This window comes from Stenotrophomonas sp. STEN087 (assembly GCF_056759115.1).
Genome location: NZ_JBRRCR010000009.1, coordinates 1 through 83,110 on the forward strand (window position 1 = coordinate 1; position 83,110 = coordinate 83,110).

General features: G+C 67.5%; 70 protein-coding genes. 30 read left to right on the plus strand and 40 right to left on the minus strand.

What is annotated here, in order from left to right:
* Positions 1 to 836: 836 nt before the first annotated feature.
* From ACVOK1_RS03970 to ACVOK1_RS03995, 6 genes are all read left to right on the plus strand, one after another.
* Positions 837 to 2,246, plus strand: coding sequence for a ribosomal protein uL16 3-hydroxylase (locus tag ACVOK1_RS03970; RefSeq protein ID WP_481561194.1), 1,410 nt, complete (start codon positions 837 to 839; stop codon positions 2,244 to 2,246).
* Between the two features lie 3 nt (positions 2,247 to 2,249).
* Positions 2,250 to 3,152: a GNAT family N-acetyltransferase gene (locus ACVOK1_RS03975; RefSeq protein WP_406235605.1), complete on the plus strand. Its 903-nt coding sequence runs from the start codon at positions 2,250 to 2,252 to the stop codon at positions 3,150 to 3,152.
* A 186-nt stretch (positions 3,153 to 3,338) separates the two neighbouring features.
* Positions 3,339 to 6,170 carry a 2-oxoglutarate dehydrogenase E1 component gene (locus tag ACVOK1_RS03980; RefSeq protein ID WP_108769295.1) on the plus strand — a complete coding sequence of 944 codons (2,832 nt, stop codon included), beginning with the start codon at positions 3,339 to 3,341 and terminating at the stop codon, positions 6,168 to 6,170.
* 41 nt (positions 6,171 to 6,211) lie between these two features.
* Positions 6,212 to 7,414: a dihydrolipoyllysine-residue succinyltransferase gene (gene sucB, locus ACVOK1_RS03985; RefSeq protein WP_481561195.1), complete on the plus strand. Its 1,203-nt coding sequence runs from the start codon at positions 6,212 to 6,214 to the stop codon at positions 7,412 to 7,414.
* A gap of 63 nt (positions 7,415 to 7,477) precedes the next feature.
* The gene (gene lpdA / locus ACVOK1_RS03990) at positions 7,478 to 8,914 is read left to right on the plus strand and encodes a dihydrolipoyl dehydrogenase (RefSeq protein ID WP_079222428.1); all 1,437 of its coding nucleotides are present in this window, start codon (positions 7,478 to 7,480) and stop codon (positions 8,912 to 8,914) included.
* A gap of 159 nt (positions 8,915 to 9,073) precedes the next feature.
* Complete coding sequence (locus tag ACVOK1_RS03995) at positions 9,074 to 9,502, plus strand: hypothetical protein (RefSeq protein WP_481561196.1); 429 nt, start codon at positions 9,074 to 9,076, stop codon at positions 9,500 to 9,502.
* A 173-nt stretch (positions 9,503 to 9,675) separates the two neighbouring features.
* Here the strand turns inward: ACVOK1_RS03995 and ACVOK1_RS04000 are convergent, their stop codons facing one another.
* From ACVOK1_RS04000 to ACVOK1_RS04055, 12 genes are all read right to left on the minus strand, one after another.
* A complete protein-coding gene (locus ACVOK1_RS04000; RefSeq protein WP_481561197.1) occupies positions 9,676 to 9,951 on the minus strand; it encodes a hypothetical protein in 276 nt (91 codons plus the stop codon).
* Complete coding sequence (locus ACVOK1_RS04005) at positions 9,948 to 10,160, minus strand: hypothetical protein (protein WP_108769301.1); 213 nt, start codon at positions 10,158 to 10,160, stop codon at positions 9,948 to 9,950. Before ACVOK1_RS04005 ends, ACVOK1_RS04000 begins: the two co-directional genes overlap by 4 nt.
* A gap of 167 nt (positions 10,161 to 10,327) precedes the next feature.
* On the minus strand, positions 10,328 to 15,883 hold the full coding sequence (locus tag ACVOK1_RS04010) for a fibronectin type III domain-containing protein (protein WP_481561199.1): 5,556 nt from the start codon (positions 15,881 to 15,883) through the stop codon (positions 10,328 to 10,330).
* Positions 15,884 to 16,082: 199 nt separating this feature from the next.
* A complete protein-coding gene (locus ACVOK1_RS04015) occupies positions 16,083 to 17,672 on the minus strand; it encodes an alkaline phosphatase D family protein (protein ID WP_481561200.1) in 1,590 nt (529 codons plus the stop codon).
* Positions 17,672 to 19,915 carry a TonB-dependent receptor family protein gene (locus ACVOK1_RS04020; protein WP_481561201.1) on the minus strand — a complete coding sequence of 748 codons (2,244 nt, stop codon included), beginning with the start codon at positions 19,913 to 19,915 and terminating at the stop codon, positions 17,672 to 17,674. Before ACVOK1_RS04020 ends, ACVOK1_RS04015 begins: the two co-directional genes overlap by 1 nt.
* Positions 19,916 to 20,116: 201 nt before the next feature.
* Complete coding sequence (locus ACVOK1_RS04025) at positions 20,117 to 21,547, minus strand: replicative DNA helicase (RefSeq protein ID WP_481561202.1); 1,431 nt, start codon at positions 21,545 to 21,547, stop codon at positions 20,117 to 20,119.
* 250 nt (positions 21,548 to 21,797) lie between these two features.
* Positions 21,798 to 22,358: an NADPH-dependent FMN reductase gene (locus tag ACVOK1_RS04030; RefSeq protein ID WP_481561203.1), complete on the minus strand. Its 561-nt coding sequence runs from the start codon at positions 22,356 to 22,358 to the stop codon at positions 21,798 to 21,800.
* Positions 22,359 to 22,423: 65 nt separating this feature from the next.
* Positions 22,424 to 24,367, minus strand: a complete 1,944-nt coding sequence (asnB, locus tag ACVOK1_RS04035; RefSeq protein ID WP_481561204.1) for an asparagine synthase (glutamine-hydrolyzing) — start codon at positions 24,365 to 24,367, stop codon at positions 22,424 to 22,426.
* Between the two features lie 3 nt (positions 24,368 to 24,370).
* Positions 24,371 to 26,650 carry a transketolase C-terminal domain-containing protein gene (locus tag ACVOK1_RS04040; protein WP_108769307.1) on the minus strand — a complete coding sequence of 760 codons (2,280 nt, stop codon included), beginning with the start codon at positions 26,648 to 26,650 and terminating at the stop codon, positions 24,371 to 24,373.
* Between the two features lie 68 nt (positions 26,651 to 26,718).
* Positions 26,719 to 27,378: a glutathione S-transferase family protein gene (locus ACVOK1_RS04045; RefSeq protein WP_164073962.1), complete on the minus strand. Its 660-nt coding sequence runs from the start codon at positions 27,376 to 27,378 to the stop codon at positions 26,719 to 26,721.
* Positions 27,379 to 27,462: 84 nt separating this feature from the next.
* Entirely contained in the window at positions 27,463 to 28,005 is a 543-nt protein-coding gene (locus tag ACVOK1_RS04050; protein WP_481561205.1) for a GNAT family N-acetyltransferase, read from the minus strand.
* 119 nt (positions 28,006 to 28,124) lie between these two features.
* Positions 28,125 to 28,964, minus strand: a complete 840-nt coding sequence (locus ACVOK1_RS04055) for a glycine zipper 2TM domain-containing protein (RefSeq protein ID WP_108769310.1) — start codon at positions 28,962 to 28,964, stop codon at positions 28,125 to 28,127.
* 163 nt (positions 28,965 to 29,127) lie between these two features.
* Here ACVOK1_RS04055 and ACVOK1_RS04060 point away from each other — a divergent pair, with 163 nt between their 5' ends.
* Together ACVOK1_RS04060 and ACVOK1_RS04065 are read left to right on the plus strand one after the other, a co-directional pair.
* The gene (locus ACVOK1_RS04060) at positions 29,128 to 29,343 is read left to right on the plus strand and encodes a DUF6116 family protein (RefSeq protein WP_108770711.1); all 216 of its coding nucleotides are present in this window, start codon (positions 29,128 to 29,130) and stop codon (positions 29,341 to 29,343) included.
* Positions 29,340 to 30,113, plus strand: a complete 774-nt coding sequence (locus tag ACVOK1_RS04065; protein ID WP_481561228.1) for a TatD family hydrolase — start codon at positions 29,340 to 29,342, stop codon at positions 30,111 to 30,113. The genes ACVOK1_RS04060 and ACVOK1_RS04065 overlap by 4 nt, the downstream gene beginning before the upstream one ends.
* Positions 30,114 to 30,148: 35 nt before the next feature.
* Here ACVOK1_RS04065 and ACVOK1_RS04070 read toward each other — a convergent pair whose 3' ends face one another.
* A complete protein-coding gene (locus ACVOK1_RS04070; RefSeq protein ID WP_108769311.1) occupies positions 30,149 to 30,964 on the minus strand; it encodes a tRNA threonylcarbamoyladenosine dehydratase in 816 nt (271 codons plus the stop codon).
* A 93-nt stretch (positions 30,965 to 31,057) separates the two neighbouring features.
* Between ACVOK1_RS04070 and ACVOK1_RS04075 the strand changes: the two genes are divergently transcribed.
* Positions 31,058 to 31,492: a cytochrome c gene (locus tag ACVOK1_RS04075; RefSeq protein WP_481561206.1), complete on the plus strand. Its 435-nt coding sequence runs from the start codon at positions 31,058 to 31,060 to the stop codon at positions 31,490 to 31,492.
* Positions 31,493 to 31,621: 129 nt separating this feature from the next.
* Positions 31,622 to 32,119 carry a glycine zipper 2TM domain-containing protein gene (locus ACVOK1_RS04080; protein WP_164073956.1) on the plus strand — a complete coding sequence of 166 codons (498 nt, stop codon included), beginning with the start codon at positions 31,622 to 31,624 and terminating at the stop codon, positions 32,117 to 32,119.
* A 79-nt stretch (positions 32,120 to 32,198) separates the two neighbouring features.
* Here ACVOK1_RS04080 and ACVOK1_RS04085 read toward each other — a convergent pair whose 3' ends face one another.
* Positions 32,199 to 32,408, minus strand: a complete 210-nt coding sequence (locus ACVOK1_RS04085) for a cold-shock protein (RefSeq protein WP_108769314.1) — start codon at positions 32,406 to 32,408, stop codon at positions 32,199 to 32,201.
* Positions 32,409 to 32,642: 234 nt separating this feature from the next.
* On the opposite strand from ACVOK1_RS04085, the gene ACVOK1_RS04090 reads away from it, so the two are divergent.
* The 3 genes from ACVOK1_RS04090 to arsC all read left to right on the plus strand — a co-directional run bounded on the left by ACVOK1_RS04090 (position 32,643) and on the right by arsC (position 34,746).
* Positions 32,643 to 33,128: a DUF456 domain-containing protein gene (locus ACVOK1_RS04090; RefSeq protein ID WP_406235578.1), complete on the plus strand. Its 486-nt coding sequence runs from the start codon at positions 32,643 to 32,645 to the stop codon at positions 33,126 to 33,128.
* 122 nt (positions 33,129 to 33,250) lie between these two features.
* Positions 33,251 to 34,405 carry a phospholipase A gene (locus ACVOK1_RS04095; protein ID WP_481561207.1) on the plus strand — a complete coding sequence of 385 codons (1,155 nt, stop codon included), beginning with the start codon at positions 33,251 to 33,253 and terminating at the stop codon, positions 34,403 to 34,405.
* Complete coding sequence (gene arsC / locus ACVOK1_RS04100; protein ID WP_481561208.1) at positions 34,405 to 34,746, plus strand: arsenate reductase (glutaredoxin); 342 nt, start codon at positions 34,405 to 34,407, stop codon at positions 34,744 to 34,746. Before ACVOK1_RS04095 ends, arsC begins: the two co-directional genes overlap by 1 nt.
* A 94-nt stretch (positions 34,747 to 34,840) precedes the next feature.
* On the opposite strand, the gene ACVOK1_RS04105 is transcribed toward arsC, so the two are convergent.
* The 3 genes from ACVOK1_RS04105 to ACVOK1_RS04115 form a co-directional block, all read right to left on the minus strand.
* Complete coding sequence (locus ACVOK1_RS04105) at positions 34,841 to 35,476, minus strand: glutathione S-transferase family protein (protein WP_481561209.1); 636 nt, start codon at positions 35,474 to 35,476, stop codon at positions 34,841 to 34,843.
* Between the two features lie 45 nt (positions 35,477 to 35,521).
* Positions 35,522 to 35,854: a hypothetical protein gene (locus ACVOK1_RS04110; protein WP_133249421.1), complete on the minus strand. Its 333-nt coding sequence runs from the start codon at positions 35,852 to 35,854 to the stop codon at positions 35,522 to 35,524.
* Between the two features lie 117 nt (positions 35,855 to 35,971).
* Positions 35,972 to 37,489: a fumarate hydratase gene (locus ACVOK1_RS04115; protein WP_165835717.1), complete on the minus strand. Its 1,518-nt coding sequence runs from the start codon at positions 37,487 to 37,489 to the stop codon at positions 35,972 to 35,974.
* Between the two features lie 154 nt (positions 37,490 to 37,643).
* On the opposite strand from ACVOK1_RS04115, the gene ACVOK1_RS04120 reads away from it, so the two are divergent.
* From ACVOK1_RS04120 to ACVOK1_RS04135, 4 genes are all read left to right on the plus strand, one after another.
* Positions 37,644 to 38,540 carry an RNA polymerase sigma-70 factor gene (locus ACVOK1_RS04120; RefSeq protein ID WP_481561210.1) on the plus strand — a complete coding sequence of 299 codons (897 nt, stop codon included), beginning with the start codon at positions 37,644 to 37,646 and terminating at the stop codon, positions 38,538 to 38,540.
* Positions 38,541 to 38,576: 36 nt separating this feature from the next.
* A complete protein-coding gene (locus ACVOK1_RS04125) occupies positions 38,577 to 39,026 on the plus strand; it encodes a carboxymuconolactone decarboxylase family protein (protein WP_164073949.1) in 450 nt (149 codons plus the stop codon).
* Positions 39,027 to 39,317: 291 nt separating this feature from the next.
* A complete protein-coding gene (locus ACVOK1_RS04130; protein ID WP_481561211.1) occupies positions 39,318 to 41,171 on the plus strand; it encodes an ABC transporter ATP-binding protein in 1,854 nt (617 codons plus the stop codon).
* A 94-nt stretch (positions 41,172 to 41,265) separates the two neighbouring features.
* Positions 41,266 to 42,045, plus strand: coding sequence for a ferredoxin--NADP reductase (locus tag ACVOK1_RS04135; RefSeq protein WP_049434844.1), 780 nt, complete (start codon positions 41,266 to 41,268; stop codon positions 42,043 to 42,045).
* A 160-nt stretch (positions 42,046 to 42,205) separates the two neighbouring features.
* Here ACVOK1_RS04135 and ACVOK1_RS04140 read toward each other — a convergent pair whose 3' ends face one another.
* Positions 42,206 to 42,685 (minus strand): glutathione peroxidase, encoded by a 480-nt coding sequence (locus ACVOK1_RS04140; protein WP_406235562.1) that lies wholly within the window; start codon positions 42,683 to 42,685, stop codon positions 42,206 to 42,208.
* A gap of 140 nt (positions 42,686 to 42,825) precedes the next feature.
* Between ACVOK1_RS04140 and ACVOK1_RS04145 the strand changes: the two genes are divergently transcribed.
* Complete coding sequence (locus tag ACVOK1_RS04145; protein ID WP_313053963.1) at positions 42,826 to 44,994, plus strand: M3 family metallopeptidase; 2,169 nt, start codon at positions 42,826 to 42,828, stop codon at positions 44,992 to 44,994.
* A 124-nt stretch (positions 44,995 to 45,118) separates the two neighbouring features.
* On the opposite strand, the gene cfa is transcribed toward ACVOK1_RS04145, so the two are convergent.
* From cfa to ACVOK1_RS04160, 3 genes are read right to left on the minus strand one after another with little or no spacing between them, the layout of a single operon-like run.
* Positions 45,119 to 46,234: a cyclopropane fatty acyl phospholipid synthase gene (gene cfa / locus ACVOK1_RS04150; protein ID WP_481561212.1), complete on the minus strand. Its 1,116-nt coding sequence runs from the start codon at positions 46,232 to 46,234 to the stop codon at positions 45,119 to 45,121.
* A gap of 17 nt (positions 46,235 to 46,251) precedes the next feature.
* Positions 46,252 to 47,133, minus strand: coding sequence for a DUF3298 and DUF4163 domain-containing protein (locus tag ACVOK1_RS04155; RefSeq protein WP_481561213.1), 882 nt, complete (start codon positions 47,131 to 47,133; stop codon positions 46,252 to 46,254).
* A gap of 36 nt (positions 47,134 to 47,169) precedes the next feature.
* Positions 47,170 to 47,472, minus strand: coding sequence for a GNAT family N-acetyltransferase (locus ACVOK1_RS04160; RefSeq protein ID WP_079222461.1), 303 nt, complete (start codon positions 47,470 to 47,472; stop codon positions 47,170 to 47,172).
* A gap of 211 nt (positions 47,473 to 47,683) precedes the next feature.
* On the opposite strand from ACVOK1_RS04160, the gene ACVOK1_RS04165 reads away from it, so the two are divergent.
* A complete protein-coding gene (locus tag ACVOK1_RS04165; protein WP_204324079.1) occupies positions 47,684 to 47,848 on the plus strand; it encodes a hypothetical protein in 165 nt (54 codons plus the stop codon).
* Between the two features lie 44 nt (positions 47,849 to 47,892).
* On the opposite strand, the gene ACVOK1_RS04170 is transcribed toward ACVOK1_RS04165, so the two are convergent.
* Both ACVOK1_RS04170 and ACVOK1_RS04175 read right to left on the minus strand, forming a co-directional pair.
* Entirely contained in the window at positions 47,893 to 48,516 is a 624-nt protein-coding gene (locus ACVOK1_RS04170) for a rhomboid family intramembrane serine protease (protein ID WP_108769327.1), read from the minus strand.
* 12 nt (positions 48,517 to 48,528) lie between these two features.
* Positions 48,529 to 50,094: a POT-type proton-dependent oligopeptide transporter gene (locus ACVOK1_RS04175; RefSeq protein ID WP_481561214.1), complete on the minus strand. Its 1,566-nt coding sequence runs from the start codon at positions 50,092 to 50,094 to the stop codon at positions 48,529 to 48,531.
* Between the two features lie 160 nt (positions 50,095 to 50,254).
* Between ACVOK1_RS04175 and ACVOK1_RS04180 the strand changes: the two genes are divergently transcribed.
* Positions 50,255 to 51,106, plus strand: a complete 852-nt coding sequence (locus tag ACVOK1_RS04180) for an endonuclease/exonuclease/phosphatase family protein (RefSeq protein WP_481561215.1) — start codon at positions 50,255 to 50,257, stop codon at positions 51,104 to 51,106.
* A gap of 98 nt (positions 51,107 to 51,204) precedes the next feature.
* Here ACVOK1_RS04180 and ACVOK1_RS04185 read toward each other — a convergent pair whose 3' ends face one another.
* Positions 51,205 to 51,816, minus strand: a complete 612-nt coding sequence (locus ACVOK1_RS04185) for a superoxide dismutase (protein ID WP_481561216.1) — start codon at positions 51,814 to 51,816, stop codon at positions 51,205 to 51,207.
* A gap of 224 nt (positions 51,817 to 52,040) precedes the next feature.
* Here ACVOK1_RS04185 and ACVOK1_RS04190 point away from each other — a divergent pair, with 224 nt between their 5' ends.
* Together ACVOK1_RS04190 and ACVOK1_RS04195 are read left to right on the plus strand one after the other, a co-directional pair.
* A complete protein-coding gene (locus ACVOK1_RS04190) occupies positions 52,041 to 52,502 on the plus strand; it encodes a guanyl-specific ribonuclease (RefSeq protein WP_406235546.1) in 462 nt (153 codons plus the stop codon).
* A complete protein-coding gene (locus tag ACVOK1_RS04195; RefSeq protein ID WP_108769331.1) occupies positions 52,499 to 52,912 on the plus strand; it encodes a barstar family protein in 414 nt (137 codons plus the stop codon). The genes ACVOK1_RS04190 and ACVOK1_RS04195 overlap by 4 nt, the downstream gene beginning before the upstream one ends.
* Positions 52,913 to 53,002: 90 nt before the next feature.
* On the opposite strand, the gene ACVOK1_RS04200 is transcribed toward ACVOK1_RS04195, so the two are convergent.
* Together ACVOK1_RS04200 and ACVOK1_RS04205 are read right to left on the minus strand one after the other, a co-directional pair.
* Positions 53,003 to 54,766 (minus strand): DNA polymerase III subunit gamma/tau domain-containing protein, encoded by a 1,764-nt coding sequence (locus ACVOK1_RS04200; RefSeq protein ID WP_481561217.1) that lies wholly within the window; start codon positions 54,764 to 54,766, stop codon positions 53,003 to 53,005.
* 10 nt (positions 54,767 to 54,776) lie between these two features.
* Complete coding sequence (locus tag ACVOK1_RS04205; protein WP_116864319.1) at positions 54,777 to 55,376, minus strand: NfuA family Fe-S biogenesis protein; 600 nt, start codon at positions 55,374 to 55,376, stop codon at positions 54,777 to 54,779.
* A 90-nt stretch (positions 55,377 to 55,466) separates the two neighbouring features.
* Between ACVOK1_RS04205 and ACVOK1_RS04210 the strand changes: the two genes are divergently transcribed.
* The 3 genes from ACVOK1_RS04210 to zupT all read left to right on the plus strand — a co-directional run bounded on the left by ACVOK1_RS04210 (position 55,467) and on the right by zupT (position 57,138).
* Positions 55,467 to 55,817 carry a 4a-hydroxytetrahydrobiopterin dehydratase gene (locus tag ACVOK1_RS04210; RefSeq protein WP_079222470.1) on the plus strand — a complete coding sequence of 117 codons (351 nt, stop codon included), beginning with the start codon at positions 55,467 to 55,469 and terminating at the stop codon, positions 55,815 to 55,817.
* Positions 55,814 to 56,230, plus strand: a complete 417-nt coding sequence (locus tag ACVOK1_RS04215; RefSeq protein ID WP_164075433.1) for an energy transducer TonB — start codon at positions 55,814 to 55,816, stop codon at positions 56,228 to 56,230. Before ACVOK1_RS04210 ends, ACVOK1_RS04215 begins: the two co-directional genes overlap by 4 nt.
* A 98-nt stretch (positions 56,231 to 56,328) precedes the next feature.
* A complete protein-coding gene (gene zupT, locus ACVOK1_RS04220) occupies positions 56,329 to 57,138 on the plus strand; it encodes a zinc transporter ZupT (protein ID WP_481561218.1) in 810 nt (269 codons plus the stop codon).
* 267 nt (positions 57,139 to 57,405) lie between these two features.
* Here zupT and ACVOK1_RS04225 read toward each other — a convergent pair whose 3' ends face one another.
* On the minus strand, positions 57,406 to 58,380 hold the full coding sequence (locus ACVOK1_RS04225; RefSeq protein ID WP_108758233.1) for an RluA family pseudouridine synthase: 975 nt from the start codon (positions 58,378 to 58,380) through the stop codon (positions 57,406 to 57,408).
* 407 nt (positions 58,381 to 58,787) lie between these two features.
* Between ACVOK1_RS04225 and ACVOK1_RS04230 the strand changes: the two genes are divergently transcribed.
* On the plus strand, positions 58,788 to 62,033 hold the full coding sequence (locus ACVOK1_RS04230) for an Rne/Rng family ribonuclease (RefSeq protein ID WP_481561219.1): 3,246 nt from the start codon (positions 58,788 to 58,790) through the stop codon (positions 62,031 to 62,033).
* 166 nt (positions 62,034 to 62,199) lie between these two features.
* Here the strand turns inward: ACVOK1_RS04230 and ACVOK1_RS04235 are convergent, their stop codons facing one another.
* The 10 genes from ACVOK1_RS04235 to ACVOK1_RS04280 all read right to left on the minus strand — a co-directional run bounded on the left by ACVOK1_RS04235 (position 62,200) and on the right by ACVOK1_RS04280 (position 76,051).
* Positions 62,200 to 63,084, minus strand: a complete 885-nt coding sequence (locus ACVOK1_RS04235) for an endonuclease/exonuclease/phosphatase family protein (protein WP_481561220.1) — start codon at positions 63,082 to 63,084, stop codon at positions 62,200 to 62,202.
* Positions 63,085 to 63,086: 2 nt separating this feature from the next.
* The gene (locus ACVOK1_RS04240; RefSeq protein WP_481561221.1) at positions 63,087 to 66,254 is read right to left on the minus strand and encodes a discoidin domain-containing protein; all 3,168 of its coding nucleotides are present in this window, start codon (positions 66,252 to 66,254) and stop codon (positions 63,087 to 63,089) included.
* Positions 66,251 to 67,087 carry a carbohydrate ABC transporter permease gene (locus ACVOK1_RS04245; RefSeq protein ID WP_079222477.1) on the minus strand — a complete coding sequence of 279 codons (837 nt, stop codon included), beginning with the start codon at positions 67,085 to 67,087 and terminating at the stop codon, positions 66,251 to 66,253. Before ACVOK1_RS04245 ends, ACVOK1_RS04240 begins: the two co-directional genes overlap by 4 nt.
* Entirely contained in the window at positions 67,084 to 67,965 is an 882-nt protein-coding gene (locus ACVOK1_RS04250) for a carbohydrate ABC transporter permease (protein ID WP_108769339.1), read from the minus strand. Before ACVOK1_RS04250 ends, ACVOK1_RS04245 begins: the two co-directional genes overlap by 4 nt.
* Positions 67,962 to 69,257, minus strand: coding sequence for a sugar ABC transporter substrate-binding protein (locus ACVOK1_RS04255; protein WP_481561229.1), 1,296 nt, complete (start codon positions 69,255 to 69,257; stop codon positions 67,962 to 67,964). Before ACVOK1_RS04255 ends, ACVOK1_RS04250 begins: the two co-directional genes overlap by 4 nt.
* A gap of 49 nt (positions 69,258 to 69,306) precedes the next feature.
* Positions 69,307 to 70,911 (minus strand): glucoamylase family protein, encoded by a 1,605-nt coding sequence (locus ACVOK1_RS04260; protein ID WP_481561222.1) that lies wholly within the window; start codon positions 70,909 to 70,911, stop codon positions 69,307 to 69,309.
* A gap of 248 nt (positions 70,912 to 71,159) precedes the next feature.
* A complete protein-coding gene (locus tag ACVOK1_RS04265; RefSeq protein ID WP_481561223.1) occupies positions 71,160 to 74,219 on the minus strand; it encodes a TonB-dependent receptor in 3,060 nt (1,019 codons plus the stop codon).
* Between the two features lie 74 nt (positions 74,220 to 74,293).
* Positions 74,294 to 75,331, minus strand: a complete 1,038-nt coding sequence (locus ACVOK1_RS04270; RefSeq protein ID WP_079222482.1) for a LacI family DNA-binding transcriptional regulator — start codon at positions 75,329 to 75,331, stop codon at positions 74,294 to 74,296.
* 148 nt (positions 75,332 to 75,479) lie between these two features.
* Entirely contained in the window at positions 75,480 to 75,755 is a 276-nt protein-coding gene (locus tag ACVOK1_RS04275) for a BolA family protein (RefSeq protein ID WP_164075146.1), read from the minus strand.
* Positions 75,752 to 76,051 (minus strand): YciI family protein, encoded by a 300-nt coding sequence (locus ACVOK1_RS04280; protein WP_108770714.1) that lies wholly within the window; start codon positions 76,049 to 76,051, stop codon positions 75,752 to 75,754. The genes ACVOK1_RS04275 and ACVOK1_RS04280 overlap by 4 nt, the downstream gene beginning before the upstream one ends.
* A 372-nt stretch (positions 76,052 to 76,423) precedes the next feature.
* Here ACVOK1_RS04280 and ACVOK1_RS04285 point away from each other — a divergent pair, with 372 nt between their 5' ends.
* From ACVOK1_RS04285 to ACVOK1_RS04300, 4 genes are all read left to right on the plus strand, one after another.
* The gene (locus tag ACVOK1_RS04285; protein ID WP_108769344.1) at positions 76,424 to 77,329 is read left to right on the plus strand and encodes a segregation and condensation protein A; all 906 of its coding nucleotides are present in this window, start codon (positions 76,424 to 76,426) and stop codon (positions 77,327 to 77,329) included.
* Between the two features lie 13 nt (positions 77,330 to 77,342).
* A complete protein-coding gene (gene scpB, locus ACVOK1_RS04290) occupies positions 77,343 to 78,224 on the plus strand; it encodes an SMC-Scp complex subunit ScpB (protein ID WP_481561224.1) in 882 nt (293 codons plus the stop codon).
* Positions 78,217 to 79,893 carry a pseudouridine synthase gene (locus ACVOK1_RS04295; protein ID WP_481561225.1) on the plus strand — a complete coding sequence of 559 codons (1,677 nt, stop codon included), beginning with the start codon at positions 78,217 to 78,219 and terminating at the stop codon, positions 79,891 to 79,893. Before scpB ends, ACVOK1_RS04295 begins: the two co-directional genes overlap by 8 nt.
* Positions 79,894 to 80,129: 236 nt before the next feature.
* Positions 80,130 to 80,372, plus strand: a complete 243-nt coding sequence (locus ACVOK1_RS04300; protein ID WP_481561226.1) for a protein L — start codon at positions 80,130 to 80,132, stop codon at positions 80,370 to 80,372.
* Positions 80,373 to 80,446: 74 nt separating this feature from the next.
* Here ACVOK1_RS04300 and ACVOK1_RS04305 read toward each other — a convergent pair whose 3' ends face one another.
* The 3 genes from ACVOK1_RS04305 to ACVOK1_RS04315 form a co-directional block, all read right to left on the minus strand.
* Positions 80,447 to 80,881: a hypothetical protein gene (locus ACVOK1_RS04305; protein ID WP_108770715.1), complete on the minus strand. Its 435-nt coding sequence runs from the start codon at positions 80,879 to 80,881 to the stop codon at positions 80,447 to 80,449.
* Between the two features lie 118 nt (positions 80,882 to 80,999).
* On the minus strand, positions 81,000 to 81,806 hold the full coding sequence (locus tag ACVOK1_RS04310) for an amidohydrolase (RefSeq protein WP_108769347.1): 807 nt from the start codon (positions 81,804 to 81,806) through the stop codon (positions 81,000 to 81,002).
* 13 nt (positions 81,807 to 81,819) lie between these two features.
* Entirely contained in the window at positions 81,820 to 82,968 is a 1,149-nt protein-coding gene (locus ACVOK1_RS04315) for a pyridoxal phosphate-dependent aminotransferase (protein ID WP_481561227.1), read from the minus strand.
* Positions 82,969 to 83,110 lie beyond the last annotated feature (142 nt).

Consider the following 83,110-nt stretch of genomic DNA (forward strand, 5'->3'; position numbering starts at 1 on the left):
GGGCAACGGCAACGGCAACGTCAAAAGCGGCTCTGGGTTATGCCGTGCTTGGCGGGGCGGGTTGGGTTCGCGGGACACGCCGTGAACCCCGCTCCGCGGTCCGGCCCAGCCGCTGGCGGCTGTGCGTTCGGGCGCTTGCGAAGCAGTGCTTCGCAAGCAAAGCGCCCTCACCCATGGGGGCTCGTAGGCGCCATCCATGGCGCCTGCGGTCCCGCGAACCCAACCCGTCCCACCCCTGACAGTTTCCCGGTGACGGATGAGTAGATCCACGCCATGCGTGGATTACGTTGTCGGGACGGAATTTGAAAGAGGGACGCGGCTTCGCCGCGTCCCTCTTTGTTTTGGGGCGCCTGACAATTCCGGTTTCCGGTGGAGGATGCTCATTTAGATCCACGCCATGCGTGGATGAATTTGCTCGGGAAAGCTCCATCCACGCATGGCGTGGATCTACAGTCGCATGAACGACAGCACGAGCAAGCGCAGCGCGCGACCCGCGTTGCTTTTGATTTTCTTCTTTCATTCCGTGGCGGGCCGCGCAGGAAACTGCGAGGGGCCGGGCGGGCTGCGCGGGGGCGTGAGCCGCATGGATGCGGCGACCGAGCTTACATGGACGTACTTGCAGCGTCCCCCGCGCAGCCCACCCGCCCGGCCAAGCCCATGAAGCCGGTCGACTAACAGTCGACCCTACCAAGAGGTCGCCACGAGGGGCTCCGCCGTTGGCCGGATCCCCCCGCGACAATCCCGCGCACGTGCGCAATCCCCACGAACGGCGGACAATGTCCCCCTCGGCGGTCCGCCACGCCGCCCCTCCCGCTTTCCGCTGCAAGGAATCCCCCATGGCCGCCCGCAAGTCCACCGCCCCCCTCATCGAAGTCACCGCCCGCCCCGGCAAGCCGCTGGGCATGGCCCCGGCCACCTTCCTGCGCGACTTCTGGCAGAAGCGCCCGCTGCTGATCCGCAACGCCTTCCCCGATTTCCAGACCCCGGTGCAGCCGGAAGACCTGGCCGGGCTGGCCTGCGAGGAAGGCGTGCTGGCGCGCCTGATCCAGCACGACAAGGCCCAGGACGGCTGGCGCGTGCGCAGCGGCCCGTTCCAGGAAGACGTGTTCCCCGCCCTGCCCGACCACGACTGGACCCTGCTGGTGCAGGACGTCGACAAGTGGGACCCGGACGTGCGCGCGCTGATCGAATACTTCAACTTCCTGCCGCGCTGGCGCATGGATGACGTGATGATCAGCTTCGCCGCCACCGGTGGCTCGGTCGGCGCCCATGTCGACCAGTACGACGTGTTCCTGCTGCAGGCCCACGGCCACCGCCGCTGGCAGATCGACGCCAGCGAATCGATCAAGGGCAAGCGCCCGCCGCTGGGCTTCCGCCCGGACGTGGAACTGAAGCTGCTGCAGGTGTTCAAGCCCACCCACGACTGGGTGCTGGCGCCGGGCGACATGCTGTACCTGCCGCCGAACGTGCCGCACCACGGCGTGGCCGAGGACCCCTGCCTGACCTTCTCCTTCGGCATGCGCGCGCCGGCCTCGGCCGAGCTGATCAGCGACTACCTGGATACCCTCATCGCCGATGCCGATGAGAACATCCGCTACCAGGACCCCGACCTGAAGGTGCCGGCCGACCCGAACGAAATCGACACGGTGGCGATGGCGCGGGTGATCACCGCGCTCAACGCCATCCGCATGAACGACCCGGACAAGCTGGGTGACTGGTTCGGCCGCTTCATCACCACCTACCGCGCGGCGGGCGAAGTGATGGCCCACCAGGCCGCCCCGGCCCCGGAGGAAGTGGTCCAGGCCCTGACCTCGGGCCTGCTGCTGCAGCGCCACCCGTGGGCGCGCCTGGCCTGGCGCCGGGCCAAGCGTGGCGCCAGCCTGTATGTCAGCGGCCAGGATTTCGCCCTGCCGGTGAAGGACGCGCAGCGCCTGGCCGGTGCCGAGCAGCTCGACGCGGCGGCCTACCGTGGCCTGTCCGACAAGGGCCGCGCGGTGCTGCAGCAGCTGCTGGTCGGCGGCGTGTTCCAGCTGATCGACCCGAACGAGGTGTTTGAGGACGAGGACGAAGGCGAGGACGCCGCGGTGCTGGGCGAAGTGGTCGAAGGCCACGACCAGGTGGCCGAGCTCGACGACGAAGTGGTGTCCGACGACGTGCACACCGTGACCGTCCACGACGACGGCATCGAGGTCATCGTCAACTTCGAAGACCACGACGAAGACGACAGCGACGCCGGTCGCGCCTGAGCCATGGCCACGATCCGGGTCCAGCAGGTCAGCCACGCCGACGCCCACGTCGCCATCCACGACGTGCGGCAGCGGGTGTTCGTGCAGGAACAGGGCATCGCCGCCGAACTGGAGCGTGATGCGCTGGACCCGGTCTGTGCCCACGTGCTGGCCCTGGACGCCGACGGCCAGCCCGTCGGCACCGGCCGCCTGGCCCCCGATGGCCGCATCGGCCGCATGGCGGTGCTGGCCAGCCTGCGCAACCAGGGCGTCGGCGAGGCCCTGCTGGAGGCGCTGGTGCAGGCCGGTCGCCAGCTCGGCCTGGCCGAGGTGCACCTGCACGCGCAGCTGCCAGCGCGTGATTTCTACGCCCGCCAGGGCTTCCTGCCCGAAGGCGAGGTGTTCGAGGAGGCCGGCATCGGCCACCAGCAGATGCGCCGCCGGCTGGGCGTGGCCAGCGCCATCGACAGCCGCGCCGAGGCGGTGGCCATCACCACGGCCATCATCCACCGCGCCCGTCGCCAGCTGTGGCTGCACAGCCGCCAGCTCGACCCCGGCCTGCTGGATGCGCCGCCGGTGCAGGCGGCCCTGCGCCGCTTCGTGACCGCCCGCCACGACAAGCAGCTGCGGGTGATCGTGCACGATGCGGCCGCAATTGCGGCTGCCGGCGCACCGCTGCTGGCCCTGGCCCAGCGCCTGCCCAGCGTGATCCAGTTCCGCGAGGTCAGCGATCCGATCGACCGTGCGCTGGCCTCGGCCTGTCTGGTCAATGACGCGGGCGACTTCTACTTTCGTCTTATCGGCCATCGCCTGGACGGCGAAGCCGGGATCGCGCTGCCGGCACGTTCGCAGCCGTTCGAGCAGCAATTGCAGCGTGTCTGGGACCGTTCGCGCGATTGCAACGAACTGCGCGCGCTCGGCATCTGAGCGCGCTGTCCCGGACAAACCTGTCTGGGAGCGACACCGGGGGACGCGCAATGCCGCTGGCGGTGCCCCTTCGTGTCCGGATGGGGGTACAATTTGGCCGTTTGAACGCGCCCGTGCAGGGCTATTCATTTTCCTGCAGGGTCCTTCTGAAGCCATACCCCACAAAGCGAATCAGCACCCTCCATCGTGGACAATCAACTGAAGCAGTTTGCGCAATCTTCGCAACTCGCCGGCGGCAACGCCTCCTATGTCGAGGACCTGTACGAGCAGTACCTGGTCTCCCCGGATAGTGTCGATCCCAAATGGAAAACCTACTTCGACGGCTTCAAGGGCCGCGAAGCAGGCGACATTCCGCACTCGGCCGTCATCTCCCACATCGCGGACGCGGCCAAGGATGCGCTGAAAGCCGGCACCGGCACGGGTGCAGGCGACGAGCGTGAGCGCAATGTCGGTCGTCTGATCACCGCCTACCGCTCGCGCGGCCATCTCGATGCGCGCCTGGACCCGCTGGGCCTGACCACGCCGGTCAACACCCCGGACCTGGGCCTGCCGTTCCACAGCCTGTCCGACGGCGATCTCAACAGCGAGTTCAGCACCGGCGGCGTCGGCGGCCAGCCGCGCATGAAGCTGCGCGACCTGCTCGCGCGCCTGAAGGCGACCTACACCGGCTCGATCGGTGCAGAGTTCATGCACATCGCCGAAGTCGAGCAGCGCCAGTGGATCTACAAGAAGCTGGAACTGGCCGGTGGCAACTACCAGCTGGACGCTGACACCCAGCGCCGCACGCTGGAGCGCCTGACCGCCGCCGAAGGCCTCGAGCGTTACCTGCACACCAAGTACGTCGGCCAGAAGCGCTTCTCGCTGGAAGGCGGCGACTCGCTGATCCCGATGATGGACACCATCATCCGCAGCGCCGGCAAGGATGGCGTCAAGGACGTGGTCGTCGGCATGGCCCACCGTGGCCGCCTGAACGTGCTGGTCAACACCCTCGGCAAGAACCCGCGCAAGCTGTTCGACGAGTTTGAAGGCAAGTTCGAGCACGACGAGCACGCCTCGGCCGGTGACGTGAAGTACCACATGGGCTTCTCGGCCGACGTGGCCACCGACGGTGGCCCGGTGCACCTGGCGCTGGCGTTCAACCCGTCGCACCTGGAAATCGCCGATCCGGTCGTTGCCGGTTCCGTGCGTTCGCGCCAGGAGCGCCGCAAGGACACCGCCCGCAAGCAGGTCATGCCGATCCTCATCCACGGCGACGCGGCCTTCTCCGGCCAGGGCGTGGTCATGGAGCTGTTCCAGATGTCGCAGGCCCGCGGCTTCGCCGTCGGCGGCACCGTGCACATCGTGGTCAACAACCAGGTCGGCTTCACCACCTCCAACCCGCTGGATACGCGTTCCACGCGCTATGCCACCGACGTGGCGAAGATGATCGCCGCTCCGGTGCTGCACGTGAACGGCGATGATCCGGAAGCGGTCGTGTTCGCCGCGCAGCTGGCCTTCGAGTTCCGCCAGAAGTTCGCCAAGGACGTGGTCATCGACCTGATGTGCTACCGCCGTTGGGGCCACAACGAGGCCGACGAACCGGCGATCACCCAGCCGCTGATGTACCAGGTGATCCGCAAGCACCCGACCACCCGCGAGCTGTACGCCGAGCAGCTGGAAAAGGCAGGCGTGATCGCCGCCGGCGCCGGCAAGGCGATGGTCGATGCGTACCGCGACAAGCTGGACGGTGGCGAAGTGACCACCGAACTGGCCAAGGTCGAGAAGACCCCTCCGACCAGCCCCCTGTTCGTCGATTGGCCGAAGCTGCTGGAAGGCAAGCTGTCCGATGAGATCTCCACCAAGGTGGACAAGGACAAGCTGGTCGAACTGGCCAAGCTGATCAACACCGTGCCGGAAGAAGTGCAGCTGCACTCGCGCGTGTCGAAGGTCTACGACGACCGCCGCAAGATGGCCGCCGGCGAGATCCCGGGTGACTGGGGCTTTGCCGAGAACCTGGCCTACGCCACCCTGCTGGACGAGGGCAATGCCCTGCGCCTGGTCGGCCAGGACGTCGGCCGCGGCACCTTCACCCACCGCCATGCGATCCTGCACGACCAGAAGACCGACAACTACTACCTGCCGCTGCGGCAGCTGGTGGATTCGCCGGAGAAGGCCACCATCATCGATTCGCTGCTGAGCGAAGAAGCCGTGATGGCCTACGAGTACGGTTTCTCGACCACCGATCCCAACACCCTGTGCATCTGGGAAGGCCAGTTCGGCGACTTCGCCAACGGCGCCCAGGTGGTGATCGACCAGTTCATCGCCGCCGGCGAAGCCAAGTGGGGCCGTATCACCGGCCTGACCCTGCTGCTGCCGCATGGTTATGAAGGCCAGGGTCCGGAACACAGCTCGGCGCGCCTGGAGCGCTTCCTGCAGCTGTGCGCGCTGGAAAACATGCTGGTCGTGGTTCCGTCCACCCCGGCACAGGCCTTCCACATGCTGCGCCGCCAGCTGCACCTGACCACCCGCAAGCCGCTGGTGGTGATGTCGCCCAAGTCGCTGCTGCGCCACAAGCTGGCCGTGTCGACCCTGGACGAGCTGGCCAACGGCGAGTTCCAGCACCTGATCGGCGACACCAATGCCGATGCCAAGAAGGTCAAGCGCGTGGTGCTGTGCTCGGGCAAGGTCTACTACGACCTGCTGGAAGACCAGACCAAGCGTGGCCAGGACGACGTGGCGATCATCCGCGTGGAACAGCTGTACCCGTTCCCGCGTGCGCTGCTGGCCGCCGAACTGAAGAAGTACGGCAAGGCCACCGACGTGGTGTGGACGCAGGAAGAACCGCAGAACCAGGGTGCGTGGTACCAGATCCGCCACCACCTGCAGTTCTGCCTGGCCGATGGCCAGAGCCTGCACTACGCCGGTCGCGCACGTTCGGCTTCGCCGGCTGCCGGTCACATGGCTGACCACGTCCGCGAACAGCAGCAGCTGGTCGCCGATGCGCTGGTCAACCCGTTCAACGACACGTTCGCTGAATAATTCCTCCCCCTATTTAGAAGACAAACCAGGAAGCTCCCGCAATGGCCACCGAAGTCAAAGCCCCGGTACTGCCCGAATCCGTCGCCGACGGCACCATCGCCACCTGGCACAAGAAGGTGGGCGACGCCGTCAAGCGCGACGAAAACCTGCTTGACCTGGAAACCGACAAGGTCGTCCTGGAAGTGCCGTCGCCGGTCGACGGCGTGATCAAGGAGATCAAGTTCAAGGAAGGCGACACCGTGACCTCCAGCCAGGTCGTGGCGATCATCGACGAAGGCGCCGTGGCTGCTGCCCCGGCCCCGGCCGCTGAAGCTGCTCCGGCTGCTGCCGCTGCCCCGGCCGCTGCTGCTCCGGCCGCTGCCGCCGCTCCGGCCCCGGCCGCCAAGTCGGCCGCCGACGCGCTGCCGCCGGGCGCCCGCTTCACCGCCATCACCGAAGGCGTGAACCCGTCCGACGTCGACGGCACCGGCCGCCGCGGTGCGGTCACCAAGGAAGACATCGTCAACTTCGCCCGCAACGGCGGCGCCGGCAAGGCCGGTGGCGCACGTCCGGAAGAACGCGTGCCGATGACCCGCATCCGCAAGCGCATCGCCGAGCGCCTGATGGAGTCGAAGAACTCCACCGCCATGCTGACCACCTTCAACGAAGTCGACCTGTCCAAGGTGTCGGCGGCGCGCAAGGACCTGCAGGACGAGTTCGTCAAGGCACACGGCATCAAGCTGGGCTTCATGAGCTTCTTCGTGAAGGCCGCTGCCAATGCCCTGCAGCGCTTCCCGCTGGTCAACGCCTCGATCGACGGCGACGACATCATCTACCACGGCTACTCGGACATCTCGATCGCCGTGTCCACCGAGAAGGGCCTGGTCACCCCGGTCCTGCGCAACGTCGAGCGCATGTCGTTCGCCGACATCGAAAAGACCATCGCCGACTACGCCAAGAAGGCGCGTGACGGCAAGCTGGGCCTGGACGAACTGCAGGGCGGCACCTTCACCGTGACCAACGGCGGCACCTTCGGTTCGCTGCTGTCGACCCCGATCATCAACCCGCCGCAGAGCGCCATCCTGGGCATGCACGCCATCAAGGAGCGTCCGATCGCCCAGAACGGCCAGGTCGTGATCGCGCCGATGATGTACCTGGCCCTGTCCTACGACCATCGCATCATCGATGGCAAGGACTCGGTGCAGTTCCTGGTGGACATCAAGAACCAGCTGGAAAACCCGGGCCGCATGCTGTTCGGCCTGTAAGAGACCTCCCGCCCCTCCGCGTCCGCGCGGAGGGGTTCTGGTATAGCAACAAGGACTATTTCAATGGCTGAACAATTCGACGTCGTCGTCATCGGTGCCGGCCCGGCCGGTTACCACGCTGCCATCCGCGCGGCACAGCTGGGCCTGAAGACCGCCTGCATCGACGCAGCGCTGGGCAAGGACGGCAAGCCGGCCCTGGGCGGCACCTGCCTGCGCGTGGGCTGCATCCCGTCCAAGGCGCTGCTGGATTCCTCGCGCCAGTTCTGGAACATGGGCCACATCTTTGGCGACCACGGCATCAGCTTCAAGGATGCCAAGATCGACGTCGAAGCGATGGTTGGCCGCAAGGACAAGATCGTCAAGCAGTTCACCGGCGGCATCGCCATGCTGTTCAAGGCCAACAAGGTCGCCACCTACTACGGTTTCGGTGAACTGCAGCCGGGCAACGTGGTCAAGGTGAAGCAGCACGACGGCTCGGAAGTCGAGCTGAAGGGCACCAACGTCATCATCGCCGCCGGTTCGGATTCGATCGAACTGCCGTTCGCCAAGTTCGACGGCGACGTCATCGTCGACAACGTCGGCGGCCTGGACTTCACCGAAGTGCCGAACCGCCTGGCCGTGATCGGCGCCGGCGTCATCGGCCTGGAACTGGGCAGCGTGTGGAAGCGCCTGGGCGCTGAAGTCACCATCCTGGAAGCACTGCCGGAGTTCCTGGCCGTGGCCGACGCCGAAGTGGCCAAGACCGCTGCCAAGGAATTCAAGAAGCAGGGCCTGGACATCCGCCTCGGCGCCAAGGTCTCCAAGACCGAGATCACCGGCAAGGGCAAGAAGAAGGAAGTCGTTGTCACCTACACCGACAGCGAAGGCGAGAAGACCCTGACCGTGGACAAGCTGCTGGTGGCCGTCGGCCGTCGCGCCGCCACCAAGGGCCTGCTGGCCGAAGGCACCGGCGTCAAGGTCAACGAGCGTGGCCAGATCGAAGTCGACGCGCACTGCCACACCGGCGTCAACGGCGTCTGGGCGGTCGGTGACTGCGTGCGCGGCCCGATGCTGGCGCACAAGGGCTTCGAGGAAGGCATCGCGGTTGCCGAACTGATCGCCGGCCTGCCGGGCCACGTCAACTTCGACACCATCCCGTGGGTCATCTACACCGAGCCGGAACTGGCATGGGTCGGCAAGACCGAAGCCCAGCTGAAGGCCGAAGGCATCCCGTACAAGGCCGGCAGCTTCCCGTTCGCCGCCAACGGTCGTGCCGTGGCGATGATCGAGCCGGCAGGCTTCGTGAAGATCCTGGCCCACGCCGAGACCGATCGCATCCTCGGCATGCACCTGGTCGGCGCCAACGTCTCCGAGCTGGTGCACGAAGGTGTGCTGACCATGGAGTTCAGCGGTTCGGCCGATGACCTGGCCCGCATCTGCCACGCCCACCCGTCGCTGTCGGAAGTGATCCACGACGCGGCGATGGCGGTCAGCAAGCGCGCCATCCACAAGGCGAACTGATCTGCATCATGGTAGGTGCCGACCGTTGGTCGGCACTCACCTGCAAACAGAAAACCCCGCTCAGGCGGGGTTTTTTGTTGCCTGCAACAGCGCCGCGTGTCTTGACCCTGCAATGCTGCGGTTCAATGATCGGGGCATCTGACCAAGGAAGGAACGTCCATGCGCTCGACTCCCCTCGCCCGCACGTCGCGCGCCGCTGCGGTGATGTTGATGGCAACCCTGGTTCCGCTGCTGGCCTTCGCAGCCGAACCGCTGGAAGGCGATTACCGCAGGGCCTCGGTGCAGCCGGTCGAAGTGAGCCCGCTCGGCGCCAACCAGATCCGGATCCGCTACAGCACGCCGGGCGAAACCCTGTTCCACTCCCCCGGCGTCGACTACCGCTCCGCCGATGGCACCCTGCAGGTCGCCATCCGCCGCTGCGGCATCAAGGACAGCGGCTGTACTGTCACGGCCAAGGCCACCTCGCCCAGGGACGATCCGTGGCGGCCGGTGGTCGTGCTGCCCTACCACGGCGAGAAGATCATGATGATGTACAGCGATGGCCAGCAGCAGGTCGTGCCTGCGCCGCCGGCAACGGGTTCACGCTGATCAGGGCGCCGTTCCAAGACACAAGAGCCGAGCCCGTGCTCGGCTGGCCGTTGCACAATGCAGCCGAGCGTCGGCCCGGCTCTACAGAAAATGGCCGCGCCGTTGTGCTCGGCTGACCGATGCAAATGCAGCTCGGCTGACCGATGCAAATGCAGCCGAGCATGGGCTCGGCTCTACCGGGGATGGCCGCCTGATGCAGCGTCGAGCGCCGGCTTTGGCGCGTCGTCACACACGCGGTGCTTGACCACGGTGTCACCCACCTTCCATTGCTTCACGACCCGGCAACTCTCCTTCACCGCGGGCGCTTTCGAAGCTCGGGCACCGGCCGCATCCGCTTCATCGGCAGCGGCCGACTGCTGGCGCTCCAGCCACGCCGAGGTGGGCGCCGGCGACTGCGCCAGTGCCGGTCCCGCCAGCACGGCCAGCGCAACCGTCAGCAGCGCCTTCATGCCGTCACCGCCCGGCCACCCAGCAGTCGTGCGGGCAGCATGAACAGCGCGCGCAGGAAGGCGAACACGGCGGAGAACGTGATGCCGACAAGGCGGAACGGCAGGCTCAGCAGCCAGACGAACGGCCAGGCAACCAGCGCCAGCAACGCCAACGGCCAGCACAGCACGAACAGCAGGCACCACACGCCCAACGCGAACAGGGTCTTCATGACGGTCTCCTTGGGCGGCACCCTGCCGCCTGTGACCACCGTGCCGCCCGCCCGCAGCCGCCGCAAACGGATTGCGACGAAACCGGGCTGGGGGCGATGAAACGCGGTGCAGCGGTGGTCGCCGGGCCGGACCCGGCGCCACCGAAGGCTTTACCGCGCTGGCGGCCTCAGCGGCTGCCGCTGCTCAGGCGCAGGCCGACGCTGCTGGAACGATCACTGCCCCGGGCCTGTTCATGGCCCAGCAGCAGCGACAGGATCCAGCCGCGCGCGATGGACACGTCCACGCCGGCCGACAGCGACAGCAGATCGTCGTTGTAGCTGCGCATCGTCAGGCGGTAGTCCTGCGGACGCGCCCACTCGGCGTAGTTCAACGTCGCCTCACCGCGATCCTGCAGCGCCTGCCGGTACTCGATGCTCCAGAACGGGCGCAGGCGCGCCTCGGCCGTTTCGACCGCGCTGCCTTCCAGGCCGAACGCCAGCGCGCGGCTGTCGACGACATGGCGGCCGTAGGCCAGATCCAGTTCACCCAGCCCATGCTCGCGGTAGGCATCCAGCGTGCTGCGGCTGCCATCCACCCGTGCGTAGCCACTCATGCGCATACCCGACAGCACCTGCTCATAGCCCAGCGCGAGCGAACCGAACCACTGCGAGCCCTCGCGACGGGCCACCGCGATCGCACCGGCATCGCGGCTCCAGCGCTGCAGGTCGAAGCGCAGGTCGCCGGTGGCCAGCACCGCATCGACGAACACGTGTTCGTTGCCGCGCCACAGGCCATACAACGCCAGCGAACGCTGGTCGGCCTGCAGGCGCGTGCGCGCATCATCCTGCTCGCTGTCGTTGCGGCCGATACTGCCGGCCACGCCCCACAGCGCGCTGTCGCCGAGGCGACGATCCACGCCCACGGTCAGGCCGTCGCTGCGCAGGTCGTACCGCCCTGCCCCGGTCGGCCCACCCCGGCCATAGGTGGCCGAACCCGAGGCCCAGGTGCCCCAGCCGGCGGGCAGCAGCGGACGCTCGTTATCCATCACCTGGCCCAGCGGCAGCGACGCCGCATCCGGTCCACGCGCGCCGGTCGACACCGACAGCGTATTGCTGTCCGCGTTACCGCCGGCACGCACCTGGCGTAGGCGCTCGCGGATGTTGGCCTGCTGCGCGTTGGCGAAGCGTACGCTGGCGTCCACCTGCGCCTGCAGCAGCCCGGTCACGCCCGGGTCACGGGTCGGGTCCGGGCGCACGTTCACCACCAGCACCAGCTCGACACTGGCAGCGGCATAGCTGCCCGCAGCGGCCTGTTCGGCAGTGATCACCGCACGACCTTCGCCGTGCACGTGCACGGTGCGGCCGTCGATGCTGGCCACCGCGGTGTCGCTGCTGTGGAAGCTGAAGGCACCCGGGCTCGCGCTGGTCGGCAGCGGCAGTTCGAAGCTGCCCTGTTCCAACAGGCGCTGCAGGTCGGCACTCCACGCCAGCACCGGCACGGCCAGCGCGATCTCGACGATGCGTTGCTGCTGCGGCGCTGCTTCATGGTTGGCATCGCCGTCCTGGTCCACGGTCAGCACGCAACGCCCCGCCGCCAGCATCGCGACGCGGGTGCCGCTGACACTGCAGACCGCGGGGCTGCTGCTGCCGAAACGCAGCGGCTGGCCCGACGCGCCGCCCTGTGCCGAGACCTCGAAGCTGCCGCCCTCGCTGTAGACCGGCGTTGCCGGGTCCACGCTGAAGCCGGTGATCGCCTGCGCGGCCTGCGCGATCTTCAGCTGGTACCGCGCCACACCGGTGAAGCCGTAGGTATCGCTGACTTCCACGTCGAAATCGAACACGCCGGCCAGGGTGGCCACGCCCTGCAGCTGGCCGTCGCTGGACAGCAGCACGCCGGGCGGCAGCGCGCCCGACATCAGGCGGAACGCATACGGCGCGGTACCGCCACGGGCCTGCAGGCGCAGGCTGACCGGACCGGCCTGGGTTGCGGGCGGCAGCGGCGCGTCCACTTCCTCGATCTGCGGCGCCGCCACGTCCAGCACGAAGGCGCGGCGCGCGCGGAAGGGACCGGTGCCGGAACTGCTGTCGGTCACCTCGACCTCGATCTCGAAACGACCCGCCGCGACCGGCGTACCCGCCAGGTGCCCGCTGCGATCCAGACCGAGGCCCGTCGGCAGACTGCCGCCAACAATCGCGTAGGTGTAAGGCGCTGCGCCACCGCTGCTGGACAGCTGCGCGTCCAGCGCCGTACCGGCCACGGCCTGCGGCAACACGGCGGACTGCAGGACCACGGTCGGCGTGCCAACGATGATCGTGAGCGTGGCGGGCGCCGACGTGCGGAAGCCATCGCTGACGGTATAGGTGATGCTGTCAGTACCGGCATAGCCCGCGGCCGGCGTATAACGCAGCGTCATGCCCTGCACGTCAACCCGGCCATGCTGCGGGCCCACGGCCACCTGCACCTGCTCGGCCACACCGGCGACCGACAGCGGCAGCACGACGGCGGCAGCCCCGTAAGGCACGGCGATGCTGGAATCGGCCACGGCCAGATCCGGCAACGGCACCACCGCTGCCGAGGCAGCCGACGCCGCGCCGCTGCCGTACTCGCTGCGTGCAACCACCACGAAACGGTAGGCGCTGCCGTTGGCCAGGCCACGCACGGTGATCGGCGAGCTAGTACCGGTTGCGCTGATGCTGCCCGGCTGCGCGGTCACGGTGTAATCGACGATGGCGCCACTGCCGGCCGACGGCGCATCGAAATACACCTCCACCTGTCCATCACCGGCCACGCCGCGCACGTTGGCGACGGCCGACGGCAGGTCGGCGCCCACGCGTACGCCCGTGGTCGCCCCCACATTGGCCAGCGCCGCACGCGCTTCGGTGCCCTGTGCATTGCGCAGGCTGCCGGCGGCGGCCTGCAGCGATTCCACCTCGATGCCATCTTCGTCGCGGTCGTCGGCCTGCAGCGTGTACTGGAAACGCAGCACGCTGCCCTGCCCGTCCGTCTCCACCGTCGAAAGCGTGGCCACGCGGCGCTGGCTGCCGATGCGCAGCAGCAGCTGCGACGCAGCGCCCACCTGCAGGGCCTGGTCGAACTGCACCGCAAAGGACAGCACCTGGCCGGCAAGGTAGCGGCCGACCGACGGCACCTGCACGGCGGTCACCGCCGGTGCGCCCTGCACGGTGAGCGGGTCGGACGGCAACGATGCCGCGCCGGCACCCGCCGCATTGAAGGCGGTGATCACGAAGCGATGCGCGATGCCGGCCGGCAGCCCGTCGATGCGCAGCGGACTGCCACTGCCGCGCACGCTCTGCCCGCCCGGCAACGCCTGCAGCAGATAGCTGTCGACCGCGCTGCCGCCATCGAACGTCGGCGCTTGGAAGCTCACGTCCACGCTGCCCGCGGCAAGCACGACCGCGGTGATGCGCGGCGCGCCCGGCACAACGGCGAGCACCGCGAACGAGCGGCTGACGCGTGCTGCGGCATGGGTCGCGGTGTCACCCGCCTGGTCGGCATCAATGCTGCAGGTGCCTGCCGCAAGCAGGGTCACCCGGCCATCGGCAGCGACGCTGCAGACCCGGGGCGTGCTGCTGGACAGCGCGACCGGCAGGCCACTGCTGGCGATGGCCAGCACCTGCGGCGTGCTGCCGAACGGCTGTGCATCGAGCGCGTCGAACTGGATCTGCTGCTGCGCCATCGGCACCACGTCGTCTGATGCCGTGGACACCACGCCCAGCCCAGCCGCAGTACGTGCGGTGACCGTGAAGCGGTAGGCGACGCCGTTGCGCAGGCCGGTGAACACCACCGGTGAACCGGCTGCCTGCTGCTGCAGGCCACCGGGCTGCGCGGTCAGCAGATAATCCAGCACCGGGCTGCCGCCATCCTGCGCAGGCGCTGCGAACTGCAGCGTCGCTGTGCCGTCACCTGCGACGACATCGGTGATGGACGGTGCACCCGCCGGCTGCGCGCCGACCAGGATGCCCGCCGTGGTGCCGACGCCCGACAGCGTCAGCACGGCATCGATGTCATCGCTGTTGCGGATGCTGCCACCAGCCAGCTGCACGCCGTCGATGCCGATGCCATCCTCGTCGGACTGGCCCGGCACCACGGTGTAGCTGAAAGCCAGCTGGTTGCTGCCCGAGCCGGAGCGATAGCGCGCGGCCACCTGCTGGCCGCCGATCGACAGCTGCAGCGCGGGCACGCCCTGCACCGTGACCGGCTGGTCCAGGACCAGCAGGAAGTCGAGGCTCGCACCGGCCAGGTAGCGGCCGTCGGCCGGTAGCAGCAGGCTGGTCACGCGCGGCACGGCCGGCATCGTCACCGGGTCGGAGCCGGCGGAGAACGCCCCCGGTCCCGTCGCGGTGCGTGCACGCACGGCGAAGGTGTAGGTCTCGCCGGCACGCAGGCGGTTCACCCGCACCGGACTGGATCCACCCGTGACCACCGCGTGCGTCGGCAGTGTCAGCACTTCGTAGCTGGTGATGCTGCTGCCGCCATCACTGGCGGGCGCATCGAAGTAGACATCGACGCTGGTCGCGCCGATGCGTTGGACGCGAAGCAGGGTCGGCGCCGACGGCTGGGCGGCCACGACGCTGAAACTGCGCTCCACCGGCTGCGCCGCGCGTGTGCCGGCGTTGCCGGGCTGCAGTGCGCGCACCGTGCACATGCCGAGCGCGGACAGGCGCAGGTTGCCTGCACTTTCCAGCGCGCAGACCAGCGGAGTCAGGCTCTCGTACTCGACGGCCAGGCCGCTGCTCGCGGTGGCCTGCAATGCCAGCAGTGAACCCAACGGCCGGTCACCAGGCGCATCGAACTGGATCGTCTGCCCCGTCATCGGCGTGACCGCGGCGCTTGCCAGCGACGGCTGGCTGGCCTGGCTGCCGTTGTTGGCGATCACCTGGAACTGCACGGGCATGCCATTGGCAAGACCGGTCACCGTGATCGGCGACTGCGTGCCGAGCGCCCACTCGCCCGTGGACGCCATAACGGCGTACTCGACAATGGGGGCGCCGCCGGTCTGCGCCGGTGCGGTGAAGCTGACCACGGCCTCGCCATCGCCGGCGACGGCCACGACCTGGCCGGGGGCATCGGGCGCGATGGCCGCGATGCTGCCCGTCAGCGGTTGGTGCGCGCTGGCGCCCGCGGCATCGGTGACCTCCACGCTGACACTGAACGTACCCGCGACCTGCGGCGTGCCATGCAGGCGACCCGAGGGTTCAAGCACCAGCCCGGCGGGCAAGGTGCCAATGTTGATGCCGAAGCTGTAAGGCAGGGTGCCGCCACTGGCGGTCAGGTTGACATCAACCGTCGTGCCAACGGTGAACTGCTGCATTGCCGGCGGAGCAAACTGCAGGGGCTGCGCGGCAGCGGTGATGCAACGGAGCTGCACCGGGCCGATGTAGCTCCCCGCTTTGACCCTGATGTAGAGGCCATCGGCCAGCAGGAAGCTGCTGGGCACCGTTGCGCTGTACGATCCCGCAGCACCGGTATTGCTGCGATAGTCCAGCACCGTCAGCGCAAGGCTTCGGCTTTTCACGCTGACGATGTCAGCACTCGATGGATTCTGCCCGCCTGCGTTGAGGCCGTTGTCTGCGAAATCGACGGTGACAGACTCATCGGGCAGGAAGTCCGTGCCGTAGAACCGGTCGGTGTAGTTGATGGTCGCACCAAGCCGGTTGATGGCCTCGCACGCGGTTGATGCCGCCTGCGCCACCCCCGTACCTGCCAGCAACTGCAACAGCACCACGCACATCCAGACGACACCGCGCCCCAACCCACTCTTCCCTGCTACCGCCGACATCGATCCGTTCCCCATGAATGAAGGGGGCGCACGCGCCGGTCCATCGCCGCGCGCGCAGCGATGGGTCATGGACGGTGATGTTTCCCCCTGGTACCGGTGAGGTAACGGCAGGTCACGGGCGAACTTGAGCGCCGGCCGGCTCCTATACCGGCACGGCCCCCGGCCGGCCGTGGATGACCTGGAAGCGCGCTGCGGTGCGCACCTCGGCATCGGCACGCAGCACGCTGTCGGCAAAGCGCAGTTCGGCGTCCACGGTCTGCCGGTTCAGCTGCAGCTTCCACCAGCCGCGGCGGTCGCCGTCGAAATAGCGGATGTGCGGGTTCTGCGGAATCGACGGTCCGTAGTACGGTCCATACGGCGTATCGTCGCCACCACTGCTGATCGCCGGGGCGATGAATTCAGTGGCGACCACCGGCGAGCTGGCCGCGTTGAAATCCAGCTTCAGGTCGTTGACAAAGGTGGAGTGCCAGTCGCCGCCGAGCACGATCGCGTTGCCCGTGCCGCCTGTCTGCAGGGCCTGCAGCAGCCGGTTGCGCGCAAGCGGATAGCCGTCCCAGGCGTCGTTCCAGAAGCGCTCGCGCGGGGTGCCCGCATCCAGTTGCAGCTGGGCCATCAGCAACTGCTGCACCACCACGTTCCAGCGCAGCCCCTGTGCCGCCACCATCGACTGGGCGAACCAGGCTTCCTGGCCGGCACCGAGCATGCTCATGCGCGGGTCCAGCGCGGCTTCGCAGCGCGCCGATTCGCCCACCCCGCAGGGATTGGCGGGACGGAACTGGCGGCAATCGAGCAGGCTGAGCTGTGCGAGATCACCGTAGCGCAGGCGCCGGTGCACGCGCAGGCCACCATTGCCTGCCGGCGTGCTGCGCATGGGCAGGTGTTCGTAGAACGCGCGGTAGGCCGCCGCACGCCGCACGATAAACGCCTCGGTCGATACGCCGGGCTTCTCCGGATGGATGCCGGAATAGTCGTTCTGCACCTCGTGGTCATCCCAGATCACCGCGAAGGCATGCGCAGCATGGGCCGCCTGCAGGTCCGGGTCGAGCTTGTACAGCGCGTACTGGTCGCGGTACCGCTCCAGGCTGACGGTCTCGCCGCTGAAGCGCTCCGCATCCAACGTGCGCCCGCGTGCATTCTGCAGCGGGCTGTATTCGTACAGGTAGTCGCCGGCGTGCAGCACCAGATCGACATCACTGCGCGCGATATCGCGCAGCACCGGGTAGTAACCGCTGTTCCAGGCCTGGCAGGTGCACAGTGCCAGCCGCAGCTGCTGCAGCTGCGTGTCCGGCAGCGGCGCGGTGCGGAAATGACCGACCGCGCTTTCCTCGTCACCATCGCAGGCGAACCGGTAGTAGTAGTCACGGCCCGGGCGCAGGCCGTTGACTTCCACGTGCACCGAATGCGCCAACTCCGGTACGGCAGCCGCAACGCCACGCTGCACCAGCCGGCGCATGCCCGGGTCTTCGGCCACGTACCAGCGCACCGGCACCGCTCGTGCGGGCATGCCACCGCCATTGAGCGGGTCCGGTGCCAACCGCGTCCACAGCACCGCGCCCTGCGGATCCGGATCGCCGGCAGCGACGCCCAGCGTGAACGGATCGCTTCCCAGCCGCGGCCGCGGACCGGCCGCAGCCAGCCCCGGCATCGCGGCCAGTGCGACCGCCGCCCCCGTGCCCTGCCACGCCAGGCGCAGCAGGCGGCGACGGGTTTCCGGATCGACAGGTGCGCGCATCAGAAACGGACGGTCGCAGTCGCCATCACCTGACGCGGCGCGCCAACCTGCATGGTGGCCAGGCTGCGGGTCGGGTCACTGGCGTAGGTGCCATTGGTGTTGATGGACGACAGGTAACGCTTGTCGGTCAGGTTGGTCAGGTTCAGTGCGACCGTCAGGTTCTGCGCCGGGCCCATCGCACCGAAGTCGTAGGCCACCGAAGCATTGACCAGCCAGTAGCTGGGGACCGAGAGATCATTGGTGTAGGTCACGTAACGCTTGCCGACGTGGTTGGCCGACAGGCGCATGTCCCACGGGCCCGGGGTCCAGGCGAGCGTGCTGGAGAACATCCATTCCGGCGTGTCGACGGTCTTCCTGCCGCGGGTCGGCACCACCTCGTTGTTCACGTAATCGTTGTCGTAGGTGCTGTCATTCCACGACAACGCATTGGACCAGGCCAGGTCCTGCATCGGCTTCAACTGCAGCATGGCTTCGGCACCGCGGCTGGTGACCGAGCCGACGTTGGAGAACAGTGCCGGGCAGCCAAGGATGCCCACGCACTGGGCGATCGCCAGCAGGCGGTTGTCGAACTTCACGTCATATACCGCGACCGACGCTTCATAGCCGCGGCCGTAGCCGCGCCAGCCCAGCTCGATCGTGCGCGACTGTTCCGGCTTCAGGTTGCCTGCGCTGGCATCGAAGTCGGCCTGCGGCACGTTGAACGGGCTGCCGACGCCCAGGGCATAGGCAGCGACATTCTTTGCGAACGAGCCGAAGACCTCGTTGCCTTCGTTGAGCTTGAAGTTGAAGCCGGCCTGCGGCAGGAGGCCCTTCTTCGCGGTCAGGCTGCTGTTGTTCGCGTAGTTGCCCAGCGGCGTACGCACGCTGGTGCGGGTGTGCGGCGACTTGGCGCCGATGTCGATGGTCAGGCGACCATCGAACAGGCGGAAGCGGTCCTGCACGTAGAACTGGCGGGTGATGGTGGTGTACTGCTGGTTCCACACGCGCTGGTCGGGATTGCGCAGGAAGAAGTCATCGGTGATGGGGCCATCGATGTAGTAGAAGTTGCGCTGCACGCTATGGCCGTTGTCCTCGTACCAGAGGCCGGCTTCCAGTTCATGGCCACCGACGTTCCAGGTGAACGCAGAGGTCACGCCGGTACGGTCGATCGCGTACTCGGTGGTGCGGATCGAGATCGGAATCTCCCGGCTGGTACCCGGGTTGGAGGGATTGGACGGGCTGAACCAATGGCCCTGGCCGCGATTGCTGTGGTTGTAGACGTTGACCTTCAGCCGCATCGATTCGTTGAGGCCGAAGTCGCCAGCGATGCTGGACAGGTCGTCATTGCGCAGGCCATGGCCGGAGTAGTACGCGTCCCATGGGCTGTTGACGCCGCCACTGTACTGGCCGTTCGCCGCCGCGACCGCGCGATCCCAGTCCGGCGCGTAGTTGTCCCAGTTCCAGCCGAGGCGATCGATCATCTCCAGCGACAGATCCTGGTAATCGGCCTCGACCCGGCGCGATCCGTTGAACAGCGCGGTGATCCGGCTGTCCTCGCCGAAGTGGTAGGTGGCCTTGCCATTGAACTGCTTCGACTCCTGCGATCCCTTGCCCTTCCACTTGTCGCCCTCGGAGTACGCGCCGGACAGATAGGCGGCAAAGCCCTGGTGCTCGCCCGTCTCCAGTCGCGCATAGCTGCGGCGCGCACCGTCGCTGCCGAAGCCCTGCGCCAGCACCACGCCGTACTCGGTGGACGGATCGATCGAATAGAACTGGAACACGCCACCCAGGTTGCTGGTGGACGGCGTACCCAGTGCGCCGATGCCGGTGGACACTTCCGCGCCGCCCAGGTTCTCGCTGATCACGGCGCGGCTGATGTGCAGGCCATTGCTGTTGCCGTAGGACATGTTGCCCAGCGGGATGCCATCGAGGGTGTAGCCGAGACGGTTCTGGTTGAAGCCGCGCAGGCTGATGCTGGTGGACCACTCATAGGCACCGGTGGCGTCGGCCGACTCGAAATGCACGCCCGGCTTGCTGGCCAGCAGCTTCAGCGGGTTGGCGCCCGGCGGCAGCACCTTCATGTCCTCCGCGGTGACACGCTGCACCTGGCGGGCCTCGCCCCGGCCGATCACCGAGACCGAATCGAGGGTCGTGGCCGACGGCGTTCCGGTGTCAGGCGCGGTTTCAGCCGAAGCAAGCGACGGCAGCGATGCACAGACCAGCAGGGCAAGCAGGTTGCGGCGGAGCGGAGCATGGGACGACATGGAGGCGGATTCCTTGGGCACGCTGGACACCGAAAGGCGGCGTCGAAGAGCAGCAGCGGCGGAATCGTAGAAGCGGCGCGTTACATGTCATTTACACGCAGCATGCGCGGGGTGTTGCGAGCGACGAAGGCAGCGGCGTCTGCCATCTGTTGACTACCGTGCCGCCCGGCATGGCCCGGCGCTACCCTAACGCCGCGGGCCTTACTCGAACCCACCGCCCGAATCGTGCGACAGGTTGTCGAAGCGGGTGTATTCGCCGAAGAACTTCAGCTTGCACGAACCGGTGGGGCCACCACGGTGCTTGCCGATGATGATCTCGGCCAGGCCCTTGTCCGGCGAATTTTCCTTGTTGTAGTAATCGTCGCGGTAGATGAAGACGATCATGTCCGCATCCTGCTCGATTGCGCCCGATTCGCGAAGGTCGGCCATCACCGGGCGCTTGTCGGTACGCGTTTCCAGCGATCGGTTCAGCTGCGAGAGCGCGATCACCGGCACGTTCAGTTCCTTGGCCAGGCCCTTCAGCGATCGCGAGATCTCCGAGATTTCGGTCGCGCGGTTTTCGCTGTTGCCCGGCACGCTCATCAGCTGCAGGTAGTCGATCACGATCAGGCCCAGGTCGTGCTCGCGCTTCAGGCGGCGGCACTTGGAACGCAGGATCTCCGGCGACACGCCCGGCGTATCGTCGATGAAGATCTTGGTTTCCTTCAGCATCTTGATCGCGCTGGTGACGCGGCTCCAGTCCTCGTCTTCCAGCTGGCCGGTACGCAGGCGCGAGGCGTTGATGCGGCCGTTGGAGGAAATCAGGCGCATCGCCAGCTGCGATGCGGACATTTCCATCGAGAACACGGCCACGCCCTTCTTCGACTTGATCGCCGCATACTCGGCGATGTTCAGCGCGAAGGTGGTCTTGCCCATCGCCGGACGCGCGGCGAGGATGATCAGGTCGGTCGGCTGCAGGCCGGCGGTCATCGCATCGAAATCGGTATAGCCGGTCGGCAGGCCGGTGATGTTGCCGCCGTTCTCGAAGCGGTTGCGCAGCTCTTCGAACGCATCCTTCAGCGCGCCGGGCATGGCCACGAAGTCAGTGCGGCCACGCGCGCCCTGCTCGGCGATGGCGAACACGCTCTTTTCGGCCGAGGCCAGCAGTTCGCTGCTGTCACGGCCTTCGGGCTGGAAGCCGTCGTTGACGATGTCGGTGCCGACCTGGATCAGTTGCCGCAGCACCGCCTTGTCACGCACGATCTCGGCGTAGGCCACGATGTTGGCCGCCGACGGCGTGGTGCTGGCCAGCTCGATCAGGTAGGCGCCATCGCCGACCAGCTCCATCTTGCCCTGCGATTCGAACCACTCGCCCAGAGTCACCGCATCGAACGGACGCTCGCGCTCGGACAGCTCGCGGATCGCCCGGTAGATCATCTGGTGATCGCGGCGATAGAAATCGGTCTCGGTCAGCTGGTCGTTGACCCGGTCGTAGGCTTCCGGGGCCAGCATCAGGCCACCCAGCACCGCCTGTTCGGCTTCCACCGAGTGCGGCGGCACGCGCAGCTGGTCGATGCGCGATTCGTCGCGATCGCGGTCGAAGCCATCGCCGCGCTCTTTGCGGTTGGAACGGAAGCCGGAACGGGCGGACATGCTGCGGTGTTTCCTGCGAAAGTGGGCCAGGCGAGTGTAGGCGTGCGCCGACCCCGGCGGCCATGGACAAGCCTGTGGATAAGCCGTGGACGAACGGGGGATATCCGCCGCTGTGCGACGTGCCTGCCCGGCCTATGGAGACCCATTATCGCATGGGGTCAGAGCCCGCCGCTGCGCGATGGGATCCGACCCCGGCAGAGAGGGGTCGGATCCCTCTGCGCAGCAGAGGGCTCTGACCCCGAATGCAGCGTCAGTCCCCTTTGGCATGCACCGCGATCAGCTTCAGGAAGCGGTCCACATAGCCCTGCAGGAACTTATGCGTGCCTTCGTTGTGGATCGTGCCGTCGGCGCCGATCAGCTCATCCTTGAAGTGGATGAACGCCTCCGGCTGGCCGAGCACGTGCATGTCCAGGAACGCCAGGCTGTTGCGCAGGTGCTGCTGGGCCACCGCCGTGCCGATCTGGCCGATGGACGCGCCGATCACCGCCGCCGGCTTGCCAGCGAAGGCGCTGTCACCATACGGCCGCGAGCCGATGTCGATGGCGTTCTTCAGCACGCCGGGCACCGAGCGGTTGTATTCCGGGGTGACGAACAGCACCGCGTCGGCACCGCGTACCTCGTCCTTCAGCCGCGTGCCCTGCGCCGGGTAGCTGCAGTCGAAATCCTGGTTGTACAGCGGCAGATCGTCGATGCGCACGTACGTGAAACGCGCGCGATCGCCGGCCAGCTTTTCCAGGGCCAGCGCGAGCCTGCGGTTGCAGGATTCCTTGCGCAGGCTGCCAACGAAGACCGCGATGGTGGGAACAGGCATGGCGACACACTCCTGACGGGGGAAAGGGCCAGCCTAGCGGCCGGCCCGATGCGCCCCGGTGAAGATCAGCCGCGTGCCACGCCCGCCCGCACCTGCCGCCAGTGGTCCTGCCAGGCCTGGAACATCAGCACGTTCCACAGGTGGGTATGCCACTTGCGCTGGCCGCCCAGGAACTGCTGCCACAGCGGCTGCACGGCGGCCGCCGACAGCACGCCTTCGCGTTCCAGCCGCGCCGGCTGCAGCAGGTCATCGGCCCACGGCCGCAGGTCGCCCTTCAGCCATTCACTCACCGGCGCACCGAAACCGCGCTTGGGGCGGTGCACCATCGACTGCGGCACGTAGCGGCCGAGCACGCGCTTGAGCAGCACCTTGCTGGTGTCCTCACTGCGCTTGAAGTCCAGCGGCAGCGACCAGGCAAATTCAGCCACGCGCCAGTCCAGCAGCGGCGCCCGTGCCTCCAGGCTGACCGCCATCGAGGTGCGGTCGACCTTGCACAGCAGGTCGTCGGGCAGGTAGCTGACGAAGTCGGCCAGCATCATCGCGTCGGCCGGGGTGCCGGCACCGTGCAGCGGGTCGGCCAGGTCGTAGAAGCTGCCGGCCTCGCGCGCACCGATCACCGCCGCCGCCGGGTCGCGCCAGCGCGAGATGCGGTTGCGGTAGACATCACCGATGCCGCGCGCACCGGTCTCGGCCAGCAGTGCGGCCAGGCCGCCGGTGCGCGACGCCTCGCCCTGCTGGTGCGCACGCGCGCCCATCCAGCGCCGCAGCGGCGCCGGCACGCGGCCCAGCATCTGCCAGTTGCGCAGCGCGCGCACATAGCGGGTGTAGCCGAAGAACAGTTCGTCGCCACCATCACCGGACAGGGCCACGGTCACGCCCTGCCGCGCCAGCCGCGCGACCAGGGCGGTCGGCACCTGCGAGGCATCGGAGAAGGGCTCATCGAACATCGCCGGCAGCTGCGGCACCACCGCCAGTGCATCGGCGCCACTCACGTACAGCTCGGTGTGGTCACAACCCAGGTGGCCGGCCAGCTCTTTCGCCAGCGGCGCCTCGTCATGGTGCGAGGCGCTGAAGCCGATGCTGAAACTGTGCACCGGCTGCGTGCTCTGCGCCTGCATCAGCGCGGCCACCAGCGACGAATCGGTGCCACCGGACAGGAACACGCCCACCGGCACGTCGGCCACCATGCGCAGCGCCACGGCATCGCGCAGCAGGCCGTCCAGCTGTTCCTCGGCCTCCTCGATGCGGCCGTGGAACGGTGCGGCCAGTGCCGCCTGCATGCGTGCGCGCGCATCCCAGTACGGGCGCTGGGCCTGCTCGGGGCGGTGCGCGGCGGCACCGGCGGCCACCATCGCCGCATCCAGCCGCAGCACGCGGCCCGGCATCAGCTTGTAGCAGCGCTGGTGGATGCTGTGCGGGGCCGGGATGTAATCCAGGCGCAGCAGCAGGGTCAGCGCATCGCGGTCGATGTCGTTGTCGAAGTCCGGGTGCTGCCACAGCGCCTTCAGCTCCGAACCGAACACCAGGGTGTCGCCGGCCCAGCCGTAGTACAGCGGCTTCTTGCCCACCCGGTCGCGGGCCAGGTACAGGCACTGCTCGTGGCGGTCCCAGAGGGCGATGGCGAACATGCCGTTGGCGCGCTGCAGGGTGTCCTCGACGCCCCACTGCAGGATCGCGGCCAGCAGCACCTCGGTATCCGAATGGCCGCGGAAGGCATGGCCCAGCGGCTCCAGCTCGGCGCGCAGCGCGGCGAAGTTGTAGACCTCGCCGTTGTAGGCCATCACGTAACGGCCGTCGGCCGAGGCCATCGGCTGGTGGCCCAGCGGTGACAGGTCGAGGATGCTCAGGCGGCGGTGCGCCAAGGCGATGCCGGCGCTGGCGTCGACCCAGGTGCCGCCGTCATCCGGCCCGCGGTGGTGCAGCGCCTGCCCCATGGCCAGCGCCTGCGCCTGCAGCACCTCGTCCAGCGACTGCGGCGCCGGCAACAACATTCCCGCCAATCCACACATGCATCAGGGTTCCTGCGCCAGGTCGAGGGCGGCGCCAATCACCGCATTGTCGCTTGGAAGCCCGAACATTGCTGCCCCCGCCAGCGGCGTGTAGGTATCGGCGCCGCAGACCCGCCGCAGCGGCAGGTGGCCATGGCCGGCCTCGACCAGGGCGGTGACCACGCCCTCGCCCACCCCACCGCTGTGCCGGCCCTCGTCCAGCACCAGCACCCGCCGCGCCGTGGCGGCCTGGGCGGCGATGAAACCGGCATCCAGCGGCACCAGCCAGCGCAGGTCCACCACCCGCACCTGCCAGCCGGTCTGCGCCTGGATGGCCGGCACCGCGCGCAGCGCCATCGGCACGCCGTTGCCGTAGGTGAACACCACCAGATCATCGGCGTCGGGCGCATAGACCCGGCCCTCGCCCAGCACCAGCGCCTGCCCCGCCGCCGGGTAGTCGAACAGCCACTGTCCATCGCCGGGCGCGTGCAGGTCCTTGCTCATGTACAGCGCGATCGGTTCCAGGAACACCGCCACCCGGCCGTCCACCCGGGCCAGCGCCGCCAGCGTGCGCAACATCATCACCGCATCGTCGCCGCGCGACGGGCAGCCCACCACCAGGCCGGGAATGTCGCGCAGCGCGGTGATCGAGTTGTCGTTGTGGAAGTGGCCGCCGAAGCCCTTCTGGTAACCCAGGCCGGCCACCCGCACCAGCATCGGGTTGCGGAACTGGTCGTTGGAGAAGAACTGCAGCGAACAGGCCTCGCCACGCAGCTGGTCGATCGCGTTGTGCAGGTAAGCCAGGTACTGGATCTCCGGGATCGGCAGCAGGCCCATGTTGGCCAGGCCCTGGGCCATGCCCAGGATCATCGTCTCGTCCAGCAGGGTGTTGAACACCCGGCGCGGCCCGAAGCGGCGCAGCAGGTCCTTGGTGACGGTGTAGACGCCGCCCTTCTGCGCCACGTCCTCGCCGAACAGCAGCGCCTGCGGATACTTGCACAGCAGTTCCTGCAGGCCGTGGTTGATCTGCACGGCCAGGTGCCGCGGCGGCTGCCGCTCGGGCAGCGCGTCGGCTCCGCCGTACAGGGCCTCGCGCGCTTCGGCCGGTACCGGGCGCTGCGCCTCGGCCATCACCGCCGCCGGCGTGTACGGCGCCAGCGGCGCGACCACTTCATCCAGCGACTGCAGCTTGGGCCGCGCTTCGGCGTCGGCCGCCGCCGACAGGCAGCGCACGCGCAGGGTCTCGTACGCAGCCTCGATGCCGGCAGCATCCATCCAGCCCGATTCCAGCGCGATCTGCGCCGACCGCAGCAAGGGATCCTGGGCTTCGGCCGCGCACAGGTCGGCCAGCGCGCGCCACTCCACTTCGAAATCGGTGCCGGCGTGGCCCATCAGCCGCGTGGTACGCAGGTGCAGGAAGGTCGGTCGACGGGTGCGCCGGCAATGCTCCACCGCCGCCTGCACCTGCGCATGTCCCGCCGCCAGGTCCAGGCCATCGGCGTAGTAGTAGTCCAGCCCCGGCTGGCGGCTGAAGCGCTCGGCGATCCAGCCTTCCGGCGTCTTCACCGAAATACCCAGGCCGTTGTCCTCGCAGACGAACAGGATCGGCGCGGGCAGCTTCTGGTAGGCCGACCACATCGCGGTATTGAAGGCGGTCTGCGCGGTAGCGTGGTTGGCCGAGGCATCGCCGAAGGAGCACAGCACGATGCTGTCGGCAGGGATCGGCAGCGGCTGGCCCAGGCGCTTGCCGCTCTCGATGGCCAGCGCGGTGCCCAGCGCCTTGGGCAGGTGCGAGGCGATGGTCGAGGTCTGCGGCAGCACCCACAGCGGGCGGCTGCCCCACACCTTGTGGCGGCCACCGCTGGCCGGGTCGTCGGCGCTGGCGGCGAAGGACAGTGCCGCGTCACGCAACGGATCCAGGCCCGGCACCTGCCGCGCGCGCTCGGCCATGAAGGCGCCGGAGCGGTAATGCAGGAACGCCGGATCAGTATGCCGGCAGGCCCGCGCCAGCAGCGCGTTGCCTTCGTGGCCGGACGACCCGATGGTGTAGAAGACCTTGTTCTGCACGCGCAGCACGCGCGCCATCAGGTCCAGCTGGCGGCTGGCCAGCTGCGAATCGAACAGCTCGGCGAACGCCGCTGCGGTCAGCGTGCTGCCCGGCAGGATCGGCGCATCCGGCGCCGGCTTCGGGCGCGGCAGCCCACGCCAGGCGCGCACCGCCTCGAGGAAATTGACGTCGCACACTTCGGCGCGGTTGAGCACGCGCATGCGTGCGGGGATCGGATCGGGAACCACAGCAAACATCGAACACCCTCCGTGTCGTTGTTGCGTTCCGCCGGGCGTGGCCCGGCGCTACCGTGCCGGGTTGGACGCTACCCGCGTGCGTCCAACCGCGCGCGTACCTCGGGCGTAACCGCCGGCATCGCCACGAACCGTGGCTGCTCGCGCACCCGCTGCAGCCATGCACGCACTTCCACGAACGGCTGCAGGTCGATGCCACCATCGGCGGCAACATCGGTGTAGGCAAACAGCGCGATGTCGGCGATGCCGTACCCGCTGCCGGTGAACCACTGCGCCTGACGCAGGTGCTGCTCCATCACCGCCAGCGCGGTGGCGGCGCGCTCATGCAGGCGCGGCAGTTCGGCCCGGCGCGGCGAATCGGCATCGGTCCAGCCACGGATGAAGCGCGCCACGGCCACGCAGGGTTCGTGGCTGTACTGTTCGAAGAACATCCAGCTCAGTGCCTGCGCGCGTTCCCAGCCATCGGTCGGCAGGTAGGGCGTGCCTTCGGCCAGCCAGAACAGGATCGCGTTGGATTCGGTCAGTACGCGGCCATCGTCGCGCACGATCAGCGGCACCTTAGCATTCGGGTTCAGAGCCAGGAACTCAGGCGAATGAGTCTGCCCATGCGCACTGTCCACTTCCACCCAGCGGTAGCGGCTGCCGAGCTGCTCCAGCAGCATCCGCACCTTGTGGCAGTTGCCCGACACCGACATGCCATGCACCGTCAACGGAACGCGCTCTTCCACCATTGCCTGCTCCAGGACATCCCGGCCGACGGCCGGCTGCACGCAGTCTGGCAAGCACATCGGCCGATGCCAAGCGCGGGTGCAGCATCACCGCCGGCGTTGCTGCCATTGCGCGCGCGACTGCCCCCAGATCTGCAGCGGCGGCCCCTCGTAGGGGGGCGGCAACTGGCCCATGCGCAGCAGGCTGCTGCCCAGCTTGCGCGCCACCGCCCTGGACTTCTCGTTGTCATCGGCAATGGTGTGGATCACCTCGTCCCAGCCCAGCGTGTCGAACGCCCAGTCGATGGCGGCCACCGCCGCTTCGGGGGCGTAGCCACGGCCCCAGCGCGCGCGGCAGATGCTCCAGCCGACCTCGGGGCCGGGCCAGCCGAGCGGCTGCCACGGGCCCATGCGGCCGACCCATTCGCCGGTGGCTTTCTCGATGACGCTGAACATCGAATAGCCGAACAGCTGCCAGGCTCCGGCCAGGCTGCAGAAGCCGCGCCAGGCCACCGAAGGCAGCTGCACGCCGCCCAGGCTGCGCATCACTTCTTCATCGGCGCAGAACGCCAGGTAGGGCTCCAGGTCCTGCGCCTGCGGTGGGCGCAGAATCAGGCGCTCGGTTTCGATGCGCAGGTCGAAGATGCTCATGCAGGCTCCCGCCGGGTACCGTGGCCGCTCATCATCGCCGATCCCGCCATCGGATCCAGCACGCAAACGAAACGGGCCGGCAAAGGCCGGCCCGTCCGATACAGCATTCCGTTGCCGCGTTACTGGCGGTTGGCCGCTGCGTCGCCGGCCGCGGCGGTCTGGGTCACCAGCTGGCCATCCACCACCGGCAGGCGGTCGCTGGCCGGCTTGTTGTCCATGCGCACGGTCTTCTCGGCGCCGTCATAGCGGTAGGTCACGTTGTAGCCCTTGACCACATCGTTGGTGCCCATGGCGATGCGCGTGCCCGGCTTGCTGGCCATGCGCATGGTGCCGGTGGTGCCGTCCTCGTTGCGGTAGGTCACGTTGTAACCGGTCACGCGGCTCGACTCGGAGGTCGCCGTTTCAGTGTGGCACTGGCGCTCGGTGCGGTTGACCACGCGGCCACCGACGTGGCGCTTGTCCACCTGGTTGCCGATGAAGCCACCGGCCACGGCGCCGGCTGCAGTGGCAGCCTTCTTGCCGTTGCCGCCGCCCACCTGGTTGCCGAGCAGGCCACCGACCACGGCGCCGACCACGGTGCCGCCGACGTTGCCATCACGCTCGGGCAGGCGCTCCTGCACCACGACGTCCTCGCAGACTTCATGCGGGGTCTGGGTGGTGGAGGTCTCGCGCACCGGCTCGGTGCCGATGACCGTCGCATAGGCCTTCTGCTTCTCGGTCAGCGGGTCGACCTTCAGCACATCGGCGTATTCCAGGCCGCGCGGTGCCGAGGCATCGACCGCGTCGCCGCGCGCGCCATCATCGGCAGCGCTGCCATCGACCAGTCGCGACTCGGAAGGATTCGCGGCGCCCAGTGCATCCGGGGCCTTGTCACCACTCTTCATGAAGGCGGCGGTTGCGATGCCACCCACCAGCAGCGCGCCTGCTGCGACCAGGACAGTTGTAGTTGTGCTTTTCATGACCTGCTCCCTGCGGACCGTCCGCAACGTTCTCGATGCAGATTGCAACATGCGCTGCCTGAACGGAATCTCCACATTTCGTACTCATGGCCGTAACCCATTCAGCATCGGGAAATGCAGGGCCCGTGGTAGCGTTTGCAGCACGCCCCCGAGGAGCCCCGCCATGGCCAACCCGATGCTGCTGCCGGTCCTGCAATGGGCACGCCGGCTGCGCTACCCCACCCTGTTCAAGCTGACCGCCGGCCTGTTCGCGCTGACGCTGTTCATCCCCGACCCGATCCCGTTCGTGGACGAACTGATGCTGGGCCTGGGCACCCTGCTGCTGGCCAACTGGAAGAACCGCAGCGCGGCGACACCGCCCCCCCTGGAACAGCGCTGAACATGCTGATCGACAGCCATTGCCACCTGGATGCCAGCGAGTTCGACCCCGACCGCACGGCGGTGATCGAGCGCGCCCGTGCGGCCGGCGTACAGGCCCAGGTGGTGCCGGCGGTGACCGCCGCCAGCTGGCCGAAGCTGCGCGAGGTCTGCCAGCAGGCACCGGGGCTGTACCCGGCCTATGGCCTGCACCCGATATTCCTGGCCGACCACCGTCCCGAGCACCTGGGCCAGCTGCGCGAGTGGGTCGAGCGCGAGCGTCCCTGCGCGATCGGCGAGTGCGGCCTGGATTTCTTCGTCGAAGGACTGGATGCCGAGGCGCAGCAGGACTATTTCATTGGCCAGCTGAAGCTGGCACGCGACTTCGACCTGCCGGTGATCGTGCATGCGCGCCGCGCGGTGGACGCGGTGATCGCCGCGATCCGCCGCATCGGCGGCCTGCGCGGCGTGGTCCACAGCTTTCCCGGCAGCCCGGAGCAGGCCGCGCAGCTGGACAAGCTGGGCTTCCTGCTCGGCCTGGGTGGACCGCTGACCTACGAACGAGCGCAGCGCCTGCAGCGCCTGGTGCGCGAGATGCCGCTGGAGCAGCTGCTGCTGGAAACCGACGCGCCGGACCAGCCCGACGCGGGCATCCGCGGCCAGCGCAATGAACCGGCACGACTGTCGGTGATCGCCCGCCACGTGGCCGCGCTGCGCGGTACCGACGTGGAGACCGTGGCAGCGGCCACCAGCGAAAACGCCCGGCGGCTGTTCGCGCTGCCGGCCGCCTGATCGCCGTTTCGCCGGGCATGGCCCGGCGCTACCGGTCAAACCTCGGCGGCTTCGGCCTTGACCTTCTTCGGCTCCAGCAGCATTTCCAGCGCCTTGCCGACCGCGGCGAATGCAAACGCACCGGTGATGTGCGTGGCCGCGCCCAGCCCGGCGCCGCAGTCCAGCTTCAACGCGGCATCGGCGCCCAGGTTCGGGCGCAGGCCGCAGACGCTGCCATCGGCCTGCGGGTACTTCACGTTTTCCAGCGAATACACCGCCGGTACGCCGAAATAGCGCTTGGCGTTCTTCGGGAAGTTGAACTCGCTGCGCAGCTTCTTGCGGATCAGCGCCAGCATCGCGTCGTGCTCGGTACGCGAGACGTCGCGGATGCGCACCAAGGTCGGGTCGGTACGGCCGCCGGCAGCGCCCACGGTCAGCAGCGGCAGCTTGCGGCGGCGGCACCAGGCGATGGTCTCCACCTTCACCCGGAAGCTGTCGCAGGCATCGATGACCAGGTCGAAGCCACGGTCCAGCAGTTCGGCCATGTTGGCGGTGGTCAGGAACGCCTGCACGGCATCGACGTCGATCTGCGGGTTGATCGCGCGGCAGCGCTCGGCCATCGCCTCGGACTTGTTGCGGCCGTAGTTGCCCTCCATCGCCGGCAGCTGCCGGTTGGTGTTGGACACGCAGATGTCATCGGCATCGATCAGGGTCAGGTGGCCGACGGCCGAACGGGCCAGCGCCTCCACCACCCACGAGCCGACGCCGCCCATGCCCACCACCGCCACGCGGCTGCCCTGCAGGCGCTCGAGCGCACCTACGCCATACAGCCGTTCGATGCCGGCGAAGCGTTGTTTGACCTGTTCGTTCATGCGGCTATTTTAACGTGCAGGCAGCGGCGGCCATAGCGGGCCGCCATCGAACCCACCGTTGCACGCCCGCGCATCACCCATGGAGGAGCCCGCATGAACGCCAGCCCGTCCCGTCGTCCTTCCAGCGCCCAGCGCTATTTGTTCGTGCTCGTGCTCGGCCTGCTGATCGGCCTGGTCGCCACGGTCATGGTCGGCCGCGCCCTGCAGGCCGGTCGCGATCCCTTCCCGCACAGCCTGATGCACGTGATGCAGCGGCAGGCGGAGCTGCTACAGCAGGCCCAGCAGCAGAACCGCTGCAGCCTGGCCGACAGCCAGCCGCGCCTGCAGTCGCTGCGGCTGCTGTCCAACGACCTGGACCTGGCGTTTCCCAAGCTGAAGGACGATGCGCGCTTCCAGCAGCATGCCAGCCAGTACCGGGCGGACCTCAACGCGGCGCTGGCCGCCCCGCCCAGTGACTGCGCAGCGCTGACCAAGGTGGTGCAGACCGTGCAGGACGACTGCCGGGCCTGCCACCAGGACTTCCGCTGATTCATCTTCCAGCTGGGGAAGGCTGGCGTGATTGGCACCTTGTTCACGTTGAAAAGTGGACGATTCGATCACCCTGCTGCATCACGCAGTACCACCCTTCCACCCGCCTTCACGGCCAGGAGACGCCCCATGAAGATCAAGCTCATCGCCGCCAGTGTCATTGCTACGCTCGCCCTGGCCGGCTGCGCCACCTCGCCCGGTTACGGCGGCGGTGGTTACAACAACGGTGGCTACAACAATGGTGGCTACGGCAACAACAACGGCTACAACCAGAACCGTTGCGCCGACTGCGGCATCGTGACCCGCATCAACACCGTGGCTTCTGGCCGTACCGCGCCCAGCGCGACCGGCGCCATCCTTGGCGGCATCGTCGGTGCCGTGGCCGGCCATGAGATCTCCGACCACACCGGCGGCAGCCGCGGCAACAAGAACGTCGCCGCCGCCGCAGGCGCGGTGGGTGGTGCCCTCGCCGGCAACCAGATCCAGAAGAACGTGACCAGCGATACCTACGACATCACCGTGCGCATGGACGATGGCCGCACCATCGTAGTCAACCAGCGCGACCTGGCCGGTATCCGCGAAAACACCTACGTCCGCGTCGTCAACGGCCGCGTCGTCCTGCGCTGATCCAGCAGCAGCCGACGGTGGCAACGAAAAAGGCCCGCTTGCGCGGGCCTTTTTCGTGCGATGCATTGCAGGCGGGTCGTCAGACCGGCTCTACGGCATCAGCCTGCAGGCCCTTCTGGCCCTGCACGACGGTGAAGGTAACCTTCTGGCCTTCCTTCAGGCTCTTGAAGCCCTGGGTCTGGATGGCACGGAAATGCACGAACACGTCCTCGCCGTTTTCACGGCTGATGAAGCCGAAGCCCTTTGCATCGTTGAACCACTTTACGGTACCGGTCTCGCGATCAGCCATCTCACTCACTCCCTGGTGACTCTCTTGTTGTTGGAAACGCCTGTTGGGCGGCTGACAAGCAAGGGGGAAGCGAGGTGCAACGATGCAGCGGATCGGTTAGATCTTGCTTCATCAGGCCACGATCCACGGTGACCTTGCCAAGCTCAGCGACTGCAACTTAACCCGAGCAAAACGAAAAAGCAACTGCCAAAATATCAAAGTGTCAACCCCAAAAAGACAACCATACGGGACAGCATGGACCTCTCATTCATCTTGTATCTGCTAGCGGTCATTTTCGTCCTGATCGGCATCGCCGGAGTGATCCTGCCGGCCCTGCCCGGGGTGCCACTGGTGTTCGTCGGCCTGCTGCTAGCGGCATGGGCTGACGGCTTTGCCCATGTCGGCTGGCCCACGCTGGTGGCCCTCGGTGTCCTCACCGCGCTGTCCCTGGTGGCCGACGTGCTGTCCACGGTGGTGGGCGCGCAGCGGGTCGGGGCCAGTCGCAAGGCACTCTGGGGCACCTTCATCGGCAGCATCGTCGGCCTGTTCTTCATGCCGATCGGGCTGTTCGCCGGCCCACTGCTGGGTGCCCTGCTGGGCGAGTACTGGCATACCCGCGAGCTGGGGCGCTCGACCAAGGTCGGCCTGGCCACGTGGCTGGGCATCCTGCTCGGCCTTGCGCTGAAGCTGGCCGTGGTGATCGCCATGCTGGGCCTGTTCGCCTTCGCCTGGTTCCTGTGAGGCCGCCGCCTTCACGCCATGCGCACGCCCGCGCCGGGCATAACTCGAGGGGCTGGCCGTTGCCGCGGGCAGCCGCCACACTGTGTGTCTTCCCGTATTCATCCTCTGAAGGGCCTGCTGCAATGACCCTCCCCACGCTGCTCCCCCGCTTCGCGCCGCTGGCGCTGGCCCTGGCCAGTGCGCCGCTGGCCGCGCAGGAAATCGCGCCCACTCCCACCGCTACGCCGGCTGGCTGCGCCGCCGTCGACAGTGACGCCGCGCGCCTGGCCTGCTATGACCGTCTGTTCGGCCACAACGCCCAGGCCACCGCCGAGGCCGACGCCGCCGCCCAGCAGGCCGCACAGAGCCTGCGCGACCAGCGTCGCGCCACTCGCCTCAGCCAGGGCGAAGAGAACCTGCGCGCACGCGTAGGCGACATCTTCCGTCCGGCACCGGACGACAGCGCCCTGGCCAATGCCGGCCGCGGCTCGCTGCTGGACAGCCGCTGGGAGCTGGCCGAGGACTCCAAGCTGGGCCCGTTCCAGCTGCGCGCCTACAAGCCGGTCTACCTGTTGCCCGCCTTCTGGACCAGCGACAAGAACCAGATGCCGCAGTCGCCGAACCCGGCCAACAGCGTGACCACGCCGCAGGTGCTGGACAGCACCGAGCTGAAGTTCCAGATCAGCTTCAAGACCAAGATCGCCGAGAACCTGTTCGGCGACAACGGTGACATCTGGGCCGGCTACACCCAGAGCTCGCGCTGGCAGGCCTACAACGCCGAGAACTCGCGCCCGTTCCGCGAAACCAATTACGAGCCGGAAGTGATGATGGTGTTCCGCAACGGCTACTCGATCGGTGGCTGGCGCGGGCGCATGACCGGGATCAGCCTCAACCACCAGTCCAACGGCCGCCCTGACCCGCTGTCGCGCAGCTGGAACCGGGTGATGCTCAACATCGGCCTGGACCGCGAGAACTGGGCGCTGGTGCTGCGTCCCTGGTACCGCATCCCGGAGACCCGCAGCGATGACAACAATCCGGACATCGAGGATTACATGGGCCGCGGCGACGCGACCCTGATCTGGAACCGCAACGGCCATGAAATCGCGTTGATGGCGCGCCATTCGCTGCGCACCGGCGACCGCTCGCACGGCGCGCTGCAGCTCGATTACGGCTTCCCGATCAGCAACCTGCTGCGCGGCCATATCCAGGTGTTCGATGGCTACGGCGAAAGCATGATCGACTACAACCACAAGGCCACCTACGTGGGCGTGGGCGTGTCGCTGCTGGAGTGGTTCTGATGACGGTGACGATCTGGCACAACCCGGCCTGCAGCAATTCGCGCGGCGCGCTGGCGCTGATCCGCGAAGCCGGGATCGAGCCGGTGGTGGTCGACTATCTGGGCACCCCCCCTGACGTGGCCACCCTGCGCCAGGTGCTGGCCGAATCCGGCCTTGCCGCCACCGACCTGGTGCGCAGCAAGGAGCCGCAGTTCGCCGAACTCGGCCTGGCCGGTGCCGATGAAGCCACCCTGCTGGCTGCGATGGCCGAGCATCCGCGGCTGATCAATCGCCCGATCGTGCGCACCCCCAAGGGCACGCGCCTGTGCCGCCCGCCGGAGTTGGTGCAGGAACTCCTGTAACCCGCCCCGCTTGGGTAGAGCCGAGCCATGCTCGGCTGCTGTTGGCGGGCTACCCATGAGTGAAGCCGAGCATGGCTCGGCTCTACAGAACGGCTTACCGCCAGTCGGTGATGCCTTCGCGGCGGTAGGTCTCGGCGAACGACGGGCGTGCCTTCATCCGCTGCGCGTAGATCTTCAGCACCGGCAGGGTGTCGGTGGGCGTGGGCATGTTGCGCGACCAGCGCATCAGCATCAGCAGCATGAAATCGACCACGCTGGGCGCCTCGCCCAGCACATACGGCCCCTGCGTCTGCAGGTGTGCGGCCATCTGCTGCCAGGCGGCCTCCAGGCGTTGCCGGGCCATCGCCTGGGTGGCGGCGACATTCGCTTCGCCGGCCGCTTCATGCGGGTAGAACCACGCGCGGTAGGCGGGCTGCAGGGTGTTGGCGCACCAGAACATCCAGCGATACGCCTCGCCGCGTGCGGGCGTACCCACTGCCGGCAGCAGACCGGCCTCGGGGTGGCGATCGGCCAGGTACAGCGCGATGGCGGCCGCTTCGGTCAGCACCTGGCCATCGATCATCAGCGTCGGCACCACGCCCGCCGGGTTCAGCGCCAGGTATTGCGCCGACTTGTGCTCGCGCCGGTCGAAATCCAGCAGCACCAGTTCGTGCTCGATGCCCAGTTCGATCAGCAGCCAGTGCACCACCAGCGAGGCGGTGCTGACAGACCCATACAGCGTAGTGCGCATGCGACGACTCCGGTTGCGGGAAGCGCCGATTATGCGCCCAACGGCTCAGCCACCGCCGCACGACGCCATGCAGCTGTCGGCGTCCTGGCTGCAGCTGATCAACGGCGACTGGTCCATGCAGGCCTGTGCCTGCGACATGCAGGAGCGGCGCATCTCGTCATCCTTGATCCGGTCGCACTTGCTCGCCGCCTGCGCATCGCAGGTCGAGCGACGGTCCGAGTCCGAACGGGCCAGGCAGGCATTGCGGTACTGCTGGCACGCCATCACGCACTGCGCGCTGGCGTTGTTGCCGGGTGCACCGTCGTACAGATCGCCGCTGCTGCTGCAGGCGGCAAGGGAAACAACACACAACAGCGCAAGGCATCGAAACAATGACATTGGACACTCCCTGTTCAATACATCAGAAAACCCAGCGAAGCCTAGCAGCGCCGACCTTCGTGCGGCGTCAAACGAAAAACGGCGCCCTGCGGCGCCGTTTCCCTGCAACCGGTGGGCTTACTCCACCACCACCGGAATCTTGCCGATGCGGGCCTGCCATTCGCGCGGGCCGGTCTTGTGCACCGATTCGCCGGTGGAATCGACTGCCACGGTCACCGGCATGTCCTGCACGGTGAACTCGTAGATCGCCTCCATGCCCAGGTCGGCGAAGCCGACGACCTTGGCCGCCTTGATCGCCTTGGACACCAGGTAGGCCGAACCACCGACGGCCATCAGGTAGGCCGACTTGTGCTTCTTGATCGCCTCGATGGCGGCCGGGCCGCGCTCGGCCTTGCCGACCATGCCCAGCAGGCCGGTCTGTGCCAGCACCTGCTCGGTGAACTTGTCCATGCGGGTGGCGGTGGTCGGGCCGGCCGGGCCCACCACTTCGTCGCGCACCGGATCGACCGGGCCGACGTAGTAGATGAAGCGACCCTTCAGGTCGACCGGCAGTTCCTCGCCCTTGTTGAGCATGTCGACCATGCGCTTGTGCGCGGCGTCGCGGCCGGTCAGCAGCTTGCCGTTGAGCAGCAGGGTCTGGCCCGGCTTCCAGTTGGCCACGTCTTCCGGCGTGATCGTGTCCAGGTCCACGCGGGTGCCCTTGGACGAGTCGTAGGTCAGCTTCGGCCAGTCTTCCAGCGACGGCGGGTCCAGCATCACCGGGCCGCTGCCATCCAGGGTGAAGTGCGCATGGCGGGTCGCCGCGCAGTTCGGGATCATCGCCACCGGCAGGTTGGCCGCGTGGGTCGGGTAATCGTTGATCTTGATGTCGAGCACGGTGGTCAGGCCACCCAGGCCCTGCGCGCCGATGCCCAGCGCGTTGACCTTCTCGTACAGCTCCAGGCGCAGCTCTTCGATGCGGTTGGATGCACCACGGGCCTGCAGATCGGTGATGTCGATCGGCTCCATCAGCGCTTCCTTGGCCAGCAGCATCGCCTTTTCAGCGGTACCACCGATGCCGATGCCGAGCATGCCCGGCGGGCACCAACCGGCGCCCATGGTCGGCACGGTCTTCAGCACCCAGTCGACGATCGAGTCGGACGGGTTGAGCATGGCGAACTTGGTCTTGGCTTCCGAACCACCGCCCTTGGCGGCGACGATGACGTCGACGGTGTTGCCCGGCACCACCTTGACGTTGACCACGCCCGGGGTGTTGTCCTTGGTGTTGACGCGCTTGCCGGCCGGATCAGCCAGCACCGAGGCGCGCAGCTTGTTGTCCGGGTGCAGGTAGGCGCGGCGCACGCCTTCGTTGGCCATGTCTTCCACGCCCATGGTCGCGTCGTCCCAGCGCACGTCCATGCCGATTTCCAGGAACACGGTGACGATGCCGGTGTCCTGGCAGATCGGACGGTGGCCTTCGGCGCACATCCGCGAATTGATCAGGATCTGGGCCATCGCTTCCTTCGCGGCCGGCGACTCCTCGCGCTCGTAGGCGGCGGCGAGGTTCTTGATGTAGTCGACCGGGTGGTAGTACGAGATGTACTGCAGCGCGTCGGCGATGGACTGGATGAGGTCTTCCTGCTTGATCGATGTCACGGCTTGCTCGCTTGCTCGAGGCTGGCGGGGGGTAATCCCCCATTTTACCCCCTCCCCCGCCCGCAGGATCACAATCATGGGGTCGGATCCCCTGCAGGGGGCTCTGACCCCACCCACCTGTCACGCTTGCCCCCTCCCCGGCGTCCTGGTCGACATGAACACTGAATCCGCCTTCCAGACCCACCGCCCGCGCCTGATGGCGCTGGCCTACCGCCTGCTGGGCAGCCGCAGCGATGCCGAGGACGTGGTCCAGGATGCCTGGCTGCGCTGGTCCGGCGCCGATCCGGCCGCCGTGCGCGACCCCGAGGCCTGGCTGGTCACCACCACCACCCGGCTGGGGCTGGACCGGCTGCGCGCGGCCCGGCGCGAGCGGGTCCACTACGTCGGCCCGTGGCTGGCTGAACCGCTGGAGATCAGCCTGGCGGCAGAACCGGCCAGCGACCCGGCCGTGGCCCATGCCCGCGCCGACGAGGTCTCGGTGGCCTTCCTGACCCTGCTGGAGCAGCTGGGCCCGGAGGAACGCGCCGCCTTCCTGCTGAAGGAGGCCTTCGACCACGACTACCGGCAGATCGCCGCGCTGCTCGGCCTGAGCGAGGCCAACTGCCGCCAGCTGGTGCACCGGGCGAAGCAGCGCCTGCAGGCGGGCCGGCCGCGCTTCAACGCCGATACCGGCCAGCACCGGCAGCTGCTGGCGCGCTTCATGGACGCCACCCAGCGTGGCGACAGCGAGGCCATCCAGGCGCTGCTGCATGCCAACGCACGGCTGGTGTCCGATGGCGGCGGCGTGGTCACCGCGGCGGTGCGCCCGCTGCTGGGCGCCGAACGCATCGGCCGCCTGTTCTGGGCCATCGCGCGCCGCGGCCTGGGCCACACCGCCCAGCTGGGCTGGGTCAATGGCGAGCCGGCGATCCTGCGCTTCCTCGGCGACCAGCTGCACTCGGTGACCACCATCGAGGTGGCCGAGGGCCGCATCGCCAACGTGTACAGCGTGCTCAATCCGGAAAAACTGCGCGGGCGTGTCACGAACGCGGACGGCCCGGCGTCCTTGTAGTGAAAGACGGCCACCGTGGCCGTCGTGGAGCTGAAAATGTCCGACCATGCCTCTCCCCGCGTCCCCTATACCCGCCTGGCCGCTGATGCGTTCAAGGGCCTGCTGGCCACCAGCAAGGCGGTGCATGACAGTTCGATCGACCCGACGCTGATGGAACTGCTGTTCCTGCGCGTGTCCCAGCTCAATGGCTGCGGCTACTGCATGGACATGCACGGCACCGCGCTGCGCAAGGGCGGCATCGAGCCGCGCAAGCTGGACACGCTGCCGGCGTGGCACGAAAGCCGTTTCTTCGATGCACGCGAACGTGCCGCGCTGGGCTGGGCCGAGGCCCTGACCCGGCTGACCGAGGGCGCGCCGTCGCAGGCGGCATTCGATGCACTGGCGCCGCACTTCGATGAGAAGGGCATCAGTGACCTGAGCATGGGCGTCGCGGTGATCAATGCCTGGAACCGGCTGGGTGCAGGGCTGCTGCCGCCGCTGCCGTAAGGGGGTTTTCTGGCCGGGCTGCGCCCGGCACCCGCAGAGGCGACTGCCGGAGCAAGGGCAACGTCAACGGCTGGGGTTCTGGGGGATGGCGGGGTGGATCAGGTCGCCGTCGACAGATGTCCTGCTCCTGTTGGTGGGTGCCGACCGTTGGTCGGCACGATGGATCAAGGGGTCGGATCCCTTCGCATGGCGAAGGGCTCTGACCCCGAAGCGCGGTAGTGGGGTCAGAGCCCTTTGCGATGCAAAGGGATCTGACCCCCTCTCCACGCATTACGCGCGCACAATGGCGGCATGCCTCCTGCCCCCGAGAAGAAACCCAGCCTGCGCCAGCGCTTCAAGGCGATGCGCAACCTGCCGCCCTTCCTGCGCCAAGTGTGGCAGACCAGCCCTGCGCTGACCCTCACCAGCCTCGGCCTGCGCCTGATCCGTGCGTTGCTGCCGGTGGCGATGCTGTACGTGGGCAAGCTCATCATCGATACCGCGCTGCACCTCAGCCAGCACGGGGCCGGCTTCCCACCGCTGGGCGAGGCGCTGTCCAGTGGCCTGTTGAATCCGCTGCTGGGCCTGCTGGCGCTGGAATTCGGCCTGGCCATCGCCTCGGACCTGCTCGGCCGGCTGGTCAGCTATGCCGATGCGCTGCTGTCGGAACTGTTCGCCAACGCCACCAGCGTGCGCCTGATGGAACACGCCGCGACGCTGGACCTGGAAGACTTCGAAGACCCCGACCTGCAGGACAAGCTGGACCGTGCGCGGCGCCAGACCATGGGCCGGATGAACCTGATGAGCCAGCTGTTCGGCCAGGTGCAGGACGCGATCACGGTGGCCAGCCTGGCGGTCGGCCTGCTGGTCTATGCGCCGTGGCTGATCCTGCTGCTGGCGCTGGCGCTGGTGCCGGCCTTCATCGGCGAATCGCATTTCAACGCCGCCGGCTACAGCCTCAACTTCCTGTGGACGCCCGAGCGGCGCCAGCTGGACTACCTGCGCCAGCTTGGCGCCAGCGTGGAAACGGCCAAGGAAGTAAAGATCTTCAACCTGCACCGCTTCCTGGTGGAGCGCTACCGGCGGCTGTCGGCGGCGCTGTTCCTGGCCAACCGTGCGCTGGCGCGGCGGCGCGCGTTCTGGGGCACGGTGCTGGCCGCGCTGGGCACGCTCGGTTACTACACCGCCTATGCCTATATCGCCTGGCGCACGGTGCGCGGCGATTTCTCGATCGGTGACCTGACCTTCCTCGCCGGCAGTTTCCTGCGCCTGCGCCAGTTGCTGGAAGGCCTGCTGATCGGCTTCTCGCAGGTGGCCAGCCAGGCGCTGTACCTGGACGACCTGTATTCGTTCTTCCAGATCGAACCGGAAATCCATTCGCGCGAGGGCGCGGTGGCCGTGCCGCGGCCGATCCAGCAGGGCTTTGTGTTCGAGAACGTCGGCTTCCGCTACCCCGATGCCGAGCAGTGGGCGGTGCGCCACCTCGATTTCCAGCTGCAGGCCGGTGAGGTGCTGGCGCTGGTGGGCGAGAACGGCGCCGGCAAGACCACCCTGGTGAAGCTGCTGGCGCGCCTGTACGAACCGGACGAAGGCCGCATCCTGCTCGATGGCCGCGACCTGCGCGACTACGATCTGGACGACCTGCGCGCCAACCTGGGCGTGATCTTCCAGGACTTCGTGCGCTACAACCTCACCGCCGGCGAGAACATCGGCGTCGGCCAGGTGGAGGCGATGGCCGACCAGGTGCGTATCGCCGATGCCGCGCGCCGGGGCATGGCCGAAGAGGTGATCGATGCCCTGCCCGGCGGCTACGAGCAGCTGATCGGCCGCCGCTTCAAGCAGGGCGTGGACCTGTCCGGCGGGCAGTGGCAGAAGATCGCCATCGCCCGCGCCTGGATGCGCGACGCGCAGGTGATGATCCTCGACGAACCGACCGCCGCGCTCGACGCCCGCGCCGAATTCGAGGTGTTCCAGCGCTTCCGCGAACTGGCCGACCGGCGCACCGCCGTGCTGATCTCGCACCGTTTTTCCTCGGTGCGCATGGCCGACCGCATCCTGGTGCTGGCCGAGGGCCGGCTGGAGGCCAGCGGCACCCATGAGGAGCTGATGGCCCAGGGCGGGCGCTATGCCGAGCTGTTCGAACTGCAGGCCGCCGGGTATCGCTGACCGGCCCTGAGAACGCCTCTCGTTCCGGATAATGAGAACCCCTCTCATTTGAGGTAGAATGGCGGGGACGAACCCATTGCCTGAATGTGCCCCCATGTCTTCCGCTTTCGGCGCCGAAACGGTGCTTGAGGTCCGCCACTGGACCGATGCCTACTTCAGTTTCACCCTCACCCGCGACAGCGGCTTCCGTTTCGAGAACGGCCAGTTCGTGATGATCGGCCTGGAGACCGAGGCGCGGCCGCTGCTGCGCGCGTACTCCATCGCCAGCGCCAACTGGGAAGAACACCTGGAGTTCTTCAGCATCAAGGTGCAGGACGGCCCGCTGACCTCGCGCCTGCAGCACATCAAGCCGGGCGACAAGGTGCTGGTCGGCAAGAAGCCCACCGGCACCCTGCTGATCAGCGACCTGCACCCGGGCAAGAACCTGTACCTGCTGGGTACCGGCACCGGCATGGCGCCGTGGCTGTCGGTCATCAAGGACCCGGAAACCTACGAGCGCTTCGAGAAGGTGATCCTCTGCCACGGCGTGCGCTACGAGAAGGACCTGGCCTACCGCGATTACTTCGAGAAGGAACTGCGTGAGCACGAGTTCCTCGGCGAGATGATCGGCGACAAGCTGCTGTACTACCCGGCCGTCACCCGCGAGCCGTTCGCCAACCAGGGCCGCCTGACCCAGCTGATGGAAAGCGGCGAGATGCAGCGCACCCTGGGCCTGCCGGAACTGAGCCCGGAGAACGACCGCGCGATGATCTGCGGCAGCCCGCAGATGCTGGCCGACCTGCGCACCGTGCTCGACGCGCGTGGCTTCCAGGTATCGCCGCGTATCGGCCAGCCCGGCCACTACGTGTTCGAACGCGCCTTCGTCGAGAAGTAAGGCACCTCGGTAGCGCCGGGCCATGCCCGGCGGATGAGTCAGTAGAGCCGAGCCTATGCTCGGCTTGCGCGCGAAGCGCGCCTGCATCGTTCGCCGGACAGCAGCCGAGCATGGGCTCGGCTCTACGGGAATGCCGGCCAGCGGCCGGCACTACCCTCGTTCACAGCAGCGCTTCGATCGCGCTGCGCAGCTGTTCCGGTGCGGTGGTCGGCGCATAGCGCGCCACCACCTGGCCCTGGCGGTCGAGCAGGAACTTGCTGAAGTTCCATTTGATGCGGGCGATGCCCAGCAGGCCGCGCTTCTCGTGCGACAGCCAGTGCCACAGCGGATCGGCGCCCTCGCCATTGACCTCGATCTTCTGCGAGAGCGGGAAGCTGACCGGGTAATCGAGCGAACAGAACTGGCGGATCTGCGCCGCGTCGCCAGGCTCCTGCGCACCGAACTGGTTGCAGGGGAAGCCGACCACCACCAGGCCACGGTCGCGGTAGTCCTGCCACAGCTGTTCCAGGCCGGTGTACTGCGGGGTGAAGCCACAGCGGCTGGCGACGTTGACCAGCAGCAGCGGCCGGCCCTGGTACTGCGCCAATGCCTGCGGCTGGCCATCCAGGTCCACGAAACCGAAGTCGAAGGCGTTGGGCATGGCGTACCGTCCGGAGGGGGAGCCCCATGGTAATCGCAGGCCGCGCCGGTTTGCGCCGCCGGGCATGCCTTTTGACACAAGTGGCGCGCGGGCCGGGCGGGTTAACCTCGGGCACTTGTCTGTCTTACCGGAGTACCGCCTTGACCACCCGCCTTGCCCTTGCCGTGGCCATGACCCTCGGCCTTGCCCTGCCCGCCTATTCGGCCAGCGCCGCCACCCCGGCCGCTGCCGCCAACGCCCAGCAGGCCAACCCGTTCTTCGCCGACAGCCCGCTGCCGCTGCACTTCCCGCAGTTCGACAAGATCAAGGACAGCGACTTCGCCCCGGCCTTCGACGCCGGCATGGCGCAGCAGCTGAAGGAAGTGGAGGCGATCGCCAACACCAAGGCCAAGCCGACCTTCGACAACACCATCATCGCCCTGGAAAAGAGCGGTGACGTGCTGGACCGCGCGACCACCGTGTTCTTCAGCCTGGTCGGCGCCGACACCAACGATGCGCGCAAGAAGCTGCAGGCCGACTACTCGGCGAAGTTCGCCGCGCACAGCGATGCGATCGCGCTGAACGGCAAGCTGTTCGCCCGCATCCAGGCGCTGTATGACACCCGCAGCCAGCTGGGCCTGGACGCCGAAGGCGTGCGCCTGGTCGAGAAGTACTACGACAACTACGTGCGCTCCGGCGCCAAGCTGTCCGAGGCCGACAAGGCCACGCTGAAGACCATGAACGCCGAGCTGGCCAACCTGGGCACCAAGTTCAGCCAGAACGTGCAGTCGGAAGTGAACGCCTCGGCGATCACCGTCGACGACGTCAAGCAGCTCGACGGCCTGTCCCAGGAACAGATCGCCGCTGCCGCCGAAGCCGCCAAGGCCCGCGGCCTGGACGGCAAGTACGTGATCACCCTGCTCAACACCACCGGCCAGCCGCCGCTGACCAACCTGGCCAACCGCGCGCTGCGCCAGAAGATCTACGAAGCCTCGATCACCCGTGGCAGCCGCGGTGGTGAGTTCGACAACACCGCGCTGGTCTCGCGCATCATGCAGCTGCGCGCCGACAAGGCGAAGCTGATGGGCTTCCCGAACTTCGCCGCGTACAACCTGACCAACCAGACCGCGAAGAACCCCGAAGCCGTCAACGCGATGCTGGGCAAGCTGGCCCCGGCCGCCGTGGCCAACGCCAAGCGCGAAGCCGCCGACCTGCAGGCGATGATCGACAAGGAACAGAAGGCCGCCGGCAAGAAGACCTTCGCTCTGGAGCCGTGGGACTGGGCGTTCTACAGCGAGAAGGTGCGCCAGGCCAAGTACAACTTCGACGAATCCCAGCTCAAGCCGTACTTCGAAATGAAGAACGTGCTGGAGAACGGCGTGTTCTTCGCCGCCAACCAGGAATTCGGCCTGACCTTCAAGCAGCGCACCGACCTGCCGGTGTACCACGACGACGTCACCGTCTATGACGTGTTCGATGCCGACGGCAGCCAGCTGGCGATCTTCATCTTCGACCCGTACGCGCGTGCGTCCAAGCGCGGTGGCGCCTGGATGAACTCCTACGTCTCGCAGTCCAAGCTGACCGGCTTCAAGCCGGTGGTCGCCAACCACCTCAACATCCCCAAGCCGCCGGCCGGCCAGCCGACCCTGCTGACCTGGGATGAGGTGAGCACCACCTTCCACGAATTCGGCCACGCCCTGCACGGCATGTTCTCCAACGTGAAGTACCCGTACTTCTCGGGCACCGCCGTGCCGCGCGACTTCGTCGAGTTCCCCTCGCAGGTCAACGAGATGTGGGCCGACAACCCGGCCATCCTGAAGAACTACGCCAAGCACTACCAGAACGGTTCGGCGATGCCGCAGGCGCTGCTGGACAAGGTGCTGGCCGCGGCCAAGTTCAACCAGGGCTTCGCCACCACCGAATACCTGGGTGCGGCGATGCTGGACCAGAACTGGCACCAGCTGGCGGCCGACAAGGTGCCGGCAGCCAAGGACGTGATGGCCTTCGAGCGCGCCGCGCTGGAGAAGGACGGCATCTACTACGCGCCGGTTCCGCCGCGCTACCGTACCCCGTACTTCAGCCACATCATGGGCGGCTACTCGGCCGGCTACTACGCCTACATCTGGTCGGAAGTGCTGGACGCCAACACCCAGAAGTGGTTCAAGGACAACGGTGGCCTGAGCCGCAAGAACGGCGACCACTTCCGCGCGACCCTGCTGTCCAAGGGCGGCAGCGTGGATGCCATGCAGCTGTTCCGCGATTTCGCCGGCCACGAGCCGCAGATCGAACCGCTGCTGGAAAAGCGTGGCCTGACCGGCGCCGGCAACTGATCGCCCGCGCGGTAGCGTGAAATGAAAACCGCCCGGGAAACCGGGCGGTTTTTTGTTGGGATGGGGTCAGAGCCCGGGGTCGGATCCCTTTCCAACGGAAAGGGCTCTGACCCCAGCCACACCCTCAACGCGGCGCCACATACCCGCCGCGCACACCCTCCGGCGACAGCACCAGCTGCCACAGCTGCGCATGCCGGCAGCGGAACGTGGCCATCGATCCGGCCAGGTAGAACCGCCACATGCGGCGGAAATGCTCGTCGTAGCGCGCATCCAGCTGCGGCCACGCCGCCTCCACGTTGCGCCGCCACGCCTGCAGCGTCAGGTCGTAGTCGGTGCCGAAGTTGTGCCAGTCCTCCAGCACGAAGCGCCCTTCGAAGGCGCGGGTGATCTGCGCGGCCGAGGGCAGCATCGAATTGGGGAAGATGTAACGCGCGATCCACGGATCGGTGCGGTGGCGGGACACGTTGCTGCCGATGCTGTGCAACAACAGCAGCCCGCGCGGTGACAGGCAGCGCCGCGCCACCTCGAAGAAGCGGTCGTAGTTCTTGTCGCCCACATGCTCGAACATGCCGATGGAAAACACCGCGTCGAACGGCTCGTCCAGTTCGCGGTAATCCTGCAGGCGGATCTCGATGGGCAGGCCGGCGCACAGCTCGCGCGCGTAGGCCGCCTGCTCCTGCGAGATGGTCACGCCGACGCCGCTGACGCCATGACGCTCGGCGGCATACTTCAGTGCCTCGCCCCAGCCACAGCCGATGTCCAGCACGCGCTGGCCCGGGCGCAGGCCCAGCTTGCGGCAGACCAGATCGAGCTTGGCCTCCTGCGCGGCATCCAGATCGACGGCATTGCGCCAGTAGCCGCAGCTGTAGACCAGGCGCTGGCCGAGCATGGCCTGGTACAGGTCGTTGCCCAGGTCGTAGTGGCGGCGGCCGACTTCATAGCTGCCCTGCCCGGCCTGCAGGTTGAACAGCCGCGCCTTCAGCGCATCGGCCACCTCGCGCCAGCCATGCACGCGTTCGTCCAGGTGCGCCATCATCAGCTGGACCAGGAATTCATCCAGAACGTTGGCATCCCACCAGCCGTCCATGTAGCTCTCGCCCAGGCCGAGCGAGCCGTGGCCCATGACCCGCGCGAAGAAGCGCGGGTCATGCACCTGGATGTCCTGCGGCTGGGTGCCGCCGATGCGGACCCCGGCTTCCTGGAGCAGGCCGGCAACCCGCTCCTGCAACCCTGTGTCCACGCATCCTCCGTCTGCGGTTACCCGCGTGCGAACAGCGCCACGTAATCCTTGGCCACGTGCGGCAGCAGCACCGCGGCCGGCACATCGGCCGTCTGCGTGCCGTCCGAATACGGGCCCACCTGGTAGGGCGGGAACACGAAACGCAGCGCCGTGATCTGGCCCTTGTCGTCGGTCAGCGGCTGGAACTGGCTGAAGTTCTCGGCCTGCGGGCCGGTGCCCTCGGCAATCATCCGCGAGGCATTGCGCAGCGATTCCTGCAGGTCGGCCGGCTGCATGTCCTCGCTGCTGAGGCGGGTGGCCACGCGCTCGCGCAGCTGGTCGGCAACGAAATCACTGATCGCCTTCCAGCCCTTGTCATCGGCCACCAGCGTGCCGGCGCTGAGCATCTGCTGCTGTTGTGGCAGCCACACGAAACGCGCCACCAGTGGCTCGCCATGGGCGCCACCGGTGTAGCGGCTGCCATCGGCACTGACCACCACCAGCTGCGGGGTCTCCAGCACCTTCTCGAAGCTCAGCGACAGCTCGTACGGCATGGTCGGCTTGTCGTTGCCCAGCCCGTCCAGCGCCTGCTGCAGGTCGCCGCGGGCGGAGGTGGCGTAGTCCTGCAGCGCGCGCGCCAGGCCCGGGTAGCGGTCGATGCCGGCCGGATAGCTGATGCCGACCACTTCGCGCTCGTTGTTCTCCACCACGTCGCGCAGGTCCAGCGGCGCTTCGGTGGCAGGCGTCGGCTCGGTCACGGCAGCTTCTGCCGCCGGTGCCGCATCGGGGGCCGCAGCCGCCTCTTCACCACGCTGGCAACCGGCCAGCAGCAGCACGCCCATTGCGCCGGCCAGCGCGCTCACGCGCAGCAGCCGGTTGTTTCCAGTCTTCATCGGGATCCCCTGTTCATGTTCGTACATCATCGCCTGCGATGGCTGAAGCGTGGCCCGCTGCATTCAGCCTACCAGCAGGTCGTGAAACTCCTCGTGGCGCTGCAGGAACGCCTCGGCATAGGCGCAGGCCGGCACCACCTTGTACTTGTGCTCGCGGGCGAAGCGCAGAGCGACGCGGGTCAGCTCACCGGCGATGCCGCGGCCGGCGATCGGCTCGGGCACCTCGGTATGGGTGATGACCATGCGCCGCCGCTTGATCTGGTAGTCCAGCAGTGCCCGCTGTCCACGCACATGGGCGATGAAACGGTGGTTGGCCTGGTCGTGCTCGACCTCATAGGCCAGACCGGGGGGCGTGACCGAAGCCATGGGACTGTCTCCTGCGACGACTGCGCGCATGGTGCGCAGCCGGGCGCCATGACCGTGTGAAGCCTGAACAGGGGCAGGTCTGGACGATCTGCGTCAGATCCCGACCCTCAAGCTGCAGCGATGGCGGCCGCTATCCCCTCTGGAGGGATACGGCCCGATTGGCACGCCCCTTGCGATTGTTGCCCCTGTGTCATGCCTTTGGAGGCCCGCCATGCACCCCAGCGATTCCCGTACCGATACCGACCACGCCCTGCTGGAGGGCCTGCTGCAGCTGGCAGTGGAAGGTCAGACCGACGACCAGGACTTCCAGCGGATCGGCGAGGAGGTGTACTCGCGCCTGCTCGACACCTACGGCCAGACCATCCGGGCGGCCTGAGCCCCCCCTGCGGGGCGGATCCGGGGGGAGCCGACCCTCGCCCCTCAGCGGCCGAACCCGAACGTCGGGTTCGACAGCTGCGCCAGGAAGTGGCCGAAGATGGCCGGCTGCATGGCCAGCATGAAGATCACGCCGAACGCGGCACCGGCCAGGTGCGCGCTGTGGTTGATGCGGTCGCCGCCGCGCTTGTCCATCCAGATGCTGTAGCCGACGTAGAACACGGCATAGATGATCGCCGGCGCCGGAATGAAGAACACCAGGATGATCGTCCACGGGCTGAGCAGGATGAAGGCGAACAGCACCGCCGACACCGCGCCCGACGCACCCAGGCTCAGGTAGTTCGGGTTCTTCTGGTTCTTCAGGTAGCTCGGCAGGATCGAGACCAGCAGCGCCCCCAGGTAGAACGCCGGGTAGGTCAGCCAGCTGCCGGTCAACGACAGCATCACCTTCTCGATCTGCCCGCCGAAGAAGAACAGCGTGATCATGTTGAAGATCAGGTGCGACCAGTCGGCATGCACGAAGCCGTAGGTGATCAGGCGGTCGTACTGGCGGTGGCGGTCCACCGCCGGCGGCCACAGGATCAGGCGGTCAGCCAGCTTGCGGTTGTTGAACGCCATCCACGACAGGAGGGCGGTGATGGCGATCAACAGCAGATTGACGGGGGTCATGTCGGCTCAGGCTCAGGCAGTGCGGTAGTTGTCGACCATACGATAGCGTTTCGCATACCAACCGAAGGCCAACGCCGCAACGAACGCGAAACCGGCGAAGAAGAACATCAGGAACGCCGCCTCGCTGAGGCCGGTCCCGGCGATCTTCTCGGTCACCGTGTGGTTGCGCACGGCTGCATTCGACAGCAGCACCCACAGGTTGCCGATGGTGGTGGTCAGGTTCCAGAAGCTCATCACCACGCCCTTCATGGCCTGCGGGGCCTGGCTGTAGGCGAACTCCAGGCCGGTGGCCGAGACCAGCACCTCACCGAAGGTCAGCAGCGCGTACGGCAGTATCTGCCAGAAGATGGACATGGCATTGCCGCCGTCCATCACCACCTGGATGCCACCGACCACGATCCAGGCCAGGCCGCTGAAGGCGATGCCGGCAGTCATCCGGCGCAGCGCGGTCGGCTCGAAGCCGAAGCGGCGCAGGGCCGGGTACAGCACCAGGTTGTTGAACGGAATCAGGATCATCACCAGCAGCGGGTTCAATGCCTGCATCTGCGAGGCGGTGAACCAGCTCGGCATCTGCATCTGCTGGCCCTGCAGGACCCAGGTCGAGGCCTTCTGGTCGAACAGCGAGAAGAACGGGGTGGTCAGGGCGAAGATGACCAGCACGCGCAGCACCGAGCGCACGCCTTCCACGGCTTCGGCCGGGTGCTGGCCACGGGCGCGGTCCAGCTGCATCCAGGTGCCGCCGCCGATGCCGGCCAGGACCAGCACCAGCGCGATGCACAGGCAGATGACGATGCCCAGGCTGCCGACCAGGCCCAGCGAGGCCGCCGCCAGCACCACGCCGGCCACGGCCATGGCCAGGCCCGGACGGCCCTGCCCGGCCACGCGCGTGGTCAGCGCGGTGCGCACCACGCTGGCGAACGAATGCGGGTCCTTCGGCGGCAGCGGCACCAGCACGTAGCGCCTGCGGCCCAGCCAGAACACGAAGGTGGCGATGAACATCAGGATGCCCGGGATGCCGAACGCCCACTGCGGGCCCCAGTTCTTCAGCACCAGCGGGATCAGCAGCGAGGCGAACAGCGAGCCGAAGTTGATGATCCAGTAGAAGGCATCGAAGACGAACTTGGCCAGGTGCTTGTTGCTCTGGTCGAACTGGTCACCCATGAACGAGGCCACCAGCGGCTTGATGCCACCGGCACCCAGCGCGATCAGGCCCAGGCCGAGGAAGAAGCCTTCGCGGCTGTTCTCGAACAGCGCCAGGCAGAGATGGCCGGCGCAGTAGACCAGGCTGAACCAGAGGATGGTGTGGTACTTGCCGAAGAACTTGTCGGCCAGCCAGCCACCGAGCAGCGGGAAGAAGTACACGCCGATCATGAAGCTGTGCATGATGTCCTTGGCTTCACCGGCGCGGCCTTCTGCAGTGATTTCCTGCAGCAGCAGCGAGGTGATCAGGAACTGCACCAGGATGTTGCGCATCCCGTAGAAGCTGAACCGTTCGCAGGCCTCATTGCCGATGATGTAGGGGATCTGGCGCGGCATCTTTCCCTGGCCGGCGATGGGGGCGACTGCGTCGTGGCTCATCCTGTAAGGCATTCCTGCAAAGCGAAAGGCGCAGTTTACGGAAGCAGTGGCTGCTAAGCACGCTGCACGGCTGCATGACAGGGCCGCCAATCCATGGCAGGCAATCGCAACCCTGCCGGAAGTCACGGCACCTCCACGGCAAAAGCGTAAACTTATCGTTATGCGCCACCGCCCCCCTGCCCGCCTCCTGCTTGGTTGCCTCGTGCTGCTGCTGGCTGCGCCCGCGTGGGCGCGACCGCAGGCCACGCCGCTGGCGGGTGCCGTCGCTGACGAGGGCCGGCAGCTGACCGTGGCCGCGCTGGAACTGCCCAGCCGCGATGACGCGCAGTGGAAGCAGCGCCGCGAACAGGTGCTGCAGCTGCTGACCGAACTGCAGCCGGATGTGATCTCGGTGCAGCAGGTGCAGCAGCAGCAGGGCCGCAACCCCGCCTGCTGGCTGGCCAGCCGGCTGCGCTACAGCTGCGATTTCGTCACCGCCGACCCGCCCAGCCAGCCGCTGCGGCACGGCAATGCGATGCTGACCCGGCTGCCGGTGAGCGAGGACGGGGTGACCCTGCTGCATCCGCCCGGCACCTTCAGCGCGGCCGGCATGATGCGCCTGCGGATGGGCGAGGCCCTGCTCAACGTCTATGTGGCCCGCCTGCGCCCCGACCCGGACGAAGCCACGGCACGCCAGCACCAGACCAGCGACCTGATGACCTGGATCGGCGCCACGTCCGACGGCATGCCCAGCCTGATCGCCGGCGACTTTGCCGCAGCGACCCCCGAACTGGTACGCAGCACGCCCGGTTTCCAGCCGGCGCGGCGCAACCCCGGCGGCAGGCCCGACGCCCCGGCCGCCAGCGGTGGCGGCGCCAGCGGCCATGGCCTGGACGTGCTGTTCCAGGTCAAGTATTTCGGCGGCATCCGCCAGCAGGCGATCCTGCTGCCCGCCGACGGCGACCTGCCCGGCCTGCGCCTGGGCGTGATGGCCACGTTGCGGCTGCAGGGTGTGCCGGCTACCACCGAATAGGGATTCCATGGTTGCCGGCCAGCGGCCGGCACTACCGATGCGGAAAACAAAAAGGCCGGGGTTTCCCCCGGCCTCTTCGTTTCAGCCTGTCACCGCACTCAGGCGATGGCTTCCTGGTAACGACGCTCGACTTCGTTCCAGTCGATGACGTTGAAGAACGCGCCGATGTATTCCGGGCGACGGTTCTGGTACTTCAGGTAGTAGGCGTGTTCCCACACGTCCAGGCCGAGGATCGGCGTGTTGCCTTCCATCAGCGGGCTGTCCTGGTTGCCGGTGCTCTCGACCACGACCTTCTTGTCCGGGGTCACGCTCAGCCAGGCCCAGCCGCTGCCGAAGCGGGTCAGCGCAGCCTTGGTGAAGGCGTCCTTGAACTTCTCGAAACCGCCCAGGTCCTTGTCGATGGCCTTGGCCACGTCACCGACCGGGTTGCCGCCGGCGTTGGGGGCCATCACGGTCCAGAACAGCGAGTGGTTGGCGTGGCCACCACCGTTGTTGCGCACCGGACCCTGCAGGTTCTCCGGCAGCGACTTCAGCTTCTTCACCAGCTCTTCGACCGGCAGGTCAGCGTACTCGGTGCCTTCCAGCGCCGCGTTGACGTTGTTGATGTAGGTCTGGTGATGCTTGGTGTGATGGATTTCCATCGTTGCCGCATCGATGTTCGGTTCCAGAGCGTCGTAGGCGTAGGACAGCTTGGGCAGGGTGTAGGCCATGATGCATCTCCTGATAGCGAGGGCACCCGACGGCGTCGTCGGGCGGTGCGCGTTGAATGATGGGGACAGACCGCCAGATTACCAAGGGGGATGTAAAGGAAATTGCGTCCTGCGGGTGATTGCATTGGCAATTGTTACGCAGCAGTGACGCGGCCACCGCTCCTCATGCACGGTGCAGCGCGCAGGCGCTACAGTGCACGCACTTCCCTCGCCCGCCACGGCCCATGCGCAATCCCCGGCTGTTGATCACCGCCATCGCCCTGCTGCTGCTTGGGCTGGTCGCCAACCATTTCCTGCAGCGGCCGCCGGCACCGCAGTTCGCGCCGGACCTGCAGGGTGCCAGCAACCGCAGCGCGCCGGCCGCGCGCGCCGCTGGCAGCGACCGCAGCGATGGCCTGCCCGGTTTCCTGCCTGCCGAGGCGCGGCAGACCATCGCCCTCATCCAGCGCGGCGGCCCCTTCCCGCACCGCCAGGACGGCACCACCTTCGGCAACCGCGAGCAGCGCCTGCCGCAGCGGCCGCGTGGTTACTACCGTGAGTACACGGTCGATACCCCCGGTGCCTCCAACCGCGGCGCGCGCCGCATCATCACCGGCGGCGACCCGCCGCAGGCGTGGTACTACACCGACGATCACTACGATTCGTTCCGCAGCTTCACCGTACCGGCCCCGGGAGAACGCCCATGAGCCACGACGATTTCGGCCTCGGCCTGCATGACATCAACAACGCTGGCGTCTATGCCATTGATACCGGCGACATCAGCGACCTGGCGGCGGCCATGCGCGATGCCTCGCTGAAGGTGATCCGCATCGACCTGCACGGCGTGACCGACAAGCGCACCCTGCTGGCGCGGCTGGCCGCGCAGCTGGATTTCCCGGCCGGCTTCGGCGGCAACTGGGATGCACTGGCCGACAACCTGCGCGACCTGCAGTGGCTGCCGGCACCGGGCTACGCCCTGTTCCTGGCCGATGTGGATGCGCTGCGCGCGGGCGCGGCGAAGGACTTCGACACGCTGCTGGACGTGATGGACGAAGCCAGCCGCGACTGGGTCGGGCGCGACGTGCCGTTCTGGGTGTTCCTCTCGCAGAGCGAGTGAGGACCTGATCCACGCATGGCGTGGATCTACTGGTAGCGCCGGGCCACGCCCGGCGAGCGCGCAGCGCGGCATGCGGCGGACAGTCCGCCGTTACCGGCTGCCGTTATCTTCCTGGAGTTCTTTCTTGAACGGGATGTCCGGTGGCGGTCGTGCCACCGCCGGCTGGTCCTGCATGTTCGGGTCGCTCAGGCCACAGCCACCACCGGCCTGCAGGATCGAGATCACGCAGGAGATCTTCGTGCTGGTACCCGGCAACGGAATCTCCATCGCCTTGACGCCCTTGCGCACCCATTCGGCCAGCAGCGATTCCTGCGGCACCCAGTACTTGTCGAACGAGGTCGGCGTGTAGTCGTACGGCGGCCGCTTCAGCCAGCGGCCCGATTCGGCGATGCGTTCCTTGGTCCAGCCATCGTTGGCCCCACCCGGCGCGCCGCGCTCGGCAGCACCCTTGCCTTCCTGGCCGGGCACCTTGACGCTGCCGTCGGCATTGAACAGCCCCTGCCCCGCGCCCTGCGAGCTGGCCTGCGCCGCACCGCTGCGCGCACCGTCGCGGTTGCGATCCGAGGCACCCCAGTCGTCGCCCTTGGCCGGCGTAGCCCAGTTGCCCGGCGTCGGCGCGGGACGCGCACCGGCCTGTGCCGGCGTCGCCGCGCTGGCGGCCGGGCGTGATGCACTCGCGGTGGACGGACTGGCCGCGCTGCCCGCCGGTGCCGGCGCAGGTGTACTGCTGGCACCACTGGCGGGAGACGGCGCCGCGACCGGCGCGTTGGCCACGCTGCGTTCGCGCACCTGCACGTCACGGCCTGTCGGCGCGCGCACGCTGGGTTCGCGCCCAGGCACGGCCGCCATCCGCACCTGCGGGTCGACCACCGCCTGCACTTCGCGCTCGCGCACCTGCACCTCGCGCTGCTGCGGCAGGCGCACCTGCACCTCGGCGCTGCGCAGCGGTTGCGGCGCCACGGGTGCTTCCACCGTGGCGACCTCGCGCTCCTGTACCTGTACCTCGCGCACCGCAGGGGCAGGCACGGCCAGCTGCGGCGTGCGCACCTCCATCGTCACGGCAGGCGCCTGCACTGTCTGCACGCTGAGCTCGCGCACGGCAGGCGTGCTGTCACGCGGCACGATGTTCACTTCGGTGCGCGGCACGCTGACCGGCGGCACCACGAAATCGGTGGTCGCCTCGGCCACGGCGGTGGCCTGCACCGGTGTCGGCGGAGGCGCAGCCTGCGGTGCGGGCTCGCTCTGCGCCGGCGGTGGCGGCGTCACTGCGGCACTGCTCGCCGGGGCAGGCGCGGCTGCAGCAGGCGCGGCCGGTTGCGGACGCGGCGCGCTGCCCTCACCCGCCGGCTGGCCACTGGCCACCGCGCCCACTTCGGCAGCAGCGACCGCCTCGGCGCCGGGCTGGTCGCCGCCGCCTTCCTGTGCGCCGCGGCCGACAAATTCAATCTGCACGCGCTCGCCTTCGGCACCGGCGTCGTCCGGCGCGGTGGTGCGGATCACCGCCACCCACAGCAGCAACAGGAAGAACAGCAGGTGCAGCAGCGCGCTGACCACCGCCGAGGTCCAGCGCATCCAGCGCTGGTCACGCGGGGCCGGTTCCCACCCCTGCCACAGCAGGCGCCGCGCCGCGCCCCACGGGCCCAAGGCCGGCAGCAGCCCGGGCCGTCCGGGCAATGGCCGTGGCAGCAGCACCGCGATCACGTCGCTGGCATGGAACGGCCGCGCGATCGGCTTCAGCGAGCGCAGCCAGATCGCCCAGCCATACGGCAGGCGCGTGCGCTTTTCGAGGATGAGGGGGTGCTGCTGGCGGGCCAGCAGCAGATCGATCAGTTGCTCGGCTCTGGGCAGAGGCACGCGTTGGCGATCAGGCGGCGTTGCCGCGGGGGATGTACGGCGCGTGTCCGCTGTCATGGTCGGTCGCGTCGCGCACGGCGGTCACGCCGGGCACGCGGCCCATCAGCGTCTTTTCGATGCCCTGCTTGAGCGTGACGTCAGCCATGCCACAGCCCTGGCAGCCGCCACCGAAGCGCAGCAGCACCACGCCATCGGCCGAAACTTCCTGCACGGCGACCTTGCCGCCATGCGAAGCCAGCTGCGGATTGACTTCGTTTTCCACGACCCAATGCACGCGCTCGACCAGCGAGGCGGCCTCGCCGGGCGCTTCGCCCTTGATGCGCGGGGCCTTGATGGTCAGCTGCTGGGTGCCGGCGGTGCCGGGAACGATGTCGATCTCGGCACCGTCGAGCCAGCCCACGCTGAGCGCGTCGACATAGAGGGTGAAGCCATCGCAGTCCACGGCCCACTCGTCACCGAGCAGGTCGCTGGGTTCGGCGAACTCCAGGCGGGCGTCTGCGCGCGGCGTGCCGGGATCGACGGCGCTCAGGCGCACGCCCATGCCGGGCACGCCCTCGCGTTCGATCAGCTTGCGGAAGTGGGTCTGGGCAGTGTCGGAGATCTGGATCATCAGGCTATTCTAGCCAAGTCGGCGCCGGTCGCTCATTCGGTTTATACACCGGCCGGCGCATTGTTCAGTCAATTCGAGGTGGAGGAACCCATGTCCGACCTGATTCCGCTGGCACAGGCGCGTTGCGTGCCGCGCAAGGGCAGCGACCACAAGCTGGGCGAAGCGCGCCTGGCCGAACTGCTGCCGCAGGTGCCGGGCTGGGAACTGGCCGAGGCCGGCCAGGCGCTGGTGCGCACGTTCCGCTTCAAGGATTACTACGCCACCATGGCCTTCGTGAACGCGCTGGCCTGGATCGCCCACCACGAGGACCACCACCCGGACCTGGGCGTGCACTACGACCGCGCCGTCGTGCGCTACTCCACCCACGACGTGGGCGGGCTGAGCGAGAACGACTTCATCTGCGCGGCCAAGACCTCGGCCCTGACGGAGCACGTGAAATGAATGTTCGACTGCTGAGCCTGTCCCTGCTCGCCGCCACCGGCCTGGCCGGCTGCGGTTCGTCCGAGCCGCCGGCACCGCCGGCCGCGCCGCCCACCGAGGTGGCTGCGGTGAAGACCCCGCCGCCGCAGTACCCGATGGAGCTGGCCTGCACCGGCGTGGGCGGCACCAGCACCTTCAAGGTCACCATCGGCACCGATGGCCGCCCCAGCGAGGTTCTGCTGCTGACCGGCGCCGGCAACCCGCAGCTGGATGACCTGGCCAAGACCGCCGTCCAGGCATGGGAATTCAAGGCCGCCACCCGCAATGGCCAGGCCGTGCCCGCCACCATCCAGGTGCCGGTCAGCTTCAACCCGCCGCAGCCGAAGCCGGACCAGTGCTTCGCCGTTGAAGAGCGGATGCGCCGCGGCGGCTGAAGGCCGACGTAGCGACCAGGCCAGCCGACGCCCGCCTTGCCCCCGCCGCCCCGGCCTGACCCGGGGCGGCTGCTGAACGACCAGGAACGCGTCGGTAAATGCTGCAGATCTCCCCGGAAAACTTCTGGATCGCGCTCGCGGTCACCCTCGCCGCTGGCCTGGCGACGGCCATCGGCAGCCTGCTGGTCCTGTTCTCGCGCCGCCCGAGCCCGCGCCTGCTGGCGTTCGGCCTGGCGTTTGCCGGCGGCGCGATGGTGTATGTCTCGCTGTCGGAAATCCTGAACAAGTCGATCGAATCGTTCGCCCTGGCCTACGGCGCGCGCGGCGGCTTCACCTGGGGAACCATCGCCTTCCTGCTGGGCGTGCTGGCGATCGTGGCCATCGACCATCTGATTCCGAACCCGCACGAGACGCTGGATTCGAAGGAACCGGCGTTCCGCGACAACAACAAGGCCTACATCAAGCGCGTCGGCCTGCTGACGGCCGTGGCGATCACCGCGCACAACTTCCCCGAAGGCCTGGCCACCTTCTTCGCGACGGTGGAAAGCCCGTCGGTGGGCATGCCACTGGCCTTCGCCATCGCCATCCACAACATCCCCGAGGGCATCGCCATCGCGGTGCCGGTGTACTTCGCCACCCAGAGCAAGCTGCCCGCCTTCATGGCCAGCCTGCTGTCGGGCCTGGCCGAGCCGGTGGGCGCGGTGCTCGGCTATTTCCTGCTGAAGGGCTCGCTGTCGCACGCCACGTTCGGCTGGGTGTTCGGGCTGATTGCCGGCGTGATGGTGTTCCTGGCGCTGGATGAGCTGCTGCCTGCAGCCAAGCGCTATGCCAAGGGCCACGAGACCGTGTACGGGCTGGTGGCGGGCATGGGCACACTGGCGATCAGCCTGGTGCTGTTCAAGTGGTGAGGGGTTCCCGGCCAACGGGCTGAGCCCCCTCGCGGCTGGCCATCGAGGGCATCGCTCGAGGTCACGGGCGGGGCCGGCTTGCAGGGGACGCCGTGAACCCATCCTTGGGGGCTTGTCCGCGGCATCCATGCCGCAGACACCCCTGCAAGCCGACCCCGCCCGTGTCCCGTCATTTTTCCGTGCACGCCGGCCGCGCGATAAAAAATTGAAAAGCGAAGCGCGCGCTGCGCGCGTGAGTCGAGCGTGGCTCGACTCTACATGGGTCGCTTACTTCAGGCGGTCGAGCGCTTCCACCAGCTCGTCGGCAAGCGGTGCGTTCAGCACGTACGGGGTCTTGCCGGCGTCCAGCGCGAACTCGAGCGAGGCCGCGTGCAGGAACAGACGCTTCAGCCCGATCTGCTCACGAAGCCGCTTGTTGACTGCCGGATCGCCGTATTTGTCGTCACCAGCCACCGGATGCCCCAGATGCTGGGCATGCACGCGGATCTGGTGGGTACGGCCGGTCTCGATGCGCACTTCGCAGTACGAATGGCCGCCCTTGCGCTCCAGCACCCGGAAGTGGCTGATCGATTCCTTGCCGATCGCGTTGACCTGCACATGGCGCTCGCCGCCCTGGCGCAGGCCAACGTGCAGCGGCGCGTCGACCGTCATCACGCCGTCGGGCATGCGCCCGGCCAGCAGGGTCAGGTAGCGCTTGCGGATGCCGGCGCCGTGGTCTTCACGCAGCAGCGCCTGCAGCTCGCTCAGCGCCGAACGCTTCTTGGCCACGATCAGCAGGCCCGAGGTGTCGCGATCCAACCGGTGGACCAGCTCCAGGGTCTGCCCCGGGCGCAGGGCACGCAGGGTCTCGATGGCGCCGAAGCTGATGCCGCTCCCGCCGTGGCTGGCCACGCCGGTCGGCTTGTTCAGGGCCAGCAGGCGCGCATCTTCGAAGACGATGGCCTGCTCCAGCCGGCGCATGAAGGACTCGGGCGGACCCGCTTTGTCTCCTTCCTCGGTGAGACGAACCGGCGGCACACGCACCTCGTCGCCCGCCTCCAGCTTGCGTTCGGCCTTGGCGCGGCCGCCATTCACGCGGACCTGGCCGCTGCGCACCAGCTTGTAGACCAGGCTGCGCGGGGCGCCCTTGAGCTGGCCCAGCAGGAAATTGTCCAGGCGCTGGCCTGCACGGTCCTCGGGAACGGTGATCATGCGCACGGAAGGCTTGTCGCCAGCGGGCTTGGTGGGGTCTGAGGCAGTCATCTGGCTGTTTATTCTGTTACACTCGGGGGGCGAGATAAGGGATTGATTTTGTTGGAAGTTACTCAGGGCCAGAAGCCCAGCTTCCGACGAATCCGGCACAGTGCGCGACCACCGCCCGCGGGGCGGCCATGTTAGCGGCTCACCGGCCTTCCCGGCCATCGCCGGATGCCTGACACGCAACCGTGCTGAACATGTCCCGTGTGGCGCTCCAGCCTGGCTGACAGCTGCCTCCGGCCCTGCAACACCCCAAAACCAGAAAAGTGAAGCGCTCCCGCGGCCTGCCGTGGTGTCGTAGCGCTGGAAACCCAAGCCGCCCTCCCCGCGCATGCGCGAATGGGCGGTGAACCGTGTCCAGAGGCGAAACCCCATGGCGTTCCGCGCGGTAGCCGCTTGCGAGGAACGCAACAATGAAGCGAATGCTGATCAACGCCACGCAGGCCGAAGAGCTGCGTGTTGCCATCGTCGATGGCCAGTCGTTGTATGACATCGATATCGAGCAGCCGGCGAAGGAACAGAAGAAGTCCAACATCTACAAGGGCCGGATCTTCCGCATCGAGCCCTCGCTGGAAGCGGCCTTTGTCGAATACGGTGGTGGCCGCCATGGCTTCCTGCCGCTGAAGGAAATTTCCCGCGACTACTTCCAGGCCGGCGTCGACCACAACAAGGCCGGCATCCGCGAGCTGCTGAAGGAAGGCCAGGAAATCGTCGTCCAGGTGGACAAGGAAGAGCGTGGCAACAAGGGCGCCGCCCTGACCACGTTCATCTCCCTCGCCGGCCGTTACATGGTGCTGATGCCGAACTCGCCGAGCGCGGGCGGTGTCTCCCGTCGCATCGAAGGCGAAGACCGGGCCGCCCTGAAGGACGCCCTGGACAAGCTGAACATCCCCGACGACATGGGCGTGATCATCCGCACCGCCGGCGTCGGCCGCGATGCCGAAGAGCTGCAGTGGGATCTGGACTACCTGCTTAACGTCTGGCGCGCCATCGCCGAAGCTGCCCTGAGCAAGCCGGCCCCGTTCCTGATCTACCAGGAATCGCGCCTGATCGTGCGCGCCCTGCGTGACTACCTGCGCGCCGACATCGGCGAGATCCTGGTGGACACCGAGGAGATGTACGAGCACGCCCGCGAGTTCATGCAGCAGGTGATGCCGCAGACCCTGCGCAAGCTCAAGCATTACAAGGACGACATCCCGCTGTTCAACCGCTTCCAGATCGAATCGCAGATCGAAGGCGCCTACGAGCGCAACGTGCGCCTGCCGTCGGGCGGCTCGATCGTGGTCGACCAGACCGAGGCGTTGACCGCCGTCGACGTCAACTCCTCGCGCGCCACCAAGGGCAGCGACATCGAGGACACGGCCTTCCAGACCAACCTGGAAGCGGCCGAGGAAGTGGCCCGCCAGCTGCGCCTGCGCGACCTGGGCGGCCTGGTGGTCATCGACTTCATCGACATGGCCTCCAACAAGCACCAGCGTGAAGTCGAGAACCGCCTGGCCAACGCGCTGAAGTACGACCGCGCGCGCGTCCAGGTCGGCCGCATCTCGCGCTTCGGCCTGCTCGAAATGAGCCGCCAGCGCCTGCGCCCGAGCCTGGGTGAATCCAGCCAGATCGTCTGCCCGCGTTGTGACGGCCACGGCCGCATGCGCAGCGTCGAGTCGCTGTCGCTGTCGATCATCCGCGTCGCCGAAGAGCATGCGATGAAGGAGAACACCGGGCAGGTGCTGGTCCAGGCCCCGGTGGAGATCGCCAATTACCTGCTGAACGAGAAGCGCAGCGCCCTGCGCGAGATCGAGCAGCGCCACGAAGCGCCGATCGTGATCGTCGCCGACGAACAGCTGCACACCCCGCACTACAACGTGACCCGCCTGCGCGAGAACGAGCTGGGTGAAGACAGCAACAAGCCGAGCTACCAGCGTGGCACCCCGCGCAAGCTGCCGGTGCACGCCCTGACCAAGGGCCAGCTGAACATCCCGCCGCCGGCCGTGACCCAGGTCAAGCACACCGCACCGGCCCCGGTGCGTGCCGAAGCCGAACCGGTGGCCGCTCCGGTCCCGGCACCGGTCGCCGCCGCCCCGGCACCGGCCGCCAGTGGCGGCGTGGTTGGCTGGCTGAAGCGCATCTTCGGTGGCGAGTCCGCTCCGGCCCCCGCTCCGGCCCCGGCTGCCCGCCAGCCGCAGCACGATGGCGGCCGCAAGGACCGCAACAGGGATCGCAACAAGGACCGCAAGGACCGTCGCGACGACAGCCGTGGCAACGGCGGCAACGGCAATGCGCAGCAGCAGAAGGACGGCGGCAACCGCAAGGACCGCGGTGAGCAGCGCAAGGACGGCCGCCAGGGCGGCAACAACAACGGCAATGCCCAGCAGCAGCCGCAGCAGGGCAAGCAGAAGGACGCCCAGCAGAAGGACGGCCAGCAGCAGCCGCAGCAGCAGAAGCAGCCGCGCAACGAGCAGCAGGGCCAGAACCCGCAGCAGCAGCCGAAGCTGAAGCAGCCGAAGCAGCCGCGTCCGCAGCAGGACAGCGAGAAGCCGGCCGAGAAGCCGCAGCGCGCCGCCGCCGAAGCACCGGTCGACACCGCAACCGCGGCTGCCGCCGTGGCCGCGACCGTCGTCGCCGCCAACGCAGTGACCGCGCAGGAAGGCACTGCACCGGCCGCTCCAGTGGCACCGGCTGCACCGGTCGCCGACGTGGTGGCGACTGATGCTGCACCGGTGGCCGATGCCACCGTTGACGCAGGCACTGACGCCGACGCGGTTGCCGTGTCCGGCGAAGATGCTGCGACCGATGCCGCAGGCGAACAGGCCGGGGAAGGCGCGACCCGCCGCCGTCGTGGCCGTCGCGGTGGCCGTCGTCGCCGCCGTGGTGGCGCCGAGAATGCCGCCGGTACCGATGCCCTGGGCGATGACCAGGACGACGGTGACGAAGCCGATGACAACGACAGCGCTGACCAGGCTGCCGACACTGCCGCCGAGGCCGCGCCGGTCGCCGCCGCGCAGCCGTCGCGCTCGCAGCCGGAATTCGATTTCGATGACGAAGTCGAGCCGGTGGCCGTGGAAGCTGAGAAGCCCGCCCGTGCACCGGTCGCCGTTGCCGCTGCCGCCCCGGTGGTTGCCGTGAGCAGCGCCGTGGTCGAAGCAGTCGCTCCTTCGCAGGAAGCCGCAGCTCCGGCACCGGTCATCAAGGCCGAGCCGGTCCAGCAGCCGGTGCAGACCAGCATGCTGGACCAGATCGACGCTGCAACCCCGGCCCAGCCGGCAGCACCGGTCGCTCCGGTGGCCGCGCCGGCACCGGTGGTCGTCGAAGCCGCTCCGGTGGTGGACGTGGCTCCGGTCGTCGAAGCCAAGCCGGCGATTGCTGAAGCTGCCCCGGTGGTTGAAGCCGCTCCGGTCGTGGCCGAGGTCGCTCCGGTTGTTGAAGCCGCTCCGGTGGTGGAAGCGAAGCCGGTCGTCAAGGCCGCCCCGGTGGTCGAAACCGCACCGGTCGTCGAGCAGCCGGCCGCGCCGGTCGAAGTTGCCGCACCGGTGGCCGAAGCCGTGGTGACGCCGTCGATCGAGCCGGTGGCCGATGGCCATGCCGATTCGGCCAGCCAGGCCACGGATGCCCAGGCATCGGACGAAGACGAAGAAGCCGCCAAGCGCACGCCGCCGGCGAACTGATCGTTCTTTGATCGCGTAAAACGAAACGGCGGGGATCGATGATCCCCGCCGTTTTTGTTTGTGCCCCGGTAGATGCCAACCTTGGTTGGCGCCGTTGATTCAACGCACGCGGACACTCCCGTGCCAACCAAGGTTGGCACCTGCCAGAACGAGAAACCCTGCGGGGTCAGCGTGCCGGGGCGAACTGCAGGCGGGTCCAGACCCCGTAATGGTCCGACGCCCAGCGACCGCTGTCGTCGGGCTGGTCGAACAGAATCTTCGCTTCGCGCGCGACCATCCGGTCCTGCTGGAAGAAGATGTGGTCGATGCGCGACGGCGCCTGGTAGTAGTGCCGGTTCAAGGTGCTCACACCGGCCAGGTCGGTGTTCACGTGCACGCTGCCGTAGCTGTCGCCGTAATGGCTGCGCAGCTCGCTCAGGTCGCCTGCATCCACCAGTGCGTTGAAGTCACCGGCGATCACCACTGGCGCACCGGCCGAGGTTTCGGTGATGTAGCGCAGCAGGTCTTCCACCTGGCTGCGGCGGATGCCCTGGCCACGCTCGTCGCTGCGCTCGTTCAGATGCGTGGCATAGACGTTCACCGGCTGCCCGTCCACGTCGATGCGCAGGTGTGCCACGGTGCGGTAGTCATCCAGCGGCTGCAGCAGGTGCTCGCCGTGGGCCAGGATCGAGCGCCGGGTCAGCAGGGCGTTGCCATAGCGCTTGGGCGCACCCACCGGATCGGTGGAAACGAAAACGTACTTGTAGCCGAGCTGGCTGGCCAGCCACTGTGCCTGGTTGCGCACGTTGCGGCGCTGGATCACTTCCTGCAGGGCGATGGCATCGGGCTGCAGGCGCTTGAGCTCAGCGACGATCGTGCGCCGCCGGGTCGGCCAGTCCTCGCGGTCATGGTGCAGGTTGAAGGTCACCATGCCCATGCCGGGCGCGGCCGATACCTCCGCAACGGCAGATTCACTCGACTGCTGCGCCATAACCAACCCCGGCAACGCCAATGCGATTGCCAGCCCCAGGGCGCGCAGTGCCACGCGCGCCCTCCCCTGCTTCAACGCCATGCTTACTGCCCCTTACGTTCTGCGCGGCGCACCGCGCTTGGCACGTCGATCTCGATCCGCGCCGGCAGCTGATGCACGCGCAGTTCGCGGTTGCTCCATTCGGCCGGCTCGCCATCGACGGTGGCCGCACCCGGTTCGCCGCTGTACGGCCACGGCAGCACGACGCCACCTGGCGGCGGCACCAGGCCCGGCTGCAGGTCCAGCACCAGCTGCTTGTCACTGCGCTGCAGGCGGTAGTTCAGCTGGCCCTGCGGCGTGCGCAGGCCCTGTACCGCGATGCCATCCCCCTGGAACCAGGCGGTGGGAATGCCGGCGGCCAGCACCAGCGCCTCATCGGCGTCGCGGTTGTAGGCGAACATGTCCAGCGCCGAGCGGACGAAGTCGGACGCCACCCAGGCATGCGGCAGGTCACCGACGAAGAACGGCTTGCGCGGCGTGCGCGAGACCACTTCGGCCCACTGGTTCCAGGCCTGCGGCGCGCGGTCCTTGAAGAAGAACTGGGTGGCCTGCCAGGCACGGTCGCGCCAGCCCAGGCGCACGAAGGCCGCCACGTTGCGCCACTCGTAAGGCGTGTAATCCTTCCATTCGCGCTTGCCATCGCGGCGCGCGACGAACTCGGTCCAGTAACGCTCGAAGGTCGCCTCAAGCGCTTCCTGCGGCAACCGGCCCTGCTCGCCACCCGGCGCCAGTGCGATGGTGGTGGAGGTGGCATCGAAATCACCCAGCTCGGCCGAGCCGGGCAGGTAGTCGATCCTGTGCTGCTGCATGGCCGCCAGCAGTGAGGCCTGCAGGTCGTCGCGGAACTGGTCGCGCGACTCGCTGATCTGCATGGCTTCGAGCTTGCCCAGCTGGGCGGCCACCTGCGCGGCATCCTTGTAGCCGCGCAGCGCCCAGAAGTTGTCCCAGTACGAGTGCATCGGCTTGGCCGAATAGCCTTCGTGGCTGATCGACGCCGGCATCATCCCGTAGAAGGCGGGATTGCGCGCGCGGTTCTCTTCGGTGCGCTCGCTCGCGCGCAGCTGCTCCATGTAGCTGTAGGCGCCCTGCACATGCGGCCACATCAGCTCCAGGAAGGTGCCGTCGCCGGTGTACCGCCAGTACTCGGCGATGTTGTAGATCAGCTCGCCGTGGCTGTCGTTCTCCGGCACCGGGTCGCTGCCACGCGAGTCGACGCAGCACGGCACCTTGCCGTTCTCGAACTGGAACGGCGCATACCAGGTCACGTAATCGCGCACGGCATCGCTGCGGCCCATGCGCAGCAGGCCCTCGGAAATCATCGCGCCATCGCGGATCCAGCTTCGCGCATACGAACGGGTGCCCGGCTGCAGGCGCGGGCCGACGCGCGAGATCAGCATGTGCGCCACCGCGGTCCGCAGGGTCTCCACCAGCGGCTGGCCCGCTGCCGGCACCTGCAGGCTGACCACGCCCAGCTTGTCGCGCCACATCGCCGCGACCTGCTGCTGCGCCTTGGCCACGTCCAGCGCCTGCGGCTTCCAGCCGCCGGTCTGCGGCAGCACCACGGCCACCTCGCGGCTCTGCCCGGGTTCGAGCTTGATCGCGTACAGCAGGGCGCCGGACGCCAGGCCCGTGGAATCCTTCACCGCCGTGGTCGCCGGGAACTTGCCCGAGGCCAGGTGCATCGCATCGAGCTTGCCATCGAACGTGGTGGCGAAGCGTGCGTCCGGGGCCTGCAGCGGGTAGATGCGCGGCTCGCCGTTCACCCGTACCAGCTGGTCGCCGACGTCCAGCGCTTCGATGCGGCTGTAGCCGCCGGTGGTGTTGAGGAACTGGGTCGGCGGGTTGACCTGCCAGGGGCGGATCGCCAGCGCCAGCGTGTATTCGTGGGCGACCTTGTCCGGGTTGCTCAGGCGGTAGCGGCCGATCAGCTGGGCGCGATCGGGCGTGCCCTGCACGAAGCTGGTCACCGACAGGCCGGCCTTCTCATGCACCCAGTCGACCGTGGCGATGGGCAGGTAACGGTCCTGCAGCGACTGCGTGGCGGCCACGCTGGACCAGTCCAGCAGCTTGCCGTCCAGGCGGATGAACGGTTCGATGCTGAAGCTGCCCTTGGCCGGCTCCAGCGCGCCATCCTCACTGATGAGGGCCTGCTCCTGGCCGCCATCGAGACCGAGCAGGGTCCAGTACGGCTGCTCGCCGACGTAGGCACGCGGCAGCGCACCGCGCGGCAGGTCGGCGGCGACCGAGGACAGGAAGGCATTGGGCGTGGCTGCGAACGCCAGCGGCTTCAGCGCGATATCGCGGATGCCGTAGCGCCAGTTCGGTCCGTCTTCCAGGTCGAAGCGCACGTAACGCGCATCGGTATCGGGCAGCGCCAGCCAGTCACGACCGCCACCGCCACCGGTGACCTCGCGCACGGTGCGCCAGTCACGGCCGTCCTCGGAGGTGCGCACGACGTAACGGGTCGCCTCCAGGTTGGGCAGCCAGTCGATGACCGCGCCGCCGATCTCGCGGCTCTTGTGCAGGTCCAGGCTGATGGTCTGCTGCTTGACCCCGCCGCTGACCCAGAACGTATCGCTCTTGCCGTCGATCATGCGGTCCTGCAGCGCGGTGGCCGTATCGGCGATCACCGACGGCATCAGCGCCGAGTCGTCCTGCGGCGGCAGGCCCTGCAGGGTCAGCTTGTCGAAGCACACCGTGCCGCGGCCACCGACCTTGCTGTAGATGGTGAACTCGACCGCGGCGCTGCGCGCCATCTCCTTTTCGGCCGACGGGCCCCAGGCCTTGTCGATCTGCCGGCGGCGGTATTCCACCGGCGTCCAGGCCTTGTTGAAGCTGTAGCCGGGGCGGTTGACCCACCAGACGTTGTCGCCGCTGGCATCGATCAGCTTGAACTGCAGGTCGTTGCGCGGGGAATCACCGCGCAGCTGGAACCCGAACCGGTAATTGGCCGGGTACTCGATGTTCAGCGCACGGCGGATGCCCACATAGCCGGAGACTTTGTGGAAGTCGTAATCCAGGCACAGCGCGCGGCCGCCGCCGGCGCCGCTGACCGGCCGCAGCGAACCGCTGACCTGGTCGGACAGCACCAGCTTCCACGCGCTGATGTCGTCGAAGTCATCCAGCACCTTGGGCGCCGGCAGCGCCGGTGGTGCGGCGATCGCCAGGGAGGTCCACAACAGGCCCAATCCAACGGCGATCGCTCGCTTCATCCCTTGACGCTCCCCAGCAACAGACCTTGGATGTAGTACCGCTGCAGGACCAGGAACAGGGCCAGCACCGGAACCACGGTGACCACCGCGCCGGCCATCATCATTTCCACGTCCATGATGTGCTCGCGCGAGAGGGTGGCCAGCGCCACCGGCAAAGTGTAGTGCTCCTGGTCGGTCAAGACGATCAACGGCCACATGAAATCGTTCCACGCGCCCATGAAAGTAAAGATCGCCAGGGTCACCAGCACCGGCTTGAGCATCGGCAGCACGATCTGGAAGAAGATGCGCAGCTCCCCTGCCCCGTCGATGCGGGCCGCTTCCAGCAGCTCGTCCGGGATGGAACGGGCGTACTGGCGCACCAGGAAGATGCCGAACACGCTGGCCAGCGCCGGCACGATCACGCCGCCGAAGCTGTTGACCAGGCCCAGCTGCTTCATCAGCAGGAACAGCGGCAGCATCGCCACCTGCGCCGGGATCACCAGCGCGGCCATCAGCACCTGGAACAGGCGTTCACGGCCGACGAAGTTCAGCTTGGCGAAGGCATAGCCGGCCATGGTGTTGAGCAGCAGCGAACCGAAGGTGATCGCCACCGACACCAGCAGGCTGTTGGCGAAGTTGCCGCCCATGCCGGTGCGCGCGAACAACTCGGTGTAGTTGTGGGTGGTGACGTGCGAGGGCAGCAGCGGAGGCGGAAAATGGGTCGCCTCACCCTGCGGCATGAACGACACCGAGAGCATCCACAACAGCGGAGCCAGGCTGACCAGGGCCAGCACCAGCAACGCGCCGTTGATCATCCACGGGTGCCAGCGCGACTGGCCGATCTCACGACTCATACCAACTGCCTCTTGCGGCCGAAACGCAGCATCACGGTGGTCACCGCCAGGATGATCAGGAACAGCAGGAACGCCACGGCAGAGGCGCGTCCCAGGTTCCACCACTTGAAGCCTTCCTCGAACATGAAATACAGCACGCTGACGGTGCTCTGCAGTGGGTCGCCGCGGGTCATGACGTACGGTTCGGCGAACAGCTGGAAGTAGCCGGACACGGTTATGACGCCGACCACCAGCAGCACCGGGCCGAGCATCGGCAGGGTGATGTGCAGGAACTGCTTCCAGCGCGAGGCGCCGTCGATGCGCGCGGCCTCGTACAGGTCATGCGGGATGGCCTGCAGGCCGGCCAGGAAGATCACCATGTTGTAGCCGAAGTTCTTCCACACGGCGAACAGCATGATGGTCGGCATCGCCCAGTTGGGGTCGCCCAGCCAGTCGATCGGGCTGATGCCGATGTGGCCCAGGCCGTAGTTCACCAGGCCGTAGCTGGTATGGAACAGGTAGCGCCAGATCACCGCCACCGCCACCAAGGTGGTCACCACCGGGGCGAACAGCGCGGTGCGGAACAGCGCCTTGAAGCGGGCGGCCGGCGCATTGAGCAGCATTGCCGCGCCCAGCGACACGCTGATCGACAGCGGGACGCCGATCACCACGAAATACGTGGTGTTCCACAGCGACTTCCAGAACATCGGCGTCTGCAGCAGGTCGATGTAGTTGCCCAGCCCGACGAAGCGCAGGTTGGCACCGTCAGCCAGCGCGTACAGGTCGAAGTCGGTCACGCTCAGGGCGAGCGCCGAGGCGACCGGCAGGCCGAAGAACACGCCCAGCACGAGCAGCGAGGGGCCGGCGAAGATCCAGCCGGCGAGGGACGAACGTTTCATTGCGGGCTCCCGGCCGCGACTGCACTGGTCGAGCCCGAAGGGGCCTCGCTGCGCTGCAGGCGTTGTTGTTCATGCATCCAGCGGCGCTTGGCCAGCACCTTGTCCACGCGCTGGTCCAGCTCTTCCACGGCCTTGTCCTGCGGCATGCCGCCACGCACCACCTTTTCGGTGACGATGCGCATTTCCTGCACGATGCGCTCCCATTCGAGCACCTTCGGCGTCGGTTTGACGCGCTCCAGCTGGTCACGGAACGCGGCGGCCAGCGGATCGTTGGCCAGCGACGGGGCGTTCCAGGTGCTGCGGCGCGGCGGCAGGTCACCGATGATGGAATGGAAACGGGCCTGGATTTCCGGGCGCGACAGGAACTCGATCAGCTTCCAGGACGCTTCCTTCTGCTGCGACTTGCGGAAGATCACCAGGCTGGTGCCGCCGGCGATGCCGGCGCCCGGACCGTCCGGGCCCGGCAGGGCGGCGGTGCCCCACTGCCCTTCCAGTTCCTTGGGCTGCAGCTTCTTGAACTCGCGGATGTTCCAGGGGCCGGAGATGTAGAACACATTGAAGCCGCGGAAGAATTCATCCCAGACGTTGGAGATCTGCGTCTCGGACATCTTCGGCGCCCAGCCCTGCTCGAACATGTTGGCGTAGAAGGCCAGGGTGCGACGGAAGCCGGGGCTGGAGAAGTTGCCGCGGGTGTCGTCGTCGCGCAGCAGCGGATCGGGCTGCTGCAGGGCCAGTGACAGCTGCTGCTCGAACTCGTTGATCGGCATCAGCACCGCGTAGCGGTTTGGCCCCTGCATCTTCTTGATCGCGGCCATCTGCTCGTCCCATTCCGCCCAGGTGCGCGGCGGATGGTCGAAGCCGGCCTGCGCCAGCAGGTCCTTGCGGTAGTAGATCAGGCGGGTATCGACGTACCACGGCACGCCCACCAGCTCGCCATGGATCACGTTGGTATCCCAGATGCCCTGGAAATAATCCTGCGGGTCGACCACCGACGACTGCTGCACGAACGGCTGCAGCGGGGTCAGAGCGTTGAGTTCGGCGAACTCGGGCACCCAGGTGTTGCCGAGCTGGCAGACATCGGGCAGGCCGTCGGCGGCGAACGCGGTCAGCAGCTTCTCGTGCGCGGCCGTCCAGGGAATGTTCTGCACATCCACCTTGATGCCGGGGTTCTCGGCCTCGAACTCGTGGATGAGTTCGCTGACCACTTCGGCCTCGCGGCCCATGGCCCAGAAGCGGACCGTGGTGGTGCCCTGCTCGGTGCGCGCGCAGCCGGCCATGGCCAGTGCGGCCATCGCAGGCAGGGCCCAGCGTCGCAGGCGGTCAATCCAGTCTTGCACCTTGTTACTTCCCCTGGCCCGTGTTGCGGTTGGCATTGTTCTTCTGTTCCTGCGCGGCAGCCGCGCGTGATTCTGCGATACCGACCGCGCGTGCGGCCGCGGCCTTCTCATCCTTCTCCAGCACCAGCGGCTTGAACGACCCTTCCGGGGCCAGCCAGCCACCGCTGAAACCGGCCCGTTCCAGGCCCTTGCGGATGTACGGATTCTTCTTCATCACTTCCCAGACGAAGTCGTTGCGGTAGTTGGCGATCATCGTCAGGATCGGGCCCTGGTCGATGGCGATGTAATCGCTGGCCACCCAGCCGCGGTCCGGCACCATGCGGCCGGTCTTGATCGGGATGTCGTAGTTGAAGCTCGGGTTGAACGAATCCAGGAAGCCGTAGCTGGAATAGATGTAGTCGCCGTAGCGCTTGTGCATCTCCAGCGTGGCCGGGATCACTTCCTCGGGCGCGAACACGATCGAGGAGATCGCCGCGGTCGGGGCGATGGTGCCGTCATCGAAGTTCTCGCGCAGGCCGGCGCCGCGCGAGGAGTAGTGGCGGAACTGGCGCTGCTCGCCGCGGTACTCCTGGGTGGTGTTCTGCGGGCCATCGCTGGCGGTCAGGCCCCACACGTTCTCGCCGTAATCCTTCCACTGCATCGGGTTGGCGATGGCGTATTCGCGGTGGGCCAGCGCGGCCGAGCGGCTGTTGAGGAAGTAGGTGCTGCCACGCTCGCGCATGTAGGCATCCTGGATGTCGCGGAAGTCGATCCAGACATGGCTGTACTGGTGGCCGAACAGCGGGCCGAAGGACAGGTATTCCTGGCCCTGGTAGACGCCCCAGTCGTTGTCATAGGTGCGCGTCCACACCGTCCACGCATCCGGGCTGACCGGGTGGCTGGGCGAACCCAGGGCGAGGATGTAGACCATCATCGCCTCGTTGTAGCCCATCCAGTCGTGGTCGATGAAGCCGCTCTCGGGGAACCAGCCCATCGAGATCAGCGGCGCACGCTGCTGCAGCCACGGCCAGTCGACCTGCTTGTACAGCTGGTCGGCGATCTGCCGGATCTCCTTCTCGCGCGGGTCCTCGCCGTCGTAGTACGACTGGGCGAACAGCACGCCCATCATCAGCAGCGCGGTATCCACCGAGGAAAGCTCGACCCAGCTGTCGTAGCGGCGGCCTTCCTGCATGTCCAGGAAGTGGTAATAGAAGCCCTTGTAGCCAGCCTTGCCGGTGCGCTGCGGGCCCATCGGCACGTCGCGGAAGAACTTCAGCGTGGTCAGGGTGCGGTCGATTGCCTGGTTGCGGCTGACCCAGCCGTTCTCGATCCCGATCGGGTATGCGGTCAGGGCGAAGCCGACCGAGGCGATGCTGGCGAACGGACGCGACGGGTAGCGGTCCGGCGTCAGGCCGTTGAGTTCATTGGTGGTGTCCCAGAAGAACTGGAACGTGCGGCGCTCGATGTCATCGAACAGCGGCGGCAGTTCCGGCTTCATCGGCCGCGGCGGTGCGTCGGCCTCCAGCAGGATCACCGGCGGCTTGGGCTTGGCAGGCTCCTGCTGGGCCGGTTTGCAGGCGGCGATGGCCAGGGTCATCGCAGCGGCGGTCAACAGGTGGCGTGCCTGCATGGCGCGGTTCCTCCGGAGAGCTGATCGATGGGAAAGCATAACGTCCAATGGCCTGAAATCGTTTACAAACCGAACTCTTAAAAAACCACGAAACGTGGCCGGAGAACTGCTGCCATTGTCCAGTCCCCTGCCCCGTCATCGCAACGGTGCAGGGGGCTGGACAATGGACCGGCCCGGGGGCCGGCCATTGCCAGGTCCCGATGCCAGCGGCGGACCACTGGCATCGGGGTGTTGCGGTACATCACTGCTTAGAAGCGGAAGCCGACTTCGGCCTTGACCTGGCGCGGAGTACCGATGATGTCGCCGGTCTCGTTGTAGCTGGCCTGCAGCTTGCCGTTGGTCTTGACGTAGTTGTAGGTGGAGAAGTTGTCGAAGTTGAACACGTTGATGATGTCGATACGCGCGTACATCTCGGTGTCGCCCGGCATCTTGAACGTCTTCGTCGCCTGCAGGTCGACCGAACGGTAGCCGAAGATCTTGCCACCCAGCAGGAACTTGCCGTTGGCGTTCGGCACGGCGGCCTGCGGGGTCGGCAGGGTGTAGCCGCTGGCCTGCGGGATGCCGTACCAGTCGTTGACGGCGGTCGGGGTGGCCAGGGTGATCTTGCCACCGAAGGTGATGCCCCAGAAGCCAGCGTACGAACCGGTCACCACCAGGCGGTGGCGCGGTGCACCGTTGGAACGGATGGTCGGGTAATCCTCGATCAGGCCGCGGTCGAAGGCGTACTTTTCATTGATGTCGCGGTTGTGGCGCGCGGTCGTCCAGGTGTAGGCGATCGAGGTGCCCCAGCCGCTTTCCTTGGTGAACGGCTTCTGCGCCGACAGCAGGACCTGGGTCGCACGGGTCTTGATGCCCTGCTGGCCGATGATCAGGCTGCCGAAGCCCGGCACGTTGCAGCTCCAGGCCTGGCTCAGGCCCGGGTCGGTGCCACCGCACAGGCGCGGGTCATCGAAGAACTGGCCGGTCGGGTAACGGTTGCCCAGGGTGAAGGCGAAGCCGTCGTAGCTCAGCGTGCGGGCGATGGTGGCGTCGGTCAGCCAGTCACCGATCTGGTTGCTCATGCCCAGGCTGAACTGATCCGAGTACGGCGCCTTCAGCTTGTTGTTGAGCAGGTCGACTTCCAGGCCGGCATTGCTGGTCGAACCGACCAGGGCCTGCAGGTTGCCGATGCCGTTGAGCAGGTTCGGGTTCCAGTCATAGCAGGCAGCCTGGCCGTTGATGCAGGTGCCGGTAGCCGGGTTGCGGAAGTAGATGGTCGGCTGCGGCAGGGCCAGCTTGGTGGTTTCCAGCTGCAGGTTGTCGAACAGGTCGCGGTCGTACGAACGGCCGGCACCACCGTGGATCACGTGCTGCTCGTCGGCGTTGATGTCATACGAGAAGCCCAGGCGCGGCTGCCAGGCATCCTTGAACGCCTTGCGGTTGTGGCCGTTGCTGATGTAGTTGCTGATGTCCAGGCCGCCCAGCGCCAGCGAATCGGCGTAGGTCTGGCCGGCGGGGGCACGCGGGTCCTGCGAGTAGATCGCATCGACCACGGCTTGCGGAGTCACGAAGTCCAGGTACGCCGGGGTCTTTTCATAATCCCAGCGCAGGCCGAGGTTGACCTGCAGGTGGTCGTTGACCTGCCAGTCGTCCTGGATGAACACGCCGTACTGCTTGGACTTCGAACGCACTTCACCGGACACGCCGTCCACGCCGGTCACCGGCTTGACGAACTGCGCCTTGTAGGGGATGGAGTCCGGGAAGTCCGGATCGCCCAGGCTGTAGGTGAAGGTCGGGTTGATCTGCGCCGCATCGGAGGCGTACAGGTCGATGGCCTTGTACTTCACGCCCATCTTGATGGTGTGGTCGCCAGCCCACTGGATGCCGTCCAGGGTCAGGTTGTCTTCGATCGACCAGCCCTTCTGGCCCTTCACCTGCGAATCCAGTGCCGAGGCGCCACCGATCTTCACCACGGTGCGGTCTTCAGTGCCGTCCGGTGCGGTGTAGGTGATGCCGTTGGCCAGGGTCAGCGGGGTCGGGTTGTTGAACGAATCTTCGTGGGTGACCATCATTTCGTTGTAGAAACGCTCGCCGCTGTGGTTCCAGCGCAGGGCGTAACGACGGTCGGTGTTGACCACTTCACGGCCGGCTTCCGGCGAGGTCTGGCCACTGAACTGCGACTGGGTTTCGTCACGGTCCTGGAAGGTCAGCTCGATGCGGTCGTTGTCGGTCGGCTCGAAGTCGACCTTACCGAAGATCAGGTCCTGCTGGAACGGCTGGCTGGCCGGGCCGAGGCCCGCGGCACCGGCGGCCGGCAGCAGGCTGGCAGCGCTGGTGACGGCGCCGTCGGGCGCGATGGTGACCGGCAGGTCGAAGCGCTTGGCTTCGTAGGTCACGAAGAAGTGCGCCTTGTCCTGGATGATCGGGCCGCCCAGGGCGAAGCCGTATTCCTTCTCGGCCGAGACCATCTTGTCCTTGCCGCCCTGGCGCTCGGCCGGGGTCTTGGCGCGCATGTCTTCGTCGGTGTAGCGGTAGAACGCCTCACCCTTGAATTCATTGGTACCGGACTTGGTCGCAGCGGTCACTGCGGCGCTCGACACCTGGCCGTACTCGGCCTTGTAGTTGCCGCTGATGACCTTGTATTCGCCGATCGCCAGCTGCGGGAACGGGTTGCCGGCGCTGCCGGACTGGCCGGCCACGCCGCCGCCCTTGACGTAGCTCTTCTGGCCCACGCCGTCGATGTAGACGTTGGTGCCGTCGGCATTGGTGGCACCGCCGCGCAGCGAAGTGTTGCCCTTGGCATCACGGGTGAAGATCAGGCCCGGCACCGCGTCGGCGAACTCCAGGAAGTTGCGCGACACCTGCGGGGTGGTCTGGATCTGCTGCAGGCTGACGGTCTTGCCGACTTCGGAGGTACGCACTTCCTGCAGCAGGGTCGGTGCGACGACGTTGACGGTGTCCAGGTTGGTCGCGGCGCTACCACCCGACGAACCGCCGGCGGCGGCCTCGCTGAAGTTCAGCGTGGAGGTCGAGGCGACGGTGACGGTGACCTTCTGGGTCTGGCCGTTGGCAGCCACGTCATAGGTGCCCGGATCCAGGCCCATCAGCGAATAGGTGCCATCGGCGCGCACGGTGCCGCGACGGACGGTGCCGGTGGCAACGTTGGTCGCGGTGACTTCCGAACCGGCCTGGGCGCCGGCCACCTGGCCGCGCAGGCTGGCGTTGGCCGACTGCGCCATGACGTTCGGGGCGGCAGCCAGCATCAGGCAGCTGACCAGTGCGGTGCTCAGCAGCCGGCGGGCCGGCATGCGGATCGTGGAATGCATCATCAACTCAATCTCCGGGTGGCGGTATCCGCGGATGCGGTACCTGCGATCAATCAAAAGAAGGAACGCCTCTGGCTTCAATGGCCCGATGGCGGAGTGGTGGAATCGCGAACGATGAGGCGGGGAACAAGCGTCTGCTTGTCACCTGCCCCTTCGGGGGTGTTGCCGTCCATCAACTGCATCAGACGCGTCATCGCCCTATCGCCCAACTCGGCGATACTGACCTGCATGGTGGTCAACGATGGGTGTACAAACCGCGCCAGTGGAATGTCATCGAAACCCGCCAGGGCGACATCGGTGGGCACGTGGATGCCTGCCTGCGCGAAGGCATACAGGCAACCCAGGGCCATCATGTCGTTGGCGGCGAACACGGCATCGGGCAGCGCGCCGGCTGCCAGCATCTCCTGACCGGCGCGATGGCCGGAAGCTTCGTCGAAATCACCGGGCAACTCGATGCCTTCGGCGCCGTTGCCAAAAGCCGCCAGCGCGTCGCGGAAGCCACGCAGGCGCTCGCGCGCGTCGAAGTTGAGGTCCGGGCCAGAAATGAACGCGATGCGGCGGTGGCCGGCATCGAGCAGGTGGCGGGTCATGGCCATCGCACCGGCGTGATCGTCGATGCTCAGGACCGGGTGATCCTGCCCCGGCAGATAGGTGTTGATCAGGACCGTGGGCAGCGACTGCGGCAGGTTGTCGGTGAGGAAGCCGGGGCTCTCGGCATAGGGCGAGAGCACCAGCAGGCCATCGACGCGGCCGCGCATGGCACGCAGGGCGGCGCCCTGCTGTACCTGGTCGCCGTGGTAGCTGGACACCAGCAGGTGCTGGCGACGGTTGCGGGCAACGTTGTCGATGCCGCGCATCAGCTCGGAGAAGAATTCGCCGTACAGGTCAGGCAGCACCACGCCCACCGTATTGGTACGGCGGCTGCTCAGGCTACGTGCGGCGGCGTGCGGGGTGTAACGCAGCCTCGCGGCGACCTCCAGCACAAGCTGGCGGACCGGTTCGGCGACATTCTCATGCCCGTTCAGCGCGCGGGAAACCGTGGCCACGGAGACCCGGGCTTCTCGTGCGACGTCTTTGATTGTTATGGCTGCCTTGTTCACGAAGCCGCCCTCCACGGCTTGGACCTACCAGCTTGGCGCGGAATGTAAGCGTTTCCATCTGCGCTTGTAAACACTCCGTTAGACGAATGTCCCCAGATGGACACAGAAATCTGACGTGGACAGGTCTGTTCCTGGACCTGGCAGGACTTTGCGGGACAGGCCATCAGCCCTGCTCGGACAGGGTGTATGCGCGGATGGACAGCGCATGGATATCGGTCTCCATCAGCCCGCCCAGCGCGGCATACACGGCGCGATGGCGCGCCAACGGGGCCATGCCGGCGAACTGTTCACTGACCACCAGCACGTTGAAATGGCCGCGTCCGTCGCGTGCGCCGGCATGGCCGGCATGGCGATGGCTGTCATCTTCGATCTCCAGCGTGCTCGGCGCCAGCGCCTGCTGCAATGCAACACGTATTAGATCGATGCGCTGCGCGCTCATGGCAGCACCTTGCGGAAGGGCCGGACCTCGACGCGGGTGTAGACGCCCGCGGCCACATACGGGTCGGCATCGGCCCACTCGCGGGCCTGCGCGAGAGACTCGAACGCGGCAATCACCACCGAACCACTGAAGCCAGCCGGACCCGGATCCTCGCTGTCGATCGCCGGGCACGGCCCGGCCAGCAGCAGGCGTCCCTCGTCGCGCAGCGCGTGCAGCCGCGCCAAGTGCTCGGGCCGGGCCTGCAGCCGCTGCGCCAGCACATCCTGGCCGTCGTAACCTTCAATCACATAGAACACGGGCATTCCTCGTTCATGTTGCGGTGCGTCGATTCTAGCCAATGGGCCGCCGATACCGGCCCGGCTGGACACTGGCCAGCCAAAGCCGTACCCTAGACACCATTGCACGTGGCGTGATGCAGCAGCCCGTCGGTTTTTGCGGCCAACGCAGCCCCCGACGACCGTACCGCTGCTTCGAACCGGGCCAACCGGCCGGGCCACGTAGACGACCTCCCCGTAGTTCCGTCGCCGCCGTTTTCCTGCGGCGCGTCCTGCTGTTTGATATGTGTGGAATCGCGCCGATCCCGGCGTGTCTGGTGCCTGCGGCGCCGTGGCGAAGGCCCGGCAGAACCGGCACCGCGACTGGTCCGTTGCAATCCTATTGTCCATTAGATGACTTCCGAACTCGCGCTCGACGCGAACCCGCCAACCCGGCCGCCCGCCCCCCAGCAGCAGGAAATGCCGCTGGCCGTGGTGCATGGGCAACCGGTCCTGCAGATCCCGCAGGACCTGTACATCCCGCCGGATGCGCTGGAAGTCATCCTGGATGCCTTTGAAGGTCCGCTGGACCTGCTGCTGTACCTGATCCGCCGGCAGAACCTGGACGTGCTGGACATTCCCGTGGCCGAAATCACCCGGCAGTACGTGGAATACATCACCGTGATGCGCGAGCTGCGTTTCGAGCTGGCCGCCGAGTACCTGGTGATGGCCGCCATCCTGGCCGAGGTGAAGTCGCGCATGCTGCTGCCGCGCCCGGTCAGTGAAGATGGCGACGAGGCCGACCCGCGCGCCGAGCTGGTGCGCCGGCTGCAGGAGTACGAACGTTTCAAGCAGGCCGCCGAGGATATCGACGCACTGCCCCGCCAGGACCGCGACACCACGGTGGCGCACGCCTTCATGCCCGAGCGGGCGACGGTGAAGCTGCCGCCGCCGGTGGACCTGAAGGAAATGCTGCTGGCCCTGCACGACGTGCTCAAGCGCGCCGAGCTGTTCAGCGGCCACGCGATCAAGCGCGAGGCCCTGAGCGTGCGCCAGCGCATGGGTGAAGTGCTGGGTCGTCTGGAAGACGGCAGGTTCTACCGCTTTGAAGGGCTGTTCACCGCCGAAGAAGGCAAGCTGGGCGTGCTGGTCACGTTCCTGGCGGTGCTGGAACTGGCCAAGGAACAGCTGCTGGACCTGGTCCAGGAAGAGCCGCTGGCGCCGATCTACGTGAAGTCCCTGGCCGCCGGCAACACCAACGCCCCGCTGCAGTTCAGCAGCGAGTTCGACGACAACGACGCCGCCAATGAGAACGAGTGAGCGCTGACTGCCGATGGACCAGACGCTGATCAACCGCATTGTCGAAGGTGCCCTGCTGGCCTCCAGCCAGCCGCTCACCCTGGCCCAGCTGAAAGACCTGTTCCCGGAAGAGGAACCGGCACCGCCGGGCAGCATCGAACGTGCGCTGGAGCGCCTGCGCGAAGGCTGCGAAGGGCGTGGCGTGGAACTGGTCGAGGTCGCCTCCGGCTTCCGCTACCAGGTGACCGGCGAAGTGCACGGCTGGATCAGCCGGCTGTGGACCGAGCGCAAGACCCGTTACACCCGCGCCACCCTGGAAACCCTGGCGCTGATTGCCTACCGGCAGCCGATCACCCGCGGCGAGATCGAGCAGGTGCGCGGCGTGGCGGTCAGCAGCAACATCATCCAGGCGCTGGAAGAGCGCGAATGGATCCGCGTGGTCGGCCACCGCGACGTGCCCGGCAAGCCGGCGCTGTTCGGTACCACCAAGGGTTTCCTGGACTATTTCGGCCTGAAGCGCCTGGACGAACTGCCGCCGTTGTCGGAACTGAAAGACCTGGGCGAGCTGGAACCGCAGCTGGCGCTGGACCGTGATGGTCCCGCCGTTGCCGGTGCCGCCGGCCCGGACATCAGCGCCGACCCCGACGCGGCCGCCAACGATGACGCCGGCCTGCAGGGCGGCGATGGCAACACCGAGAATTCCGTCGACGCGGCAGCTGCTGCGCCGGCCCCCGATGAGCAAGCACCTTCGCCCCTCGATGATGGGCACCCCGATTCCGCGCCGGGCGAGCGCGCGGTGCCAGTGAACGAACGCGAAGACAACGCCGTCGCGACGACGACCGTGGCTGTTGACCAAGCCGATTCCGAACCAGAGGCCGACCTCGAAACCGTCGGCCGGAGCAAAACTGATGAGTGACACCCCCCGTAACAAGCTCTCGCTGAAGCGCGAAGCCACCTCCGAACAGTTCAAGCTGGAAGAGCGCCTGCACAAGGTGCTGGCCCAGGCCGGCCTCGGCTCGCGCCGTGCGCTGGAACAGCGCATCGCCGAAGGCCTGGTCAAGGTCAACGGCGAAGTCGCGCAGACCGGCATGTCGGTCAAGAGCGGCGACAAGATCGAGCTGGATGGCCGTGGCTTCGTCGCCACCGCCCTGGCCGAGCCGTCGCGCGTGCTGGTCTACAACAAGCCGGAAGGCGAAGTGACCACCCGCGAAGATCCCGAAGGCCGCCCGACCGTGTTCGAATCCCTGCCGCCGCTGAAGGGCGCGCGCTGGATCGCCATCGGCCGCCTGGACATCAACACCACCGGCCTGCTGCTGGCCACCACCGACGGTGAACTGGCCAACGCCATGATGCACCCGTCGTTCGAGGTCGAGCGCGAGTACGTGGTGCGCGTGCGCGCCCCGGAAGGCGAAGAGAAGGTCTCCGACGCCATCGTCGACCGCCTCACCCGTGGCGTGGCGCTGGAAGACGGCCCGGCCAAGTTCGACGAGATCGAACGCATCGGCGGCACCGATTCGCACGACTGGTTCCGCGTCGTGGTGAAGGAAGGCCGCAACCGCGAAGTGCGCCGCCTGTGGGAATCGCAGGGCTGCCAGGTCAGCCGCCTGAAGCGCACCCGCTACGGCAAGGTCAGCCTGCCGCGCGAACTGGTGCGTGGCCATTCGGTCGAACTGCCCACCGCCCAGGTCGAAGCCCTGCGCGCGCAGCTGAAGCTGGAAGAAGGCGCGCCGTCGGCACTGACCCTGCAGCCGGTGATCGGCCAGCGTCGCGCCGCCAAGACCACCGTGCGCGTGCGCGAAGGCGGTCGTGGCAATGCCTACGTCAACGGCCACAGCACCGCCGATGAAGGTCGCGAACTGCGTCGCTTCGACAACGTGCGCGAAGACCGCGGCCGTGGTCGCGGCGGCAAGGGTGGCGGCTTCAAGGGCGGCCTGACCGTCAGCGGCGAAGCAGCCGCCAAGCAGTCGCAGAAGCCGTTCAAGCAGCGCGCGCCGAAGAATGACCGTTCGCTGCCGGAAGGCAACCCGGCCGCATTCCGTACCTGGTACGTGCCGGACGGTGTCAGCACCGGCCCGAGCGGCCACCGCAACGCCGGTCCGGGCGCACGTGGCCCGGGTGCCCGTGGTCCGGGCGCAGGCGCGGGCGGCCAGGGCCGTCCGTACGGCAAGCCGAAGGGTCCGGGCGCCGGTGCAGGTGGCGGCCAGGGTCGCGGCGGCTTCGGCGGCGAAGGCCGTGGTGGCGCCGGTGGCGGCCAGGGTCGTCCGGCCGGTGCGGGCAACCGCTCGCAGGGCCAGGGCAACAAGCACCCGTACGGCCACCCGGGCAACGCCCCGAGCTTCCCGTCCGACCACGCCAATCCGGGCTTCAACCCGTACGGCAGCGCGCGTCCGGCCGGCAACGGTCGTCCGGGCGGCAACGCCAATGCACGTCCGGGCGGCAATCGCGGTCCGGGCGGCAACCGTGGCCCGGGTGGTCCCGGTGGCAACCGTGGTCCCGGCGGCCCGGGTGGCAACCGTGGCCCGGGTGGCCCCGGCGGCAACCGCGGTCCGGGCGGCCCGCGTCGCAGCGGCCCGCGCGGCGGCTGATCGCTGATACGTCTGAAATGAAAAACCCCGGCTCCGGCCGGGGTTTTTCGTTGTACGTGGCGACTCGATTCGCCGGTAGATCCACGCCACGCGTGGATGAGTAGATCCACGCCACGCGTGGATGAAAAGCGTGCACTAGGAATTGTTTGAAAACGTGCAATTCGTGCCATGGATCGACGCGAGTGGCGCGACGGATCTCTATCGTGAAGCCTCACCCCCAACATGAGGCAATAACGATGGCGTGGTACACGACCCACTCGATTCTGCAGATCGATACACCCAGCCAAGGATGGAGCAGAGTTTACGGCCCAGCCGAGAAAGTCGAACTTTCGGGCATCTATCGCTGTCTGGGCTGTGGGCTTGAGGTGACCTGCAACAAGGGCGACCCGTTCCCGCCGCAGCCCAAGCACAGCCATTCCGATGCCCAGGGTGATATCCGCTGGAAGCTCAACATCCGCAGCTACACTGACGGCACCTGATAAAAAAGGGGACGGAGGGGATTAAGTCGTTTGTGCCTCAAACGACTTAATCCCCTCCGTCCCCTTTTCTGTGGTCAGCGGCGGCTGATGGTGAAGGCGGTGCCGTCCACGCCCAGGTCCCAGCCCTTGCCGGTGCCGGACAGGGCCAGCGAGACATCGCCCTTGGTCATCACCTGCGCGTTGCTGGATTTCACCGCGCCTGCGTGCGCGCCCACCGAGGCATAAGTGCCCAGCAGTTCGTTGATGCCCACCGCGCCGGTGAAGCTGCCGCGGCCGTTGGTGATCTTCGACTTGCCCACGGTCAGGCCACCGCCCTTGAGCTGGATGCGCACCGGCATGGTCGCGCCGTTGCTGCACTGGAGGGTGCCGTTGCCCGAGGCGGTCTTGTAGATCAGCGACCAGCCGGACAGGTTGTAGCGCAGCTGGCAGTCGAGGTTGCCACCGGCATGCGCGGCCGGGGCCAGGGAGGCTGCGGCCAGCGCCAGCAGCAGGACAAAGGGCTTGTTCATCGGCAGGACTTCCACTTCAGGTCGGACTGGCCGCGAATCTAGCAGCGCGCGCGTGCACGGTGGATGCAGGCGCGCGAGGCGGTGTGGCAAGCGTTCAGCCGCCACACCGGGGCCGGTCTCAGGCCCGTTCGTCCAGGTGGAACGCATCGGCATCGAGCATCGCCGGGAAGCGCGCGCGGTGCGCGGCCAGGGCCTCGGCCGAGATGGTGGTGGTGACCACCTGCTCGCGTTCGCGGATCTCCACCTGCGGCTGGCCGAGGAAGTCGATCACCGCGCTGTCGCCGGCGTAGTGCAGCTGGTTGCCGTCCACGCCGATGCGGTTGACCGCCGCCACGAAGCACAGGTTCTCGATCGCCCGGGCGCGCAGCAGGGTCTTCCACGCGTAGGCACGCGCCGAGGGCCAGTTGGCCACGAAGATCTGCAGGTCGAAATCCATCTGCCCTGCCCGCTCCACGTTGTAGCGGTTGCGGCAGAACACCGGGAAACGCAGGTCGTAGCAGACCTGCGGATTGATCCTCCAGCCCTTCCATTCCACGCTCAGGCGGTCGCGGCCGGCGGCATAGCGCTCGTGCTCGCCGCCGTAACGGAACAGGTGGCGCTTGTCGTAGTACTGCAGCGCGCCGTCCGGGGTGGCGAACAGCAGGCGGTTGTAGACGCCTTCGCCATCGCGCAGCTGCACGCTGCCGATCACCGCCGCGTCCAGCGCCTTCGCCTGTTCGCGCACCCAGGCCACGGTCGGGCCGTCCATGCCTTCGGCCTGGGCGATGGCCTCGTTGGAGAAGCCACTGGTGAACGTCTCCGGCAGGATCACCAGGTCGGTGCTGCCGGCCAGCGGCGCCAGCAGCGCGCCGTAGTACTCACGGTTGCCCGCCGGGTCATGCCAGCGGGTGTCGCCCTGGACGAGGGAAATGCGCAGGTCCTGCATGGTCGTCACGTCCTCAGAGCAGGCGCAGGCGTTCGATCGCCGCGTCCAGGGTCGCTTCGTTCTTGGCGAAGCACAGGCGCACCAGGCGCTGGCCGACCGGCGCGGTCTCGTAGAACGGCGACAGCGGGATGGCGGTGACGCCCTTCTCGATGGTCAGCCACTTCACGAACGCGTGGTCCGGCAGATCGCTGATGGCCGAGTAGTCGACCAGCTGGAAGTAACCACCCGGCACCGGCAGCGGCTTCAGGCGGGTGCCGGCCAGCTGCTCGCGGAAGCGGTCGCGCTTGGCCTGATAGAACGCGCCCAGCTCCAGGTGATGCTCGGGCTCGTCGCGGATCATCGCGGCGAAACCATACTGCGCCGGGCCGACGCTGGTGAAGGTGTTGTACTGGTGCACCTTGCGGAATTCAGCGGTCAGCAGCGGCGGCGCCACCGCGTAGCCGATCTTCCAGCCGGTGCAGTGGTAGGTCTTGCCGAAGCTGGAGATGACGAAGGTGCGCTCGCGCAGTTCCGGGTAGCGCAGCGCCGATTCGTGGCGGCGGCCGTCGTAGATGATGTGTTCGTACACCTCATCGGAAATCAGGTAGATCTGCGTGCCGCGCAGCAGGTCGGCCAGCGCCTGCATGTCGGCCTCGTCCAGCATCGCACCGGACGGGTTGTGCGGGGTGTTGACCATCAGCATGCGGGTGCGCGGGGTGATCGCCGCACGCACGCGGTCCCAGTCCACGGCGAAGGTCTGCGGGTCCAGCGGCACGTGCACGGCGACGGCGCCGGCCAGCTCGATGGCCGGCTCGTAGCAGTCGTAGGCCGGGTCCAGCACGATCACTTCCTCGCCGGCACGCACCACGGCGTGGATGGCGTTGAAGATTGCCTCGGTGGCGCCGCTGGTGACGGTGATCTCGGTGTCCGGGTCGATCGTCGCGCCGTACAGGTCCAGCGACTTCTGCGCGATGGCCTGGCGCAGCGGGGCCACGCCGGTCATCGGCGGGTACTGGTTGAGGCCGGCGGCCATCGCCTTGGTGGTTTCATCGATCAGGCGCTGCGGCGCGGAGAAATCCGGGAAACCCTGGCCCAGGTTGACCGCGCCGTGTTCGGCGGCGAGCTGGGACATCACGGTGAAGATCGTGGTACCGACCTTGGGCAGCTTGGTGGTGGGTTGCATCGGCCTGGGGAATGGGGAGACAGACCCCTGAGTTTACGCAATCCCTGCGTCGGTTGTTGCCGGCGCGCGGCCCCCCCACCCGCCCCGCCCCCCCCGCCCGGGGGCGTTACGCGCCCGACGCCGGCCTCACAGCCGCTAGCAC

Coding starts and splice junctions, on each gene's coding strand:
- ACVOK1_RS03970 (WP_481561194.1), top strand. CDS start 837: ATGGCCGCCCGCAAGTCCACCGCCCCCCTCATCGAAGTCACCGCCCGC.
- ACVOK1_RS03975 (WP_406235605.1), top strand. CDS start 2,250: ATGGCCACGATCCGGGTCCAGCAGGTCAGCCACGCCGACGCCCACGTC.
- sucB (WP_481561195.1), top strand. CDS start 6,212: ATGGCCACCGAAGTCAAAGCCCCGGTACTGCCCGAATCCGTCGCCGAC.
- lpdA (WP_079222428.1), top strand. CDS start 7,478: ATGGCTGAACAATTCGACGTCGTCGTCATCGGTGCCGGCCCGGCCGGT.
- ACVOK1_RS03995 (WP_481561196.1), top strand. CDS start 9,074: ATGCGCTCGACTCCCCTCGCCCGCACGTCGCGCGCCGCTGCGGTGATG.
- ACVOK1_RS04000 (WP_481561197.1), bottom strand. CDS start 9,951: ATGAAGGCGCTGCTGACGGTTGCGCTGGCCGTGCTGGCGGGACCGGCA.
- ACVOK1_RS04005 (WP_108769301.1), bottom strand. CDS start 10,160: ATGAAGACCCTGTTCGCGTTGGGCGTGTGGTGCCTGCTGTTCGTGCTG.
- ACVOK1_RS04015 (WP_481561200.1), bottom strand. CDS start 17,672: ATGCGCGCACCTGTCGATCCGGAAACCCGTCGCCGCCTGCTGCGCCTG.
- ACVOK1_RS04020 (WP_481561201.1), bottom strand. CDS start 19,915: ATGTCGTCCCATGCTCCGCTCCGCCGCAACCTGCTTGCCCTGCTGGTC.
- ACVOK1_RS04025 (WP_481561202.1), bottom strand. CDS start 21,547: ATGTCCGCCCGTTCCGGCTTCCGTTCCAACCGCAAAGAGCGCGGCGAT.
- ACVOK1_RS04030 (WP_481561203.1), bottom strand. CDS start 22,358: ATGCCTGTTCCCACCATCGCGGTCTTCGTTGGCAGCCTGCGCAAGGAA.
- asnB (WP_481561204.1), bottom strand. CDS start 24,367: ATGTGTGGATTGGCGGGAATGTTGTTGCCGGCGCCGCAGTCGCTGGAC.
- ACVOK1_RS04040 (WP_108769307.1), bottom strand. CDS start 26,650: ATGTTTGCTGTGGTTCCCGATCCGATCCCCGCACGCATGCGCGTGCTC.
- ACVOK1_RS04045 (WP_164073962.1), bottom strand. CDS start 27,378: ATGGTGGAAGAGCGCGTTCCGTTGACGGTGCATGGCATGTCGGTGTCG.
- ACVOK1_RS04050 (WP_481561205.1), bottom strand. CDS start 28,005: ATGAGCATCTTCGACCTGCGCATCGAAACCGAGCGCCTGATTCTGCGC.
- ACVOK1_RS04055 (WP_108769310.1), bottom strand. CDS start 28,964: ATGAAAAGCACAACTACAACTGTCCTGGTCGCAGCAGGCGCGCTGCTG.
- ACVOK1_RS04060 (WP_108770711.1), top strand. CDS start 29,128: ATGGCCAACCCGATGCTGCTGCCGGTCCTGCAATGGGCACGCCGGCTG.
- ACVOK1_RS04070 (WP_108769311.1), bottom strand. CDS start 30,964: ATGAACGAACAGGTCAAACAACGCTTCGCCGGCATCGAACGGCTGTAT.
- ACVOK1_RS04075 (WP_481561206.1), top strand. CDS start 31,058: ATGAACGCCAGCCCGTCCCGTCGTCCTTCCAGCGCCCAGCGCTATTTG.
- ACVOK1_RS04080 (WP_164073956.1), top strand. CDS start 31,622: ATGAAGATCAAGCTCATCGCCGCCAGTGTCATTGCTACGCTCGCCCTG.
- ACVOK1_RS04085 (WP_108769314.1), bottom strand. CDS start 32,408: ATGGCTGATCGCGAGACCGGTACCGTAAAGTGGTTCAACGATGCAAAG.
- ACVOK1_RS04090 (WP_406235578.1), top strand. CDS start 32,643: ATGGACCTCTCATTCATCTTGTATCTGCTAGCGGTCATTTTCGTCCTG.
- ACVOK1_RS04095 (WP_481561207.1), top strand. CDS start 33,251: ATGACCCTCCCCACGCTGCTCCCCCGCTTCGCGCCGCTGGCGCTGGCC.
- arsC (WP_481561208.1), top strand. CDS start 34,405: ATGACGGTGACGATCTGGCACAACCCGGCCTGCAGCAATTCGCGCGGC.
- ACVOK1_RS04105 (WP_481561209.1), bottom strand. CDS start 35,476: ATGCGCACTACGCTGTATGGGTCTGTCAGCACCGCCTCGCTGGTGGTG.
- ACVOK1_RS04110 (WP_133249421.1), bottom strand. CDS start 35,854: ATGTCATTGTTTCGATGCCTTGCGCTGTTGTGTGTTGTTTCCCTTGCC.
- ACVOK1_RS04120 (WP_481561210.1), top strand. CDS start 37,644: ATGAACACTGAATCCGCCTTCCAGACCCACCGCCCGCGCCTGATGGCG.
- ACVOK1_RS04125 (WP_164073949.1), top strand. CDS start 38,577: ATGTCCGACCATGCCTCTCCCCGCGTCCCCTATACCCGCCTGGCCGCT.
- ACVOK1_RS04130 (WP_481561211.1), top strand. CDS start 39,318: ATGCCTCCTGCCCCCGAGAAGAAACCCAGCCTGCGCCAGCGCTTCAAG.
- ACVOK1_RS04135 (WP_049434844.1), top strand. CDS start 41,266: ATGTCTTCCGCTTTCGGCGCCGAAACGGTGCTTGAGGTCCGCCACTGG.
- ACVOK1_RS04140 (WP_406235562.1), bottom strand. CDS start 42,685: ATGCCCAACGCCTTCGACTTCGGTTTCGTGGACCTGGATGGCCAGCCG.
- ACVOK1_RS04155 (WP_481561213.1), bottom strand. CDS start 47,133: ATGTACGAACATGAACAGGGGATCCCGATGAAGACTGGAAACAACCGG.
- ACVOK1_RS04160 (WP_079222461.1), bottom strand. CDS start 47,472: ATGGCTTCGGTCACGCCCCCCGGTCTGGCCTATGAGGTCGAGCACGAC.
- ACVOK1_RS04165 (WP_204324079.1), top strand. CDS start 47,684: ATGCACCCCAGCGATTCCCGTACCGATACCGACCACGCCCTGCTGGAG.
- ACVOK1_RS04170 (WP_108769327.1), bottom strand. CDS start 48,516: ATGACCCCCGTCAATCTGCTGTTGATCGCCATCACCGCCCTCCTGTCG.
- ACVOK1_RS04175 (WP_481561214.1), bottom strand. CDS start 50,094: ATGAGCCACGACGCAGTCGCCCCCATCGCCGGCCAGGGAAAGATGCCG.
- ACVOK1_RS04180 (WP_481561215.1), top strand. CDS start 50,255: ATGCGCCACCGCCCCCCTGCCCGCCTCCTGCTTGGTTGCCTCGTGCTG.
- ACVOK1_RS04185 (WP_481561216.1), bottom strand. CDS start 51,816: ATGGCCTACACCCTGCCCAAGCTGTCCTACGCCTACGACGCTCTGGAA.
- ACVOK1_RS04190 (WP_406235546.1), top strand. CDS start 52,041: ATGCGCAATCCCCGGCTGTTGATCACCGCCATCGCCCTGCTGCTGCTT.
- ACVOK1_RS04195 (WP_108769331.1), top strand. CDS start 52,499: ATGAGCCACGACGATTTCGGCCTCGGCCTGCATGACATCAACAACGCT.
- ACVOK1_RS04205 (WP_116864319.1), bottom strand. CDS start 55,376: ATGATCCAGATCTCCGACACTGCCCAGACCCACTTCCGCAAGCTGATC.
- ACVOK1_RS04210 (WP_079222470.1), top strand. CDS start 55,467: ATGTCCGACCTGATTCCGCTGGCACAGGCGCGTTGCGTGCCGCGCAAG.
- ACVOK1_RS04215 (WP_164075433.1), top strand. CDS start 55,814: ATGAATGTTCGACTGCTGAGCCTGTCCCTGCTCGCCGCCACCGGCCTG.
- zupT (WP_481561218.1), top strand. CDS start 56,329: ATGCTGCAGATCTCCCCGGAAAACTTCTGGATCGCGCTCGCGGTCACC.
- ACVOK1_RS04225 (WP_108758233.1), bottom strand. CDS start 58,380: ATGACTGCCTCAGACCCCACCAAGCCCGCTGGCGACAAGCCTTCCGTG.
- ACVOK1_RS04230 (WP_481561219.1), top strand. CDS start 58,788: ATGAAGCGAATGCTGATCAACGCCACGCAGGCCGAAGAGCTGCGTGTT.
- ACVOK1_RS04235 (WP_481561220.1), bottom strand. CDS start 63,084: ATGGCGTTGAAGCAGGGGAGGGCGCGCGTGGCACTGCGCGCCCTGGGG.
- ACVOK1_RS04240 (WP_481561221.1), bottom strand. CDS start 66,254: ATGAAGCGAGCGATCGCCGTTGGATTGGGCCTGTTGTGGACCTCCCTG.
- ACVOK1_RS04245 (WP_079222477.1), bottom strand. CDS start 67,087: ATGAGTCGTGAGATCGGCCAGTCGCGCTGGCACCCGTGGATGATCAAC.
- ACVOK1_RS04250 (WP_108769339.1), bottom strand. CDS start 67,965: ATGAAACGTTCGTCCCTCGCCGGCTGGATCTTCGCCGGCCCCTCGCTG.
- ACVOK1_RS04255 (WP_481561229.1), bottom strand. CDS start 69,257: ATGGCCGCACTGGCCATGGCCGGCTGCGCGCGCACCGAGCAGGGCACC.
- ACVOK1_RS04260 (WP_481561222.1), bottom strand. CDS start 70,911: ATGCAGGCACGCCACCTGTTGACCGCCGCTGCGATGACCCTGGCCATC.
- ACVOK1_RS04265 (WP_481561223.1), bottom strand. CDS start 74,219: ATGATGCATTCCACGATCCGCATGCCGGCCCGCCGGCTGCTGAGCACC.
- ACVOK1_RS04275 (WP_164075146.1), bottom strand. CDS start 75,755: ATGAGCGCGCAGCGCATCGATCTAATACGTGTTGCATTGCAGCAGGCG.
- ACVOK1_RS04285 (WP_108769344.1), top strand. CDS start 76,424: ATGACTTCCGAACTCGCGCTCGACGCGAACCCGCCAACCCGGCCGCCC.
- scpB (WP_481561224.1), top strand. CDS start 77,343: ATGGACCAGACGCTGATCAACCGCATTGTCGAAGGTGCCCTGCTGGCC.
- ACVOK1_RS04295 (WP_481561225.1), top strand. CDS start 78,217: ATGAGTGACACCCCCCGTAACAAGCTCTCGCTGAAGCGCGAAGCCACC.
- ACVOK1_RS04300 (WP_481561226.1), top strand. CDS start 80,130: ATGGCGTGGTACACGACCCACTCGATTCTGCAGATCGATACACCCAGC.
- ACVOK1_RS04305 (WP_108770715.1), bottom strand. CDS start 80,881: ATGAACAAGCCCTTTGTCCTGCTGCTGGCGCTGGCCGCAGCCTCCCTG.
- ACVOK1_RS04310 (WP_108769347.1), bottom strand. CDS start 81,806: ATGCAGGACCTGCGCATTTCCCTCGTCCAGGGCGACACCCGCTGGCAT.
- ACVOK1_RS04315 (WP_481561227.1), bottom strand. CDS start 82,968: ATGCAACCCACCACCAAGCTGCCCAAGGTCGGTACCACGATCTTCACC.